Below are 115,343 nucleotides of genomic sequence, written 5' to 3'. Positions count from 1 at the left end.
AATTAACACATTATCCACCTCACCTTAAGTTATGTCAAAATACCTAAAACGTGAAAGAAGAAAGGCAAAAATCACCTTTCTTCTTTCACAAGTGTATCTAACGTAATGACAATTTGAGTTAAAGATGGAATCATACATTGAATTGCATTTTCAATCATGACTTGATCATCATCAAAAATCATATCTTCACAATCAATAATATAAATGATCTTAACATAAAATCTGAAATTATCAATTTCTTCAACACCTACATACACATGTAAATAGAATTTCACTCTCCTTTCTTTTAATTTTTCATATTCAAATTGAACATGAACTTCAGAATTGGAATTACATAAATTCCCTGCTTCAAAACTTAATGCATCTAATACTGCTTTCATTTTTTTACCTCCTCACTATTCCTATACACATTTTTTATCGATTTTTCTTTTTAATTTTAAAAAAAAGTATATAATTTTTTGCAGAGGTGTTTTTTATGACATATTTACTTATTCTCATTATGACTATTTTCGTTGCAACACGCGCAAATTTAATGTATGAAAATATAACAGGAGTTGCCACAATTGCTGATTATCACTTATTAGTTGTTATTTTCACCATTATCTGTGCTGGTTTTTTTGCATATAAAATGTATCGTGTTCTTATCTTGCTTCATCATCAAGAATCAGCTATCAAATTATCGATTATTGTTGCAGCCAGCATGATGATCATTGGAGCTTTTTGTCCATATACTCTTAATGGGAAAGATTTCTATTCAATGATGCATGTGATTTGTTCAATGGTTCCTAGTCTTATTTTTTTAATTCTCCTTTTTATTTACACACGTTTTTTAGCTATTCAATATCCTCATATTTATTTACATATTCATTGGTTCTTTGACCTTGGTATTCAGTTTTTATGCTTATTACTCATTGTGTTTACCAGAGTTAACGGATATTTAGAAATATATTTTACAATTCTTATTTGTGGATATCTTTATATTATGGAAAAATCCATCAAAAAAGAAGTCATTCATCAAGAAGACTTCTAAAATATCAATTTCGGAATAAAAATCATCAAGCCAATGATTGCCGCTGCAATGGCTGCAACCAAAACTGCACCAGCTGCTGTATCCTTGGCTAATTTTGCTAAAGGATGATATGTAGGACTCACCAGATCAACAACCGCCTCAACAGCCGTATTAAGCAACTCTAAAGCCATCACTATACCAAATAATAAGATACAAATTATCCACTCAGTATAAGTTAAAGAAAAAATCAATCCACATATAATAACCGCTATCATCATTCCTAGATGAATTTTCATATTTCTTTCTTTTTTTATGCATGCCCATATCCCACTCCATGCATAACCTAGACTCTTATAAAAAGGGGCTTTATTCATTGCAATCACTTCTTTCATATTTTTATTATATCACAACATAAAAACAAAAAAAACCTTCAAAAAGAAGGTTGATTTTTAAATGGTGTCCATGTCTGTTAATAAAAAGAATTTTAGTACATCAAGAAGATACTCCTTAAAAGCAGTGATAATTTTTTTGCAAAGTCATTATTATGATTCATATAATTAATGAATAAATTTGCATATGTGTAATATAATTTTCAATTGAACTTATAATTTTTTCATATATCAAATCTTTTATAACTGATTAGATCATCCGTTATTTCATTATTTATCGTTTAACCTTTGCATATGTTAATAATTTTTTAGCAAGAACCAAATTTTCTAAATTTTTTTTTGCTTTCAATTTACTCTTGAAGAATTTTTCTATATCCGTATATCTTTATCTTGATATACCACGTCACTCATGTGCTACAACCTTATTATAACTAACTGGAAATGACATAAAAAAAGTTCAAAGTATTATGGGACAATCAAAATCAGAATCAAAATAATGAAAAAAATAGAGCAAAAATAATTCTTGTGGGATTTTTACTTAAAATTTGTGGGATTTTAAAAAATATAAAGATATAAATACAATATAAAAAAATAAAAGTGAAGAATTGATTAAAATATGAAAACCCTTATAAAATAAGGATTTGCGCGCAAAAAAACACACCGAAGTGTGTTAATTTCTAATGGCGTCCACGACAGGATTCGAACCTGTGACCGCACGCTTAGAAGGCGTGTGCTCTATCCAGCTGAGCTACGTAGACATCTGTTTTTCGACTGCCCATATATAATATCATAACTCAAAGTTTGTTGCAATAGTTTTTTGATTATTTTTTTAAAAAAATAAAGGTAGCTTATCTACCTTTATTTCTGTCTTAATGATGTTTTAAAACACTATCAATATTTAAGACAATTTTTGTATCACCTTTATGTGTTGTATATAAAGGCAATCGTGATGAAAAGTGAGGAGATGGCAAAGTTGTCATTGGTAAAATTTGCTGGACTTCATAACACTTTTGATTGAATTCAATCATTGGAGCAACACCCAAAAATGATGGTTGTGCTAAAAAGCTTAATGTAATTTTTGACATAACACTTCACTCCTTTATTGTCTAACTGCCATCTTTTCTCTACTTCTATTATACCACGCTTGTCATGAATGGCATTATAATTAAATAATTTTTTATAAATAACATTTCTTTTTAAAATCAATGATTGTGAGTGATATAATATAAGTAAGAAGAAATATAAAGGAGGTTTTCATAAATGAAAGGATATAATCAGTCAGTTGATGATGTGATTTTAAATTTAAAAACTGATGCTAAGATGGGATTATCTTCCATAGAAGCAGAGAAAAGGTTAAAAACATATGGACCTAATCAATTAGAAAAAGCAAAAAACAAATCAAATTTGAATAAATTTGTTGATCAATTCAAAGATGCAATGATCATTATCTTATTGATTGCTGCTGCAATTTCATTTGGGATTGCTTTACAAGAAAAAGAAGTTTCAGCATTCTTTGAACCCTTATTAATCCTATTCATTGTTGTTCTCAATGCAATCATGGGTGTTTTTCAAGAAAACAAAGCTGAAAAATCACTTGAAGCACTGATGTCACTTTCTTCTCCACATGCTCGTGTTATAAGAGATAATCAGGAAAAAATAATTGATGCTAAAGATTTGGTTATTGGTGATTTAATCAAAGTAGAAGCTGGTGACTTGATACCAGCTGATGCAAGAATTATTGCTGCTTCAAGTTTAAAATCTGAAGAATCTGCACTCACTGGTGAATCTGTTCCAGTTGATAAAAATGCCAACCTCATTGACGCAGATGATGTTGCTATTGGTGATCGCTTTAATATGCTTTATTGTGGCTGCTGCATTACATATGGAACTGCCCTTGCGATTATCACTCATACTGGAATGGAAACTGAAATGGGTAAAATTGCAAAACTCTTAAATCGCGAAGAAGAAACAAAAACACCTTTACAACAAAAACTTGCTGAATTAGGACGTTTATTAGGAATACTTGCTGTTGTCATATGTATTATTATTTTCATAATTGGATTGTTAGATGGAATTTCTTGGATTGAAATCTTTATGACATCTGTTTCATTAGCTGTTTCTGCTATTCCGGAAGGTTTGCCTGTTATTGTCACAATTGTCTTATCAATTGGTGTTGGAAAAATGGCCAAACATAATGCAATTGTCAAAAAACTTCCAGCAGTGGAAACATTAGGAAGTACAAGTGTTATATGTTCAGATAAAACAGGAACATTAACGCAAAATAAAATGACTCTTGTAAAAGCATTTACTGATCAGCAGATTTTAGAAGATATCCATGAACAGAATTGTCCTGAAATTTTAGAACTCTTAAAATATGGGACATTATGTTCAAATGGTTCTGTCACACAACAAAATGATGAAACAATTCATATTGGTGATCCAACTGAAACAAGTATTATTGCAGCAACACTTAAAAATCATATTGATATTGATCAATTACATCAGCAATATCCTCGTATATATGAATTACCTTTTGATTCAGATAGAAAATTAATGTCCGTCATTATTAAAAAAGATGATCAGTTTTTAGTCATTACAAAAGGTGCATGTGATGAGCTACTCAAAAAATGTCAATATGGCAATCTTCATGAAGCTATGCTAAAAGCAGAGGAATTAAGCCAAAATGCTTTGCGTGTTATTGCGGTGGCATATAAATATATAGATGAAATACCTACTCACCCTACATGTGAAACGATTGAAACAAATTTAACTTTTATGGGATTAGTAGGAATGATTGATCCACCTCGTGATGAAGCCAAAATAGCAGTAGCAACATGTTTAAAGGCAGGTATTAAACCTGTTATGATTACTGGTGATCATATTATTACTGCAAGTGCTATTGCTAAAGAGTTAGGAATTTTACAGCCTGGCGATGAAACAATGACTGGTCATCAGCTAGCACTTCTTTCAGATGAACAACTTGATCAAAAAGTACAAAACATTTCAGTTTATGCGCGTGTTTCTCCAGAAGATAAAATTCGTGTCGTCAAAGCATGGCAACGTCAAAATGCTGTTGTTTCTATGACTGGAGACGGTGTTAATGATGCACCAGCATTAAAAGCTAGCGATATTGGATGTGCTATGGGAATTACTGGAACAGATGTTGCTAAAAGTGCTGCCGATTTAACATTGATGGATGATAATTTTGCAACTATTGTTGAAGCTGTTAAAGAAGGACGTGGCATTTATCAGAATATTAGAAAAGCAATTGGCTATCTTCTTGGAACAAATATTGGAGAAATTCTTGTTGTTTTTACATCAATGCTTATTTTTAAACAAGCTCCCCTTTTATCTATGCAATTGCTTTGGATTAATCTTGTGACTGATAGTTTACCAGCCATTGCATTAGGTATGGAAGCAATCGAGGATGAAGTTATGGATATGCCTCCAAGACATAAAAATGAAAGTATCTTTGCGCATCGTTTAGGTTTAAGAATTGCTATTCAGGGACTTTTATTTGGTGGTTTATCATTATTTGCATTCTATTATGGAAAAACGTCTTTGAATTCTGTAAAAGCTGGACGTACTCTTTGTTTTATGGTCCTTGCCCTTTCACAAGTTTTTCAATCTTATAATATGCGTTCTCATAAATCATTATTTAAGATTGGTATATTAAGTAATACAATGCTAAATAAAGCTGCATTGATTTCATTTCTCTTAGTCGCTGCTGTTCTCTTTATTCCACCTTTATCAATGATTTTTGGATTAACCCAATTACCTATTCAATATTATTCCATTGGATTATTATTGAGTATGTCACCTATTCTCTTTGATGAAGTTTTAAAGGCTATAAAAATTATTCAATAAGAAAAGGAATTATTTTCAATAATTCCACCTGACCAATAGTCAGGCTCCAGATTGTTTCTTACCATCTGAATATAACTATATCTCATTTCCTCCTGTCTATCAGATAACGCATTGTCTGTAAGTACGACGAGAATCTGTTCTATAGTTCTTTTTATACAATAGCCAGTTCATTTCATTCACTATGACCATGTAATCTTTCTCTGATTCATATCATAACCATAATGATGAACTGGCTATTTTTTTATGACTCATTCTGCAGCTAGCTGACTGTAGTTCCTCCACCTTGTAAGTTGTGGCTTGTTGATTTGCTGATACTGTTTTAATGGCAGTCTTTCACTGTATCCCATTCCTCTTCTGGCTATCACATATGATGCTGCCTTATCTATGCTGATTCCCTTCTGTCTGGCATATTTCAACTTTCCTATGATACTTGTATACGCCGGATTCACTTCATTGATTCCTATTCTTTCTTTGTATGAGCGACTGTATAGCTTTTCAATGATCTTTCGATATGAGAATTCACTTAGCATTCTCTGATACTGCTTATTCTGATTATACAGTTCAAAGTCCTTTTTCTTCTTTTCAAAGTTCAGTTCCTCTATAATCAGTGGCTTACCGACTTCTCTGCAGTATCCGATGACCTGTTTCACTGTGTTCTCTATAATCCATTTTCTTTGACTTGATGTCTTACTGCTAAGGTCAAATAGAAAATCACGACAGTATATCAGATTCCCTTGTCTGTCTATCTCGCTTAATGATATCCTGTCGTTATTGATATCTATTCCAACTGTTCCTCCTGTGATTTCAAACAGGCATCCCTCATACTTCACATCAAGTTCTATTGCTGCACTGATAATGAAGTAGTCACCTTTATCCTTCAGGGTATAGCACACTGCCTTCCCCTTTGTGGCATGCTTCAGATTCAGTACTCTTATCAGTTCTTCCCTGCGATAGGGAAAGTCAAGTGAAAAGGCATGTCTTCTCTGATAGGTATCGATATATGTCATTGTCTTCTTTTCGTGATCATACTTGAACAGATTGTTGCAGTATTTGCCCTGACTTCTTCCTGTTATCTTCATATACCTGTTTCTATGAAAGCGAATCTGCTTCATCCTCTTTTCAAGTTTTTCTATCCTACGAAGCACCCTTGTCCTTCTGTATCTGAGCTGCTTTAATTTATGTCCTGTTGACCTGATCAGTGGATTCAGTATCTGAACCTCAAACAGATACAGAAGCATATACTGATTTCTATAGTAGCAGTGAAGAGGATCACGACTATACCACTTCATATCCCTGCATCTGTAGACAGGTGGAAGTACTTCACCATGAGTAATCGCTTTAGAAAGCGCTACAAGAGTATACTTGGTCATTCTATACTGATTAAAATACTTTTCTTCCTGATCAATCTTCTTTAGCTTCTTCTTTTTCATGGATATAGACTTATGATGCCAGGTCTTCTGTGACTTCAGTATTCCCTTAGCCTCACTGATTGCACTTAAAGGGAAGTAGTCATTGGTATGATAGATATCCTTCAGATATCTGGAGTTGATGCTGTTGTTATGATAGAGTTCTCTGTAAGACTTATGAAGCATTGACTGATAGAGTGATATGTCATTTTGAATAGCGAGAGCAGTATCATTGGATAACTCATGATAATAGACTCTGGTAGATGAAATCGTTATCTTAGGCATAGTTATCTCCTTTCATGAAAGAAAAGAGGACAAAACAAAGATACATCAGACATGTATATTCATTTTATCCTCGAAGACTTCCGTACTCATATTATAGCAGGAGGGCTTATCATTCAATGCTTTAAGCAAATATATTTAATGGCGCATCCAAATTCTTAATAGATAAAAAAATTGAGTTTTTATAACTCAATTTTTTTAAATTCACATGTAACCTGTTGCTGATCAATTGTCACAACTGCATAGCTTCTATCACTTCCACCACGTGGTAAAGATGTTGAACCAGGGTTAATATAATAATAGTCCCCTTCTCTTTGAAACAAAGGCATATGGGTATGACCAAAAAGCAATAATTGACAATGATTTCTCGTTAAAAAATCATGCATTGCTAATTCGCGATTAAACATACTAAAGTGCTGTCCATGCGTAATGATAATTGGCATATCTTCAATTACTAAATGAGCTTCTTGAGGTAAATCTAGAGCCCAATCATTATTCCCTTTTACACAAATATATCCACTCAGCATTTCTTTATGATATGCTTCACTATCTCCACAATGGATATAATAATCAGCATGTGGTTCACATTCTCTAACATATTCTAACATTCTATCATCGCCATGATTATCTGACATTACAACTATTTTTTTCATTCTCTATCACCGACGACTATTATATCAAAAATATTTATATTTTTATATAGTTATATTCAATTTGTGAAGATTGTTTTGTTCTTACATCTTCTCCATTAATTTTTATTTCAACATCTTCAACATCTTTTAAAGATGACAATGATAAAACAATTAAATCTTCTAAACTCTGATCTATCTTTTCATTATCAAGCAAAACATTTGAATCAATATCAATTGTTAATAATCCATTATCTAGTTTTGCATCAATAAGATGTATTTTACTTTGAACATAACTTAAAATCGTCTGCACTTGAGATTTTAATGATTCATTTTCATCAATTCGAATTGTTGTTGGTACATAATATGAATATTGATTAATGATTTTTTGATTATAAACCATTACTGGAATTGTCTGATGCAATAATGTAGATGCATCTTCAAAATTATTTAATCCTAAATCATGTGTTAATGATGATAATGGGATTGTACTATTAGGTAAATAGGAAACATCTTTGCCTTGAATCTGTAATTTTAACTGTTGAATATCCTGATTATCAGTCATTGTAAATGTCAATGCTTCAATAATATCTAAAGCATCCTGATTTGAATATAACTGATCATTAAAATTAATAGTCAATATTTTATTTTTTACCTGAATTGATTCAACTTCTAAATCTTTACTCAAGACTGGATATAATCCATAAGCAATTAACTCTTCAGATTTCATAAAATCAATACAATTCCTAACTTCCTCTTCTAATTCAACCTGACTATGAAAATTGATTGAAATAGGAATTAATTCATTATCACTATCTTTAAACACTACCGTTTTTAAATACACATCCTGACTTTCTTCACGCTTTGTATCCTTACGTAAATAAATGTAGGATACAAATGTCAAACATATTATTAAAACTGAAATAACACCTATTTTCTTGTTCATAATCCCACCTCAAAATAACATATGTTTATTCATTAAAAATATGCAAAAAAGAAGTGAATTTTCACTTCTTAAAATTGCAAATGTTCAATATTTAATTGCTGGTAATGAAAAAATCCTTCTGATGAATAACGAAACTCTTTAGGGTTTCCCGTTGTATAAATCTTGATTTCACCTAATTTTGTTTGTTGACAGTACATTTGATGAACTTTCAAATAAGAAGACACTTCCTGACAAATAGATTCACTACTTGAAATATACTCTTTATCTGGAAATACTTTTTGAATCTGACCAAGAACTATTGGATAATGAGTACATCCCAATATTAACGAATCAACTTTATCCAAATAAGGCTGCAGGTAGTGATTTAATGTATTTTCAATCCCATTTTTATATTCACCCGATTCAATGAGAGGAACGAGTTTTGGAGTTGCTAATTCATAAACATTGATATCAGGGTGATAATGATGAATTAATTCCTGATATTTATGTGATTGTATGGTTGCCTGTGTAGCAATCACAAGAACATTTTTTGTATCACGATTTAGAAAATCGTGAACAGTTGAATGAATAACACCCACAATTGGAATTTGGGGATAAAGAACTTGTAATTCTGATAAGACATTAGCACTTGTTGTGTTACATGCCAAGACAATCATTTTTACATTTTGTGATATAAAGAAATCACAAATTTGACGTGTATACGATAATAACTGTTCCTTACTTTTTTCGCCATAAGGGCAATGAATGTTATCACCAATATATATCATATTTTCATGTGGTAATTCTGTTTGTAAATGCGTCAGAACAGTCAATCCACCAACGCCTGAATCAAATATTCCAATTGGTCTCTCCATTTTCTTCTCTCCTCACTGATTATTGCGTTTGATATTCTTCTAATGTCATCTGAGAATCATGTAGCGATTTTGCTAGACTTTTACCCACATAGCGATAAACATGGGCATCATAAGCATGATTTGTAACGGATGCTTTCCCCTGCGGATATCGCAGAATAAACCCATACTCATATGCATGCTCCTGTAACCAGCGTGACATTTCTGTTGTTTCAAAATCTTTATAAGCCTTCTGTGATTGAGTTACACATATTGTTAACCCTAACTGATATTCATTATATCCTACTTCTTGAGATGATAATGTTTGTGGTGACTGATAAGCCTCCCTCAACAAAAAGCCACTATAATTTTGACTTAATGCTTCATACATCTTTAATAATGCACTATATGCATCACTTTGTAAATACATTGCATATCTCACCCTTGGAATATCTTGGGTTAATAATAAACCACTTGGTTCATAATTACCTATATAATGTCGATTATCCACTAAAGTTGATAATTCATAAGGATTAAAAACAATCTGTACACGTTCTGGTAATTCTACTGTTAATAAATTCTTTAAACTCTTTTGATTATAAGCTGTTGTTAACATTTTCATAACATCTTTCAACTGATTATTATCGTCTATTCCCATCTGCTGAAGTTTTGTTATATAAAATTCACTATCTTGAACATATGAATAATCATTCTGATTATATAAAGGTTTTAAATATTCATAAATATCTATATAATCAAAACGAAAATTTTCTTCATTTAAAAAAGTCATTTCTAATGTTTTATCAATTAAAAGCTTAGCTTCATTTAAAGCACGTTCTTTAAACAAATATGTTAAACGTGTAGAAAGACTATTCCCAATTTCTAATATATCAGCTGTCTTTGGATAACGTTTTGTATCTTTAAGATAATTGTAATATTGATAATTTTCTAAATAAAAATCATCATATTCTATGTATTCAATAAATTGATCAATAGGAATTTGATTTTCTATCAAATAAGCCTGTTCATCTTCATCTAAATATTTTTCAATAAAAACACGATTATCATTATTAATACCATTAACGCGATAAAACTTATCAAAATTCAAATTAACAACATAAAAAGAGCAACCAAATAAGATAATAATAACCAAAAACAAATGCCATGTTTTCAATTTCATGCAATCACCCTTTCTTGACCATTATAATACATATGAAGATATTTTTAAAGAAAAGAAATTGATTTCTAGAAATCAATTTCTTTCATCTTAATCAATTCCAAAACAGCCTGTATTCTTGAATCAACACCTAATTTTTGTATGACATTAGAAATATGATTTCTCACTGTTTTTTCACTAATACATAAACTGTCAGCAATCTGTCTTGTTGATTGACTTTTTGTCAATAATGTAAAAATCTCTTTTTCTCTTTTGGTTAATAAGGAATGCATCGTAACCCTCCCTTATTTACTATATGAGAAAATCCGCTAAGCGTTCGTATCATTGTGTAAAGATTGATAAAGTTCTTCAGCCACTTTTTCTGGCAATATTTCCATCAATTCTTCAATTGGTGCTTCTTTCATTTTTTTTACACTTTTAAATCGATTTAAAAGTTGTTTTTTACGTTTAGGACCAATTCCTTCAATATCATCCAATAATGATGAAAACAATGATTTAGAACGAACATTTTTATGGAAACTAATCGCATATCGATGGACTTCATCTTGCATTCTTGTTAATAAGAAAAATAATTCACTTTTAGGATGTATTGGAATGGTTTTCCCTTCACTATCTAACAACATTGCTGTTGAATGCTTATCATCTTTTGCTAAACCACAAATAACAATAGGTAAATTTAATGAATCAATAATCTCTTTAGCTGCATGAATTTGTCCCAATCCTCCATCGACAATAATCATATCTGGTGGTGTTAAACCTTCCATTAACACTCGATAATAACGTCGATAAATAACCTCACGCATACTTCCATAATCATCCGGTCCCTCTACTGTCTTAATCTTAAATTTACGATAGTCTTTTTTTGAAGGAACGCCATCTTTAAAGCATACCATTCCAGCAACTGCATATGCCCCTTGAATATTGGAATTATCAAACAATTCAATAACATGTGGTGTTTTGATATGCAATAATTCTCCTAATTGCTGCATAGCCCCTATTGTGGATGCTTCATTTTTTTGAATAAGCTGGAATTTTTTTTCTAATGACTCTTTTGCATTTTCAATAGCCATTTGGACTAATGAATACTTATTTCCCTTTTGTGGTTTGATAATTTTACAATCTAAAATTTCTTTTAAAACATCATCATCAATATCCTGTGGTAAAAGAATTTCTTTAGGCAAAGTATTATTCTGATAAAAACTAACAATAAATTGCTGTAAGTCATCTTCAACATTTTCACTAATGGGAACTAAGTTCAAATCACGTGATAGAAGTTTTCCATTGCGCATAAAAAACAATTGAATACTTAAATATCCATGATCAACATAATAACCTAAAATATCACGATCAACCTGATCATTAAATTGGACATGCTGCTTGGCAGTCACATAACGAATATGTGAAATCAAATCTCGATATTCCTTCGCTTGTTCAAAATTTAATTCCTCACTTGCTTTATTCATTTTTTCAGTTAATTCAACTACTTTTTCCTTAATATCACCATTCAATAATTTTGTAATTGATTTTTTCATATCTGTATAAACTTCAGGATCAACGTCATTAATACATGGTGCCAAACATTGATTTAAAGAATAATAGAGACAAGGTTTTTTAGGAATATGATTACATTTTCTTAATGGATAAAGACGATCTAATAATTTGTATGTTTCTCTAGCAGCAGTTGCATCTGGAAACGGTCCAAAATGCTTTGCCTTCTTTTCTTTTGCATTACGAACTATTTTAAGTCGTGGGTGTTCTTCATTGGTCATTTGTATATATGGATAATATGTATTATCCATAAACATAATATTGTATTTAGGTGCATAATCTTTAATTAAATTAATTTCTAAAAGTAATGCTTCTTTTTCACTATCAGTAACAATATATTCAAAATCAACAATTTCACTAACCAATTTTGTTGTTTTATAATTATGTGCACCAACAAAATAAGAATGGACACGGTTCTTTAATTTTTTAGCTTTACCAACATAAATAATTGTCCCCTCTTTATCTTTCATTAAATAACAGCCCGGTGTCGCTGGTAATAAAGAGAGTTTATTTTTTATAAGTTCATTCATTATTCAAAATAAACCAAAGTTGCACCTAATCCACCTTCATTAGGTCCACCATCTCGATAAGAGACAACATGTTTATTCTTATCTAACATTTTTCTAATTCCCTTACGTAAAGCTCCAGTTCCCATTCCATGAACAACACGCACATGTGGATATCCTAAAACAATAGCATCATCTAAAAACTTATCAACCAATGCCATTGCTTCTTCATAACGCTTTCCAATAACATTAATTTCATATGTTCCTGTTTTATTCATAGTTGTTTTTTTCACACTTGCTTTTTTCACTTTTTTGACTTTGGTTTGAGGGTGCATAAAAACAACCTCATCTTCATGCAATTTCACATTTAATCCAGCAAGCGAAACCATAATCATATGGTTTTTAAGAACTTCAATAATATCGCCTTCTCGATTCATTTTTGTCACTTTGACATGATCTCCAACTTTTAAAACATGTTCTTGTTTTACAACCTGTTCTTGATTCATAAATTTCATTTGATCTAAATCATGTTTAGCTTGAATAATTTCATGTTGTTTTAAAGAAGTAGACTGCATTGATGCAACAATAAGATCAATATTTTCTTTGGCTTCTTCTAAAAGTGAATTAGCCTCATCTTTTGCTTTTTGTAATAATTCATTTTTTTGCTGATCCAATTGATGAATCTGATGACGATACTGTTTTTCAAGTTTCTGATTTTGGGCCATTAAGTCATCCAATTGCATTTGCTGCAATGATAATTGTTCTTCTTTTTTCTCTAACACTTCCATTAAACGTTCATGTTCACTCATAGAAGCCAATTTTAAGTTTTGAGCTTGTTCAATCATTTGCTGATCCAATCCTAATAATTGTGCAATTTCTATTGCATATGATTGTCCGACACTATCAAGTTTCAAATGATAAGTTGGTCGCATTGCTTCTAAATCAAAAGAAACAGCTGCCATTAAAATTTCAGGATGTTCTTTAGCAAATGTCTTTAATTTTCCATAATGTGTAGACGCTAAAACAAAAGTTCCCATTTCAATAAAACGCGTTAAGATGGCTTCTGCTAAACTTTCTCCTTCTTGAGGATCAGTACCTGAACCAACTTCATCTAAAATAACCAGACTCTTATCAGTTGCATGTTTTAAAATATCAATAATTTTCATCATGTGACTTGAAAATGTTGAAAGCGATTGTTCAATTGACTGTTCGTCTCCCAAATCAGCATAAATATTATCAAACAAAGGAATACATGCTTCTAAACAAGGAACTGGCATTCCACATATTGCCATTAAAGATAATAATCCAGCGGTCTTAAGTGTTACTGTCTTTCCACCTGTATTACTTCCACTAATCAATAACATACGATGTTGAGATAAAATAATATCATTTGCTACCACTTTCTTCTCATCAATAAGAGGATGACGTGCTTCCTTTAAAGTCACTTGCTCTCCATTTTCTTCAACTGTTGGACGACAACAGTGATGCAAATAACCATATTGTGCCTTTGCAAAAATAAAATCAAGTTCTTCTAAAATTTCTAAATTAAAACGAAAATGATAATAATGCCCTTTTACAATTTGTGATAACTCATAAAGAATGCGGGCTATCTCTTCATTTTCTTCACTTTGATATACACTTAATTGATTATTCATACCAACGACAACCTCAGGTTCAATATAAAGCGTTTGTCCAGTCGCACTTTGAGCATGAATTAATCCACTTACCTGACTTTTATATCCTGCTTTTACAGGCAATACTAAACGATCATTTTTGGTTGTGATTTGATCAATAGAAAGCATCTCTTGAGAATCTTTGACCAAAGAATCCATTTTTAAACGAATCTGTGATTGAATTTGTCTCATTTGCTTTCTTAAATGACTCAAAGTAGGACTTGCCTGATCACTCACCTGACCATCAGGCAAAATACATCTTCTGATTTCATTCATCAGATGAGGATGTTCAACCAATCCATCACTTAACTCTTGTAAATAAATTGTTTCAACTTCACTTGATAATAAATAATTCTTTACGTTTTGAATACACTCTAGATGATTAAGGAACTTTAAAAGTTCTTCACCTTGCAATATCCCATCCCGATTTGCTTTCTCTAAATAGAGTGAAATATCACTTAATCCACCAAGCGGCATTCTCCCTTGAATGGATACCAATTTCATAGCTTCATCAACTTTATCTAATGCTTCATTTAAATCATCAATATCATCAAAAAGTTCCAATTTCTCAATTTTCTTCTTTCCTAAAGAAGATGCACAATAGTTTTGGATTTGATGTTTGATTTCATTCATTTCTAATGTTTCATATATTGTTTTCATTATTCACCACTCACATTTATTTTTCCTAGGATATCCATAAGTTCATTTTTGGAATATCCAGATTCTTCTAAAATTACTTCAATTTGCTGTTTTTGTTTTGGTGTTAAAGTGATATTTTTTTCATTGAGCTGATTCAAAATATTTTCAGATAATATTTTTTCAGCCTGCTGACTATCAATGAGATTCATATCTATTGCTGATAACATCAATTTTGTTAATGTTTCAGGAGAATCAAACTGGGTATTCTGATCAGTTTTTAAATACTGACTCATATCCATGACAGATTGACTCACATCAGGAACCAATTGAATAATGCGACTTGCTATAAAGGAATCTTGAATTATAGCTGCTCCATTATTCACAAAAGGAATAACAGCAAAAACAAGAACCAAATAAGCGATAATCAAACTTTCTATAACACTTAATATTAACCCTAAAACTTTATCTACAAAAGAAGTTAATGAGAATGTCTGCATCAAACCTTTTAACACTGGTTTAATTGCAAGACCTAATAATTTTTTTATAATCATCAAAACAACTAATAAGATAACAAAAACAACGATCTGATTAATCATTTGACCTACCATAGATGCAAAAGCATCAGTTGTATCATATTTATATATCATTATAATAGAAGACATTGGTTTTGCCAAAAAATATGATAAAAACAAAACAATAATTGTCCCTGCAAAATCATATAATCTTGTTACAAAACCTTTTATATAGCCAACAATTGCCATAAATATGAAAAAAACGACAAAAATAAGATCAATCATTTGGAAATTCAAAATAAAATCCTCCTTATAAACTTAGTTATTATAACATTTGAAAATTGTTCTGTCAAAATTGACAAAATTATGTTAAAATAATAATGAGGTGATTATCGTGGAACCAATTATACTTAAAGTGAAAGATAGTACATTGGAGAAAATGAAAAAATATTATGATAGCCAAATGGTTCCAGTTGATGACACAAACCTTATATTTAAAGCGCATGCTATTGGTTGTGATATCATTGCAAAAATTGATGGAACAGTTGAATTAAGCGGACAAAATGCCTTGCAGGAAGCCAAACACTGGTCTAAAAAAGTAGCGAAAGAACTCGCAAATTTAACATCTAATGTTGATGATGTTTTCCCTTTTCATCATATTGGATGTGCTGAAACAGGTTCAGCTGACTATCTTGGCCCTATTTGTGTTGTCGCATGTTATGTGACAGAAGATGATGTTGAATTATTAAAAGAATTGAATATTGATGATATGGCTCATCTTTCTAATCAGGATATTGTGAATTGTGCAAAATTAATTAAAGACAAATTGGTTTATAGTCTATTAATTTTAGATAATTCACATTATAACAAAATGGTTCAAGAAGGTTTCAATCAAGCAAATATTAAAGCAAAGCTTTACAATCAGGCTACAGTTAATGTAATGCAAAAAGTCAAGCAAAATGTAAAGGTCAAGGTGATCAATCAATTTGTTTCTCCAAAAACATATTTTAACTATCTTAAAAATGAAGTTATAGTTGTCAAAGACTTAATGTTTGAATCAGATGCTGAAAAGAAATATATGGCAATTGTCGCTGCTGAAATCCTTTCTCGCTATGCCTATCTACAGTATTATGCAAATATGACCAAAAGTCTAAAAATGAATCTCTGTCGAGGTACAAGCACAGCTGTGGATACTATCGCTGCAAAGATTGCCACTAAATATGGCGAAAAGATGTTGATGAAGGTTGCTAAACTTAATTTTACAAATACCAAAAGAGTTAAAGCGCTCATTGAAGATCAATAAGAATGGCTATCCATTCTTTTTTATTTTGTCCAAATTGAAAGGTTTTAAAAAAGGAAGTCAGAAACTTCCTATTTGATTTCAATATCAAATTTTTCCATTTTTGTATAACGTACTCCAGCCGCATTCAACATACGTTTTGCTGCTTTATCACTAGGTGTATCACTATATTTATCATCTTCATAAACAATTTCCTGTATTCCACTTTGAATAATTGCTTTTACACATTCGTGACAAGGAAATAAAGATACATAAATACGACATCCATGTAGTTTTTGAGTACTATTTAAGATGGCATTTAATTCAGCATGAACAACATAAGGATATTTGGTATCATACATATCACCATCTCTATTTGCCCATGGAAACTCATTATCTTCACAACCCCAAGGCAGTCCATTATATCCTACACCAACAATTTTATGTTCTGGTGTTACAATACATGCACCAACTTGAGTATTTGGATCTTTAGAACGATACGCTGATAACTTCGCAATTCCCATAAAATACTGATCCCAACTAATGACTTTAGACATCCTCTTACCTCCTACTCCATTTGATTGCGTAATTCTGTTAATTTTTCTTCAAAATAATCTGGCAAATCACTTTCAAAATACATTTCTTCTCCAGTTCTTGGATGAATAAATCCAAGAATTTTGGCGTGTAAATATTGTCCATGCGTCGTATCATCACGTCTTAATCCATATTGTGGATCACCATAAACAGGATAACCAATATATTGCATATGTACACGGATTTGATGTGTACGACCCGTTTCCAAACGACATTCAACTAAAGACATATCTTTAAAACGTTCAAGAACCTTAAAATTTGTAATTGCTTCTTTTGCATTTTTATCAGTACATGTCATTTTTTGACGATCATGAGGATCACGTCCAATCGGAGCTTCAATACGTCCAAATTCATGAGGAATCAAACCATGAACCAATGCCAAATAACGTCGTGTCACCGTGTGTTCCTGTAATTGTTCACTAAGACTTTGATGGGCCATATCATTTTTAGCAACCATCAATAAACCACTTGTCTCTTTATCAATACGATGAACAATTCCCGGACGCATTACACCATTAATGCCAGATAAATCCTGACAATGATATAAGAGTGCATTCACCAATGTTCCAGTATAAATCCCAGCTGAAGGATGAACAATCATCCCACTTGGTTTATCAACAACAATGACATCCTGATCTTCATAGACAATCTTTAAAGGGATATTTTCTGGTAAAATATCTGAACTCTCTGGTTCAGGAATATGAACCAAAACCTCATCTTGATTTTCAACTTTATAACTTGCTTTTACAACTTTATCATTAACACAAACATGACCGCCTGTCATCAGCTGTTGAATTTGTGTTCTTGAAAAATCAGGAAGCATTTGAGCTAAAACTTTATCAATGCGCTTTCCCGACTGTTCTTCTATAATTCTGATTTTGATATCTTCCATGCTTTATACTCCTCTATTCCTACTTCTATAATGACCAAGATAAACCCTATTGTAATAGCCATATCAGCAACATTAAAAATAGGAAAATCATAACCAAATATAATAAAATCAATAAAATCTCTAACATAACCCAAACAAACACGATCAATTAAATTTCCAATCATCCCACTAAAAATCAAAACAATTCCAAACCTTGTTAACTTTTGATAAGCTTCAGATTGAATAAAATAATAAATCAGTCCAACGGCTGCAACAATAGCAATAACAAAGAACAATTCCAGTTTTCCAGAAAATATTCCCCATGCTGCACCATCATTATGGGAATATGTAAAATAGAAGAAACTATCTATAATAGAATAACTTGCTCCTAATGAAAGCGTATGATCAACAATAATCTTTGTAATCTGATCGCCTCCCACAATAATACCAAACGATATGACATATAATAATATATTTTTATATGTTAAATTTATTTTTCTCATTTTATCACCTGTTTCTATTATAAGCAAATTCACGACATAAAGCAAAGAAAAAAAGCACATTTGTGCTTTTAAAGAACATAGATAAGAATAGCCAGATAATGCAAGAAAGATCCTAGCATCACAAAAATATGAAACAGTTCATGAAAACCAAATCGCTCTGTTAAATTTGGTTTTTTAAAAATATAGATAAATGCACCAATTGAATAAGCAATTCCACCAGCAGCAATTAATGATAAACAATTTCCTGGAATCCCACCAAATGACTGAAAATCAAAGACAATTGCCCATCCTAAAATAAGATAAATAGCCGTAGCAATCGCTCTAGGAGCATTTAACCAGCAAACCTTAACAACAATACCAATCAATGCAATCGTCCACAAAATTCCTAAAAAATAATAAACATGTGGTGCTGACATGCAATAAACAGCAACCGGTGTATAAGTTCCAACAATTAAGACATAAATCATTGAATGATCTAATTTTCTTAAAATTGTTTTTATTTTTTGACTTCCCTGAAAATAATGGTAAATACAACTTGCACTATACAATGCAATTAATGAAATCCCAAATATAGTCGCAGCCCCCATCACAAAGGGTGCAGTATCACGTTTGATACCAACAAATATCATTATGAATAATCCCACCACAGATAAACAAGCACCAATAAAATGTGTTTCACTGCTTATTGGATCCATAGCTTTTTGAAATAACTTTTTCATGTTTTCAACTCCTTTTTATATAGTAATGATAACTATATTACATATTTATTATATTCTATTTTATATAAATGTCAACGAGATGTTGTTATTTTTTTTAAAATCATGTATGATATAATATGAGGTGAAATTATGAACAATAATACATTTGATGATATTCTCATAAAAGTTGAAAATATCAGTGACTTAAAAGCTCAAGATATCCCTTCATTAGATCTTTATATGGATCAGATTATGACACTCTTTGATATTAATCTAGCTGATAATAAAAGATATGAAGATGATAAACTTTTAACCAAAACAATGATTAATAATTATTCCAAAGAAGGTCTTTTAAAACCTATTAAAGGAAAGAAATATTCGAAAGATCATATTCTACAAATGTTATTAATCTATTCTCTAAAAAATACCATTTCTATTCAAGAAATCAAAAAAGTCTTACAGCCTTATCATGAAAGTACTGAAAAAATAGAACCTATCTACAATCAGTTTTTAGAAGATAAAAAAGAGTTGTCACATTGTGTAACAACTTCTATTCAGGAATTCATCCATGAAAATAATATAAATCTTGATGATCATGATCAATTAACAATGATGATTTTATTACTTTGTGCCATCAGCAATCAATACAAAACAATCGCTGAAAAGCTGCTGGATACCTATTATCAAGATATTGAAGAATAACCTCGTTATTCTTTTTTTACATATAAAAGACTATGGCTATAAAATGCAGAATACTTGCTACATTAATAAACAAATGCCAAATAAAATGAAAATACTTTTTATGCTTTGAATAAAAGAATACCCCTGCTGAATACATAACACCACCTAAAACAATCAATGCTAAAAAAAGAAGTGAAGCATGATTTAATAAAGGCTGAATAAAGAAAACAGCAGTCCATCCCATGACCAGATATATTGTTGTTGAAAGAACTGGATAAGACTTCTTAGAAATGGATTTCAAGAGAATTCCAGCCAAAACAGCACCCCATTCTAAAACCAAAATCAGGATACCAACCCAACCTTTGACAACACACAAAGCAATTGGCGTATAGCTTCCAGCAATGGCTAAATAAATACAAATATGATCAAGTTTTCTAAAAACATATTTTTGTTCTGTAGCATAATCCATACTATGATAAATGGTTGAAATTAAAAACATCAAAAACAAGCATATAATAAAGATAGAAACACCTACAGAGCGAACTATCCCACCACGCAAATAAGAGTAAACTGCTGAAAACGGTAAAAAACCTAAGCATAAAAGTGCCATAACCCCATGACTAACAGCATTTCCAACTTCCTCACCAAAAGTCAAATGTAACATATCACGCATTGTTTTTTCTTCCATAACTATTCCCCCTATTCTTTTGGTATAGATTTTCTTTTGATGCATAAAGTCTATACCAATTTCATAAAAATGTAAATCCTTAAGTCAAAGAACGATTATATCTTATGAAATAAAATCATCCAAAATACCTAATTGTCTTAATAAAAATTGTCCATTTGTTGTTTGCGATGGTCCTTTTTTAATACGATAATCAAAACATATTTGTTCATCTTGATAATATTCATCAAAATGATAATTCTGTGCTTTCATATGACTTAACTCTAAATCATGTGTTGTTAAAAAGGTATAGGCATAAGGTAATGATAATTTTTTTATCGTTGCCTGTGCGCCCGCAATACGATCTAGTGAGTTTGTTCCTTTAAAGATTTCATCAATAAAGCATATCATTGGTTCTTTCTTTTTAGCATATTCTATCATATCTTTAATTCTTAACAATTCACCATAGAAAGTAGAAATACCCTCTTCAACATTATCCTTAACACGCATAGAAGTCATAATATGCATACATGAACATGCCATTTCATCAGCAAAAACATAACCACCAGCATATGCCAGAATTAAATTCAGACCGACTGTACGCATAAAAGTCGTTTTCCCTGACATATTCGATCCTGTAATCATACACAATGATTCATCCATCACAAAATCATTACCAACAACTTTATCACTAGCAATCAAAGGATGTCTAACGTTTTGAAAAGATAAAGTTTTTTCATGACATATATGTGGAACACTAACTTGAAAATCATCAATTTTCAATACACTTAAACTCATCAAAGCTTCAAGCTTTGCCAACCCATCAAACCATGTTTGAATAGATGAACCATAATCATTGAGCCATTTTGCATATTGATTTCTAACTACAAAATCAAACATGCCAAATGCATTCAAAATAACAAAGGCAAAAATATTTTGACGATAATTCACTCTCTGAGATATTTTTAAAAGTTTTTCAATTCCTTCACAAGCACGACCCTCAATACAAATTTGTGTTTGCAATTCTTGAAGATATGCACATTGAAATGTTTGATTGTGAATATGTGCATAAATATGTGCATAACTTTCTAAACCTTTTCCTAAATAGACAATGGGTTCGAATAATTCCTGATGTTTTTTAATATATAAAAATGCAAATCCTAACTGAAAAACAGCGCCAATTTCTAAGACAACTTGACTATAAGGCATAGCAATTGAAAAGCACACCCCTATTAAACCTAAACAGGTCAGCAATGAAACAATAAAAATAAGTGGTGTTATTGATGAAATGTTGAGATGACAACTTTCTTCTTGCCAACGTTTAATGATTTTTTCTTTTTGATGGGGAATCATTTTGCCTAATGTTTCTAATTTTAAAACAAAATCTTCATGCAAAGCTAACTCCTGTACTGCTTGTTGATGCATTAACACATTATCAATTGAATGATCATCATTTAAAAGCGCAGCAAGTGTCTCTTTGCCTTTTTGGGTAAAAGAAACATTTATCATCTGAAATAAAGAGTGTTTCCCAAAGATATCTAAATCAATAGCTTTATAACTTTTCTCATCAATAAATTCATCACCTGTATCTATCAATTCATGCCATTGATTATTAATTCTTTTAAGATGATTTTGATATGTTAAACACAGAGCTTGTTGATATAACAATTCTTTTTTAATGTGATTGTGATGATAAACCATAAAAACAAATACAAAAATACCAAGTATTGAAAAAATATATAAAAATGGTTTTGTTTGAAAATATCCAACTAACAAACAGACAATCATCAAAACAATTATTCCAAAGCGCATAAACGCAAACTGATTAGATTGTTTTTGAAGTTGTATACATTTTTGATTGATTTGTTGATATGATTGTTGAAATTGTTCTTTTATCATTTTAAATTCCTTTCGCATGTTTTGTAAACTTTTCAATATATTCTTCGACTGGATAAATCAACGTCTTTAAAAAACTCTCCTCACCAAATGTATTTATCTTAAAAAAAGTCGCTTGACTCCCACCAGCACTCACCCCTATTATATGAATATGCTTCTGATATCCTAATATAGTAATATTCATGCTCACACGATTACCCCCTGAATAACTATATCGTTCATAAACAAGAACTGTACATGTGACATCATTAATAACTGTTTTTTGTGATTCTTCAAGATTAACAGATAGACTTCCCTCAAGAATACGTTTTTTTAAATAATCAATAAATTGATCATAATCACCTTCAAATTCTTTAACATATTTAGCCATAACTTATTCCCTCCTTCTTTTATTTTACATGATTTATAAAAAAAGAAACACGATTATTTATCGTGTTAGCCTAAAAATATAAAATATCCTAAAACAATTAATCCTAAAACAATACGATACCATCCAAAAACTTTAAAATCATGTTTTTTAATATAACTCATCAAAAATTGAATAATTAAGACTGAAACAATAAACGCAACAATCATTCCAATCACCAAAATAATCAATTCCTGACTTGTAAAAACAAAACCAAATTTAACAATTTTTAGCAAAGAAGCACCAAACATAACTGGAATTGCTAAAAAGAACGTAAATTCAGCAGCAACGGTTCTAGAGACTCCTAATAATAAAGCTCCAACAATTGTAGCACCCGAACGTGATGTCCCTGGAAAAACAGCTGCAATAAGTTGGAAAATCCCAATTAAAAAAGCTGTGTTAAAAGTGAGATCAGTTAAAGTATTAATATGTGATTGACGTCCCTGATTACGATTCTCAATAACAATAAAGGCAATCCCAAAAACAATCAAAGCAATAGATACTGTCTGATAATTATAAAACAAAGCCTCTAACTGTTCATCAAACAAGATTCCAACAATAGCAGCTGGAACACATGCCACAAGTATTTTGAACCATAAGATAATCTTATCCATTTTTACAAATGATAAAATTCCTGTTTGTGACATAGGTTGTTTATTGTTTTTCTTTCCAAATGGAAAGAAATCATTCCAAAACAAAACAACAACAGCCATAATAGCACCTAATTGAATGACAACCTGAAACATACTATAAAAATCTGCACTCACATCTAATTTTATAAATTCATCTAATAAAATCATATGTCCCGTACTACTAATTGGTAACCATTCTGTAATACCTTCAACGATACCAAATAAGATAGCTTTCAATATTTCAATCATTTTTCAACCTCCTGATTGATTTTTAATTATACTTTTAATACTATATAACAATTGCCTAAGCTTGTACACCTTTTTATGCTTATTTTTATAAAAACATTTCTTATTATTTTATATCAATCTCTTTATTTTTCACCATCTTGATAAAAACTTCAACAAGTTGAGGATCAAATTGATGTCCTGCTTCTTTTTCTAAAATTAATAAAGCTTTTTCAACACTCATTTTAGGTTTATAAGAACGTTTTGATATCATTGCATCAAAAGAGTCAGCAATCGTCAAAATACGTGCCATTAAAGGAATATTCTGACCGGATATTCTGCGAGGATAGCCATTTCCATCATAACGTTCATGATGTCCAATCACTGCTGGAATAACATAATCTAATGAAGGCAGATGACGAATAATGCCAATTGATAATTCGACATGTTTCTTCATTTCCTCATATTCTTCTGGACTTAATTTTCCAGGCTTATTTAAAATACTTTCATCAATTCCAATCTTACCAATATCATGTAATAAACCAGCCTCATAGACAATATGCGTCCCTTCTTCGTTCATTCCATAAGCTTTGGCAAGTTCTTGTGCGTAATAAGCAACATTTTCAGAATGACTAAAGGTGTAATGATCTTTTGCATCGATAGCCGCTGTCAATGCATAGACAGTGGACATATAAGATGATGAATGAGTAAGTTCCAAAGAAGTTTTTTGTATTTTCCCCTTATTATAAATTTCAATTCTGTTTTTTCCAATCTGTTTTGCATAATAAAGAGCCTCATCAGCCTGATGCAACACTTTTTCAAAACCATCATCAATACAATCACCACAAGAAATACCACAACTCACAGTTAAAACCTTCATTGCTTCCTCACCATGTCCCTTGTTTAATTGGGTAATTTTATAAGAAAATTTTTCAGCAATATCATAAGCCTGCTGTGCTGTCTTCCCAGGTAAAATAACGGCAAAGACCTTGCTGCTATATCTTGCCACTAAATCATCTACCCCTATACACATTTGGATAGTCTGCGCAATTTTTTTTAAAGCAACATTCCCGGCTTCATCACCATATAATTGATTATAGAGTTTAAAATCATCCACACTCACCATAACAAAAGAACCAAAAGCAAATAATTGTTGATGCGCACAAGCTTCCAAAACCTCAAATAATCTCCGACGATTTGCGACACCTGTCAAATAATCTTTTCTCGCTTCTAAATAAGTCTGCTCATAAAGTTCAGCATTGTCAATAGCAATCATTCCAACTGAGCACAGTGACTTTAAAAAACTTATATCTTTATATGTATATTTTTCTTTTGATATTTTTTTAGGCAAAGCAATAAGACCTATATTCTTTTTATTATCACTAATTAAAAACAAACATTCTATATGATGTTGTTGCATCCATTGAAGTATGGAATCTTCCATATAAAAAGAGCATTCTTTCATCATAAGACAATAATCTTTTTGATAAAAAAGTTGTAATAACTGATCATTGAATTGAATTTCCATCGATAAATCTTTATTTTTTAAAACATAACGATCTCCATCATGAAAATAAATATATGTTTCTTCAACTTGCAGTCCATTTTTTAATGCCATATCTAATTCATCAACAATTTCATTTAATCTCATTAATTGGGAAACATGCTTTGTAAACAAACTCAAACATTGACTTTGAATAACTTCTGTTTTTCCAAAAACATAATCAAACAAATGATGTAAAAGACTATATGTTAAGATTGTCACAATCATAACAATCAAAGAAATAAAGAGTGTTACTTGAGTATCAGTTATGGCTATGGCATTTTTAATTGATTTTTCTAATAGTGGAATAATTTCATAAAAAAGAAGCATAACAATAATTGTTGAAATATAATAACAACTAACTCGTGAAACCAAAAGATTTAATTGAAATAATCTTTCCTTATATAATGCAGAGAATAAACAAATGGCCATTGGGATACCACTCAATACATCAATTGGAAAACCACTAAAAAAAGGAATCAATAAACACAAATGACCAGCTAATAAAAATGATAAACCTACAAAAATAGGAACAAGCTGTTTTAAATCAATCATTCTTTTTTTCTTAGCCATATAAATTCTATAAATAAGTTGTAATAAAGAAATCATTAAAACCAAAAATAAAACCAATATTGACCAGGAAAATTGATAAACATACTTTCCATTGATAAGTTGGGGTGTTTCTATAAAAATTGGATAAAAGCAATTAACAGCCCATAATATAACAATGATTACAACAATACCTTGTTGAAAATAGGATTGTTTTAAATTTAAGTATTTTTTTATAAAACAAGATAAAATTGGTAAAAACAATAAGATACCAATTAATGAAAAATGGAACCAAAATTCAATAGAAGGAAACAAACCTAATCGCATACAAAACGATCCTGCTGTCCATGCAATCATAACCAAAAGTAATTTCATAAAAGAATGTATTGTTTCATTCTTTTTGACAACTAAAAGCGATATAAATAAAAATAAATATAAAATTAACGCAATAATAGGAATCATAGCAAAACTCGTCATATGCATTCCCTCCTCAATCATCTGTCACATTTTAACAAAATTTGGTGCAAAAATCCATATAAAAAGATATCATTTGTGATATCTTTCATTGTTATTTCTTTTGTGCTAAAACAATAAGCATCATTGGTCTTCGCATTTCATCTTGCATACCTTCAATATTCATCATATCTTTTGGTGGTTGTGGTTCAATAATATTTAATATTTCAAAACCATTCACTAACAGTGTATTGAAATACGTTGTTAAAGTTCGATGGTACTTTATGACCTCTTCACCTAAAAACTGAGCATGACGGACTCCTTCATAAAAATAATGATCAACAGGAAAATGCATAATATTCCCATCGTCATCATAATACCAGTCTTGTTTTCCTTGGGCAGTAAATACTGGATGTTCTACAGAAAACACAAGATATCCTAATCGTTTTAACCAGCCATGTATGTTTTGGATCAACTGTTCATAATCAAAAACATAATGAAAAGCAAGTGAACTTAAAACAATATCAAAACTGTTTTCTAAGCCCTGTATATCTTCCATTGCTATACACTGATATTCAATATTTGGATGATGATTTTTCTTTAAAGCAATATCTAACATCTTTTGTGATATATCAGTACCTAAAACATATTTAGCACCATTTTGAGCAGCGTACATGCAATGCCATCCATAGCCACATCCTAAATCAAGAACATATTTTCCATTAAAATCAGGTAAAACTTTTTGCAGTTCTGACCATTCTCCTGCTCCTTTTAGACCATTCTGTGATCTATTCATTTCACTATATTTTTTAAAAAAGGCTTCATTATCATATTTATTTTCTTTCATTTTCTCTTTCCTCCCATGTTAATTTGATTATTATTGATTAACATGGGCGATTACAATCTTTTGAGCAATAATTCCTCCACACATTCTTTTGCACCTCATTTCTTTTTATAAGTATATTATATTGCATTAAATGACTCTATACAATAGCTTTGTTATTAAGGCAATCTAAGACATATTTTCAACAACTATAATTAATTCTAAGAAAATGTTGAGATTTGCCCCTAATTAAACAGTTCTTTCACATTAGTAAAAAATATATATCAATCATAAAATGATTTTATCTCGTTCCAAATAATTCCTCAAATCTTTTTTCACAAATACCATTCTCACCACGCCATGCGCTTAATGGAAGAACTATGTCTGAGCGAGGACTACCATGAATCTTCTTATTAACTTTATAATAGGTCTTAGAGTCTGTAAACTCATCAAACAAGGGTGGTATATATTGGTTAGGCATCACTCCAAGTTCAGCTAAAGTCATGAGCTGTCCTCGTAGTCTATATTTTTCACATTTAAGAATAAGTTTTGCTTTTTTTATTCTTTGTTCTAACTGTCCAGGCGTTTCTCCTTTTGGTGCATGACGTATCATATCAATTACTGAATAAAAAATACGATAATCCTCTTCTGTGGCAATTATAGGATCTAATTTAGAAAATTCAACTAAATCATAATAAAAAGTAGAAGGTATTTCATTCCATGAATAACCCCAGTAATTTCGGAATATTTCTTCTCCTTTTTGAACCCAATATTCCTTCTCTAAACTACAAATTTCACAAATGTTACCATTAGATGATTTACAAAACGTGTGAATAGGAACAGCCCTTGCAAACAAATAACTTAATATAGGTTGCCTCCCTCTTGGAAAACTACCGAATCCTGCAATGTATGCAGTTAATAGATTATCTAATGATAAATGAGGATGTTGAATAATCTCTTTTAATTTATGGATTGTCTCATCATGTGTAGCATATACAATCTCATTTACTACATAGCCACTCTGATTTAAATACAGCATTTCTTTAGACGAAAGAATATCTGTTGAATATATTGTCTTACATGTTGTACTATCAAATATATCTCCATTTTCTATAGCAATATATTTACCTTTTTCATCCTTGATATATCTTTTTTTATTGTAGATCTTTTTCAATATTTTAAATAACTGTTCATCCATAAATATCATCCCCTCAATTGATTCTAAACAATTTTATACTTTTAAATAATTTAACCAAACTGTTTTCTCCATTTTTCTAAACAAATTATTTTAATTGTCCTTATTCTCTTTACAAAATATACTTGTATCACAATAAAAGTTGTCACCAATATAATCAACTCTCTCCAAAACTCGAATAATGGTTCTGCCAATGTAAATATATATGCTTTAATCATCTTTTTTAGTGAAAATACCATATACTCCTCTGATAATATCATGATCATTGAGTTCAGTAGGTACCACTATCTTATTAACCTTTGCACGCTGAATTTCATCTGTAATTCTACTCATTCTTCAACCTCCATAATATAGCACTCATAGACAAACTGGGATTTATTGCTATGCGGGTTTGATAATTTCTTCTTCAAACAATGTTTCAAAAGTATTCATAGCACCGCTATGCTCAACAATTTTTCCATCAATAACTTTATCTACATCTACTCCTGTAAAAGTTAATTTCTTTCCAGTTGGTTTCATTCCTAGCCATTTGCCTTTATGTGTTCCTTCTGCGATAAATTCAGAAATAATATAATCTCCATCACTATACTGTCGAATTATTGTCATTTTCAAGTCTGGATATGTTTGTCTTACGGCTGTAATATGCTCTTTCATACCCTCAACACCTACATGATATGATTTATCTATTCTTATTGAGCAATCTTCCTAAATTTATAGTATTTCATGCTGTATTTTTTACCATCAGAAGCAGTTGTCGAGTATTCCTCGGTAACTGCTTCTTTTTCTGATTCATGCTCTTTAAATATTTTTTAATGAAGTGAAGTATTATCTACGCTTACAGCTAAATAATTCAGACATTGATTTTTAAGTCATCCATACTGATTTTCGATGCCTTCTTTCTCATAGTATTACAAAGCACTTTCGTATAGTAACATATGCTTTATTCAATAGTTGAACTAATTAGATCATGATTTATTAATCTTCAAACGCAATAATCGCTTTTCTAATTTTTAGAATGATACCAAATCCCATACAAAACTACCAAAAGTAAGTATTATTATCAATTGCACTGTAGTAACTGCTAATATCTTTGTAAGGGTAATTGTGATAATTATTCCAATAATGATTAGAATTTCAGCAAAAGTTCCAAATGTTTCAAGTTGTGATTTTGTTTTAAAAAGATTTAAGGCAAATATTTCACCTATTAGATAACGGGAGCTTATAAAGTTCACTCCAGCAGTTTATGAGATTTTCAGCTTGTTTCCTATATAAACTAGAAGTTATATCTTTTACTTTAAAAAATTCATTACTTCTTCCATAGAACCTTTTCCTAAGGTAAATTGTTCTAGTGTTATGTATCTTTTCTCCGCAATAGTGTATTCTCTTTCACACAATTCCTTTACTATATTCACTTCATTCTCTAATGGCTCGATGATATTGGATTTGGTCTGATAAGCTTCAAAATATCTAATGCCAAATCTTCTTTGAGACTCCGCATTAATATGGATACCATCTGGATTAGAGTATAGTTTTTCCCCTGTTACAAAATAACAATTCTTATTATTTTCGGCATATTCATGTAATTCTTTGTTAATTAAATCATACTCTACACAACTTTTTCCAAATCCAGATTTACCTAAATAATCTCCCAAACCGCCAACAATGAACGGAATTTCCAAAGTTCCCAGTTCTTTTCTGAATGAATTAACTAAAACATTAAGTTTTTGATAATAATTTTTGTATTTTTCGCTACGACCGTCACTTTCTCCTTGATGCCACAAAATTGCAATCAATTCACTGTTTTCCATAGCGAATTTTGCTTCACTAACAGCATGACGAAATAAAGCACCTTCTTTATTCCATTCATCAATGGAACTTCCTCCTTCCGCACAAGGGATAAGTCCAATTTGTTCATCCTTATTTGCGTTACACCATGCCTGTGCAAAGGAAGCCGCTGGTCCAACACCAGCAACTGACCTGTCAAAGTGTATAGGTTCTGTCATCATTTGCCATCTGCCGTTTCTTAGCATAAAAATGTTTTCATTATAAATCGGCGTAACCTCATTCAAAAACCCACGTCCTGCCATATTTGATTGTCCTATAAGTAAAACTGATTTCATCACTAATTTCCTCTCGCTTTCATTTTTTTGTCATTACATCATTTCTCTTAAATATTAGGGTGTCTCTATCACTACCATACTTTCTCTCATTTCTTATGCACCACTTTTAGCTCTTTTTCAAACAAAATATTAAAAAGATCCAGTGTGTCTATAATCTGTTCTATTCGTTCATCACCTATTTTTTTTGTAATACGTTCTTCTGTTTCCAATAATGGCCGTACGATATTTTCCGCATACTTTTTTCCGTCTTCTGTAAAAACAACCAGTTTTTCTCTTCTATCTTCTTTGCTTGCTTCAAGAACAATAAGCCCTCTCTTCTTCAAATCACGTATTACTGTACTTACTGTCGCTTTTATCAGCCCGAATTCTTCTGTGATTGTCTTTTGAGTAAGTCTGTTCTTTGCGTTCAGGGCATAAAGAACTATGAGTTCTGGATATCCTATTTCACACTGATTTGCCCAACGGGCATAAAGAGATGTTCCCTTTGACCCCACAGACAATAACTCATACGCTTTTGTAATTTGATACATAACAGCCTCCTAACAATATTTTTAAACCCTTATTTAGTATTTACAAATATCATTATAATATTTTGAAATTCTTTATCAAGCATTTTAACTACTTTTCCATATCTGAAAAGATAAAAAAAGCCCAGATAAGTGTCGCTATGTCACAATGCGTTCTCTTAATCCGAGTTCATAATTCTCTGTCTTCTTATTATCTTTCATAAAGTTACAAGATGGAACGGTGATGTAGATATGCCAAGTGAAAAACAAATTAAAGTTGCAATTGCCCTTGCTGGCACTTCGTAAAGGAAATTAGCCATACGCATTGGGACAACACCAGCAAATTTTAATCAGAAATTAAAACGTAGGACATTTACTGATGAGGAACTAAGCCAAATAGTAGAGGCTTTAGGAGCAAAATATCATTCCTACTTTGAGTTTTGAAGATGGTACTAAAATTTAATAGTACAACAAAAACAGTGAATTCACTGTTTTTTCATGCACAATTTAATCAAACTGAAAAAGGTTTGTCAGCTTTGCCCTCCATCTAGGATTGCTATAGAAGATAGCCTCAATTTTTTCAATTTCCGCTATATAAACCTTAATAAATGTTTGATCATATTTAGAATTGGCATCTCCCACCAATTGATGATTATCCTCATCCAAATTATCGAAAGTCCACAAAAAGATATAATTTTTTATCATATCATCATATCCGTTATCATCATGCGTTCGAAAAACATCAGCGAAACCAACTCTCTGTAAATTATCTTTTAACCAGCACCTTACTTTCATTCCATTGCACTTTGCGATTGCATCGTCACTCAGTTCTTCTCAATCCTTTATTTCCCCTTTTAAACTATAAAACACAACTTCTTTCATTCCTATCGAATTCATATTTTTTCCATAATTCTAATTTCAATTTCTCGTACGTAATAGCAATATCAGTATGCTCAATGAGATAATCTCTAAAATATAACTCATCATTATCTTTCATATATCTTAAGTGAAGGTGAAACACTCTCTTCGCAAATCCTTTTTCTGTATATCCCTTGTCAAAAGATATCCGATCAGAAGTTTCAGACATACAAATATAGCCATTTTTCATAATCACTTTTTTATAGTCTGATAATTTATAATCTTTTGAAATCTCTACAAGAATATCAATAATTGGTTTTGCATAAATTGAGCAAATTGCCGTACTTCCAATATGGCTTATTCATTCTATTCCTAAAATTCTGTTTTTCAAAAAGTTTTCTTCATCAGTATACCATTCTTTCCAATAAGGTTGATGCTCACTCAAACAGATAGGAAAGAGTTTCCATAATGCCTCTAAACTCATTTCAGATAACTTCTTTTCCATTTTTTCTCCTCGCTAAATATATTTTCTAAAACAACATTATTATTTAAGCTGGGACTTATGGCTGTCTATCTTGAATCCAAACATAATATTCCTTTTCTACATATTCTAAAGAATCAAGTAAATAATACCCAATCTTTTCTTCTATAACAGGGTATTTCCCATTAGGTACATAATTGATGTAATAGTAATCAACTTTACTTTCATCACATTTACTATATCGACTATAAACGATTTGGTCCTTTTGAACTAAATATTCCTCTGATACTTGATCATTCTCAAAATATGTTACGCTAATATATGTTGGATATCTATAACCTGTCTTTGTGTACGGAAATAAATAGCGATAGCCTTTATCATAATAAGAAAGATATGTGGAATCAATAGTTCCTTTTTTGATACTTTCAATTTTAATAATTTGATTATCTTTCTCTATTAAGCGAATATAATTTTTACAATTAGAACGAATTTTGGTAACTTTTTGTAAGTTATTTTTCTTTAATCTCGCTTCTTCTGATAACCCGCTTTGAAGTCCTATATAACTTAATTTCTTTGTTGGAATATAAAATATATCACAATCATTTTCATCAATATCTCTATATTTAAATTGTTCAAACTTTTTATTTACATCTTGAATAAGAGATTTTAAATATTCTTTATCAGGCTTAATTAATAAATTATCACATTGTTCCTTTGTCAGTTTTTCCTTTTTTAAGCCATAAAACAATCCCATTGATAACTCCTCCTCAAATTCTAATTTATTTTTGTGTTAGTTTGATGTATTCCGCAACTAAAAAATAATTATTCAAGTCTTCTTCATCTAATCCTCGATACACAAATAAATCATCATATATGGATACGATCTTTTGTATATCCTCACTTTCCACATGAAACTCTCCACTTACTAAATCAATACCAATCAAAATATCACCTATACATTAGCATTTGATATCTGGTTTTATTTTATTAAGCAATTTACAGCGTGAATACTCATTGTCTATAATATTTGATTCAACTGCTTTTTTGAAGTTTGTATTATTATATACATGGTAAGGATACCTACTCTTGAAATAACTATCTACTTCACTTCCTATTTTCCTGTTTGGAAACATTGAAGAATGATGCACTTTATATATTTTTTTCCATTTCTTAATATCTTCTGGTGTTGCTTCCTTCGTTAGCATATTATTTATCTCCATAGATTCTTGATTTTACCGGCCTGTATAACTTCTAATACTTGAATTTGATACTATGCTTTTCTTGAGGATTTGCAGGAATACGAATGTTTGGTAGTGTTCAAACATTCTTAACTACCGATTGAAAAATCTTATAATTCTATGAAATCTATTTAAGCAGGTATGGAATATTTTAAATTTTATAATTCCAAAAGTCTAGTACTACACGAAGATCAAATATTTGACTTTATCCTTATATCCATAAGCAGATTCAAGAAGTGATTTATCTCTAGTAAGTCTATGATTACACAAATACTTCATATAGTATACTTTTTTCTATCATCATCCTAAGATAAATCACAATAAATAGAAGATCAAATCAATTCTGTATTGCTGACAATCTGGACAGCATCATCACAATCATCACACGGCAGTGCACCTCTTTTTATCATTCTGTGGTAAAAACTATTCACCATATCAACAATAAAAAGGTCATAATGTTCTTCTTTCGATATTGTAAATATCACGTAAATTAGTTTTTTACCAAGCCCCTGATATCTTAAGAAATCTGGTAAAAATATGTTACTTATCTGAACTTGTCTATATTCAAAATTTATAAAAAATCTCAGCAATAGAAAAGCTGTTTGTTGTTCAGTATCATAGTTATCTTTATGATATCCATTTATTTCGACTTGATAGATATTATCACTTAACCAAAAGTCTGTTATCTTGAACTCAAAATGTTGTTTGGTATATTCATCCTTGTATGGTTTCAAATAATCAGCGATTTCTTCTATGATCTGTTGTTGAATAGTTTGCATAATATTTTTATCACTCCAAATTCTAATTTATTTCTTTCGCAACTTCAACTCAACACCATTCTTTTCTGCCAATGCCTGTAATTGTTTTTTTACATAATCGGCTTTTTCTTTAACAGATTTCCCACATAAATATGTGTTATTTTCAGTCATCGCAAGAACCTCTTTAATTTCATCTACTTCAAACAGATTGACTGCAAGGCAATAAAGTGTTTTTTCACGGCCAGAATTATAATTAGATAAAAGTATATTGAGCAACTTTGACTTTTCGGTTTGTTCGGCATTGTAAAATTCAATACCAATTTTTTGTGCTTTCAGCATATCTATTTTTTGATTCCTGTGTGTGATAAAGGAATCAAAAAGCTCTATACTTTCATATTTAGAGCAAGGGTATTCTTCACATTGAAAGCAGTATTCAATTTTGTTGTGTTCTAAACTGCATTTTGCTATTTTACACGATTGATTTCCAAATCCACAACCACCGCAATGTCCACTTAATTTCATTGAACATAACCCACAGTTTAAGCCACATAGAGAAAATAATGAATTTATTCTTTCAAAGTCTTTCATCTTATATCCTCCCTACAACTTCTAATTTATATGAGTATTATACAGTTATTAGATAGTTCTATCAATGATATCATAACCATATCAAAAATTTGTTTACACTTATTATCAAGTGCTGATTCATTTATTTTTATAAACCTATGATAAAACAAGAAAGGGAATTATTTTCAATAATTCCACCTGACCAATAGTCAGGCTCCAGATTGTTTCTTACCATCTGAATATAACTATATCTCATTTCCTCCTGTCTATCAGATAACGCATTGTCTGTAAGTACGACGAGAATCTGTTCTATAGTTCTTTTTATACAATAGCCAGTTCATTTCATTCACTATGACCATGTAATCTTTCTCTGATTCATATCATAACCATAATGATGAACTGGCTATTTTTTTATGACTCATTCTGCAGCTAGCTGACTGTAGTTCCTCCACCTTGTAAGTTGTGGCTTGTTGATTTGCTGATACTGTTTTAATGGCAGTCTTTCACTGTATCCCATTCCTCTTCTGGCTATCACATATGATGCTGCCTTATCTATGCTGATTCCCTTCTGTCTGGCATATTTCAACTTTCCTATGATACTTGTATACGCCGGATTCACTTCATTGATTCCTATTCTTTCTTTGTATGAGCGACTGTATAGCTTTTCAATGATCTTTCGATATGAGAATTCACTTAGCATTCTCTGATACTGCTTATTCTGATTATACAGTTCAAAGTCCTTTTTCTTCTTTTCAAAGTTCAGTTCCTCTATAATCAGTGGCTTACCGACTTCTCTGCAGTATCCGATGACCTGTTTCACTGTGTTCTCTATAATCCATTTTCTTTGACTTGATGTCTTACTGCTAAGGTCAAATAGAAAATCACGACAGTATATCAGATTCCCTTGTCTGTCTATCTCGCTTAATGATATCCTGTCGTTATTGATATCTATTCCAACTGTTCCTCCTGTGATTTCAAACAGGCATCCCTCATACTTCACATCAAGTTCTATTGCTGCACTGATAATGAAGTAGTCACCTTTATCCTTCAGGGTATAGCACACTGCCTTCCCCTTTGTGGCATGCTTCAGATTCAGTACTCTTATCAGTTCTTCCCTGCGATAGGGAAAGTCAAGTGAAAAGGCATGTCTTCTCTGATAGGTATCGATATATGTCATTGTCTTCTTTTCGTGATCATACTTGAACAGATTGTTGCAGTATTTGCCCTGACTTCTTCCTGTTATCTTCATATACCTGTTTTTATGAAAACGAATCTGCTTCATCCTCTTTTCAAGCTTTTCTATCTTATGCTCCATTCTTGTCTTTCGGTACTTGAGCATCCTGATGCGATGACGTGTTGCTTTCATCAGCTTATTGAGATGCTGAACCTCAAATATATAGAGAAGCATATACTGATTTCTATAGTAGCAGTGAAGAGGATCACGACTGTACCACTTCATATCCCTGCATCTGTAGACAGGTGGAAGTCTTTCACCATGAGTAATCGCTTTAGAAAGCGCTACAAGAGTAGACTTGGTCATTTTATACCGTTTAAGAAACTTTTCTTCCTGATTCATCTTCCTTTCAATCTTCTTCAGCTTCTTCTTTTTCATTGATATAAACTTATGATGCCAGGTCTTCTGTGACTTCAGTATTCCCTTTGCCTCGCTGATAGCACTTAAAGGAAAGTAGTCATTGGTATGATAGATATCCTTCAGATATCTGGAGTTGATGCTGTTGTTATGATAGAGTTCTCTGTAAGACTTATGAAGCATTGACTGATAGAGTGATATGTCATTTTGAATAGCGAGAGCAGTATCATTGGATAACTCATGATAATAGACTCTGGTAGATGAAATCGTTATCTTAGGCATAGTTATCTCCTTTCATGAAAGAAAAGAGGACAAAACAAAGATACATCAGACATGTATATTCATTTTATCCTCGAAGACTTCCGTACTCATATTATAGCAGGAGGGCTTATNCTGTCGTTATTGATATCTATTCCAACTGTTCCTCCTGTGATTTCAAACAGGCATCCCTCATACTTCACATCAAGTTCTATTGCTGCACTGATAATGAAGTAGTCACCTTTATCCTTCAGGGTATAGCACACTGCCTTCCCCTTTGTGGCATGCTTCAGATTCAGTACTCTTATCAGTTCTTCCCTGCGATAGGGAAAGTCAAGTGAAAAGGCATGTCTTCTCTGATAGGTATCGATATATGTCATTGTCTTCTTTTCGTGATCATACTTGAACAGATTGTTGCAGTATTTGCCCTGACTTCTTCCTGTTATCTTCATATACCTGTTTCTATGAAAGCGAATCTGCTTCATCCTCTTTTCAAGTTTTTCTATCCTACGAAGCACCCTTGTCCTTCTGTATCTGAGCTGCTTTAATTTATGTCCTGTTGACCTGATCAGTGGATTCAGTATCTGAACCTCAAACAGATACAGAAGCATATACTGATTTCTATAGTAGCAGTGAAGAGGATCACGACTATACCACTTCATATCCCTGCATCTGTAGACAGGTGGAAGTACTTCACCATGAGTAATCGCTTTAGAAAGCGCTACAAGAGTATACTTGGTCATTCTATACTGATTAAAATACTTTTCTTCCTGATCAATCTTCTTTAGCTTCTTCTTTTTCATGGATATAGACTTATGATGCCAGGTCTTCTGTGACTTCAGTATTCCCTTAGCCTCACTGATTGCACTTAAAGGGAAGTAGTCATTGGTATGATAGATATCCTTCAGATATCTGGAGTTGATGCTGTTGTTATGATAGAGTTCTCTGTAAGACTTATGAAGCATTGACTGATAGAGTGATATGTCATTTTGAATAGCGAGAGCAGTATCATTGGATAACTCATGATAATAGACTCTGGTAAATGAAATCGTTATCTTAGGCATAGTTATCTCCTTTCATGAAAGAAAAGAGGACAAAACAAAGATACATCAGACATGTATATTCATTTTATCCTCGAAGACTTCCGTACTCATATTATAGCAGGAGGGCTTATTATTCAATGCTTTCAGCAAATATATTGACTGACGCATCCAAATTCTTAATAGATTATGGAAATCTTTCCATAATCTATTTTATAGAAAGTAAAATAGATAAAAAAACTAGAGAAGCTATTTTAGCTTCTCTAGCATTAGTAATATAAATCTACATCTATTTTAAAGGTAACTTCAGTTTTACCCAGCTCTTCTTCATCATTGTATACATATAAATTTCTATCTGCAATCGTAAATGAGTTTACTGCTTTGCCGTTCAAATTTTTATTATTTGCATTCTGCATAAGTACTTTTACGATATTGATATTATCTCGACTAGGATCGCCTATAACGATCTTATAAATAAAGTTATCAAATATATATCTATTTATTTCAGGCTTTCTCAAATTATTTTTTACATAGTAATACGATTGACTCTACATGTTCAGTATGTGGGAACATATCGTATAAATAAACATCTTTGGCTTGATAGCCAATTTGTTGAAACCACTTTAAATCTCTTGCCTGGGTTGATGGATCACATGAAACATAAACAACATTTTGAGGTTTTAAAATTCCAACTGCATCAATAAATTCTTTTGTACTTCCTGCTCGAGGAGGATCCATAATAATACTATCAATATGTTGAGAAGATTGGGCTAATTTTTGAATAAATGCTGTAGCATCCTCATTATAAAATGAAATATTATCAATATGATTCATTTTGGCATTATTTAAAGCATCTTTATAAGCATCTCGATTACGTTCTACACCTATAACCTGTTTAACATTCTTAGCAATGCTCATACCAATTGTTCCAATTCCACAATATGTATCTAAAACAATCTGATTTTCCTGTGCCTTTAACAATTCAGCAACTTTTGCATATAACTTCTCACATTGATAATGATTAATCTGATAAAAAGATTGAGCTGAAATCTTAAATGATAAACCACATAATTTATCAACAATAAAACCTTTACCATAAAGGACTTTTTCTTGTTGAGATAAAACAATACTTGTCTGTCGTTTGTTAATATTTAAAACAATGGATTGAACATGTGGACATGCTTTAACCAATTCCTGACAAAAATTCTTAGATCCTTTAAAAAGAGTATCAGTTCCAACTAATACAACTAAAGTTTGATTTGTTTCTACTGCTCTTCTTATTAAAACATGTTTAAGAAACCCTCTCTTCTTTTGTTCATCATAAATAGACATATGATATCTTTTGAATAAAGATTGAATTTTTGATAAAACCTGATGAGTTTGTTCATCATGAAGAAGACATTTTTGCATTGGAACAATGCGGTGTGATGATTCTTCATATAACCCATATTCATATTTTTGATTAAATGCAACAATTACCTTATTTCGATAAGCATAAGGATTTTCCATGCCTTCTACTGAATGAACATGTAATTTTGGAAATAATTGTTGGCAATATTGTTTCTTTTTTATTAATTGTTGTGAATAATCTATATCAATATATTGACAACTTCCACAACGTTTACGAATCTGACAATTCATATATTCTCCTTCCATTAAAGAAAAGAGTAAAAGCACAATGACTTTTACTCCACTTTCATACAAAGACTGAAAGGGAAAATGTCTCTGCATGAAAATGTTGTTATAAATAGTATAACAGTTCCTTTATTAAATGTATAGAATTCCTACAAAGTTTCAATAAATGAAACCAATAATTGATAAGTCTTAACAAATGATTCTATATCTAATCTTTCATCAGGTGTATGAATATCAGCCATATTTGGTCCCATCGTAATAATATCCAATTCTGGAATCTTTCCTTTAAATGCTCCTGTTTCAAGTCCACCATGAGTTGCAACTTCTTTTAAGGTTTGACCAGTATATGTCAAATAAAATTCTTTAAATTGTGCTCGTAACTGTGAATCAGGATCATAATCCCAACCTGGATAATCATTAGAAACTTCGACATATGCATTATAAATAGAAGCAATCAATTCTAACTGCAATGATAATTCTTCACGAATACTTTGGAGTGGTGAACGAATAGAATAATCAATTGTTATGCAGTCATCATCTGTTCTGACAACTCCCATATTTAAAGAAACAGTTGTTAAACCTTCTATTGCCTGTGATTTTTCAATCATTCCATTTTGTGCTAGATACATAATAGAGATAACAGCTTCACTATCTTCAGCACAAATACAAACATCACATTCTTCTTCATGAATTGTGATAGAAAGATTTGGATCACTGATTTCTAATTCTTTTTTAATATCACTTTCATATGACTGAACCATTTCATATAAATCTTCAAAAGAACTTGAACTTGCAAAAGCAACACTACATTCACGTGGAATCGCATTATTTTTTAAACCACCTGTTATCTCTATTAAACGTATGTCTTTACCACCCTTTAATAAGTGATACAAAACACGCGCTGCAATTTTATTTGCATTACCTCTTCCTTTATCAATACATTCTCCTGAATGTCCACCTAATAAACCAGTCACTTCAATTACATAAACAGGCGAATCATTATCTTCTCCACGAATTGGTTTGGTAATTAATAAATCATTACCTCCAGATGAAGATGTACATGTTTCTCCTTCCGTTTCACTATCTAAACCAATCATACGTTTAGCTTTTAAAACACTTGCATCAAATGCTAAAGCACCACATAATCCAACTTCTTCCTGAACAGTAAAGACACATTCTAATGGAGGATGTTTCAATGTATTATCTGTTAATATAGCCAACATATAACAAACTCCATAACCATCATCTGCTCCTAATGTTGTCCCTTTTGCATGTAAAAAACCATCTTCTACATATAAAGCTAAAGGATCATTATCAAAATCATGAGAACTCTCATTATTTTTTTCATTCACCATATCCATATGTGCTTCTAACATCAATGGTGCATGATCCTCATAACCAATAGATGCCTCTTTATAAACAACTATATTATGCATTTCATCTCGATAATATTTTAATTCATGCTCATTTGCAATACTTTCAATATAATCAGCAATTGCTTCTTCATGATAAGAACCATGAGGAATCTTTGCAATCTCTTCAAAATAATAATTGACCAAAACATTTGTATCTAAAACAGCCATATTCTACCTCCTATATAAGTGTTCGCAAAACAAGTTCAGTAACTCCTGGATTCATTCCTAGTTCAATCCGTATGATTTTAGGATGAGAGCGATACCTACTGCGAATCATATCTCGAAGTGCTGTACCACTATGATATCCATGAATAATCCGAATCATATACGTGCCTCGATTAGCCCGTTTTAAAGCAGCATCAATCATTGTTTTTGCCTGAAATTGATTCATTCCATGAACATCTATTTCAATAATTCCTGAACTCATATTTTCACCCTTTCATTATATCAATTCTTAAACCAATTGTCTATTCATCCATTTTCCATTCAGATAACGCCAAACAAAGAACACACAACGCACTGCCCAATCAATAAACATTGCTATCCAAACACCTAATAAGCCTAAATTCATATATTGTCCTAACACATAACTGAAACAAAAGCGAAAAGTCCACATGGATAGAGCCGAAACAATCATTGTATATTTTGCATCATTGGCAGCTCTTAGAGCATTTGGAAAAGTAAATGATAATGGCCAAATAAACGCTCCTATAATACCATGCATGAAAATACATTGATAAGCCAAATCAGTTGTCTGTGATGACAAAGAATAGAAAGGTAAAATAAATGGTGTCAACATTAATATAACAGCAATAACAATTGTCATTGATACATAAGTTAACTTCATAATTTTTTTAATATAATATTTAGCCTGAGCATAATCATTAGCCCCTACACATTGCCCCACAACAGTCACCATTGCTAATCCCATAGCAGTTCCTGGAATAATCTGCATTTGAGCAATATTATTAGAGACAGCATTAGCAGCAATTGAATACGTTCCAAAAGTCGCAATTAAACTCTGAACAAGAATTTTTCCAAATTGAAACATTCCATTTTCTAATCCCGAAGGAATCCCAATCGATAAAATCTTTTTAATGTAAATCCCATCCCATGCCCAATGACGAAAATCATCAATACGCAACGGATTATCACTATGAGATAACATATATAAAATAACCAAACAAGCAATAGCACGAGCAATCAAAGTTGCTAAGACTGCACCAAAAACACCCCAATGAAAACCAAAAATAAAAAGAGCATTTAAAACAATATTAATAGCATTCATAATGGCACTATTAATCATTGAAATTTTAGAATTTCCAATTGCTCTAAATAAAGCCGCCCCAGAATTATATAAAGCAATAAATGGATAAGACATAGCTGAAAACAAAAAATAAATTTCAGCATTCTTCATCACATCTATTTCCACATTTCCAAAAATCAGATGCAACAATGTGCCATTAAAAACAATAACAATAATCATAATAATAATTGATAAAATAGCAGTAATCAAGATAAGCTGTTTAGCAGAAAATTTAGCTTTTTCGTGAGCTCCCTGTCCAATAAACTGAGCTGCAACAACAGCTCCACCTGTCCCCAAAGCTGCAAATATATTAATTAACAGAATATTAATTCCATCAACTAATGAAACCGCAGAAACTGCCGATTCACCTACACTTGAAACCATAATTGTATCTGCAAATCCAACTGTCACAACCAGTAATTGTTCAATAATTAAAGGAATTATTAATTTCTTTAAATCATGATTAGAAAACATCATCCTTCTCATCCTCCCATGATTTTTATTATAAACCTCAAATTATTGAATCATCACTTCTTTCAATTTTTGAAATTCTGCTTTTGTTAATTCACGATATTCACCTAACTTTAACTCATCATCTAAATCAATTCCTGCAAATTGCACTCTTTTTAACTTCACCACACAGTTTTGACATGACAAAAACATCTTCTTAATTTGATGATATTTTCCTTCATGAATAGTTACATAACAATGATAACTATCAATAATTACCAAATCAGCTGGTAAACATTGCTTAGCACCATCTATTATAACCCCTTGTAAAAAGATAGATACCAATTCATAACAAAGAGGCTTTTGAACTTCAACAAGATATTTTTTAGCAACATGAAACTGTGGAAGTAATAATTTTTTAATCATTGATGAATCATTCGTTAATAATAACAAACCCGTCGTTTCCTTATCTAAGCGTCCAACACAATGACAATCATGACGTTCCAATAAATCAGTGACACATGGATAATGAGTATCATGATTTGCACAGACATATCCACTAGGTTTATTCATTATATAATAAACAAATGGCTGAGAATGAATGATTTTATCTAATACCTCAATAACATCATCTTGTTGAACCAAATAATTCATATTGGTTTCAATAATTCCATTCACTTTTACACACTGATGTTTAATAAGGGTTCGACATTGTTTTATATTTCCACATTGATTCTTCATTAAAATCTGATAAAGTGGTTTAATGTGTATTTCTTCCTCTCCAGCAATCATTAGAACGTTCATCCCCACTATTTTTAATTAAGATACAAACTTCTCCACCACGTTTATAATCAGGAAATACATGAAGTATATCTGATAAGACAGATAAACGCTTATGTCCATCAATACATCGATATCTTTCATTTTCTTCAATCACATGAATTGGAAAAGAGAATCCAATTCTCATAATTGAATCATATAGAGAATGATTATATTTTTTATATACAAAATCAATTTGTGAAATATCTACTTTTTTTATGATCATTACATTCACCCCAGATTCAGTATATCATTTTTTTTCAAAAAGAAAAATGTTTATCTTTTTTATATCATTTCATGATATAATAGAAATCAAGGAGGTCACTGTATGAATATCTTATTAAGTCGTATTTTAACATATTTAAATGGAACATTATTTCATGATTATAATTATAAAATTTGTACATTTATTATTTTTCATTATTTAGAAATGGAAGATATGAGTGAAGAACAGTTCTTAGAAAAAGGATGTTTTAAAAAAGAAGAACTGTATGCTTTTATTGCCTTATTAGGATTTAATCAATATGAGGAATTTAGAGAAACATTAGTGAATCATCATCAAACCCGTTTAAATCAAATCAGAGTCAGAATGCTTGGTGCTGATAGTCGTGATTATATTGAAAATATGGATAAAGACTGTACTGATGAAGAAATGGAAAAAATCATTAGTGATATATGTCAGAAATTATATAAAGCCAAAAGAATTGTTGTATTTGGGGCACTCTATCCTATTTCTATAGCAATTGAATTACAAACGGATATGATTACATTTGGAAAACCTTTCATTCAATATCATAGTTATGATCCCATTGTTATGGATGAAAAAGATGTTGCTATTGTTATTAGTGCCACTGGACGTTATCTAGAAGGATTTAAAAAATCTAAAGAAGATGTTCATATAGAAAAAGCACAGCAAATCCTTATTACACAAAACAAAAAATATTTAAGAACTGAAGCAACACCTAATTGTAAAGTTATTTATGTTCCAGGTAAATTTGATAGTATTAATTTTAATTATCAGATTATGACAATCTGTGATTTAATACGTCTTCATTATTTTCAACAATATTACTTATAATCAACAAAAATACGTTACATCATAATGATGTAGCGTATTTTTGTTATCTTAAAAATAAACGGTCGTTATAATCATGAGTTGATGTTGAATAAAGATGAATCAATTCATCTACACTCATCTTTTCCCTTTGTTCACCTTCAACCAGTGCAATAATTTTACCATCTTTCATAATCATTGTTTTATTTCCATATTTTAATGCATCCTCCATATTATGAGTAATCATTAACGTTGTAATATGATGTTCTTCAACAATATGAGCAGTCATTTCTAAAACCTTTTGTGCTGTTTTAGGATCCAATGCAGCAGTATGTTCATCCAATAAAAGTAATTCAGGTTTCACATAAGTTGCCATCAACAAAGTTAAAGCCTGTCTTTGTCCACCTGACAAAGTTCCAACCTTTGTATCTAAACGTTCTTCTAATCCTAAATCTAATTCTTTTAAAGCTTGAATCATTTCATTTCTATGCTTATGTGAAAAGAGTGCCAAGCTAAAATGCTGACCACGTTGAGAAGCAAGTGAAAGATTTTCTTCAATCGTCATAGAGGGAGCAGTTCCCTTTAAAGGATCCTGAAACAAACGACCAATAAAACGTGAACGCTTATATTCAGGAACATTTGTAAGATTAAGACCATTCAAGATGACTTCACCTGCTGTTGGATAAACAGCACCAGAAATGGTTTGAAAAAGAGTTGATTTTCCTGCCCCATTACTTCCTATAATTGTCACAAAGTCACCTTGTTCTAATTGAAGATTAATATTTGAAAGAGCGATTTTTTCATTCACTGTTCCTTCATGGAAAATGACTGAAATATCTCGAAGTTCTAACATTTTGATCGTCTCCTTTTCCTTTTGAAACTTGCTGATGCAATTGCAATAACAACCAACACTGCAGATAATAATTTCAAATCACCTGATGGTAAACCAAGTTGTAAAGCAATTGTTAAAATTGCACGGTAGAAAACAGCACCAAATACAACAGCAAATAATTGAAAACCAATTTTATCTTTCTTAATAATCGTCATTCCAACAATAATACTTGCCAAACCAATAACCATCATTCCTGTTCCACTAGCAATATCAGAGAAAGTTTGATGTTGCGCATAAACTGCTCCACCTAAAGAAACAAAACCATTGGCTAAAGCCAATCCAAGAATTTTCATTTTATCTGTATCAATCGAACTTGCTCTCACCATATCTTCATTATCACCACATGCTCTTAAAGCCAATCCTAACTGTGTTCTTAAAAAATAATGTAAGAACAAACAGACAAGTAAAACAATCATACCAATAACAATGATTTTATCATAAGGTGCTAAAAATTCTAAAGGTGTAAAAACTGAAGATGATTCAAACAAAGATATATTGGGTGCATCACCCATAATTCTTAAATTAATTGAATATAGTCCTGTCATGGTAAGAATCCCAGAAAGTAATGGCATAATATTCAATTTTGTTATTAATAGTCCTGTCACAATACCAGCAATACATCCTATCACAAAGGCTAATATTAAACCTAGATAAGGCATTGAATGAATTGTAAAAACTGCACTGACTGCACATCCAAGTGTAAAACTTCCATCCACTGTCAAATCAGGAAGATTTAAAATTTTATAACTAATATAGAGTCCTAGGGACATAATTGCAAATATGCCCCCTAACTCCAAAGCTCCTAAAACAACCGTTAAATTCATACAAACAACCCCTATTTCATCATAGATAAAGCTTTATCATTTTTAATTTCATCAGGTAATTGAATACCTAATTGATTCAATATATTTTCATTTACATAAATATTTAAATTTTCCTTAAAAACCTTAACAGGGATATCTTCTACCTTTGTCCCCTTTAAAACCTGATCAACCATATTTGCAGTTTCTTTACCTAAATCTTCATAATTAATTCCAACACTTAAGAAACCACCATCCTGTACCATTGAATCAGCTCCAACATATAAAGGTATTTTTGCTTTCGCACATGCTGGACTTACAACATTCATTGCACTTGCAACTGTATTATCATTAGGTGCAAAAACAGCATCACATTTACTTGTTAAAACATTAACTGCACTTTGAACTTCATTAATACCAGTTACTGTTGCTTCAACAATTTCAATTCCTTTATCCTTAGCAAATGCCTTTGCTTTATTAATATTTGTTACAGAATTTGCTTCACCCTTATTATATAAGACACCTAATTTTTTTAAATGAGGATTTATTTGTAAAGCTCTTTCCAAAATCAATTCAACTTGAATCTCATCACTTGTACCAGTAATATTTTTATCAGGCTTTTCTAAATTCGTCATCAATTTTGCACCAATAGGATCACTCACTGCTGCAAAGACAACAGGCGTTGTACTTGCCAATTTAGCAGCAGCTTGGGCAACTGGTGTTGCAATAGCCATAACAACATCTGGATTATCTCCCTTAAATTCCTGAATAATACTTGCTGCTGTATTATTATCACCCTGTGCATTTTTAAATGTATATTCAACATTTTTACCATCTTCATAACCTAATGCTTTCATTTGTGCATCAAATGCACTCTTAATCGTATTCAAAGAAGTATGCTCAACTAATTGAATAATTGCTACTTTCTTCATTGTATCAGAAGAACTCCCCTCATTACTTCCACATCCTACTAACATACTTGCAGCCAATCCAGCTGCCATCATTCCTTTAAATAATTTATTCATTTTCATTTTTCTTTCTCTCCTTATCATTTGTTTTTTTATTCAATTCATAAGAAGCTACGCCATCGTTTCATTTCCATATTTCTTTCCCCCTCTTGTTAGCATATAAACAAAAAACACCTGTCCTGCAAAAGGACAGATGTATATATCTGCGGTGCCACCTTTAATTGGTTATCTCAAACCCACTCATCAAAATGCTAACACATTTCTGCTTTATAACGTAAGCTCACGTCAATGGATACTCGTTATCTTTCCCCATTGCCCTCGTAGGTCCATTTACTTAACTGCCACTATCTAGCTTCCACCATCCTAGACTCTCTTTAAGTACATCTTCAAGTTTTATCTCCCACTCATTGGTTTTCTTGTATACAATTTAACATAACATATTAACAGTGTCAATTTATTTTTTAATTATTTTATAATATTTATACTAATAACAAATTTATACATTAAAATTTGTTATTTTTTTAAATAAAAATCAAAACCAAGTTAATACCTTAGAAAATCATCTTTGTAAAATAGGATAAGTAACACTTTCTTGAGTATGCATTTTTACATTACATTTTATTTTAGTGCCAAAATTATCTTCATCCCCGTACTTGTTTTCATCTTTCGTACCATCTTCATAATATATATATTTGGTTGCATCAACTTGTGTCCCTTGAGCAGCCATCTCTGGCGTAATCTTAACATCAGAAACAAGGAATTGATATCTTTTAACACCTTTTTTGTCACCAGATGTATTAGGATTTAATATCTCAATTCGCCATGAAATATTATCCATATCATAACCTAAATTTTTTAAAGCATTATTAATCTCATATCCTACCCCATGTATACTCGAATTTTTTCCTCCTGCCTCTGAATCTATACTTAATCCAATACTATAATTTTTAAGTGATAAAAACTCTTCCATAATCTCTCTAATCTTTGCATCAAACATAACCGCATCAGCAATATTATCATATACTTTATCTTGGATAATAAATTGATTATTGTATCCTAAAAATATTACATATTTTTTATTAATGTAATATGTAAATGTTTGGACTACTCCTTTTTCATAATAAAGACTTTTTAAAGTACCATTACCTTTAACATCATCCACAATATTCGTTTTTTCATCACTTGTTAAATAACCAGTAAATGGTGTATTATCTAAGCGTTTATTTGCATATTGGTGCGTTAAGTATCGTTCACTACTCGTCAATATTGATTTAGCTTCTGCTATACATTTCGCATCATCAGCTTCATCTATATAATTCAGTACAGCTGGAACAGCTATTGCTAACAAAACTGCCAATATAACGACAACAACTATTATTTCAATTAATGTAAAACCCTTTTTTGATAATTTTTTCATACTAAATCATTGTCTTTAATTCAGATGGATTATCAGAATATTGTAGTGCATATTCTTTTGAGATACGTCCTTGTCTAACTAACCCAGTCAAACTCATATTTAATGACTGCATTCCAAGTGTTGATCCTGTTTGAATAACACTATTAATCTGATGTCCTTTATTTTCTCTAATCAGATTTTCAATAGCAGATGTTGCCATCATTATTTCTAATGCAGCAACACGTGATTTTCCATCAATCGTTGGTATAAGTTGTTGTGTCACAACAGCATTTAAAACACCTGATAACTGTGTTCTAATTTGATCTTGTTTATGTGGTGGAAAAACATCAATAATACGATCAATTGTTTTTGCAGCACCAATGGTATGCAATGTTGAAAAAACCAAGTGACCAGTTTCAGCCAAAGTCATTACAGCCTGAATAGTCTCATAATCACGCATTTCTCCTACCAAAATAACATCTGGATCCTCACGCATTGCACTTCTTAACGCTGTATCAAATGAATCAACATCAAAATTAATTTCTCTTTGATGAATTAATGCAAGATTTTGTTTATATACATATTCAATTGGATCCTCAATCGTTAAAATATGGCACTTACGATTATTATTAATCTCATTAATCATTGCCGCAAGAGTTGTTGATTTACCTGAACCAGTTGGCCCTGTTAGTAGGACAAGACCTCTTGGATCTTGCGTTAATTTTTGAAGAACAGGCGGTAATCCTAATTCATTCAATGAACGAATACGTTCATAAATAACTCTCAATGCAGCACAAAGATGACCTCTTTCTTTATATACATTAACTCTGTAACGATTTTCTCCTTCGACATAGACCAAATCAATATCATGACCATTTTTTAAGTCAGTAAGTTGATTTTCATCTAACATTGATTCAATCATAATAACAATATCTTCTGAAGTATAATTATGTTCATAAGGTATAAGAATACCATTATTTCTAACCATAATATTTGTAAGTCCACCTAAATGAACATCAGAATATCCTCTTTCTCTTGCATAATTTAAAATATTATCTAGCGCTTGCATTACAAATCACCCTATCTTTCATAATAAGAAATTTTCAATAACTCTTCTATAGTCGTTTGACCTTCTTCCACTAATTTAAGAGTTTCCTGAAACAAAGAACTATAATCTTGATTAATTTTTACATAATCATAAATATCATCAATATCAGCATGTTCAGTTATCATTTTCTTAATTTTTTTATCAATTAAAACCATTTCATGTACAGCTATTCTTCCTTTATATCCTGTATGATGACATGCTGGACATCCAACACTTCGATAAACATATGGCAAATTCTTTCCAGCGATACGTTTATCATCTTCTGATGCTATTTCTTTTTTAGCACAATGAGGACATACCTTCTTAACCAAACGTTGTGCTACAATACCAACAACACTATTAGCAACCATATACGGTTCAATACCCATATCAATTAATCTTACAATTGTACTTACAGCATCATTTGTATGAAGTGTAGAAACAACCAAATGCCCTGTAATAGCAGCTCTTACAGAAATAGAAGCTGTTTCAGCATCACGTGTTTCTCCTACCATAATAATATCAGGATCTTGTCTTAAAATTGCTCTCAATCCACTTTCAAAAGTCAATCCAGCAACATTATTTACCTGCATTTGATTAATACGCTCAAGATTCTTTTCAACAGGATCTTCAATTGTCAAAATATTAACATTTCGTTTTGCTAATTTTTCCATTATCATATATAAGGTCGTTGTTTTCCCTGAACCCGTTGGTCCAGTCACATAAATAATTCCATTAGGATTATCCATCATTAAATTCATTTTTTTAAAATTAATATCAGTCATCCCAAAATGATTTGCATGATCAATAGGTGTATTAGAATTTAAAAATCTCATAACAATCTTTTCACCATATACAGTAGGCACAATAGACACACGTAAATTCATACGTTCACCATTGATTGTCACAACAAAATGACCGTCCTGTGGAATTCGACGCTCTGAAATATCAAGATTTGCTAAAATCTTCGTTCTTACTACTAATGGACTATGAATACTCTTTTGAAGTTTCATAGATTCAATGAGCATTCCATCAATTCTCATTCTTACTAATGTTTCTTTTTCAAAAGGTTCAATATGAATATCAGAAGCATTACTACTAAAACCTTTAGTTAATAAAGAATTTAATAATTTAACAATTGGTGAGTCATCAGACTCACTATCAAAGATTTCTTCATCAATCGCTTCAAAATGCGTTGTATCCCTATTAGCTACTTCAGCAGCAGATTTTGCCTTTATTTCTGAATAATTATAATCAATTGCATCCTTAATTCTATCATGAACTGCTAATCCAATTGAAATATTCATACCTGTTACAAGTCTAATATCCTCTAAAGCATAGAAATCCATTGGATCACTCGTTACAACAGTCAAAGTATTTGATTCAATATTAATCCCAATAACATTATATTTTTCTGCTAACTGTTGAGGAATCTTTGCTACAGCATCAATCTCTATAGGAGCTGTTGATAAATCAATCATTGGATAATCTAATTTTGCACTCAATGCACGTAAAGTCTGTTCTTCATTTACAAATCCCAAATCAATTAAATGTTGACCCAATCTCTTAGATTTATCTTTCTTCTGTGCCTCTAAAGCCTCCTGTAACTGTTCATCAGTTATATATCCATACTCCTTTAATACTTCACCTATTGGTACACGTTTCATAAGTTACCTCCTAATTATTGTATAACACTCTTGATATACCAATTTAAATATGCACCTTCTGCTTCCCCCTGCCCCTGATTCAAATAAGCTGCCTGAAAATACACATTTTCCTCTTTAACAAACGATAACTGTATTTTTCCACTATAAGTATAATCAGCATATGATGTTCCATAGTTTATAATTCCAGCTTTATCTCCTACTTGTACATAATAAATTTCATCAAAGCCAACAAACACTATATCGCCTATTTCATAGGCACTACAATCATCCCAATCAACAGATAGTGTTTTCCATCCAACATTATATGCATTGTTCAAATAAATATTTTTTTCTTTTTCCCCAGGTCCAATATTATTATCAACAATTTTTTTAAAATATTTATAAATTCCATGGTAATCTATTTTTACAACATCACCAATTGAATACTTGTGAGAGGAATTATATATAGGTATTTTTTCAAGCTCCAATTCTGAATTTGGTAACTCTTTAATAACTGTTTTAAGTCTTTTATTTTTAGTAGTTTCAGAAGTTTCCTCTCCTCTAACGTTAGGTATTTTATTATCAAATGAATTTGTGATTTCTTCCCAGAAAACCATCCAATAGTTTTGTCCTGGCTCATAATCAGGTAAATCAGTAATATTTTGTCCGTTTTTATCCACACATCGATAATATTTTCCATTATGTTGTACAATATCACCATATTCATATCCTGAACCAGCCATCCATTGAGCATCGATTTTTTTCCACCTATGATGATAAGAAATATCTCCCGGTTTTCCAGTTACAGATGTGTATGGAGCCTTATCTATAAATTTCCACCAATATCCCTCATAATAATAAAAATCACCATATTCAAAACTCATTCTTTCTTGATTTGTATGCATATATCGTCCATTAATCAAAGTAATATCAGATATTTGATCTGCCACTGTTCCAGTAACTTCAAATGGACTATCTTCACCACTACCACCGCTATTATTAATAGCTGTCTTATCTTTCTTATAGTAAATTTTTAAATCATCTTGTCCAACTATTTTCTCATCAGCAAAAGGTGCATTTTCAATAGAAGTAACATTCATAAGTTCAAGTGTATCTCTTGTTGTATATAATGCTTCAGTTCCATCTAACATACTATAGCTCAAATCTAATCTATTATTTTCATATGCTTTTACAGTCATTTTAAATGAATGACCATTATAATAACTATCATTATTAAAAGCATTTAAATCTATTTCATCTTGATCATAATGATGTAACTTATTATCAACAACACTTATACTATACCATTTTCCTTCAGGTTTACTATTCTGTATTTTAACATCTGTTGCATATAATAATTGCTCACGAACATAACTTGATAATTGATCAATACTTCTCTTATCTAAATCAGTATTAGATGTCTCATAAAAATACTTAAAGCCACTAATCATTACACTACCTAAAACAGCTATCACTGCTGAGAATATGGCAATGGAAACAATAATCTCAATAAGTGTAAATCCATTTTTATTAAATCGCCTTTTTTTCATATTGTCTCACCACCTTCTCATGAATCATATTATTTATGTGTAATTGTGATAGTATCATAATCATCTAATCCAACAAACATATCAGGAATTAACAAATCAGTTAATTTAAATTTCATACCATTATTTATTTGCTCACAAACCCATTGATTACCTTCATCAGTAAAACCTAACTGATTTTTTATATATTCTTTTGTTCCTATAGTCATACCAGATGTTCTACTAACTGAAACTGTAACTTTTTTTCCATTTCTGACAAAAGTAACATTTATTGCATTCTCTTTCACTTTAACTGGTTCGACAATACCAAAAACATTAAAATCATTATCATCTCTTTTTTCAATTTTATACCAAACTACGTTTGCTTGTTCATATGTAACACCCTCATAGTAAGAATCTTCATATAATTCTAATATAGTCTCAATGTCAAACATACTTTCTTTTGATGGAAATTTTTTGATGCGTGATAAAATGTAATTAATATCAGTTGAATTATGTGTATTCTCTTTTATAATATTTTTCTCAGCTCCCATTTTATTAAGCCAAAATAAATTAGAATTAGTATCAGTTGAATCGGGCGTAATTATTTCATTATATTGTTGACTTGGATCCTTCAACAAATAAAACCATGCTGAATGTTTGTATTCTTCAATATAATTAAATGAAGATAAAAATAATTCATCTTTGTCATTATAATGATCAGTGACTGTTTTCTTTACACCATCTACTGAAACAGAATCACTAAACACCATTCTAGCATTAGTCTCTTCACCCTCGTTATTTTGAATCTTCTCAAACAACTCATTGCTTGTATTTTTTATATACGCTGATTCACTCATATAACGGATAATTGATGTAAAAGCAAGCGCAACAGCACTCAATAGAATTGCTATCATAGCAATTGTCACAATGGATTCAATTAATGTAAAACCGCGATTATTCTTTTTCATAGACAGTTTCTCCTTTATGAGAATATTGAAGATTTTGCCACTGACCTGTTGTTGAATCTTTTGTCATTGTTAATTGTATTTCCTGTGTTTGTTTATAGTTGGTAGCTGAAGCCACAATAACAATAACATTGTCGGTATTGTTTAAAGTGATTGTTGCTTTTTTCTCTTCACATGTATCACCTGTTAATTGAATATCATTAAATTCAATAGTTGGTTCTGACTCTTTAGGAATAAAGTTATCATTTCCTGCAGTTATCTGCACTGAAATGGTATCAACTATAGATTTAGCAGTTAAATAAGCTTGTCTTTCCTGATGATTCATTATAGAGCGATTATGATAAGAACTTGCAATAGCAAAACATGCTCCAAGCAAAATAGTCAAAACCATGCCAACCACTACCGCCATGACAATACTAGAACCTTTTTCACTTTTCACATGTATCACCCCATATCCATTATTATTTTTCTATCATATAAATGATAAATGAAATACTTACAGAATTTGCTTGATTATTCGATAATTGACAAGATAAATTACCTATTTCTAAACCTTCTTGCTCATTTATTGAATTGATCAATTTTTTCAATTTATTAATATCACCAGATAGTGTCATATTAATATTTGCTTGTTTGATTACCGAATCAGTTTTCTGATTATTTGAATTATTTTCTTCTGAAGTTGCATTATCAGATGTTTGAAAAGATGTATTAGTTATTTCACCTATCGTTAGACTCTTTGGTCTAAAACCACATGCTAATACTTTTGTTGTAATAAGTTTATCAATATCATCATTACTTAATATCTCATTATACTTCCCAGCAATTTCATTATAGCTTTCTTCTAAAATTTTATATTGATTAGGTGCATCTTCATAATCTTTTAATTTTTGTTTTACAGTGATTAATTGTGATTGTTTTTGTTCATATTCTGCCTTAACAAGTGTGTTTTTTTGTAATGCAGGATCTAATAACAAAAACCATCCTGCAACTATAATTAAAAAACAAACCAAGATATATATTAATGTCTTTTCTCTTTTTGTTAATGATTGCATCTCTACTATCTCTCCTTTATTTTAAAATTATAGTAATAGTTGATTTATATGAAGTTGATTCAACAGTATTCGTTGCTGGTAAACCAGTAATTGGATCAACTTCTCCTGTTTGAGTTGTTGAAGAAGTTGTTATTTCGTTATACCCAGAATAATTAACAGCTATAAAATCATTTTGTTTCTTTAAATTTTTTACATATTTTTCAATTGTTTGAACATTAGTTGAAGAAACAGATAAAGAAATTGTATGTGTTTCACGAGTATAATTAATTGAATCTAACACCATACCATTTAACAAAGATTTTTGAATATTAGTAATATGTTCATCTCTGATTATAGGTGTACTTTGAATTTGTTCATTCAACTGTTTAATTGAATTTAATACGTTTTGAAATGAAGAAAGTTTTTCATATGCAGAGGTATCTGTAGCAGAAATTGCCAAATTATATTTTTCAATTTCTGCATCAACATCATCAATTTTATTTTGTAAAGACATATTGCTCCATGTTAATATTCCAAAAGGAATAAAAAATACTAATAAAATAATAATTGGTGGAATACATAATTTAAGAACACTCTCATATTTAGGTGGTTCATCATCACGATTATAAGCCTTTAATAAATCAAGTTCCTTGTTTTTAAAACCAGAACCGGTTTTTTTATAAAACATAGCAATTGGATACACATAATGAGATAATTTAAATGGTTCATTATCAAAATCTTTAACTGCATAAATTGCTTTAGAACCTGGTAATCCTCTTGCATCAACATGTAACTGATCATGTATATTTTGACATAAAGACATTTCTTCTTTATCATCTAATCCAAAAACAAAAACATCACTAATTTTATAAGAACTATCACTTCTATTACTTGATTGAATCATATGAGAAATACTATTAATAACCTCATTTTCAAATTCAGGTGTTCCAGTGTTTGCCATAATACGTGTTCTATATGTAAGAGCATATTCGTCATTATCAAACAAAGTAGATATTAAATTATTTCCATCTATTTGAGATAATATATATGTTTTATCAAGAAAACCAGGTAAGAAATGAATAAAACGGATTAATGCATTAATAGCAAAATCAATGCTTAATATAGCAATTCCAGAATCATTAAACAGTTGAAGATACATATCTATTAATTTTCTTTCAACTCCTAATGCTAAAATTTTACTTGCACCTTTAGATGTAGAATCTTCATCTAAATATGCAAAATCATATATCATATCTTCTGCATTTTGTGCTAAAGGTGATAATTCATCTTTAGTAAACTGATATATTTCTTTCATTTTCATTTTTGGAATAACAACATTTTTGGCAAGAATCTGTCCACTATCTATAACCAAATGTACTTCATCAATACCTTCTTCTTTTAAATGATGGAGTTGTTCTTTCACAGCTTCGTCATTGATAATAACCCCATTAATCATGGCTCCCATAGGAAATGGAAGGCGTTCATAATTTTCAACACGTAAGACATCTCTACGTGATTCAGCAGTTATCATAACTAATTGCTCACTAGATAAATATACAACTGTTCCTTTCATATATTCCCTCCTATCCTTTTCCACTTACATTGCCATACATACTATAAATTGGTAAAATAACAGATACAACAACCATACAAATTAAAACACCTAAAATAATAATCATGACAGGTTGTAATAATGTCACTAACTTTTCAATAGCCATTTCTGATTCAAAATCAAAATCATCAGCTATTCGTTGTAACATATCATCTAACTTTCCACTTTCTTCTCCTACATATATAGCATTAGGTAATTTTGCATCAAATCCATGCACTTCACTAATAGCAGTAGACAAGTTTGTTCCATCTCTTACAGAATGAACTACATCGTCAAACTGACTTTCAATGTATGCATTATTAACTGTCGTTTTCGCTAAGTTTAATGAATTGATCATAGAAACACCACTAGAATATAAAGAACTCATACTCCTTGCAAACCTAGCTGTATAAATAATTTTTAATAAACTTCCAACTTTAGGAATAGACAATTTAAATTTATCAAATTGAAGCCTTACCTTATCGACTCTTAACAAATAAGATATTCCTGCAATTAAAATTAAGATAACAATTAATATCCAATGTCCATAATTAATAATAGCATCACTAATCGCAAACATAACTTGCGTAATAAATGGCATATCCATACCTTCAAATAATGTTAAGAAGTTTGGCAAAATCATTGTAAATACCAGCATAACGACTCCAACAGTTACAACTATCAATATAATAGGATAAAACATTGCACTTTTAACCTTAGCATTTATTTTACTATCTTTGTCATATTGATCAGCCAGTTTCAAAAGTGTTTTATCCATCATACCAGTAGACTCACTTGAGTGAATCATATTAATCATTAAATTTGGAAAAGCACGTCCCTGTGCTACTAAAGCATTAGATAAGGTAAAACCTTGTTGTAACTTTATATAAACATCTTTATATATCTTTTCCAACTTAGGATTAGTTTCTCTTTTAGTCATAATATTCATAGCCATAATTAAACTAATACCAGAAGAAATCATAGTTCCTACTTGTCTACATAATTCAGCTAATTCTTTCAATTTGATTTTATAATGATTTCCTTCTTCATTATATTCTTTGCACTTCAAAAGATATAAATTATCAGAACGCAATAAAGTGACAAGTTCCTCACGTGAATTCGCTTCAACCTTGCCATGAAATTTCTTAGAATTTATATCTTTTGCAGTATACCTAAACGTTGCCATTAACGTTCAACTCCTCTTTTTAAAGTCCAAACATTCCTAAATACAATTGTAACAGATTTTCACCATATAATAAAGCAACAAACAATCCAAAACAAATATATGGTCCAAATGCAATATGATCTTTTTTATCAACCTTATGACTCAACATTAAATACCCAGCATAACTTCCAGCAATCACAATTGCAATAAACATACCAACCAATAAATGAACCCAACCAAGCATCAAACCACATACAGCAATCAATTTAATATCTCCTCCACCAAAACAATCAGGAATGATATAATTCATTGCATACATTGGCAAACTCACAATTAAAAATCCAATAATACGATCCATAATACTTAAATCAATAAAAGGATAAGATATTACTGTCACAATCAAACAAGCAATAATTAATGAATTAGGAATCGTCATTGTATCTAAATCAATCATACCAATAGCTACTAATATCATTGCAAACACAAACGATATTAATGTCATCCAATTTATACCATAACGATAAAAACATAACATTCCTAACAATCCACCTAATACTTCTAGTAAAGTATCTCTCACTGGTATTTTTGCTTTACAATAACGACATTTACCACCTAAAGTAATCCAACTTAATATTGGTATCAAATCTATTGCATGTAACTGATGTTGACACGTTGGACAAAAACTTCTTCCTTTAGCAACACTGATTCCTAGAGGCAAACGATAAATCACAACATTTATAAAACTAGCAATACATGCCCCAACAACAAACACATAAACATATAAAAATATAAATATTGCCTCCATCACTAATACCCCTTACTCTTTATTTTTTGCGATTATTACTTTATTGTTTGGTTATATTGTTGCATAATAACTTACATAATCATTCTTAGTACTATCATAAAATATAAATCGGTTCCTACTATTTCTTGCATCAATTATTAATCCTTCACTTTTAAATCAAGTTTAATTAGACAACACTATTCGAATTATTTAATCCCTTTCAAACAACTGTTTTATACATTTTTCCATGCTTTAAATATAAATTTAATTTTCAACACAATTAAAACTATCCACCATCAAAATTTTTCTGCTACTTATTAGTTAAAATATTAATAATGTTTTATATCATATAATTCAAATGCCTGTATTTGCATTTGTCAAATAATTATCATTGTATACATATTCTAATACAAAAAAACAGTGTTAGTCATTATTATATTCAAACTAATATCATTAAGAATGAAACCCTCTCTCAAAAAAGAGAAAGGGTTTATAGACAATAAATACTAGTTACTAGCAGCACCCAAGTAAATCTTATCATTAATTACAGCGATAATAGGTACACCATTAATTGTCATTTTAACAGCTGAAAGTTCACGTTTAGCAGTATCAGAATCTGTATTAGCAGTCATTGGTGTAGCAGAAGTAGTAATGTTATTTTTTCCTTCGTTACTAATCGTTCCTTCTCCAGTGTATAAAGCGTTAACTGTACAATCCACACCAGAAGCAGTTACAATTTTAGCTGGTAAAGCTGTTAATTCAGCAGATGTTATACCGTCAGAAGTAACTGCTTCTTTTATTACTTCAGCTTGAGCAGAATTCATAACAGCTCTTGCATTTGCGAGTAATTTAGCATTATCTGCTTCATCTAAATAATTTAAAACTGAAGGTACAGCTACAGCTAATAGTACTGCCAAGATTACAATAACAACAATAATCTCAATTAAAGTAAAACCTTTTTTGTTTTTCTTTAACTCTCTTAATTTTTTGATATTCATTTCAATATCCTCCCTTTCATAGATAAATTATATCTTAAAACGATTTTTCACGCAAGGGATTGTGAGATATTATGCAAATTTCTCTCATTTGTTGCAAAGAAAATTACTGTTTTGTGATGTCTTTGTGATGAAATGTAATCCTTATGTAATCTATAATGTTTTTTTAATTTTCATGTGATATTTCAATTAATTGTCCAAATCCCAGATTAGTATCTGAGACTTCTACGATTTCATTTTCTTTAAGTGTAATATAACGTTCTGCTTTAATATCGTCATCTATTTTTCCAATCACAAAACAATATGTTTTTGGAATATTATCAATGGTAATAAGCTCATCATCTTGTGGTAATTCTCCATCAATAGCTGCTAATTGTGGAAGTGAAACAGCACAAATATCTTTTAAATCACTAAAATCACTATTTTCAACTATGGCTTCAAAATCAGCACTACTTAATGTACGGTTAGGCGCACTCACAACAGCTTTGACAATTTCTTTATTGAGAATTGTATAAGCGCTTCTAGCCTGGGTTATATACTTTGCATCGTTTGCTTCATCTACATATTTAAGCACCGACGGTACTGCGACCGCCATTAGTACTGCTAAAATAACAACAACTACAATAATTTCTATTAAAGTAAAACCTTTTTTATTCTTCTTCATAATCTATTTTCTCTCTTTCTATTTCATTATAGTGAAGATTCTTTCTTTATACAATGACTTTTACGATTTTGAATATACATATAACATGTAATACCAAAGATAATTAAATAACCTAATAGACTTAATATATCAGGAATTTGTTTAAAAACAATAAATCCTAAAATAGCCGCAAAAATAACTTGTGAATAATCATATAATGAAATATCTCTTCCTGCTGAATAAGAATATGCTGCTGTGACAGCAAATTGTCCTCCTGCTGCACTTATTCCAGCCAACAATAATATTATTATTTGTTGTAAAGTCATTGCTTCAAAATGAAAGATCAAATAAGGAACAACGCTTAAACATGAAAATAATGAAAAATAGAAAACAATCTGTGGTCCTTTGACATCTCTTTGTGATAACATTCTGACCATTGTATAAGCCATCCCTGCTCCCATTGCCCCTATTAATGCTATTAAACTTGCTGTCATTTGTGTATTTTGAAAACTTGGTTTAACAATAAATAATGTTCCTATAAATGCAATAATGATAGAAAAGACTTGTTTTTTGTTAACATGCTCTTTTAATAAAAAGAAAGAAAAGATAATCACAAAGAAAGGACTTAACTTTTGAATAATTGATGCATCTGATAATAAAAGATGATCTACTGCATAAAAATTAGCAATAATCCCAATTGTCCCACAAATAGACCTTCCTAGTAATAAACCAATATTTTCTTTTTTAATTTGAAAACCTACACCACTTTTTTTCAATACTGAAAAAGCGATAAAAACAGCTACTAAATTTCTAAAAAAACTTTTTTGAATAGATGGTAAATCCCCAGCTAATTTAACAAACATATTCATCACTGCAAAACAAAAAGCAGCCAATATAATCATAATAATACCTTTATTTTTCATAATATCACTCCAATGTTCATTAATATACTATACTTTTTTTATTTTGTCATGTAAAAGACTTTTGAAATCATCATGAATTTGGTGCAATATCAATAAAAAAGATTTATAATAATTATTGAGGTGATTAACAATGAATAAAGATAATAGCAAGTATTTATTAATGTTATATCAACATTGTAAAGACTTTCGTGAATTCTTTTTAGAAAGTGATTATAAAAATGTATTTCATTCTTTATATAAAATCATTAAAAACATCATTGATATTGATAATATTTGTGGTTTGTTTTTAAAAAGTAATTATCAAGATCATGATTATTTTAGTATTCAAAAATCTTCTATTAATGAAAATAATATTCCTAAAAATCATCAATCTGCTTTTGATTTTATTTTAGAATCATTATCTCATCAATATTATGTTCATATTGTACCTATTCAGTCTCATAATACTTATTATGGCTGCTTATTTTTTTGTAAAGCTAAAAATAGAATCAATTATACTGATGAAGAAAAAGACTTTTTAGAACAATTAGGAAAAATGTATAGTGATATTTTTGATAACAAAGATACTTATCAAAGAAAAATATTTAATCAGTCTATTGTTGGACAAATTCTCAATAATATTAAAGCCAATGTGTATATTACAAATCCTCATACAGATGAAATTCTTTATGTTAATAATCAAATGAAAGATGTTTATCAATTAAATCATCCTATTGGTCAAAAATGTTGGCAAGTCTTTCAAAAAAATCAAAAAGGACGTTGTTTACAATGTCCTGTCAATCATCTTGTACATAATCCTCATGATTGTGTAATATGGGAAGAACATAGTACGTCTAATCAACATATTTATCAGAATTATGATTCTATGGTGGAATGGTTTGATCATTCCCTTGTTCATTTTCAATATTCTATTGATATTACTCATTTTAAAGATGTTCAAAATAAAGCAAGTTATGATGATTTAACAGGTATTTATAATCGACGTGCTGGTAAAAAGAAATTATCTAGTCAAATTGAAGAAGCCAAAAAAGAAAATAAAAATATTATTGTATGTTTATTTGATTTGGATCATTTAAAAACAATTAATGATACTTATGGACATCAAGCTGGAGATTTTTTTATTAAAACCATTACTGATACTGTATCATCCTTAATCCATAAAAAAGATTTGTTTTTTAGATTAAGCGGTGATGAATTTATTATCTCTTTTTATGATAATACAACCCATCAGGTTAATCAAACAATGTTATTGATTTTAAATAAACTCAAAACAATTCAAAACAATCAAAACTTGCCTTATATCCTAAGTTTTTGTTTTGGTCTTTATGAAGTCTTACCCCACAATCAATTATCAACAACTGATATAATTACACAAGCTGATGAAAAAATGTATATATGGAAAAAAAGAAGTCATTTAAGATATGCTCTTAATGATTTAAAAATTCATTCCCCTGTGGTTGAAAATTTTGATTACAATAAAGATTTACTTTATAATGCTCTTGTAAAAAGTACTGATGATTATATTTTTATTTGTAATATGAAAACGGGTGTTTTCAAATATACTCCTGCTATGGTGGAAGAATTTGCTTTTCCTAATGATGTTTTAACAAATGCAGCTGCTGTTTTTGGAGCAAAAATTCATAAAGATGATAAATATGAATTTTTAAATAGTAATCAACAAATTACTGATGGAAGAACAGATAGTCATATTGTTGAATATCGTGCTTTAAATAAAAATAATGAATATGTCTGGTTACGTTGTCGTGGTCATGTTGAATATGATGATAATCATGAACCAAGTATATTTGCTGGTTTTATTTCTAATTTAGGACGTAAAAATTATCGTGATAATTTAACAAGTTTATATAATCATTTTGAATTTGAAAAACGGATTAATGAGTTAAAGAGTCAATTTGCAATTATGATTTTAAACATTAATCAATTTAAAGTGATTAATCAACTTTATGATCATGAATTTGGTGATCATGTTTTAAGAATTCTTGCTCAAAATATTCAGACAATGTTATATAATGAAACAACACTTTTTAAATTAGATGGTGATGAATTTGGACTTATTTTAAAAGAAACAGATACGACTAAAATTCAGCAAATTTTTGATAAAATCCAAGCATATGCAAGCCAAAAACATACTTATGAAGGAAAACCCTTAACTTGTCATTTTAACGCTGGAGTCGCCATAAAACCACAAGATGGCAGCACTTATCTTGAACTTCGTCGTAATTGTGAAATTGCTTTACAGTATAGCAAGAGGAATTCTCATACTGATTTAACATTTTTTAATCCTGATTTATTTCAAGAAGAAACTTATATATTAAGATTACAAAACACTTTAAAACAAGCCATAATGAATCAATATGAAGGTTTTTCTCTTGTTTATCAGCCAAAAGTCAAAGCAAACTCACATCAGTTAATGGGATTTGAAGTTTTAATTAGATGGAATCATCCAGATTTTCCTCAAGTTGGTCCAGGAACATTTATTCCTATTTTAGAAGATACACGTGGAATCATTCAATTAGGAAATTGGATTTTAGAACAAGCTCTTATTAAATTAAAGACGTTTTTAGAATATGATCATACTATTATGATTAGTATTAATGTTTCTTATATTCAGTTAATCCAAGATCATTTTATTGATTATGTTAAAAAAATGTTAACAACCTATCAGATACCTGCTCAACTTGTGATTCTTGAATTAACAGAAACAACAATTGTAAAAGATAATCAAAAAGTTATCTCTATTATTAATCAACTTCGTTCATTAGGATTAAAGATTGCGATGGATGATTTTGGAAAAGGTTCTTCTTCATTATCATTATTAAAAGATGAACCATTAGATATTATTAAAATTGATCAATCTTTCGTTAGAAATATAAAGACTGATTCATTTAATTATAGTTTTACTAAATTTATTATTGGTTTTTGTCATGAATTAAATTTAAAAGTTGTTATTGAGGGAGTTGAAACCAAAGAAGAATTAGATATTGTTGAAGAATTTCAACCTGATTATATTCAAGGATATTATTTTAGTTATCCACTCTCATTAAATGATACTCTTCATTATCTTCAAAAAAGATTGACAAATGAAAAATAAGCAGATAAAATAGTCATGCAATTTCATATTTGCTATTATGCTATAGATTTCTCTATTTCTGATTATAAATAGACATCTATAGCTTTTTTTATGAAAAGGAGAACAAATTATGGACAAGAAAAATCCAATGGGCTATAAGCCTATTTTCCCATTACTTATGACAATGGCTTTTCCGCCAATGATATCAATGCTTATTCAATCACTTTACAATATTATTGATAGTATCTTTGTCGCCCAATTAGGAGAATCAGCATTAACTGCCGTTTCTTTAATCTATCCCTTACAAAATCTTTCTTTAGCTGTATCTTGTGGTATTGGTATTGCAATGAATGCACTTATCGCCAGACATTTAGGAGCTAATGATGATGAACAGGCATCATTTGTAGCCAGTCAGGGAATTGTTATGTCACTATTACATTCATTACTTTTTGTTATTATAGGAGTCTTTTTAATTCATCCTTTTTTAAATATGTTTACTCAAAGTCAAGATGTCATTGACTATGGTATGCAATATGGAACTATTGTTATTACATTAACATTTGGTTCATTTATTCATTTAGCTGTTGAAAAAATGTTTCAGGCTTGTGGTAACATGATTGTTCCTATGATCATGCAAATTGTTGGAGCAATTGTTAATATTATCTTAGATCCAATTCTCATCTTTGGCTATTTTGGTTTTCCAGCTTTAGGTGTCAGTGGCGCTGCAATCGCAACCATTATTGGACAAATGAGTGCCTGCTTTCTTTCTATTTATTTATTTTCTAAATACAACGAACATATCCATTTATCTTTTCAACATTTCCATATTGATTTAGAAACATATAAAAAGCTTTATAGTATTGCTATTCCTTCTGGAGTTATGATGTGTATGCCTTCACTTCTGGTTTCTATTTTAAATGGTATTCTTGCCTCAATTTCTCAAAGTGCTGTTGCTTTCTTTGGTATCTATTTTAAACTTCAATCCTTTGTATATATGCCCTCAAACGGTGTTATACAAGGTATGCGTCCTATTATGAGTTATAATTATGGTGCCAAAGAAAGAAACAGAATGGATCAAACATTAAAAATGTCTGGTCTAACAATCGGAGTTATTCTTTTTGCTGGGACTTTCCTTTTCTACCTTTTCCCAGAATTTATTCTTTCCATGTTTAACGCGAATCAGTCAATGTTAGATATAGGAATTGTAGGACTTCGTATTTTATCATTCAGCTTTGTTCTTTCAACATTTGGTATTTTAATGGCTGGAGCTTTTGAGTCATTAGGTAAAGGCTCATTATCATTAATCATTTCCCTTTTAAGACAATTTATTATTATCATTCCATTATCACTTATCTTAATACCTTGGATTGGTTTACAAGGCGTTTGGATAACTTTCCCATTATCAGAATTCATAGCCAGCTTAATTGCTGTTATATTTTTCTATAGATCATACAAAAGGATTAATCTTTCAGACTAATCCTCTTTTTCACCATAACAGTTTCACCATGAATATCTTTTTCTCCATTCATTACAAAGCCAATCTGCTGATATAATTTTAAAGCATGATCATTGTCATCATACAAACTTAAATAAATTTCATGACACCCATATTCATCAAAAATATGATTTAATAAAACATCCAAAAATTGTTTACCATATCCCTTTCCTTGATATTGTTTATCAATTAAAAAGCGATCCAACCAAACACGCTTCTGATTCTTTTCATGCCATAAACCATACATTGCAAACCCAATCAACTGATTTTGATCATACAATCCCACTGGTCGCCATAAAGACAATTCATGTGCTTCTTTTAAACAATCAGCCACACTTTCAATATAATCTTGTTGTTCAGGTTTGATTTTTAAATTCAAAACATCCTGATTATTATTTTCATCTATTTTTCTAATTGAAATCTTTCTTTTCTCATTCATTTTAATACTCTCTCAACATTTTCGCAAATTGATTACTACGATGTAAAATAATCAAATTTAATAAACCATCATAAATAAGACAAACACCCATAAATATCACTGACATCATTGCTGCATCAAACGGATTAAATACCACAATGCAACCTAATAAAAATAATAAAAGTGCTAATATCAAATCATAAATCCATCTTTCAAACCCCCATCTTTTCAATTGAAAAGATCTGATTATATTCATCACTCCTTCTACAACAATAAATATACCTATCACAAAAGGAATCATCATAATTACAATATCACTTCTGATCATCATAAAAACACCAATTGCACACAATAAAAAACCACTTATTAAATCATAGCCAAAACGATAAGAAAAATCATTTGAAAAATATCTCACAAAATTAACCAATCCACAAATAAAGATAATAGCTGCGACACCATAACAAATGACCTGACTTGTTGTATCAGGAAAAAGAATCAGAATAAATCCCATAACAATGGCTATAATAGAATATAATACAACACCTTTCTTTAATCCCTGTAATAAATCTAACATCATACTCACCTTCTTTCTTATATTATTTCTCTTCCTTATTAACAATATATGAACACATTCATTGATTTTTTTTATTTTTCCTATAAAATAGATAAAAGGCGGGTGAAAATATGGACATACTTATAGATACAATAAAAGATACATTTGTGATTATTCCTATTCTATTAATCATGTATCTTTGTTTAGAATATTTTGAACACAAAAATACTTCTTACAATATAACACACTATTTAACTTCTTATGGTCCAATTATTGGAGCACTTTTGGGAATTATTCCCCAATGTGGCTTTGGTGTTTTAGCAAGTATGTTATTTATGAACAAACGCATTTCATTAGGAACCCTCATTAGTGTTTTCATTGCCACAAGTGATGAAGCCGTTCCTATCTTGCTTACAAACCCTGAACTCTATACTTCTTTACTGAGTATCATTGTAACGAAATTCATTTTGGCAGTTATTGTGGGTTATTTGGTAGATTTCTTATTCAAATCTCAATATAGTGATCAACCAGACATTTCATCCAATCATTGTCATGATCATTCTATTGTTGTTGAAGCTTTTATCAGAACATTTAAAATATACTCTTTTATCTTTATCGTTAATTTCTCACTCTCTTATGCTATTGAAATGATAGGTTCTGAAAAACTCTCCTATATTCTTTTAGATAAGAGTATGGTCCAACCTATCATCAGTGCTATTTTTGGATTTATTCCTAATTGTGCAGCAAGCGTTATCTTAACACAATTGCATATTAATCAAGTTTTAAGTATGCCATCACTTTTGGCTGGTTTAATCACAAATGCCGGATTAGGAATTTTAGTCTTATTACAAAATAAAATTGATATAAGGACACTGGTGAGAATTTGTACAATTCTTTTATTAAGCGCCCTTATCGTCAGTTTACCTTTACAATGGTTCTTTCTTCATTAGAAAGAATCTTTTTTGTATACCAGACTTGTGAAGGCAAATAAAACCACCAAATAGCCCTAATATTGATATGAGTTAAAAATTGTATCACTACACACATATCACATAGTGCTAATAAACCAATTGTAACAGCAAGCCAATGGCGGCGATAGATAGCTAATATCAGATTCCATATACTCATCAAGGCATAAGCAATTGCTAATGCTACAATATGTGGATAGAAAATAGTTATTAAGAACCAATTGAAAGATTTCTTTCCTTTTAACAATGAATGATAAAAACATTGAACAATCATAAAACAATAAATACCTATTTCATAAGCCTCACTCCACAATAACAAAGCATCAGCCACTAAAATAACAACAAAAACCTCATACCCCTTTCCTTTATGCATTAAATAACAAAAACATATAAAAATACTCAAATATTTAATCCAAGACCAATCAAAAACAATTAAAAAACCATAAAGTATGAATTCCAATAATAAGAACATAACTTTATGGTTCCCATAAAACTACAATTTATGATAAATAGGTTGCATTTTTTCAAAAGTACAAAACTCTTCAAACCCTAATTTCTTTAATTCATCTTGTACATATTGAATCTGATATCCAACATGTTTTTCTTCATGTGTGTCAGACCCGATTGTGATGATTTTTCCACCTAAATCTTTATACCATTTTAAAATCGTTCTTGATGGTGTCAAATCATTTAATCCATAACGAAAACAAGACGTATTCACTTCAATCCCCTTGCCTTTTGAAATCACAATCTTTAATATTCTCTCAATTAAATCTTTGACTTTTTCATCAGGATAAATACCAATACGATCATAACGCTTAATCATATCGAGATGTCCCAAAACACTATAATCATCAAACATTTCTATTACATCTAAAATAGCCTGATAATAACCACGATTATATTCATCTTGTGTTTTCCCTTCCTGATACTTATAAGTCCAAAATTCTATATCATCAATTTGATGATTAGAAAGAATAATAAAATCAAACGGATATTTCAAAAAATCACTTTTATACTCATCAATTGTATGTCTTTGAACTCCAAATTCACAACCAAACTTTATTGTAATTGCCTCATGATATTTTTCTTTCATCTTTAAATATTGCTGATAATAGGCTTTATAATCAACAACATAATCACCCATTGTTCCATAATCACTATGTTCAGTAAAACATATTTCATCTAAGTGGCTATCAATTGCTTTTAAAATGGCTTCTTCCATATCATAAGTCGAATCATTGCTATAATTGGTATGCATATGATAATCTGCTAACATAAAATCTTCCCTCCTTTATAGGCAGTATATACTATTTTATGATAAAAATCTTATATTCTCAAATTTAGAAAAATTTTTTATCAGAATTTGAAAATGAACTACATTTCTTCTCAAATGATTTATAATATAGTTAACAATACAAATAAGGAGGATATTATTTTGCTTACAATTGGATATATTGGAAATGGAAAGAGCGCCAATCGCTACCATATCCCTTTCGTAATACAAAGAACTGATAAAATCAAAATCAAGAAAATCTTTACTTTAGATCATTCTAAGGATATTTGGGATGAAATCCCTGGTGTCATCTATACTGAAAGTCTTGATGATCTTTTGAATGATCCTGATGTTCAGGTCATTGTTATCTCTACTCCTTCTGCTTTTCATTATGATTATGCTAAGAAGGTTCTTCTCTCTGGTAAACATTGTGTTGTCGAGAAACCTTTCGCTGATACTTATCAGCAGGCTCAGGAAATCTTTGATTTGGCTAAGGAAAAAGGGCTGATTGTTCAATGCTATCAAAATCGTCGATTTGACAGTGATTTCCTCACTGTTCAAAAAGTCATTGAATCAGGTAAACTTGGTGATTTATTAGAACTGGAAATGCATTTTGATTACTATCGTCCTTACATTCCTGAATCAGTTCATGAATTCAGTTCCATCAATTCCTATCTTTATGGGCATGGCTGTCATACCCTTGATCAAGTGATTTCTTATTTTGGAAAACCAGATCATATTCATTATGATGTCAGACAATTGTTAGGTGAAGGACGCATGAATGACTACTTTGATTTGGATTTATACTATGGGACATTGAAAGTTTCAGTGAAATCAAGTTACTTTAGAGTGAAGGAAAGACCTAGCTTTGTGATTTATGGGAAAAAGGGAATGTTTGTGAAGGAGAAAAAAGATAAACAGGAAGAACACTTGAAATTATTCTATATGCCTTCTCATGATGACTTTGGTGTAGACTTGCCAGGTGAATATGGAACGCTGACATATTATGATGAGAAAGGATATCATGAAGAAAAGGTTGTTTCAGTGAATGGTGATTATGGACGTTACTATGATGCTTTATATGAAACAATTATCAATGGAAAAGAACCACTTGTTAAACCTGAACAAACACTTTTACAAATTGAGATACTCGAAAAAGGAATTCAAGGTATGCATTAAAAAAGGGCTATTTGCCCTTTTTTTGTTTAACGATGAAATTTTGAATCAATATACAGCATTGTAGGATCATCTTTTTGAAAACTAGCAACCAACCACTTTGTCGCCAAATAATCATTAATGATACTTAAAATTTCTTGATTATCATAACTTTGTCCATCACATCTCAAACGTAGTCCACAACATGAACATCCGCCAACTGTATGTAATGAATAATCAATTTTATGTTTTTTTAAAATTTGATTTAATTCTTCAACCATCATAACATCAACTGTACTTTGCATTTTCATCACTTCCTTATTATAAGTATAACAAATATCAGAAGCTTATCAATGAATATTTCTTAAACACAGCCCAAGTTCCAAACCTCTTTTAAACTGAACATAAGCATATTCAAAATAAAAATCATCAAAACTTTTTTCCAGATCATTAAATTCATCTTCTAATAAAACAACTTGATGATTTTCGATTTTTTGACGAATCTTTTCAAGCTGATTAAAATAACTATCATCAACCCCATACATCATTTCAATTTCCTCTTCCATCAAAATAATATCTGATGTATAAATATCTCTAATCACTTTATCTGAATCTATCATTTCTTTTTCCTCCTTAGAATTAATAACTCATAATTTTAAGAGCAATAACTGATAAACCAACAATATTCATTCAAAGAGATTTCTTGTTTTTCTATTATAATCATTAACATTCCATATTAAAACAGAATATCAATTATCCTTCTGGTCGAATAATATGTTTCTTTTTAGAATGATATCCAACCAATTCCTGATGAACATTGAGATAAGATGGTTTCATTTTATCAAAGGCATTTTTTATATAGTCAATCATCATATCCATACCTTTACTTTTTTGTCTTTGATTTTTATCAGTATAGAAATCTAACTGATCAGCTCGTATATCATCAGTTAATTGACTCACTATCACACTCACACTACAATAAGAATGATTTAAAGATTTATGATCATAATCTAAATAATTGGCTTGTAATAATGCTTCAACAGCCTTCATAATTTCAGTAGAACTGTTTGTCGCAATGGTTACTTCCTTTTGACACATATAACTATGCAATTTATGATCACGCATTTGTAAAGAAATAATTGACCCTTTTAATTCTTTTTCTTTTAAGCGTGAAGAAACAGATTTAACCAAAACAGCCAACACTTTTCTTATATCTTCATAAGTAGAAAGATTGCGTTGTGTTGTCATTCTATTTCCTACTGATTTGACTTTGTCTTCTAAATCTAATATTGCATTCTCTCCCTCATCCATTCCATTTGCAAAATACCAAAGTCTTTCTCCATTTTGCCCTAAAAATGAACTCAGATGTTCTTTATGACAATGCGCAATATCTCCAATCGTATAAATATGATTTTCTTTTAATTGATTTATTACTGTCTTTGATACATCTAAAAGTATATCGACTGATAACGGAAAAACAATATTTTTAAAATTCTTTTTAGAAATAACCATTAATCCCTTTTCATTATCGAAATGATTACCCAATTTAGCAAATGCTTTATTAAAGCTTACTCCCATTGAAACAACGAAACCTGTTTCCTGATAAATACGCATTTGAATTTCCTTAGCAATATTGATAGGATCTCCACCAAATAATCTTTGTGAAGCAGTTAAATCAAGCCACGCTTCATTTAATCCCAAACTTTCTATATGATCAGTATATTCACGATATATATTTTTAACTTCTTCCACATAATAATGATAATCGTCATAATGTGGCTGAACAATCAACAAATTTGGACATTTATGATAAGCGTTCTTCAATGAATCTCCTTGCTTTATTCCATATTCAAAAGCCAAATCATTAACTGCCAAAATAACACCCTGATCAGATTTTTTATTTTCTCCAACTGCCATCGGAACCTTTTTTAATTCTGGATATATCATTTCTTCAATTTGAGCATAACATTGATTTAAATCAGCATGCACAATTACTTTTTCCCACATATGTCTCACTCCTTGTTTTCATTATAATCTACATTGTTGCATATTTCAACTGTTTTATGCAACATTTTTATTTTATAACAAAAAGTCCTTTATTTTTGTTGAATAATTATTTATAATATGCATAAGGAGGTATTTTATGGAATTAAAAGATGTCATTAAAGATTATAAATACCGTTTTCAATTAACAAACGATGAAATTGCAAAACGTTTAGGTGTGACCAAATCAACTGTAAGTCGTTGGATTTCTGGTGATGTGAAAAGAATCCAAGATGAAACCTTACAACGCTTAAATGATTTACTTGGTTATGATATGGAACCTATCATTAAAGGCTCTTCTGTTCATTTAAAAAGACCAATTCTTGGTTATGCCAAAGCAGGTTATAATATGTATGCTCAAGAAAATTATATGGGTGAAGAGGAAGTCACAGAAGAAGATTTTTATAAAGGAGATTTTTTCTTACAAATTGAAGGTGATTCAATGATTGGTTCTGGAATTATGGATGGTGATTTAGCACTCATTAAACAATGCTCATCTGTTTCTTCAGGAGAAATTGCTGTTGTGATGATTGGTGATGATGAAGTTACAATAAAAAAGGTAATTCGTAAACCTGATATGCTTATTTTAGAAGCTTCTAATCCTCATGTTGAGAATCGTTATTTTTCTAAACAGGAAGTAGAAACTTTACCTATTCGTATTATTGGTAAAGTTGTTTATACAAAAACATATTTTTAAAAGACCTTCAATAATAAATGAAGGTCTTTCTTTTAATCAAAATAAGTTTTCCATGCTTTGTTTTGATAAGCATTAAAACACATTTGGATTTGTTCTAAATTATTTTTAGCCATAGCCAAAGGCGGAAGATTATCCAATGTAAAATATTGAAATTGTAATGTTTCAATATTTTTTTCAAATTGTCCTGAAATCACTTCACACATAACAAAGACTTTAATGACTTTATAAAGATAGCGTGGAAGATTATGTTTATCTCTATCCATAATCGCAATAATCTCTGTAGCCTGAACATTTAATCCAGCCTCTTCTTTCACTTCTTTTTCAGTATTTTCTTTAATCGATGTATTGATATCAACCCAGCCACCAGGCAATGACCATAATCCATCATTTTCCTGAACTAATAAAAGTTGTCCATCAGTATTAAAAATAACAGCTCTTGTATCTAATTTTGGTGTTTGATATCCTTCTTCATGGCAAAAAACATTTTCCATTTTGACAATTGGCTCATTCATACAAATAGCTAACATATCACAGGCTAGTTCACGAATACGCTGATAACGTTCTAAATCAAATGCATCATGGCCATAATATAAGCCACTTTGAGCCAAACTCTGCAATTCGATAATATCATCTAATAGATCTTTATTTTTCATCTTATTCAATTCCTTATTATTTATCACATTCAAAATCACAAGACATACATACTAAAGATTTTTCTTCATGAAATCCATTTTTATGATAAAAGCTTTCACTCAACCCACCTCTGATTGTATTAAGTACCATTTGATATATTTGTATCTTTTGACATTCCTGTTTTGCATAATCTAAAAGACGGCTTCCCAAATGCTGTCCCTGATAATGCTGGCTAATACAAAGTTCATCAACCCAAAACTGTCGTTTATCCAAATAGGTCATTCGTCTTCCTAATATCATTCCTATCAGTTTTTCCTGATCATAAATCACATATCCTATTGCTGCTTTTGAACTCATCAACTCTGACAAACGTTCATAAGCCTGATGATATGTCCATTCTTCATACCATGGTTCTTGTAAAAAAGCTTCCTGAAACAAATAAGCACATGACTTCAAATCTGTTTCCTCAATATATTTATAACTGAATTCCATCACTATTCTCCATCCTCAAAGATATATAACATATCATTCCAAGAAGCTCCACCATGATGAGAATCAGAAATACCTTGACGAACAAAACCAAACTTTTCATAATAATGAATTAGATAATCTTTACAAGTTAAAACCATCCCTTTTTTCCCTCTTTGCTTGGCTAATAAAATAAACGATTTAAGTAGTGCTCCTGCTATCCCCTGATGACGATAATCAGGCAAAACATCTAAGCCAAAAACGGTTTGATAGAGTCCTTCCTTTTGATGTAAAGAAGCATCATGATAAAGTTCGTCTGGTAAACATGGTTCATTTGTTGAACATCCATTGATAAATCCAATCACTTGATCATTATTAACAGCAACTAAAAAACAATCTCCAAATGATTCAAATCTTTCTAAAAACTGTTCATAAGTTGCTGCTTCTAAAGAAGGAAAACATTTTGCTTCAATCATCGCAATATCATTTATATCTTTCTTATCTGCTAATCTTATTTCCATAATCATACTCCTTTATATATGCATTATTTTATCATAAACCAAAGAAAAAGGCATTGATAAAATGCCTTAAACAGATATTTCAATTGGCAAAAATCGTTTTGCAAATTCATCTTTTATAATAGGTTTAGAAATAAAATAACCTTGTCCTAAAGGACAATGTACCTTTGTTAATAATTCAACATCTGCTTGTGTTTCAACCCCTTCACAAATGACTTTTAAATTTAATGACTTTGTCAGTTCAACAATCAATTGAATAATTTGTTCACTTTTTGATTCCTGTTCTGATAAAAATTGTCGATCAATTTTTAAAACATCTACAGACATTGAATTTAAAAGATTCAAAGAAGAATAACCTGCTCCAAAATCATCCATTGAAATCATAAATCCTTCACTTCTTAACTGTGTCAGCATTGTCATAATTGATGAAGATAAATCATTAAAAGCACTTTCAGTAATTTCAATTTCAATACTTCCTGTAGGAATTTGATAATCTTCTATAATTTGATGAAAATGCTGATAAAAATCTTTATGATGAATAGTGACTCTTGAAAAATTAATAGAAATAGGAAAATCTTCATTGAGATGATATTCATGAATAAACTGACATGTTTGTTTAAAAATATCAAAATCCAATTCATATATAAAACCATTTTTTTCAAACAATGGAATAAAATCATCAGGATATAATACGCTTCCATCATGCATATGCCACCGCACAAGAGCTTCAGCTCCAACAACCTGAAGTGATGGAATCAAAAATTTAGGTTGTAGATACAATTGAAATTCCTGATTTTGTAAACCATGATGCATTTGTTTCACAATTAAGTTTTCCTGATAAAGTTTATCTAATAAATTTTGATCATACCAAACAATATATCCTTTACCAGTACTCTTTGCATTTTTATGAGCCAACAGAGCATCATCAAGAATATCCTGTACTAAACAATTTTTATCAATGAGATATCCACCAAAGGTAAATGTAATATCATCAATAATATCCAAATCAATACCTTTTTTCATATCATCTTTTAATCTTATTTTCAAATCATCTATGATATTATCATAATAAGGAAGCAAAGCATAAAAACGATCGCTTCCATTTCTTGCACAACTCCCTTTATCTTGAATAAACGCTTGTAAAGAACTTGCAATAACCTGTAATAATTGATCACCAAAAGCATAACCATATGTTGTATTTAAATATTTAAAATCATCAATATCAAAGCATAACAAAGCATAACTTTCATCTTCTAAATTCTCAAGTCGCTTTTGCAAATCAAGTTCAAAAGCCAAAAAATTATGTAAACCTGTTAATTTATCTGTATACATCACTTTTTGAATCTGTTTTTGCTTATAGTGATACCAGAACGCAAAAACACCCCCTGTTAAAATTAAATAAATAAAAAACAAGGCAATTGAAGACACCAAACTATTATCTGAAATCAATTGTGCCGTAGCCACCATCTGGTTTGCTTTTGTAAAATACTCTTGACTTAATTCATACAACTGATTATCCTGATTGCCATTTCTCACTTCATAAATTTTATCTTTAATAACACTCCAAATACCCTTCACTTCAGATAACTGTTGCTGATATTCATCATCATCAATTTTCATTAAGTCAAACTGTCCCTGACCAGTTTGTAATTCATCTAAAATATTATCAAGATAAGCAATTGTTTGATCATCACGATCACCCTGCAACTCCTCCTTAACCAATTTTTGGGTTGCACCTCTAACAATTCCGCTATAATTAATCACTTTTGCATATCCTAAATTTTGAAATAATGAAACAATCAATATGATAATAGCAATAACCCAAATGCATGTATAGACACCCATACTCTGTTTTTGTTTCATGTCCATTCCCTCAACATTTCTTATGATTTAACTTATTTTTATTATACATCTTTTTAAATTTAAAGTATAGATATTTGTATTATGTAGAAAAAATATATAGAAATATTAAAAAATGGAGACACTGTCTCCATTACATTTGACCTTGTGACATTGAAATCACAACACCAGCCACATCTTCTAATCGCTGCTTAGCATTTTGGATATTATGAAATTCTTCATCACTACATGTTTCATAATTGACTTTCTTTGTTAACTTTTTAAAACTAGCTAATTCATCTTTAATTTGTGATTTGACTGTTTTATCTAACTGTTTCCCATTTTGAGATAAAGCCTGTTCAACTTGTGAAACTAGCATTTCAACCTCATTTTTAAAAACCAATCTTTCTTTTAATTGTGCATCCTCTCTAGCAAATTGCTGTGCTTCATGAATCGCTCTTTCAATATCATCATCAGACATATGTGAACCATTTTCAATTGTAATACTTTGCATATTTCCACTTGCCAAGTCTTTTGCTGAAACACTTACAATGCCATTTGCATCTATATCAAAAGTGACTTCAATCTGTGGAACACCACGCATTGCTCTTTTGATTTTCTTGAGTTTAAATTTTCCTAATGATTTATTATCTTTAGCCAAAGGTCTTTCACCTTGTAATACATTAATTTCTACTTGTGTTTGAAAATTACCTGAAGTTGTAAAAATTTGACTATGGCTTGTTGGTATTGTTGTATTACGTTCAATCAACGGTGTTGCAACACCTCCAACTGTTTCAATTGATAATGTTAATGGTGTTACATCTAATAAGAGGACATCGTATTGTCCCATTGCACTGACATCACCAGAAAGCTTTCCACCTTGTATTCCTGCTCCCATCGCAACACATTCATCAGGATTCAAAGATTTACTAGGAGTAATACCAGTGACTTCTTTAATTTTATCCTGAACAGAAGGAATACGTGAAGAACCACCTACTAAAATAATTTTATCTAATTCAGCAGGTAAAAGACGTGCATCATTTAAAGCATTTTGCATTGGTAAAATTGTACGTTCCACTAATTCATGAGTTAAACGATTAAAAACTTCACGTGTTAATGTCATTTCAAGATTTAATGGGCCACTTGCTGTTGTGGTAATAAATGGTAATGAAATCACTGTTGATGTCATTGTTGAAAGTTCAATTTTGGCTTTTTCAGAAGCTTCTTCAATACGTTGTTTAGCCATTTGATCATGGGATAAATCAACACCATTTGTTTTTCTAAATTCATTCATAACATATTGAGCAATACAATCATTAAAATCATCACCACCCAAATGATTATCACCAGATGTTGATAAAACTTCAATAACATTATTTCCTATTTCAATAATAGAAACATCAAATGTTCCTCCACCTAAATCAAAGACCATAATTTTTTGTCCAAAACTATTCTCAAGTCCATAAGCCAAAGCTGCCGCTGTTGGTTCATTAATAATTCTTAAAACTTCTAAACCAGCAATTCTTCCAGCATCCTTAGTCGCCTGACGTTGTGCATCATTAAAATAAGCTGGTACTGTAATAACAGCCTGTTTGACTTCTTCACCTAAATAATTTTGTGCATCAATTTTTAATTTCTGTAAAATCATTGCTGATAATTCCTGTGGCGTATAATCCTTTTGCCCAATTCTCTTGGTATAAGCAGTTCCCATCTCACGTTTAATAGACGATACAGTTTGAGCAGGATTCGTCACTGCCTGACGTCTTGCACTTTCTCCGACTAAACGTTGACCATCTTTTGTAAAGGCAATCACACTAGGGGTCGTCTTAGCACCTTCGCTATTAGGAATAATGGTTGTTTTTCCATTTTCAATAAAAGCCATACAACTATTTGTTGTTCCTAAATCAATTCCAATAATTTTACTCATCACTTTTCTCCTTTTTCACTTATCGACAACAGCAACTTAAACATAAATTCATCATTAATATACTATAACAACAATTTGCAGTTCCCGCAAAAGGTGAACCATAAGACTGTTGTGCAGAACGATATTGTCCTGAACCAGCCTGTAATTGCTGTACTAAAAATAAATATTGAAGATTACCAGGCTCCATTTGAGCCGCTGTCTTCGCATATTCTAAAGCAGTTGCATTATTACCAACACCATTCATTGCAAGTGCACTGTAATAAAACCACATAGAATTTCGTGTACGAATTTGTTCTAAAATATTTAATGCGTCCTGAAAACGACCAGCATTAATATATGCTGCTGCATCATTAAATGCTGCCTGCTCATTTCCATTATATTGATATGTCGATTGACTCTGACCTTGACCAGCTCCATAATTCTGATTGGTAAAACCACGTTTACGACTATCTATAATTGTTTTATATGCATTTTGAACTTGTTTGAATTTTTCTGTATATTCTGCCTGATGTGCATTATTGATATTGGCATCAGGGTGATACTTCTTACTTAAAGTTCGATAAGCCTGCTTAACCTCATCATCAGATGCACTTGGAGATATACCTAATATTTGATATGGATCCATTAACTCTTATCCTCCGCTCTCTTCATCTTTCTTAACTTATACTTTGTCCAAACACCACTATATATGATATTTCTTAAAATTTCAATATTTTCTGTAATTGGTAGACATTCAAATACATTGGCTGCTCTTGAAATCATCATTTCCAATAAAATATAACATTTATCATCAAAATCTTCATCATTCAATTCTTTTTTCAAAGGATTGAATGTATCCTTTTTCATATCCTCTTCAATATCATCATATGCATCTAATATATAAATAAATTTTCCTAAATAAAAACCAAATTCATATAAATCATCATGCCATATATCATCTCTAAACGCACAAATCTCACCCATAACACGTCCAAAACATCCCGCAAGATCATCAATATTTTCATGTTCATTTTTTTCGTACTGGTTAATTTGATGCAATTCCTGTTCAACAACCATGATTTTTTGAGGATATAATTTTTTTATATTTTCATATGTATGATTAATTAATTTTTTATACGTTTGTTTTGTGAGACTCTTTTCATCTAGCCAATCATCTTCACATTTAAAATAAGCTAAGACAATAGTCATTTGAGCCGCATAATCAATATATTCATTAAAATATTTCAAACGTTTTTTCATTGGATGAATAACACATCTTTCATTAACTTCATTGGTCTTTCCATCATATAACAAACTTAATAGCATTGCTAAAAAAGTCATATCATAATTTAAAGAAACCTGTCCTTTGAATCCATATTTATTTTTTAATGTTTGACACAATCCACAATAATACGATTGATAAATATCAAACTCTTTAAATTTTAATTCTGGTTTATTAACCACAACATATCCAAACATATTTTTCCCTCTACTTTTTATCATTGTTTATAGTATATGACTATCATATTAACTATTCATGAACTGAATAAAAGTTCTCTATTTCTAGAGAACTTTTATTCAACATCAGGAACATCAAAATCATCAGAATGAAATTGACGATAGTATCTTCCTTGAAAAGCAGTAAACTTAATAACACAATAATCTGGATCATCAACTCCTAATGGATAATACATAGTATCTCCATCCTGCCAAATCATTGCTTTTGCATCATGATCTTCAAGAATTTCAACATATCCCATTAAACTGACACCACGATAAAATCTTTTATCAACAAAATATAAAGTGGCTTTTGGATTCACTTTAAAATTTTGAACTTTTTGAGAAGAAGTATTAGTTGTGAGATAGAATACCTTTATTCCTTCTCTTTTTCGTGGTGCAAGCATAGCTTTACTTACAGGAAACCCCATTTCATCAACACTGCTAATTACAGTTAAATTGGCTTTATCAATGAGAAGACCAATTGTTTTTTGAACATCTCTTATCATTATAACTCTCCTTTAATGTACATTTATGAATAATATTATTCATCCTGTTTTATTAATCGCTCCATTGCATCAATTCTTTGAGACAAAGGTGGATGACTATATGATAATTTTACCACAAGTGGATGAGGATAGATATTAGAAAGTCCATTGCGTGATAATTTTTTTAATAGATGAATGAGCAATTCTCCATATCCTTCTTTAACTGCAAAAGCATCAGCTTCATATTCACATAATCGTGAATAATAACTTGTCACTATTGTGAAACAGTCTGTCATAAGACTTATGAGCCAGCTGACAATAACCAACACCATGAAATAATTCATCTGTCCTATTCCAAAATCAGCGTATAGCCATTGATTCATCATCACAAAAAGAAAAATGCCAAACATTGCAATCATCTGTATATAATTCAACCATCTTAATTTCTCTGTATGTCTATAAATCGCATGACCAAATTCATGAGCAAAAACAGCCAGAATTTCATCTTTTTGATAGTGCATTAACATATTATCATCCAAACAAATTTCTTTCTTCTTTCCTGCTCCACAACAAAAAGCATTTGCTCGTTTTGTTCGTTTTGATGCATCTGTTACATAAATACCTTTTAATTTAAATCCATATTTCTCAACAAGTTTTGTTAAATTATCTTTTAAATCCTCATCTTCTAAAGGTGTAAAAGTATTAAAGATTTTCATAATCAGTAATGGATATCTTTGAATAAATCCAACTAAAATGATCATCATTATAAATAAAATCACAAATCCCCCATATCCAAACCATAAAGAAAAGAAATGAACAAACACAAATAAGATTGTCAATAACCCCATATTCATGATATTTTCTTTTAATAAATCTATAATAAACAATTGTAACTTGGTTGTATTCATATGATATTTCTCTTCAATAACAAATATCTGATAATACTGAAATGGAATTTGTACAAGCATTTCAATAATTGATGTTATAAACATCATTAATAATGAATTCATTAAAATATTCTTTGGAAACAAAGCAGATATCCATTGATAATATGGTGATAATATCATAAAACTTATGAATAAGAATTCAACAGTTTGATAAATCATTGAAAAACGATCAGTTTCATCTTCATATGCCTGCCACCTTTGATATTCATGAAGATCATAAACATCTTGAATATTTTCAGGCAATTTCAAACGTCTCTGTCGGTGGTTTAAAAATAATAAAAACAATGAATATAATGATGATAAAGTATATAAACCTAAAAATAACCAACGCATTCTATCCCTCCCTATTTTCTCATTATATCATGTTTAATGATACAATGAAAAAAGATATATATTTCACCCTTTTCTCATCCATTTATTCATTTCTTTGTTTTTCCCATTGTAAGCGAGTCAGTTCATAACATATACATTCACGCATTTCTAATTGATCATATTTCTTTTGATGCCATACTTTCCCCACTTTTAGTAACCCACACTTTTCCATAACACGACCAGAAGCCTGATTGTCTTTATCGTGAATTGCCCGAACTTTTAAAATTGGAGTCTGTCTAAATAATTCATCAATAAATGCCTGCAAAGCTTCGCTCATATAACCTTGGTTCCAATACTTTTCGCCTAAAACATAGCCAATTTCTGCAATATAATCTTCAAATTGATTCACCACACTTAGACTTCCTATCACTTCATCTTTATGATGAAGTGTTATTGCGAGTTCAAGACTATTTGATTCCTCAATACTAGCTAATCCTGTATTATGTAAAAATATTTTCGTTTCTTCAACAGATTCATGGGGATACCAATCCAAATAGCGGGTTGCCTGTTCGCTGTGGCAATAAGTTTCGAACATGCTTTGTGCATCTGTTTCACGAAACTCCCTTAAAGTAAGACGTTTTGTTTGTATATATGCTTTCATTGTTGTTCTCCCCTATTTTTAATAAAAAACTGATATTTTAATTCTAAAAATTTCTGTAAATATGTAAACATTGTAAAAAGTATTGCACGATTTTCAAATTCATCTCGTGACTTGGGTAAGGCATCTTGTTGAAACTTTCTTTTTAAATCCATTAATCGTTGTTGCAAAGCATGCACATCGTTATCTTCATGATATTCAACTGCCATATGTTTTAAAAAATCCGATATAAATATAACTTGTTTCCCATGGAATTCAATTTGAATCATTAAATCATAAATATCTTTTAAAACTATGATTTGTTCTTTTCGCATGGACAAATATTCAAATTCATATTTTGTATCCTTTAATAGCTGATTATTCATTTCATCATAAACACTTTGAAACATCTTATCCAGTGTGAAAGATACTTCCTGAAAAACTTCATATAATCGTCCTGTTTTCTTTTCTTGTAATAAACAATCTGACATTTGCATTAAAATATTTTTAATCTGTATATCCAGTTTTTGCAGAGAATAACGAATTTGTTTTTGTTGAGAGGGCATATATAAGTTCACTAGCATACCTATAGACATTCCAATAGCAAATATAGCCATTTCATTTTGAATCCATTGTATACTCATTGACTGTTCAATAAGATAATGAGTTGTTATAACAGCATTCATAGCAATACCATCTTCCAGATGAAAAATCAATGATATACCAACAAATATCAATAGAAAGAAAGCAAAACTCAAAGCACTATATCCAAAAACAGAAAAAACTATCAAAGCGGATAAAAGTGAAACAAAAAAAGACAAAATCCTTTTTAGACAAATGAATAATGTTTCTTTTTTTGTATTTTGTATTGTCAATATGCCAACAATTCCAGCACTCGTGGCATATTGGAAAGAAAAAAATTGAGCAATGCTCATAGCCACAAAGAAAGCCAATGCCATTTTGATTGTCTTTAAAAATTTCATGAATAATCCCCTTCCATTTCTATAGAATATTATATCGATTTTCTATTTTTATGTACAGTTATATCATCAATATTTAAAAACCATAGTTGCACAATCTGTTGTTATATGCAACTTATTATGATACAATCATGCTATCTATACATATTATATACAAAAAAGGTGGCTGATAGTATGCAACAAACTTCATTATTTCAACAAGATGTCCAAGAACCTCTTGCAAGTCGTTTGAGACCGCAAACCCTTGAAGACTATGTTGGTCAAAAACATTTAATTGGGCAAGGGAAAATTTTACAGCAGTTAATTGAACATGATCAAATCTCTTCAATGATATTCTGGGGTCCTCCTGGAGTTGGTAAGACAACTCTGGCAAGAATCATCGCCAATTGTACAAAGTCTGAATTTATTGATTTTAGTGCAGTGACAAGTGGAATTAAAGACATTAAGATGGTTATGAAACAAGCTCAGGACAAACGAGAATTAGGATTAAAAACGATTGTCTTTGTTGATGAAATTCATCGTTTTAATAAAGCTCAGCAAGATGCTTTTTTACCATATGTTGAAAAAGGAAGCATTATTTTAATTGGAGCAACAACAGAAAACCCCTCTTTTGAAATCAATTCAGCCTTGCTTTCTCGTTGTAAAGTTTTCGTATTACAAAGTCTTAAAGAAGATGATATTGTTGAATTATTACAACATGCCCTGCAAAATGAACGTGGTTTTGGAAATGAAAAGATTCAAATTGATAGTGATAGTTTATATATGATTGCAGCTTTTTCAAATGGTGATGCTCGCACAGCATTAAACACTTTAGAAATGGTTGTTTTAAATAGTGATCAAGTTGATGATACGATTGTTATTTCAAAAGAAACGATTGAACAATGTACAAGTCGTAAATCGTTATTGTATGATAAAAAAGGTGAGGAACATTATAATTTGATTTCTGCATTACATAAATCAATGCGTAATAGTGATGTTGATGCAGCTATTTATTGGTTAGCACGAATGCTTGAAGCTGGTGAAGATCCACTTTACATTGCAAGAAGGCTTGTCAGATTTGCCAGTGAAGATATTGGAATGGCAGATAGTCGAGCTTTAGAAATTGCTGTTGCAGGTTATCAGGCATGTCACTTTATTGGAATGCCAGAATGCTCTGTTCATCTTACCCATGTTGTTACATATCTTTCTTTATCTGTTAAATCTAATGCATTGTATATGGCTTATGAAAGTGCCAAACAGGATGCTTTAAACACGATTGCTGATCCTGTTCCTTTACATATACGCAACGCCCCTACTCGACTCATGAAAGAGTTAAATTATGGAAAAGGTTATCAGTATGCTCATGACTATGAAGAAAAACTAACAACGATGACTTGTCTACCTGATTCTATTGCTGATCATGAATACTATCACCCTACTCGTCAAGGCAGTGAAGAAAAAGTTGCTTTACGACTTAAACAAATTAAAGACTGGAAAGCAAAGCATAAAAAGAAACCATGAGGTCATATCTCATGGTTTTTCAATAAATTTATTCTACTGTTTCTTTTTTTCTTTTCTTGATGATTAAGAAGATAATAAATGCAACAGCAGCTAATCCTGCAACACTACCACCAACAATCATCGCTGTTTGATTCTGAGTATTTCCTTTTGCTAAAGGTGTTTCATCATCATCAACTGTTTCTATTTCCTGATTGTCATTATTTGTCTCAGGAACTAAATTTCCATTATCATCAACAACCAAAGGTGTATTATTTTCAGGAACAGTAATCACTGTTCTACCAGTTGCATTGTCAATTGTTACAGTTCCACCAGTAGGTGTTTCAACAACATTAACAGTTTCACCAGGAATAACAACAACACTTTGATTTGCTAAATCATCAGCATCACGATAAATAAATGTATAACTACGTCTTGTTGAATAGAAATCATGAGTATTTTCAGTATCTTGTCCAGAAAGAAGAACATACTCTTTACCATCAACTGTATAGCGACTAGGAACATTAATATTTAATTTTTCATCAGCTTTTGCTGTCATCTTTGTTGTATAAATAATTTGATTAGATGTCAAATCATAATATGAAACTGTCACTGGATATTCTTGAATATTTAAATCTTTTTCATGGAAGTAAACATTGTATTGAGTTTGTCCAGTTCCAAATTTATGTGTTACTGATGAAGGTTGCCCTGCAGATAAGATATAATTTGTATTACCAATCTTCACACTACCAGGAATATCAAACTTTACAGTTTTATCAACTTCTACAGTCTTACTATGAGCTTCTAATGTTTTACCAGTTGCTACATCAACATAATTAACATAAACATCATATGGTTGGTTAGAATCAGTGACAACTTTTTCATATTGAATTGTATAATTTCTTGTACTATCACCATATTTATGAGAAATGTTTTTATTTCCTTTTAATTGATAAGTTGAAGTTCCAGCTTTATAAGATTCTGGAGCATCAAATGTAACAGTCTTTCCACTTTGCACTGTCATTGTCTTTCTTGTTAAAAGAGTATTGCCAGCTTTATAATCAATTGTAATATAGTAAGGAAGATTCGCAGTTGATTCTTGTAATTGATAACGTACATAATGAGTTTTTGCACCCTCATCATAACTTTGTTTGATGTCTGTCACTTGACCAGCCATTACTTTATAAAGGCGACTGTTAAATGTAATTGTTTGTGGTGCTGTATAAGAACCACCATCTTTTTCAGTTACATCAAACTTTTCTGTTGTTTTAATTGTATTGCCATCTTGATCTAAGAAAGCAACTTTAGATTGATAGTTTGGACGTTCTTGTAAAGCATATTCAAAGACAACTGTTTCTGTTCCATAACTTGCTTCTTTATAATTTCCATTACTACAATTATAAACTCTTCCCTGATATGAAATTGTTTTTGGAGCTGTAATAGAAGCAGGTTTTGATGATGAACAAGATGCACGTGTCATGTTTTTAATATCTGTTCCATTATAACGATAATAGACTTTCACATTATATGCTGATAAAGATTTAATCCCACTTGACAAATTGCCATAGTTATCTACCAACTGAAATGTAACAGATCCATTACTTGTTGTAATTTCATGTTTTTTTGTTTCACCAGCTTTAATTGTTCCTTTACCTTCTTTTTGGACATCCCCTGTAATATAATAATCATAACTCATGTCTTCAGATGATGAATTATAAACGTTGAAGACTCTTGTTGTTGGACTATCACTCATTACAGTACTCACAATCAAAACAGATTTATTTGCTGCTTTTACATTCACTTGTGTTGACACTAGTGGTAAAATCATAAGAGTCACGACCAGCACTAATTTCATTAATTTCTTTTTCATTATGCGTTCCTCCTTTGTCACATATTTCCTTTTTACAAACACATCATAACATTTTAGTGTCACACGCCTATCACAAATTACTCAAAATAAACATAATAGTGAATTTTTCTTCAATCAACACCAAAGAATTGAAAGAAATCATAATGGAGCAAACTATGCTCCATTATAATCTACATATTCGCTTTTTTTCTTTTCTTTCTTTGATGAAAAGCAATCATTGCTAATCCACCACCAGAAAGACAAACTAAAGCAAGATAACCATAAGCCATAGATGAGTCACCAGTTAATGGGAAACCTGGAATAATATTTGTAATAGTATCACCTGGTTTTGGAAGATACACACCGCAATCCCAAGTCATATCATAACCTTCTTCATCTAAATAGAATGGTCGCGTATAATACCAATTCTTATCAAACAATGTAACACCATCTGAGTCTAATGCATTATCATCACCCATATGTGATAATGTAACATAATATGGCTTATCAATTTGGAAACGAACACGATACATACCAGCAACAAGATCATTAAAGATATAATATCCATATTCATTCGTTGTAGTCATACCGACAACTGTCCAATTTCCATCAAGACTTGTATCGCCACTTTCATTGTATTCAAGAATTACTGGAATACCAGCTAATCCTGTATTCACTTCATCCTGAATACCATTTTGATTTTCATCAAACCAGACATAATCACCAATACTTCCAAGTGAATTTATAATTCCAGCATCCCAAGTTAAATCAACAGTATTGTATTTAAGATGAATAATATCAGTTGGATATCCAGATCCTGGTATATAAGTCACTAAAGCATTTGAATCTAATGTCGGATCACCATTCTTTGGAATTGTTAGTTTTGAATTGAATGGTAAATCGAAGAGAATACGATATTCAATACCTGTTTGATAATCACTTGATTTTAAATGATCAAAACGATAATAACCATTTGCATCAGTTATAGCTTCTGCAACTTGTTCCCAGCCATTTGTATCAGGAGAACGCATTTGAAGATAGACAGGAACATTTTCAATTCCATATTCTTCATTATTGTTATCCTGAAGACCGTTCTTATTGGCATCAAACCAAACATAATCACCTAAACTACTATAACGTGATGCTCCACCATCAACATGTTCAACTAATCTGTTTTGTGGAATTGTTATAATATCTGTAAATCCACTATTCAACTCTTCATTAATATCATATTCAATATCACTATCAATTGTGTCATCATTTCCAATATTTCCATTGACAATTTCATAACCTTGAGGGAAAGTGAATTTAACTTGATACATTCCTTCGATAAGATGATCAAAGTAATAACGACCATCTTCTCCAACTGTTTGTGTTGCAATTGGTTTTTGACTACGTGTTCCATCTTCATCATCAATAGCATACAATTCTACAACAGTTCCAGGAACATAAACATCAGTTCCATTACTTAAATCCTGAATATCACTATAATTACGATCTTCAAAAGCAATTCCTGTAATCGCACTATAAACTGTCAAACCAGCATCAATTGACATATCATAACCACGATCACCTAAATGAATCACTTCTGTTCGCATAACAGTGTCACTAATCTTTACACTTGCATCTGAATCAAAATCATCATCACCTTGATTAGGTGCTGTAAATGAATAATGTTCTGTATATCCTCCGGCCTCTGGTGAAACATCAGTAATATCAAATTCTACAATATAATGACCTTCTTTAAGTTCTTCGAATAAATAATATCCATCTTTGCCATAGACATTTGATGTCTTTGTAGATCCTATCTTTAATCCTGTTGAACCATCTTGATTTGCTTTATATAAGTTAACTGTAACACCATTGATACCCATTTCATCAGTATCTTGAATACCATTACGATTAGCATCAAACCAGACAAAGTCTCCCAATGCTCCTAGTGCACTAAATCCAGCATCTAAAGTTGGATTATCTTCACCAACATAAGTCAATCCATCACTACCACGTGTTGCAGTTAAACGGATAAGCTCTGTTTTTAAATCATTTTTACCAATATTTGAATCAATATCACAATGATTTTGTCCCTTATCATCTGTAGCATATTGAATTGTTGGCTCATACTGATAACGTGATTCATCAGCAGGACGTGCAAATTCAACATAATAATCATAATAGACATTTCCTACAAACTCGTTTGGATCTTTTGAATCTTTATCTTTACCTTCAAGTAGAACATTACATGCTAAATCACCAAAATGATAGTAACCATTATTGTCTGTAGTTGTATCATATAATGTTTCTAAAGATTTCTCTTCACCATTTTCATAATAATGTTTAAATTCATGTAAAGTGACTTTTAATCCAGCAATTGGTGCATCATTTTCATCTTGGAATCCATCACGATTAATATCATAAAATGCATAATCACCTATTGAACCTCTTGGCATTGATAACTGAACCTTTACTTCATTGTTTTCAGTTCTATCACTATTTAAGATATTATCTTCATGTCCAACACGACCAACAGCTACCATCGCAGAGTTTGCAATTAACTTATCAGTAAACATTTCACTTTCACTTGTTGTATACATTGGTGCTGTCATTTGAACATTAACTTGAACCAACTCACCCTGATTCAAATAATTTTCATTATGACAAGTAATTTCAACTGCTATTGCACTGACATATGGTAATAAATCGTTATCAAAAGTATTCTTATCCGTTGCATCAATCCAGTTATGATAACTGTTAGTTTGTGTCCATACATCATCACTCATTGATTCATAAAGCATTGGTAACTCATTTTCTTTCTGTGTAGCCATTCGACCAGTTGTTTCATTATTCAGCCATTTTTGCCACTTTGTTGATTGATCATAACCATCAACACAATAATAAATCTTATATGTGGCTCCTGTAGGTAAATGAGAGACATCAACATTTTTCAATATTGCATCACGTTCTAATTCTGTCACACGCTCAGTAATATTCCCTGATTCGTTATCACGTCCCACATAAGAATCACCTTTAAATGGTAATAAATCAACGACACGAATCTTATTCACTGCTGAATCAGATTTTTCACCATTTCTCACTTCAATTAAATAATCAATATTGCCTCCAGGTGATGTTGAAGCAATTTGATTGTAATTTAAGTAGGTGCTATCATAATCGCCTTTAACAAATTTATTAATTGTTAAACTATTGTTTTCATTTACAGTAATATTCGCGTTTGCATTCGCATACTTATTTCCACCAATTGTTTCTTCACCAATGACAGTATCTAAAACTTCATCTTCAACCAATGGATTATCTATATCACCAGGGATATTTACACTAAAACTATTACCATAAGGATTTTCATAAGATTGGATAGTTTTCTTCTCACTATTCAGATAAGTAGGCATCCATAATGACGTATTTGTTTCATTAGAAGCAATCGTTCCTGCTAACGTTAATTTTAATGAAGCACCAGCAGGTAATACAAAAGGATTTCCCTCTTTATCATCCATAAATTTAATTGTCACTTTTGTTGTGGGACTGTCTGTCTCTTTTAATGTTCCATCTTGATCAACTGTACGAGCATTGTCAACAGGTGTATACGTAATCAATAAATCACTGATATTAATTGTATTCATTGTTGTACCATTCGGTTCTGTTAAAATCAATTGATAACGATCTTTCTCTCCACTACGCCATGAAGAATTTAATGTCATACCAATAGGCATATCAAAACTAATAATAGGTTGTTTAAAATCATTATCATCATTTGAAACATTTTTTACAGTGATATCATACTGAACAGTATCACCTGGTTTAAATGTTGTCTTTCCATTACCAGTTGGATCACTTGGCACAACACCAATATTAACTGTTGGAAATTTAGATTCTAATGTTGGAAATTTAATATCTACAGTATTAGATTGAGGTTTCACAATCTGTTCAACTTCTTTTCCTTCATTATCATTAACAACAAAAGCATATTCAACGTCTGCTGTATTTTCAATTAAACGAATTTCATGATAGTTTTCAAGAGAAGGACGACGATTAAATGTATAATTGATATCAATACCATCTGCATAAAATTCCTTACCAACACCCTCATATCTTACTTTTACATGAATAGCTTTCAACTCAGGTGAAAGAGTTATTTTTTGGTATGAAGTTGTCCCAATATTTTGAACATTTGCGATTTCTCCATAAGGCACTTCTTTCCAATCGCTCACTTGTCCATGAGTATAAGATTGATAATATATTTTAGCAGTAATCTTGTCAGCTGCGGATTGTCCATTATATGCACGATAAACACTCACAGAATCAATAATCCAAGAATCACTATCCATCATATCATCTTTTACATATTGCCCTTTTGAAGCATCATAATACTTCATTACTGTTTTTGTATCAGAAACTTCAAGATAGTTTGCTTTTACTGTATTCTTTCCTTTAGCATAGTCACGTAATGAGAATGATGTTGAATACTGACTTTCACTCAATGATTCAGGAGCATCTACACTCTGTTTCATTGAAGTCGTAATTCCTTTTTTGATTTCTGTATCAAACTTCATTAAATCTTTATGACTAGTATTTTCAAATTCAATATAATTTATGTTTTTACCAGCTTTAGCTTTAATCAATTTCTCATTTTGAATAGGATAGACTTTCACTTCTCCTTTAATCGTATTCAATGAATCATCTAATACATAATCATCAGGGGCTTTAATTTCTTTGAGATAATAAGTTGTTCCATTTTTACTTGCATCCAATAAATCACTTATACCATATCCATCTTCACCAATCGTAATTTTTCCAACAAAGTCTGTATAGTCTTTATCTTTATAGATATTAAATATAGCGCCTTTTAATTCCTTTGTTAAAGCAGAATTATTCTTATCTAACTTCTTAACAACAATTTTACCCATCGTTGAATAATTAATGATTTCTCCACCTGTTGTACCTTCAGGATGATAATTAACTAATGTTGCTTCACCACTCTTTACTTCTACATTGTATGATTTATCACTATATTTGTATCCTTGAGGATTATCTTTAGAATTAATTTCCTGAACATAATAGTTTCCAGGATCAACATTTTCCCAAACAATCTTACCATTTGCATCTGTCACTTTTTCTTCAATAAGCTTATTGTTAGAAGTATACAAACCAAAATGAACACCGGCTAATGTTTCATTTGAACCACCTAAATAATCACTTACATCATTATATTTAACAATCGTAATTTCACCTTGAGCATGATCCGTAATCTTACCATCAATACCTAAACGTGTAATTTGTTTTGCAACAATATCAAATGTAATAGGTTCAATTTTAGCAAAACCATCAGGTGCTTCGATTTCTTCTAAGCGATAATGACCTAGATCTAACATTCTTGATGCAAAATAACCTTTATCATTTGTTTTAAACTCATTAAAGACAACAGTTTCCTTGTTATTGTCATCTATATGAATTAATCGGAATTTTGCTTCTGATAACGGATTATTAGCAGCATCAACTTTTGTAAATTCAAACTTACCTAAAATAGGATTATTAACAATTGCCTTTTCACCTGTATAAACAGTATTTTGTTTTCCTTTTACAATCTTAACATCATAAGTTTCGTTATTTGCTGCAAAACCTTCAATAGATTTTGTTTCTTTAAGAACATAATCTCCCTGTGCAAGACCAATAAACAATAACTCTCCATTAGTATCAGTCACATCTTTAGTCACAACAGTCGTGCCATCAGCCTTATACAAAGTAAATTCAACACCACTTAATGGTAATTTTTGCGAAGTACTTCCTGGCATATCCCATTGAGCAACCTTTTGAATTATCAAACTTCCTAACAAATCGTTTTTAACCTTGATTTCTGTAACAACCGGATTTGTTGAATCATCTTGTGATTTTCCAGTTTTCACTTCAATAAAATCTGACTTCAATTCATATCCTGCTGGCGCCTTAATTTCTTTAAGATAATAAGTTGTATCTGCTTTTAAATCATTAAAGACAATACCTATATTTTCTTCATAAGTGGCGACTTGAAGTGGCTTATTGTCAGTCTTATTTTGATACAATTCAAAAGTTGTACCCTTTAAATTAGTGATTTCATTTTTTGATTCCGAATCAATCTTAATAACCTTAAGAGATTGTTTCATAACATTTGTAACTGAAACAGATTGTGTTACTTCTTGTTTATTAACTATATATGGTCCTAAGTATTCACTATTTAAGACGTATCCACCTAAAGTCTTTACTTCTTTTAAATAATAATTTCCTGCTGGTAATAATGGTGATTTAGCAATTCCTTCATCATTTGTCACCATATTCTCAGCATTGACTTTTGTATATTTCAAGCCATTTTTTGTATAGATTTCAAATTCAACACCTTTTAGTTTTTTATTTGGATTATACTGATCAACTTTTTGAATGGTAAAACGACCATATAATGATTCGTTAATGATAGACTCTCCAGGTTGGCCTATCACTTGACCACTATTATCAATTTCTGTCACTTCTTTTGTAAGTTGATTGCTAATAATTGTGAATTTGCCTAAATATCCTGCTTTATAACCAAGTTTTTCATTAGACTCTCCTACAGATATTTCTTTAATAACATAGTCACCTGCATCCAACCAGTTTGTATTTGTTACATTTTTCTTTTCCAAATTATAGAATTCAATTTGACTATTAGATTGTGACAACCCTGTTCCCACTTTTTCGTCTAACTGCAATTGACCATTCTTTAATTTATATTTATAAATTTCAAACTCAGCACCTGCTAAAGCCTTGTCTTCAGTCAAATTATTTTCATATATGCGTCTACCAATCTTTTTAAGATTTAAATGACCTTGAGCATTATTAACCATAACTAATGGATTGGTAGCAGCCTCAGTTGCTGATTCATAATAAGTGATAGTTCCATTGTCCATTCCAGTTATTTTTCCAGCTTGAATCTCAAATTGAATTGGTTCACTCATTGTATAACCAGATTCAACACTGACTTCTTTTAACTGATAACTTCCTACTGGTAAAAGAGCATTATATTTTTCATAAAATTTGAAAATATTTGTTCCATCAGTTTCTATTTTGACAATATTGTTATTAAGTTTATAATCAGTATACTGTCCATCATTTCCTTTGACTTGCAATGTAAATGTAGCCTTCAGCTTTTTATCATTAACATTAGAAACTTTATTGAAATAGAAAGAACCATATTCAGTTGTATTGTTAATTGGATTTGTATATAAATCTTTATTGTCTGTTGGATTATTCTTATCAATATTTGTTAATTCTACAATATGATAACGATTTGTATCATTAACAATTAATCCATGATTAGGTAGTGAAGAACCATCTTCTTCAATAATATAGACTCCCGCTGGTAACCTAATACTGATGGCGCCACCATCACCTTGAGTTGTATCTGTTCCAGTGTGTAAAGTATCAACTTTGTCCCCTAATTTATAAGATATACCATCCTTTGTAATCACTGCTTCTTCAGGCCTATCAGTTTTTACTGCTGCATAGACATTAAAATTAACACCATTTAGAGGTTTTGTTTCTTTAGCAAATGTAAAAGTCTTATTTATCCAAATTCTTTGATATAAATAATTGACAACTGATAATATTTCATTTGTTTTCTTATCAATGAGAGAATATTGATTACCATTGACTTGAATTTTAACTTCATGGACTTGCTTGTCTCTTTCATGAGTTGGATGATTATCTTTGTCCGTTGGAGCTTTAATCTCTAACACATAATAAGTTTGTGTTACATCTAAATTCGTAAATTTGATTTGTCCATTCTTATCAGATGTCGTAACTTGTAAAACATGATATTGATTTTGCATATCCTCATTTGTTGCTAGTGTTGCCAATTGTTCATCTGTTAATTGAGCAACAGCATCAGCATTTAATTTCGATGAGAAGAGTGCAAATGTAGCACCTTGTACCTTATTACCTAGACCATCAACCTTGCTTCCGATTGCTTCTTTTGGTTTATAGTTTTCAATTGTCACTTCTGACAATTGACCACTGACTAACGGTCCAACTTTTGTCCAAATCTGACTTGCTTCATATCCATCAGGTGTCTTTGTTTCTTTTAAGAAATAAGTTTCACCTGGTTTTAAGAATCCAGAATATCCAACACCAGTTTGAGTGATTTCCTGCCCATTACTATCATAAATAATAGCAGTTCCAGATTTAATCGTATATTTCAAGTTTGCTGAAACAACATGATATGTTTGATCACCTATCATGATTTCTTCACTTATTTCACTACCTTCAGCGAGACGATAAATTTCAAATTCAGCGTCATCAAGAAGTTTCTCATGATTTTCTGCATCAACCTTCGTGATTTTAATCTTGCTATTTGCATTCTTGTTTTTAAAAGTAACTAATGTTTCTTCTCCAGATTTCAATTCGACAACCTGAGATTGTGCTTGAGAGTATCCTTCCGCCTTTTGTTCAGCGGTTAAAACTTCTTCAACAATATAGAAACCTGCATATAATTGGTCTAAACTTACTTTATCTTCACCACTAGTGATTGTTTCACCAGTATCAGTTCCCTTTTTATAATACGAACCATTAAGTTCAAGTGCACCTTCTATAGAGGCATCACACTCAATTGCATGATAAATTTTAAATTTGAATCCTTTTGAAACAAAATTAACTTCTTCTTGCCCAACAGAACTCCATGATTCATATTTTTTTAATGAAAGAGAACTTGATGGAACATTAAGAATCGGATCATCATAATATTTTGTATTTGTTTTCCCAGCCTCAATTGTAAACTCATGAGGTGTTTTGTCCAAAATATAAGAACCACTATGAATTTCTTTTTCAACCAAAACATAATCACCAGGATCAAACCAATGGGTACTCAATTTTTCACCAATATCTGTTCCATCTGCAGCATCAGTACGTACAGTAAATATTACCTTTTGCCCTGAATAATCAACAAGATTAGGTACTTTTTTATAAACTGAGAAAGTGACATCAATTCCTTTCTTATCAGTGGAACTGATTTTCTTGAGTTTCAGTTTTCCTTTAGCATAGGTATTATTAATTACAAATAATCCTGAATCCTCATTTTTATTATCAGTTATCCCCTCTTTTACTGTCACAACTTGCGGATCAATTGGATTATAACTATCATTCTTATCCTCTTCTACCCAATATTCACCTGCATCAAGAAGTTTAGATTGAAGTTTTCCATTTTCTGGTGTTGTTCCTAATGTTTGATAAGTATTCTCTTTTTTAGCTGTTTCTCGATCTTTAATAAAGTCTTCAGTCAATTTTGGATAATATCTAAAAGTAATTCCTTTAAGATTAGAAGTACCTATAGAATCCATACCTATTAGTTTTTTATGAATCGTAAATTTTCCTTTAGGATGATTCTCTATTGGATTTCCTTGTTGTACCCAACTATTAGACAGTTGAGTTGTCTTATCAATATTAGCAGTAAATGAATAAACTGTTGTATCTAGTGTATATTCGTTTTTCGTTGCTGATTCTTTAAAATAATATGTCTTTCCATTAACAAGATTATCAAATGTCACAATACCATTTTTATCACTTCTCATCTCACGGTAAGAAGCACTTGAATTATGGTCTGGATTTTCTTCATACAAACGGAAAGTCACACCTTCAATAGGTTTATTTGTAGTTGAATCAACTTTTGTAAACTGATATTTCATATAAGGAATATTGGCTATATCAGTATTAGTAATTTTAGTTTCTTCATTATCATTAATCTCAAATTGAACTTCTTTTGTTAAAAGAATATACCCATCTGGAGCTTTTGTTTCGACTAATGTATATTTTCCAGAAGGAAGGAATTTTGATTGATCATTTCCATTTTCATCTGTTATTAAAGTGTCAACAACTTTACCACTTAAATCCTTAATTTCAAATTCTGCACCTTGAAGACTTTTACCAGAATCTTTTGCATCTGTTTTATGCAAACTAACAAACCCCTGATGTTTAACTGCATTATCGACATTTATTCCTGTTTCTTGATTAACAGTAATCGTAAATTCAATTATTTTATCTGACATTTGATATCCATCTGGTGCTTTTGTTTCTTTTAAATAGTATGTTCCTGCATCTAAAAATACAGGATCAGACACAGCACTTGTACTATCATTAAACGGTATATATGGTTTAATAACAATATCTTCACCTTTACTATCCTTAACAGTTTCAGTAGCATTCTTATCTGTATAGATTTTAAATTCTGCACCTTCCAATGGCACTTTAAATGGATGTTCTAATGAAAGTTTACCATATTTGTAAACAATGAGTTTTCCTTGTGGAATGTTCTCTACCTTGACTTCAACAAGTTCATTTTGTTTTACAACCACTGTTTTTAATTCAGAATCAAGTGTATAGCCTGTTGGAGCTTTCACTTCTCGATATAAATATATTCCAGGCTGTAAAGCAGGTGATTCTATAGATGAACCATCACCACAATCTAATGTATGCTTATTCTTAAACGTACTTGTATCTAAGTTTTTTAATTCCTCTGCAGTCCATTCTTTATTTAAATTATCTGGAACATAGAGTTCAAAAACAGCACCATTCAAGCCTTTTTCATCAATACTTGATTGCTTAATAAATTTTAATTTCCCTTTATTAGAAACATTTTGAACATATGGATAAACATTTTCGTTTTCTTTATATTCGTTCATTCCTGCAGGATAATTAACTTGATTTCCTTTCACAGTGATTTTCCATGAATCTGTAGAAACTTCAAATTCACCATCATCTGTTTTATTTTCAGTAATTGTATAGTCTCCTGCTGGAATCCCTTCAAATAAAACCAAACCATTTTTATCTGATGTTGCATTGTAAGTATTTCCTTTGCTATCTGTTAAAGTAAAGCCTACGTCAGCTAACCATCCTGTATCTTTAGAAGTCGCACTTGATCCACGTTTCCAAAAAGCAACATAACCATATCCCTTATCATCAGTTGTATTGATAAAATCAATATGACCATTCTCTACTTTTTGATTATCTACAGTCATTGAACCATCTTTTCTATCAATCACAACAACTTTAACACCATCATTTTTAAATAAACTTGGACCACCAACTTCTTTTAAATAATAAGTTCCATAAGGAATATCCTTAAAAGTTGCCTGTCCATTTTCATCGATTGCGATTAGATTAACAACTTGATTATTATTATCTTTAGCTAAAGTTGTACAATTTTTATCTATATACAAACCAAATTGAATATGATCTGAATCATTATGATAATAAATGTTTTGTAAAGTCTTATCAAAGACTTTTGTATCATCTATACCTATAGAAGGCGTTCCTGTTGCTTTGACAGTTGCTTTTTTAGTAACTGTAAAGTCAACATGCATCTGGTCTTGTTCTTGCCAACCAAGTAAAACTGGCGCACTACTGCTTACTGTCTTTTTTTCTTTACCTATCGGCTGATAAGTTAAAGTTGCTGCATTTGTCAAAGTTTTTTGAATAAATTCTTCAGTTTGACGAATCATATAAGCATCATAATTATATAACAATGTCATTGAATACGTTGTATTAATAGCTGCTCCTTTTGGAATGAAGCTTTGGCTATCGGATCCATCATATTTATTGACATAATTTAATTGAATATAGTCTTTACCTTGTTCATCTTTGCCAATAACATAATCTGTATCTTTGACCAAAATTTTGTCTCCTACTTTAATTTCAGATAATTGAGGTTCTCCTTTATCTGGATAACCATCAGGTAAAATGTCTTTTAAAATAAAAGGATCACAGTTTAAACGTCCATAACGATTTGCACTGACATTTTCAGCACCAGGTCGAATTGTTATTTGATAATTGACTTTATAAAATTTTTCACCATTAATTTCAACAATACTTGTATCTTGTCCATCTTGTTTTTGTACTGTTTTATTAATTGTCCACTCCTGATTAGCAACAGCAGTCATCTTTGCACTTGGAATTTTAACTCCTTCTAATTCAGTTGCGACATTCCCTGCTTGTTCAAATCCTGTCATTTCCATATCATCGAAAATAGCAACTGTACCATCAGTTGTTTCCATATTTTTAAAATGCATTTTCAGATAAACCGTTCCACTATTCCCTGGTTCTAATGTATCTGCGGCATCAATTCTTAATACTTTAATTTTTCCAAGACTATCTACTCTTGCACTATTAAAGACAGAAGTTGTTCCCTCTGGAATTGCCAGTTCTTCAAATTCAATAGAACTAGGCAAAGTTATAGAAATCTGACAACTTTTATATTGTACATTATCCCCACCAGAATTGACATTATATCTTAATGCCAGAAAGAAGGGAGCTCCTGTTTCTATACTAGAAATAGTTGATGTACTATCTCCAACATTTGTGACAATCTGTGAAGTAAAAGTCACATTCGCAATTGCTTTTTCACTTGCATTGACATGATTGAAAGCACTCCACTGAATCAAAGACATAACGATTGTCAATGCTAGAAAAATAACGCTTATTTTCTTCAACAAGCCATTTATTTTTTTCATTTCGTTCCCTCCTAATTAATCTTTTTCAAATCTGATTTCAATATCATCTCATCATGTTTCTTTTTTTCATCATAACGTTTTTGAATACGATTGACAGCAATTCTTGCTCCATCAAGATCAGGCGAAGCAATAATTAATGAAAATTGTGTCATATTGAATTTAGAAAAAACATCATTTTTACGTAAACTACTCGCAATAACGTTTCTTAAAATACCCGCTTCTTCTTGAATCTGTTTTTCAGATAATGTAGAAGTTTCATCTTCCAATGTTAACAGTGCTAATACACGAGCTTTCATAGAACGTCTAGCCGAACGTAAATTCACTTGATAAATATTTTTAAAAACCTCAAAATCACAATAAAATGTTGTATCTACATTACCATTATGATTTAAATTTTCCTCTAATTCATCTACATCAACTTGGGCAGTTGGAATCGTATCTAAAATTAATTGATAAATCCCTTTAAATTTCTGAGAAACTGGCATTCCATAACGACTATAATAAAGATCAACAGTCTGACGATAAAATGATAAAGCTGTATCATATTGTTCTGATTTATAGTATGCATAAAGTTTCATCTCATATAAACGTGAATCTAAGAGATTTTGAATATGTGGATGATTCGTTATTTTTAAAATTTCATTATACTTTTGATGTTGTACCAAAACGTCAAAAGTATGCAAAATAGTATCTAAGCAAGTCACTTCTAAAGCATTATTCATTTGCATGATCCAATCATTATAATTAAATTCTGGCAAGAAGTTATTTTGATAAAGTGACAATAATGTTAAGCATTTTTCATACTTTCTTAACCAATCACTTTCCTGTTCAACTCGACTTGCCATCTTCATGATTTCTTCATAATCAATTTTACACTCAATATCTAAGTTCCAATAATACCCACGTCCCTGAGATTGAATACAATTGATATCATCAAAAAATTTTTTCATTTCTTTTCTTGCACGATAAACAAGATTACGCAAAGCACCTTCAGGTTTATCTGAATCACCATCCGGCCATAAAAAATCAATTAATTGTGAAGATGTCAAATTCATATTACGATTTAAAATTAAATAAACAATTAGTAACTCAACTTGGGCACTTCTTTGTCGCTCTAAAGGAAATACCGTCTCTCCACATGAAATCCGTAATTTTCCTAATGTTTGAATGTTCAAGACTGGTCTATTTTCCATAATCATTCTCCTTCTTTTTCTTAACCTAATAGGGTCAAGCTATACATATATATCTATGATAAATGAATATATTCTTACGTTCCTATTATATACCAATCTATCACAAATGTCTTTAATATTTCCTATTTTTGTAATTATTTTATTTAATTTGTGATAATAAAAAGGATGTGAACATCCTCTATAACTTCTTCTCAATTAAATTGGCATGTGCTGCATACATTAATGCAGTTTCTTTGGTAATTTTATTTTGACGATATAATTCAACAATGGCTTCATCCATTGTTATCATTCCATTATGACGTTGTGAAGCAATCGCATTATCAATCTGATGCGTTTTTCCTTCACGAATCAAAGTCCGAATCGCCTGATTACAAATCATCACTTCAAACACAGGAACCATTTTTCCATCTGTACTAGGAAGTAACTGTTGAGAAATCACTGCGTCTAATACCATTGAAAGCTGAACGCGAATCTGTTGTTGCTGTGATGATGGAAAAACATCAATCATACGATCAATTGTATTGGCTGCCCCTAATGTATGTAAACTCGAAAAAATCAAGTGTCCTGTTTCAGCTGCTGTGATTGCAATATCCATAGTCTCTAAATCACGCATTTCTCCTACTAAAATCACTTCAGGTGCTTCTCTTAAAGCTGCTCTTAAAGCAGAAACATAATCCTTTGTATCATGATAAACTTCACGCTGAGAAACAATGCTTTTATGATGAGTATGTAAATATTCAATTGGATCTTCAATAGTAATAATATGTGTATTACGTTGACGATTAATTTGATCAATAATACATGCTAAGGTCGTTGATTTTCCACTGCCTGCTGGTCCTGTCACAAGCACAAGTCCTTTTTTTAACTTTGCTAAATCTGTAACAATAGAAGGAATTTGCAAATCATGAGGATCCGGCAATTCAAAACTCACAATTCTAATCACAGCTGCAAAAGAATTTCTTTGTTTATAAACATTCACACGAAAACGCCCAACACTTGGAATAGAAAAAGAAAAATCATCATCGCCTGTTTTCATAAACACATCAATATCATCTTTTTGAGCAATCTCATAGATTTCACGAATTAGCTTCTCAGTATCTTGAGGAAGCAATCTTTGTTCATTATATCTTTCAATTTTTCCATCTCTCTTCACAACACATGGCGAACCAGCAATAATAAAGACATCTGAAGCCTTCATTGCCACCACATTTTCTAATAATTCCTTAGCTCCCATACGTTTTCTCCTTACTTTCTGTCTTTAAAGAAATGATTTCTAATTTTTCACTATCTATTGAAAAAGTCAATTTTAAAATACGATTTTCATCAACATTCTCTTCAATTATATAATGACCATTTTGATAAATATAATCCCTATTCATCGTTTTTAATTGATGTTCAATATTTTTAACATCCAATTGATAATAACAATCCATCAATTTTGCTTCACTTTGATAATATTCGCTTGTTTTTATCACTTGTCTCATAATTGATTCATCATAACTTTTCGCTCTTAAATAAGACAAAATAGATAAAACACTCATCACCAAAATAACAAAAATCATAAAAATTGTTGCTGCCCCAACACTCATATGAAATTCATGTCTCTCTTTATTCATTGTGTATTCCTCCTAAAACAAAAGGAAATTCTTCTACACATGTCTCACCTTGATAAATTTGAATTTCACCATGTTTTGTCTTATCACTATATATTTTTAAAACAAAAGAATCGCCTTGATATGTATGCTCATCTATTTTTGTAAGCACAAATAATTCTTCAGGATTTTTTTGAGGATAAGCCTGCATTGTTTCAATCATTGATTGAACATTCAATAAAGTATCTTGTAAATGTTTAGCATCAGTTTGTTTTTCTTTTGCTTTCACTATTAAAGAAACACATATCGTTGTAGAAATGGTAAAGAAAAATATAACAATAATCAACTCCATCAAATAAGAGAATGAATGAACTTTAGATTGCATGATAATCCTCCTTTACCCATGTAAATATAGTGATAACCTTTTCATCTGATCACTTTTTTTCACCATTATAGCACACATCTGATGATTAATAGTCACTTGCATATCATCTAACGCAAATAATTTTTCTGCTTCATCTAATGAAGGAACATATTGAAAAGCAACAGTAACCTCCTGTAAATAACCATCTTTATAAAAAATATAAGTTGATGTTTCATTATCACTCAATTTTAAACATGTACTCTTTTCTAATGTCACTATCTCAATCATATCTTTTTGGTCATAACTTTTTATCTTTGTATTGAGATAAGCAAGTGGTGTTGATAAATCATCCTCTAAAGTTATACTTTTATGAATATTCTGATACCCCTGTATCTCACTTGAAACAATGAAAAACGATCCAATCACAAAAATCAGAAACAACAATAGAAACAAGAGCGTCTGAATATGAAACTGTCTATTCATAATCTTTCACCTTCTTATAAACATGAATTGTTGGCTGAATATTATCCCCTTCATAATGATAAAGAATATGATAATCATCTTCATTAACTAATAATCCATAATAGTCTTTTAAATAATGAATATCTTGAGGATATTTTCCTTCAATACTATAACACTTTAAACTCAATTGATAAATGGTATCACTGATTCTTTGAAGATCTTCATTTTCTGAATAAGAACCAGCCTGTTGAACCCCTGTCCATATCATAGCTACAACGATGAACAAAAATAATATTTTTCCAATATTTTTCATAAGCAATACCTATAAAGAAGATAAAATACTAACAATTGGTAACATGACTGATAACAATACAATACCAACAATAACTGATAAAAATGTTACAATTGCAGGTTCAACAACATTTAAAAAATGGGTAATTGAAGCATTCACTTCATCCTGGTAAGTCATTGCCAATTTAGATAAAACCTGATCAATTCGTCCAGTTTTTTCACCAACCTGCAACATATTTAATTTCATTCCCTGATAAATATGATATTTAGCAATTGCATCCAAAAAAGAAATCTGATTACGCATATCCTGCAAACAGTTTTTTAACTGACTTTGTAACGTTTTTTCCTGAACCAAAGGAATTGTATATTCAACCGCATTTTCTAATTCATATCCACTAGACATAAACATCGATAAAGCATACGTCATTTGTGCTCGTGAAAGTGCCTGAGATAGTTTTTTCATCAATGGTACCTTATCAATAAACAAAGTCAATAAACTTGTATGTGTAATCTTAGCATAAACATAGAAAGCAATCATCAATAATAATACACATAAGAGAATACAAAATCCGATGAATGAAAAAATCTGACCACAACGCATAAATGTATAAGCATATTGTGATAAATCACTTCCCAAACTCTTTAAAACATTTTCAAAAATAGGTAAAACCTTAAAAACAATCACTCCAATAACCACAAACATCATCATCAACAACACAATAGGATAAGTCAGTGCCTGCTGTAATTGACGTGACATGTCATTCATACGCTCATAATATTGTGAAAGAGATAACATTGCTTCATCTAAATGACCGCTCATTTCGCCTACTTCCAGCAAATGAATCATATAGTGATCGAATGCATCACTTTTTAAAACAGCATAACTTAAACGGGAATCTTCTTTAAAATAACGAAGCATATCCTGACAGACAGATTGAATATGCATATTTTCTGATTCTTGGGCAATCATTTCAACCCCTTCCATCATATCAAAACCGGCATCTAAAATCATTGCCATTTGTGTTGTAAAAGCATATTTTTCTTCAAAGTTAAGTTTCATAAGATTTCCTCCTAATAGTAATAAACAGCTTCATACTGTCCATTATAGTCAAATTTCGAACTTGCAAAAGTTGGATCCATTCTTGTCCATGTTTTCTCATCAACAAAAATATCTGGATTCACCCATCCCTGTCCTTCTAAATACACTTCTACCCAGGCATGATATTCAATATCTGTATTACCACATATTAATCGTGCTGGAATATGCTGAATTCTTAACATCGCTGTCATCATTGAAGCGTAATCAAAACAAATCCCTTTTTTTTCAACAAATAATTCCTGTAAATTAGGAATAATATATTTCTTTGTAGCTTCTACTGCCTTATTATCATCATAACTCAAATAATCAACCACATAATTATAAATATCTTTAATCCGTTGTAAATCATTTGTATCATCTTTAACAACTTCCATACTTTTAGTCGTAATGATATCCCCTTTTTGATAATCAACCAATTGATTAGGATATAAATAAGGTGTCAGTTCATTTTGTAATTCCACCTGAATTTTTTGTGTCTTTTCTACATAATAATCATTTCCCTGATATTGTTTTAAGACTGATATTAAATAGTCCCCATTTCCCATCTGTAATGGAAAAGCAATCGGTTGCTGACTTGTCAAATCATAAAAATATTTTTGTTCACCCTTAGAAATCTTGATTTTAATTTTCACATCACTCTTTTGATTCAAATAAGCCATCACATATCCTAAATCAGTATGTGAATAATCAACATTTGCAACTTGGCTTTTTAAAACATGTGTCCCTGGATTTTCTGGATACAGGATATCATCAATCTGATATGATGGTGAATCAGGGTATTGGCTAGGATATTCTTTGCCTGGCTCCTTTGAACAACCAAAAAGGCATAAAGATAATGTCATAGCTATAATACTTATTTTTTTAAACATAAACACTATCCGCCTCCTAATATTCTTATTATACACGAAACAAGACAAGAAAACAATTTCACAAAAAAAGAGTTATCACTATGTATAACTCTCTACTCCTCATCTATTCTCATCTTTTGATTTTGTATTTGATATTTCATAACAATCCCAATCAATCCAAAACAAATCCCATTAATAACAATACCTATCAAAAAAGCATTCATATAAGAACCAGTAAAATCATAAATATATCCAACAATAGATAATGCTAATGCTGCACCAAAATTACTTGCAAATGAAATCATTGGAAAAGCCCTCGTATAATTTTCAGTTCCAAAGAAATATTTACATAATAAAGGTAATCCAACTGCCCCAACAGAATAGATACTGCCAAATAAAAATGCTCCCAAATATAATCCAATCACTGATGGTGAAAATATTAATATAATCATTCCTAACATATTTGTTGTCATCATTGTTAAAGTCGCTTTAACAGGACCAAAATAATCACTCATACTACCAATCAATAATTTAGAAACAATATTACCAATCATTCCTGCTGATAAAAGAGTTGCTCCAATCGTTGCACTTAATCCCATAGATTCAGCAAAACCTGGAAAATGCTGAGTCATACCAGTAATCATCGTATTAATAAATGCTAAGATAAAAAAACAGATAAAGCCAACCTGCATCAAACGAAAGGCTGGTGCTTTATTTTGGTGCTGTGTTATCGTTTCTGGTTGATAACCATAAGGCAACAGACCTTCATCTTGTGGCTTAATAGCAAAAGGATAGAAAATAGCTGGTAAACATAGTACGGCAATAATCAGTGCTTTTATAACATAAGCATATTGCCAGCCAACAAATGCAATACATTGTGATAAAATCGGTGAACAAATAGAACCGGCTAATCCACTAAATCCAAATACAAAACTCGTTGCAAAACCATGCTTTTGATGAAACCATTCATTAATAATCATCGTCAAAGGAACAATCGAAAACATTCCTGTTGCTAATCCACGAATACCTCCCAATAAATAAAAAGCATAAATGTTATTAACAAAGCCCATCATAGCAGTTGCAATAACAGTTGTAGTGATACTTATAATCAGAATCAATTTATAAGAAAAGCGTGCCATAAGGCGTGGTACAAATAATGCACTGAGTGCTGTCACTAAAGAAAAGATGGTCATATGCAATGAAAATGTCCCTCTTAATATTCCCAAATCTTCAGCTACAGGTGTGTAAAATACACCTGATGAATTGATTGAAATTCCAATTGATGATGCAGCCAATCCACAACATATTGCCAAAACCAACCATGGTTTTCTTTGATTATCTCTCATATAAACCTCCCATATTTTCATAAGATATTTTTTTGACAACATCATCATATCAGTTTATTAAAGCGATATCCAATACCTATATTATATAACTCATCATGCTTAACAAGCATAAAAAAACTCCATGAATAAAATATCATAGAGTCTTTCCATCATGAAAATGATTCTTTAACATCTCTAAAAAACGTGTTGTAGCCAAAGAAAATATCTGATGTTTTTTCCATACAATCACTGTTCCGCTTTCTAAACGAGGTGATAATCTTTTAAAGGTAATATTCGTTGTCTCACTAATATTGATAAGTTTTTCAAAACAAATCGCTAGTCCCATTCCAGATTCAACCAATAATGATGCATTATAAACCAGATTATATGTTGAAATAATCTGGATGGTATGAAAAACATCACCAAACCAATGTTCCAATTCTTTTACAACTAAATCACGTTGTGAACAAAGAATGGATTCATTTTTCAAATCTTGTGGTTCAATAAATTTCTTATTGGCTAAAGGATGATCTTTTCGCATTAAGACACCCCAGATATCTTTTTGAGGCAAACGAATATAATCATATTTTTCAATATCAACAGGTTCAGTTAATAAACCAATATCAATTAAACCATTGTCAAGTTTCTCTTTCACATCATCAGCATTGCCACTAAAAAGATGATAACTGACTTGCGGATACATTTCATGAAATGCTTTCATACACTCTGCCATATAACGCATTGTGTATGTTTCGCCACCTCCAATATCTATAATTCCTGCAATTCGTTCACTTGGCTGTAGGAATTCCTGTTCTGTTTTATCAGTCAAATCAATAATTTCCTGTGCTCTTCGTTTCAATAACATACCTTCATTTGTTAAAGAAATTTTACTTTTGCCACGTACAAATAACTGGGTACCCAGTTCATCTTCTAACTGCATTAATTGACGTGATAACGTAGGTTGTGTGATATGCAATGTTTCAGCTGCTCGACTGATATTTTCTTCATATACCACAGCTAAAAAATATCTTAATACCCTTAATTCCATAACCTCACCTACCTTCCATATTCAAATTCTTTATATTTAAACAAATTGATCTAATTGACTTTCTACATCTTTTAATTTCTTTACTTTTGGATTTTTAATCATTTGACCACGTGCCACAACCATTTCAATATGACGCAATGCTTGTAAATCATCAAGCGGATTGTCTTTTGTAACAATAAAATCAGCACATTTTCCAACATCAATTGATCCTGTGATATCTCCTAAGCCTGCTAATTTTGCATTTAATAAAGTTGCTGTATATAAAGCAAACGTATTGCTGACACCACAATACTTATGAAAATAATGAATTTCACGCCACATATCATAATGTGTGATAAACGGACATCCTGTATCAGTACCTAATCCTACTGGAATATGATTTTTTAAACATGCTTTTGCACATGCAACAATCCCATCAAATACAATCTTTCCATTGTATTGTTCCATTTCACTCGCATGACTCACTTCACGCTCAAATAATGCATATGGGATTGCTGGTGAGAGTGTTGTAATTAAACAGGCTTGACGTTTTTGAAATAATTCAAGAATTGTATCATCTGGTTTAGCCCCATGTTCTATGGTATCTACCCCATTTTCTAATGCAACTCTTACACCTTCTGGGCTTTCAACATGAGCAGCAACTTTCAACCCAAGGCGATGTGCCTCATCACAAGCTGCTTTGACATACTCCCCAGGCATCTTCAATTCACCTGGTTCACCCTTCACTTTTGCATCTAAAACTCCACCTGTAATCATCAGCTTAATAATATCAGGATGATCTTTTGCTATTTGTCTGACATAATCTCTTGCTTCATCTGCACTTTTAGCAATATATGCTAATGAACCGGCCATATGCCCACCTTCAACTGATATAGCCATATTTCCAGCAACAATGCGTGGACCAATGGCTTCGCCAGAAAGAATGCGGTCACGAATACGAGTATCATAATCAAGAATTCCCCCTACTGTCCTTAGAGTTGTTACCCCACTCAATAATTCCATTTTGGCATAATTTTCACATAATTTTTGAGAAACCTTTCTTAACAAAGCATGACTTGTTACAAGTTTTACGAGTTTTTTGACATCACTTTGCTTTTTTTTAGGCTTTCCACTCGCTGGTAAATGGACATGCATATTAATCAATCCAGGCATAATATAAGCCCCTTCAAGATTTACAATTTCATATTCAGTCATATCAAAAGTCTTTTCAACAATATCTATGATTTTATCATCTTTTGTTAAAATCACGAGATTCTTCTGTGGTTTCATATCCTCATGACCATTTAAAACAATACCATTAACATATGCATATTTCATACTCTCTTCTCTCCTCTTTTTATGATAAACAACATTGCATATAAATGACATCTTTCATAGGATTATCATAATATGCTTTTCTTTCTTTAAAGCCACATTTTTTATAAAGTGAAATGGCACAATAAAGTGGTTCAATTGTATCCAATACCATTTCTGTGTAGCCATCCTGCTTAGCTATTTCCATAATTTCTTCAACCAGCTTCTGACCAATTCTTAATCCTCGATATGCTGGCAATACATATAATCTTTTCATTTCACACCGTTTATTATTATGTCTATGATAAGCAACACAACCAACAACCTTTTCATCTACCACTGCAACCAATACTTTTCCATAAGGGGGTGTATATTTCGTTTTTAAGTCCGCTAACTCAGCATCCAGATTTTGAAAACTTAAATCTCGCTGTAGTGTATTTATATAATCGATAATCAAAATCTTAACGTCCTCTAGATATTGACTTCCATCTTTTATTTCCATATAGATGTTCACCTACTTTTTCATCAATTATCTTTACTTATTTTTATTTTACTCTTTCCTTAGAAAACATTCAATTTTTATCAAGAAAATAATCAAAAAGATGATTTATTACTATTCACACTACATAAAAACACATTTTTCAATGAGATAGATTTTCTATAGTTGTTGTTTATCATAATTGCTTATTGCATATTTTTGTGTGAAAATATATAATATATGTAGAAAATTAAAAAAATTTCTCATAAAAAAAGAAAAATGAAGATTTTATTTGTATATATAAGTAGGGGCTACTTTTCAAGAAAGGATATACAAATAAAATGAGTCAAAACAAACAAGGAAAAAAAGGAGTTTCATTATTCTGTTCGGATTATTTTTTTCATTACCTGATGCATCATAGCGAAAACTTTCGAAGGGAACTTTGCAGTTGTGTTTCTGGCTATGATGATATGAGTATAGTTGAAGTTGTCTATTGTGATACATATGGGCTGAACAAAGAAAGTTCTAAGATGGTTTTAGATGTTGTGGTTAAGGATGATTTTGGAAGATACTATAATTTTGAAATGCAGAATGGATATATCGGTGAGGATGAACTTGGAAGATTTCAGCTTTATGCAATGAGACTGGTAGAACGACAGCTACAGGATGGCAAAAACTACGGAGAACTTGAAAAAGTAATACAGCTGATTATTTATACAGGGTCACCTGTTAAAAATTATGATCATGACTATCATATTGCACGATTATACGATGATCAGTATCAGATAATGATGGAAAAAGGATTATTGGAGTTTCATATCTTACAGACACAAAGAATGGAGGCAGATAATATGGAATTAAAAAGTGAAGGTATCAGAGAGGTATTTTGGATGTTTGCAGATGAGGAGAATCATAAGAAAAAGCCGAAAACGAAATTAGGAGAAGAAGTTATTCGCTTATATGAAGATTATCAGAACTCAGATGAATTTCTCACTTATTGTAATATTGAAAGAGATAGGCTTATTATTAAATCAAGAATGATGCAATCTAAGAAAAGTGGGATTGCTGAAGGAAAAGCAGAAGAAAAACGAGAAAACTGTCTAAAAATCATCAAAGGAAAATATCCGAACTGTTCATTAGAGTGGTTAAAGACATGTACAATGGAACAGTTGGATAAAGTTTTTGAACTTATTTTTCAGGATATCAGTTATGAAGAATTCAAAACTCAAGTCTTAAATAATTGATATTAGTCAAATGCAAAGCAGTTGCGATTATATTCATTTTAAAATTGTATGTGTTGACTATGGATAGTTATGATTATTTATTTTTACTATATACAGTTATCTTGACCCACCGTTAAAAAATCGTTATACTAAAATTATGAAAATCATTATATTAAGGAGAAAAAAATGAAACTAATAATTGAAGAAAATGAACACAAAATGAGTGAAAGTGCTATGTTTATTTTGTTAGGTGCAATGATGCAAGATAAGCGCGTGAATATCTCTTTAACATCTGGGCGATCACCCAAAACAATGTATGAAATGATGATTCCCTATGTTAAAGATCAAGAAAAATTCAAAGATATACAATATTATCTCTTTGATGAAAATCCATTTATAGACGAACCATATGGACCCAACTGGAAAGACATGCAGGATTTGTTTTTTCGTGATGCGCATATTCCTGATAAACGTATTCATATTATGAATCCTGATAATTGGCAAAATTACGATAATGAAATCCGCAATGCTGGTGGAATTGATGTTATGGTTATTGGTCTAGGACATGATGGTCATTTCTGTGGCAATTGTCCACGTTGTACACCTTTTGATAGTTATACTTATTGTATTGACTTTAAAGATAAGCAAGCTGTTAATCCAACTTATGGCGATCGACCACGCCAACCATTTACTTTGACAATGGGGCCAAAAAGTTTAATGCGTGTGAAACATCTGGTTATGATTGTTAATGGTAAAGAAAAAGCTGAAATCTTACAAAGATTTTTAGATGAACCTATTAATCAGGATGTTCCAGCCACGATTCTTAAACTTCATCCTAATTTTACTGTCATTTGTGATCAAGATGCCGCTTCACTCATCGATCCTCAAAAATATATTCATTTCTAATTTAAAAAAAGCAGTTATTTTTGAAGTGCATCTCCATAATTTGTTTGTTCAAATTATGGGGTGCTCTTCATTTCAATCATAACTGCTTTTTCTATCCAATCATCAATAAAATAAATTCTACTCTTTAAATGATTTGGAAAATATAAAATTTTAAATATGATGTTTCTTCCATAGTCCATAAAATCGGATGATCATGATTTTGTTGTGTAACAGATACTTGTTTTAAAGTAACTCCTGCCTCATAAGCAGATTCTCTTAACATTTTTTCAAAATGATCTGTTTCCATAAAACGTGAACAGCTACAAGTCAGTAAATAACCACCCTTTTTTAAAAGATTCATAGCTTTCATATTAATCTTTTTATAGCCGTTATAAGCATGATCAATTGTTCGGCGTGATTTTGTAAAAGCTGGTGGATCTAAAACAATGATATCAAATTGTCCTACTTTACATTTATCTAAATAATCAAAGACATCATCTTGAGTAAAAGTAATCTTATCTTCTAAAGAATTAAGCAACGCATTATGATATCCCTGATCTAAAGCTGTTTGAGACACATCTACTGCAACAACTTCTTTTGCATGACCATAAGCAGCATTTAAAGCAAATCCTCCCGTATGGCTAAAACAATCCAATACTTTTTTCCCATGTGCCATCTGTCTTAATAAATAACGATTGGCTTTTTGATCTAAAAAGTATCCAGTCTTTTGACCATTTTCAATATCTACATGTAAAAGAATCCCATTTTCTCTAATAATAGTCGTTGTTGGTAAATCGGCATTCTTCCAGTATCCCTTCTCTAATGGCAATCCTTCTTTACTACGAACCTTAATGTCATTTCTTTCATAAATCCCCTTAATATCCTGATGGTCTTCTTTTAAAACTTCCATTAACAATTCATAGATCATATCTTTTCTCTTCTCTAATCCATATGAACTGATTTGACAAACCAAAATATCATTGTATCTATCTACAGTTAAACCAGGAAGCAAATCAGCCTCTCCAAAAACCAATCGGCAATTTGTGATATTGTCTGCTTCTAATGTTTTACGAAAATCATAAGCAAATTGAATTCTTTTTTTAAAAAAGTTTCTATCCAATACATCATTTCTATCTTTTGATAAAATACGAACAGTAATATGACTATGCTTAGATAGAAAACCAGTTCCCATATATTTTCCATTCACTGTCACAATATCAACCAATGCTCCATTTTCAATGGAATCATCTAATTCCATCACATTATTTTTATACATCCACATTTGTCCTTTATCAAGCCATGTTTCTCCTTCAGGAGAAATCACCACTTTTGGGTTATTTCTTTTCATATTCATTATCTCCTTATATTTCAATCTTGATTTTTTATCATTGTCTTAAAGTTCTTTATTTCATGACCACTATTCTTCATTTCCCTTTCTTATATTACACGATTCATCTATAACTAGCAATCATAAGATAACATCAATAAACTCTTTTTAGATTGAATAGCACTTTCTATGAAATCAATTCTATTTGATAAATGTCATTTATCAAAATTTTTGTATAATCTTCTAAAATAATGATACGTTCATATTCATCAATTTTTGAAACATTACCTACAATCGTTATATAGTGTCCACCCTGTTTGAATCCATCAGGTTGAAAATATGTTATTTTCACATAAGGATGATGAGGCAATTGATGCAATATTTCCTGCAATTGGTAATTAACAAGAATTTTCTGATTCTCATCAAGTCTCTTCTTTGAATCTGTCAATCGAGCAGTTTCCTTAATCACTTCTTTATGCCCTGTTAAAGCTGCAAAAGGTGCAAATTGAGCAGCTCTTTCTTTTCTAGACATATGTGGATGACGAGAAGATTTCTGATAAGTTATTTTTAAGATATCTGAATAATCATGAATGTAATTCATATTTCTTCCTTTCATTAAGCTTTATGACCACCAATCGTTCCATTACGTTCAATGGTTCTCGCTCCTTCTTCTAAATTCATTCCTTTAAGCACAGCATTTTTACCATATTTTTTCTTTAATTGTAATGTTGCTTTTTGCAGACGTTTTTCTTTCTCTAAAATTTGTTTTTGCATTTCTTGTTGTTTCTTTAAAACATCATAATCTGTAAAAATATCTATTTGATGAAAAAATTCTTTATTTTCTATTACTTCTTCATCAACAAGATGATGAGCTGAAAGATGAATTCTTCTCACAAATAATTTTTTATCTACAATCCGATCAAACAATTCCATAACTGCTATTGTCATAAGATACCCAGACGCTGTCTGTCGATCAAGACGAGCAGTTCCATGAGCATGTTTAGGAATTTTACGACCATAATAATCAGTCACAACTTCTCCCTGATATTGTTTATTTTTCAAATTATCAATATCATATCCTATTGTTAAAACAATTTGATCAGTTACAAGTCCTTTATCAACCAAATCTAACGATAACAAATCCAGCATTTCCTTAACAACCAATTTTGTTTTATCAAAATCATAAGGACAACTTAATACCTGACCAGTTCCAATACTATTATGAGCCGGTTTATAATTCTTAATATCAGCCATTGTACACGATTCATAACCCCAGGCATGATCAATCAGTAATTCTGCATTGACACCAAACATCTGATAAAGCAAATCTTCATTATAATAGTCCTTGCTTTTGCCAATTGAACATTTCGCAATATCTCCCATTGTATAAATGCCTACATTGGCTAATTTCTTGGCATAACCTCTACCAACTCTCCAAAAATCAGTAATTGGCTGATGATTCCATAAATACTGACGATATCGCAATTCATCCAATTGTGCAATTCTCACACCATGTTCATCAGGTTTAATATGTTTAGCAACAATATCCATCGCCACTTTACATAAATACAAATTGCTTCCAATACCTGCTGTTGCAGTGAGTCCAGTTGTTTCAAAAATATCAAGAATAATCTTTTTGGCAAATTCTTTAGGCGTCATATGACAACTATGCAAATAACCTGTCATATCAATAAAGACTTCATCAATTGAATAAACATGAATATCTTCAGGTGCTACATATTTAAGATAAATCTGATATATTCTGGCACTATAATCCAAATAAAAAGCCATTCTTGGTGGTGCAATAATATATGACAATGCGAGTTGCTTATGATTGAGTAATTCTGCTTCTTTATAGGATTCTCCAATCAGTTGATATCCTGGTGCTTTTCTTCGTCTATCCTGATTGATTTCTTTGACTTTTTGAACAACTTCAAATAAACGTGCTCTTCCTGGAAGTCCATATTTTTTTAATGATGGTGAAACTGCTAAACAGATTGTCTTTTCAGTTCGACTTGAATCAGCAACAACAAGATGGGTTGTTAATGGATCAAGATTTCTTTCAACACATTCAACTGAAGCATAAAAAGATTTTAAATCAATTGCCATGTATATATGTTTATCACTTCTCATCTCTTTAACCTCCACCATTTTTATGACACATTTATTTTAGCATACAAAGTTGCATAAAACAAGATTATATGCAACTTTGTGTACTGTTAAAAAATGGATAATCATGTAATAATATACTTGTCTTAATCAACTTTATAACAAAAAAAACTATCACTTTTTAAGTGATAGTCGCACAATATTTTCAATATGATAACTTTGTGGGAACATGTCAACTGGCTGACAAATATCCGCCTGGTACCCATGTTCTTGAAGATACGCAATATCTCTTGCCTGAGTAGCCACATCACAAGAAATATAGACAATTCTATCTGGTGATAAAGTTATCAGTTGATTTAAAAATACTTCTGAACATCCTTTACGTGGTGGATCCACCATCACAACATCAATATGTTTGTTTTCATTTGCAAAATTCACCATAAATTCACCAGCATCCTGACAAGTAAATTCAACATTATGAATATGATTTCGTTTAGCATTTTCTTTTGCATCAATAATTGCCTGTTCAACAATTTCAACACCATAAACTTTATCAACATATTGTGCCATAGATAGTGAAATTGTTCCAATTCCACAATATGCATCAATCACTTCATCAGTTGCTTTTAACTGTGCATATTCAATCGCTTTTTGATATAAATATTCTACCTGTTTAGGATTAATCTGATAAAACGATTGTGTTGAAATACGATATGTATTTCCTAACAATTGATCTTCTATATAACCTGGACCCCATAATATTTTATTTTCTTTTCCTAAAATAACATTATCATGTCTTTGATTAATATTTTGAACAATTGTTTGTAAATGTGGAAATTCTAATTGTAATGTTTTTATAATAAAATCAATATCCTTAATTGTCTTTTGATAAGTAATAAAAACAAGCATAAGTTGTTGTGTTGCATAAGCTGATCTCACAAGAATATGTCTTATATTTCCACTATGACTTATCTTATCATAAGCTGTTTCTTTAGCATCTTGAAGCAATTCCCTTGCACGATTAACCAACTGATTGGATTCATCGTTTTGAATATAGCATCTTTCCATAGGAATAATATCATTACTATGTTGTTTATAAAAACCAC

Annotated in this window: 108 protein-coding genes, 1 tRNA gene and 1 other annotated feature (2 of these 110 running past the window's edge); of the genes, 13 read left to right on the top strand and 96 right to left on the bottom strand. The window is 30.8% G+C overall.

From position 1 onward, the window contains the following. Positions 1-9: the beginning of an NAD(P)-dependent oxidoreductase gene (locus BN1865_RS02230; protein ID WP_050635632.1), read on the bottom strand. 789 nt of this gene lie to the left of the window's left edge; only the first 9 of its 798 coding nucleotides appear in the window; the start codon lies at positions 7-9; the stop codon falls past the left edge of the window. Between the two features lie 62 nt (positions 10-71). After that, the gene (locus BN1865_RS02225; protein ID WP_050635631.1) at positions 72-380 is read right to left on the bottom strand and encodes a hypothetical protein; all 309 of its coding nucleotides are present in this window, start codon (positions 378-380) and stop codon (positions 72-74) included. Positions 381-475: 95 nt separating this feature from the next. Between BN1865_RS02225 and BN1865_RS02220 the strand changes: the two genes are divergently transcribed. After that, positions 476-1,030: a hypothetical protein gene (locus BN1865_RS02220; RefSeq protein ID WP_050635630.1), complete on the top strand. Its 555-nt coding sequence runs from the start codon at positions 476-478 to the stop codon at positions 1,028-1,030. On the opposite strand, the gene BN1865_RS02215 is transcribed toward BN1865_RS02220, so the two are convergent. From BN1865_RS02215 to BN1865_RS02205, 3 genes are all read right to left on the bottom strand, one after another. Then, a complete protein-coding gene (locus BN1865_RS02215) occupies positions 1,027-1,383 on the bottom strand; it encodes a diacylglycerol kinase family protein (protein ID WP_198527231.1) in 357 nt (118 codons plus the stop codon). The two genes, BN1865_RS02220 and BN1865_RS02215, sit on opposite strands and share 4 nt — an antisense overlap. Positions 1,384-2,079: 696 nt before the next feature. After that, a tRNA-Arg gene (locus BN1865_RS02210) sits at positions 2,080-2,156 on the bottom strand. A 111-nt stretch (positions 2,157-2,267) separates the two neighbouring features. Beyond that, positions 2,268-2,483: a hypothetical protein gene (locus tag BN1865_RS02205; RefSeq protein ID WP_050635628.1), complete on the bottom strand. Its 216-nt coding sequence runs from the start codon at positions 2,481-2,483 to the stop codon at positions 2,268-2,270. Between the two features lie 175 nt (positions 2,484-2,658). On the opposite strand from BN1865_RS02205, the gene BN1865_RS02200 reads away from it, so the two are divergent. Next, positions 2,659-5,265, top strand: coding sequence for a calcium-translocating P-type ATPase, PMCA-type (locus BN1865_RS02200; protein WP_050635627.1), 2,607 nt, complete (start codon positions 2,659-2,661; stop codon positions 5,263-5,265). A 248-nt stretch (positions 5,266-5,513) separates the two neighbouring features. Here the strand turns inward: BN1865_RS02200 and BN1865_RS02195 are convergent, their stop codons facing one another. The 9 genes from BN1865_RS02195 to BN1865_RS02155 form a co-directional block, all read right to left on the bottom strand. After that, positions 5,514-6,956, bottom strand: a complete 1,443-nt coding sequence (locus tag BN1865_RS02195) for an IS200/IS605 family accessory protein TnpB-related protein (RefSeq protein ID WP_050635626.1) — start codon at positions 6,954-6,956, stop codon at positions 5,514-5,516. Positions 6,957-7,135: 179 nt separating this feature from the next. After that, positions 7,136-7,606: a metallophosphoesterase family protein gene (locus BN1865_RS02190; protein ID WP_050635625.1), complete on the bottom strand. Its 471-nt coding sequence runs from the start codon at positions 7,604-7,606 to the stop codon at positions 7,136-7,138. 34 nt (positions 7,607-7,640) lie between these two features. Beyond that, complete coding sequence (locus BN1865_RS02185) at positions 7,641-8,528, bottom strand: GerMN domain-containing protein (protein WP_050635624.1); 888 nt, start codon at positions 8,526-8,528, stop codon at positions 7,641-7,643. Between the two features lie 68 nt (positions 8,529-8,596). Beyond that, a complete protein-coding gene (gene murI, locus BN1865_RS02180) occupies positions 8,597-9,382 on the bottom strand; it encodes a glutamate racemase (RefSeq protein ID WP_050635623.1) in 786 nt (261 codons plus the stop codon). A gap of 19 nt (positions 9,383-9,401) precedes the next feature. Beyond that, entirely contained in the window at positions 9,402-10,538 is a 1,137-nt protein-coding gene (locus BN1865_RS02175) for a M15 family metallopeptidase (RefSeq protein ID WP_050635622.1), read from the bottom strand. A 65-nt stretch (positions 10,539-10,603) separates the two neighbouring features. Further along, positions 10,604-10,807 (bottom strand): helix-turn-helix domain-containing protein, encoded by a 204-nt coding sequence (locus BN1865_RS02170; RefSeq protein WP_050635621.1) that lies wholly within the window; start codon positions 10,805-10,807, stop codon positions 10,604-10,606. Between the two features lie 36 nt (positions 10,808-10,843). Beyond that, the gene (uvrC, locus tag BN1865_RS02165) at positions 10,844-12,613 is read right to left on the bottom strand and encodes an excinuclease ABC subunit UvrC (protein WP_050635620.1); all 1,770 of its coding nucleotides are present in this window, start codon (positions 12,611-12,613) and stop codon (positions 10,844-10,846) included. Beyond that, on the bottom strand, positions 12,613-14,922 hold the full coding sequence (locus BN1865_RS02160; RefSeq protein ID WP_050635619.1) for an endonuclease MutS2: 2,310 nt from the start codon (positions 14,920-14,922) through the stop codon (positions 12,613-12,615). The genes uvrC and BN1865_RS02160 overlap by 1 nt, the downstream gene beginning before the upstream one ends. Further along, on the bottom strand, positions 14,922-15,710 hold the full coding sequence (locus tag BN1865_RS02155) for a CvpA family protein (protein ID WP_232780295.1): 789 nt from the start codon (positions 15,708-15,710) through the stop codon (positions 14,922-14,924). The genes BN1865_RS02160 and BN1865_RS02155 overlap by 1 nt, the downstream gene beginning before the upstream one ends. 97 nt (positions 15,711-15,807) lie before the next feature. Here BN1865_RS02155 and rnhC point away from each other — a divergent pair, with 97 nt between their 5' ends. After that, positions 15,808-16,716 carry a ribonuclease HIII gene (rnhC, locus tag BN1865_RS02150; RefSeq protein ID WP_050635618.1) on the top strand — a complete coding sequence of 303 codons (909 nt, stop codon included), beginning with the start codon at positions 15,808-15,810 and terminating at the stop codon, positions 16,714-16,716. 68 nt (positions 16,717-16,784) lie between these two features. On the opposite strand, the gene BN1865_RS02145 is transcribed toward rnhC, so the two are convergent. The 4 genes from BN1865_RS02145 to trhA (BN1865_RS02130) form a co-directional block, all read right to left on the bottom strand. Continuing rightward, positions 16,785-17,249 (bottom strand): deoxycytidylate deaminase, encoded by a 465-nt coding sequence (locus BN1865_RS02145; protein ID WP_050635617.1) that lies wholly within the window; start codon positions 17,247-17,249, stop codon positions 16,785-16,787. Between the two features lie 11 nt (positions 17,250-17,260). Further along, positions 17,261-18,178: an RluA family pseudouridine synthase gene (locus BN1865_RS02140; protein ID WP_050635616.1), complete on the bottom strand. Its 918-nt coding sequence runs from the start codon at positions 18,176-18,178 to the stop codon at positions 17,261-17,263. Then, on the bottom strand, positions 18,151-18,660 hold the full coding sequence (gene lspA, locus BN1865_RS02135; RefSeq protein ID WP_050635615.1) for a signal peptidase II: 510 nt from the start codon (positions 18,658-18,660) through the stop codon (positions 18,151-18,153). Before lspA ends, BN1865_RS02140 begins: the two co-directional genes overlap by 28 nt. Before the next feature lie 68 nt (positions 18,661-18,728). Continuing rightward, complete coding sequence (gene trhA / locus BN1865_RS02130) at positions 18,729-19,379, bottom strand: PAQR family membrane homeostasis protein TrhA (protein ID WP_050635614.1); 651 nt, start codon at positions 19,377-19,379, stop codon at positions 18,729-18,731. Positions 19,380-19,508: 129 nt separating this feature from the next. Between trhA (BN1865_RS02130) and BN1865_RS02125 the strand changes: the two genes are divergently transcribed. Continuing rightward, positions 19,509-20,060: a DUF1836 domain-containing protein gene (locus tag BN1865_RS02125; protein WP_050635613.1), complete on the top strand. Its 552-nt coding sequence runs from the start codon at positions 19,509-19,511 to the stop codon at positions 20,058-20,060. Positions 20,061-20,076: 16 nt separating this feature from the next. Here BN1865_RS02125 and trhA (BN1865_RS02120) read toward each other — a convergent pair whose 3' ends face one another. From trhA (BN1865_RS02120) to BN1865_RS02000, 26 genes are all read right to left on the bottom strand, one after another. Continuing rightward, on the bottom strand, positions 20,077-20,727 hold the full coding sequence (trhA, locus tag BN1865_RS02120; RefSeq protein ID WP_050635612.1) for a PAQR family membrane homeostasis protein TrhA: 651 nt from the start codon (positions 20,725-20,727) through the stop codon (positions 20,077-20,079). A 102-nt stretch (positions 20,728-20,829) separates the two neighbouring features. Beyond that, entirely contained in the window at positions 20,830-22,602 is a 1,773-nt protein-coding gene (locus BN1865_RS02115; protein ID WP_050635611.1) for a MutS-related protein, read from the bottom strand. Position 22,603: 1 nt separating this feature from the next. Beyond that, a complete protein-coding gene (locus tag BN1865_RS02110; RefSeq protein WP_050635610.1) occupies positions 22,604-22,969 on the bottom strand; it encodes a DUF6054 family protein in 366 nt (121 codons plus the stop codon). A gap of 65 nt (positions 22,970-23,034) precedes the next feature. Further along, entirely contained in the window at positions 23,035-23,886 is an 852-nt protein-coding gene (locus tag BN1865_RS02105) for an undecaprenyl-diphosphate phosphatase (RefSeq protein ID WP_050635609.1), read from the bottom strand. A gap of 103 nt (positions 23,887-23,989) precedes the next feature. Next, on the bottom strand, positions 23,990-26,431 hold the full coding sequence (locus BN1865_RS02100; protein WP_050635608.1) for an HD domain-containing phosphohydrolase: 2,442 nt from the start codon (positions 26,429-26,431) through the stop codon (positions 23,990-23,992). A 91-nt stretch (positions 26,432-26,522) separates the two neighbouring features. Beyond that, the gene (locus BN1865_RS02095) at positions 26,523-27,254 is read right to left on the bottom strand and encodes a class I SAM-dependent methyltransferase (RefSeq protein WP_050635607.1); all 732 of its coding nucleotides are present in this window, start codon (positions 27,252-27,254) and stop codon (positions 26,523-26,525) included. 277 nt (positions 27,255-27,531) lie between these two features. Continuing rightward, positions 27,532-28,428 (bottom strand): hypothetical protein, encoded by an 897-nt coding sequence (locus tag BN1865_RS02090; RefSeq protein WP_050635606.1) that lies wholly within the window; start codon positions 28,426-28,428, stop codon positions 27,532-27,534. Positions 28,429-28,635: 207 nt separating this feature from the next. After that, positions 28,636-28,758, bottom strand: coding sequence for a hypothetical protein (locus BN1865_RS18905; protein ID WP_255351746.1), 123 nt, complete (start codon positions 28,756-28,758; stop codon positions 28,636-28,638). A 48-nt stretch (positions 28,759-28,806) separates the two neighbouring features. Further along, positions 28,807-29,112 (bottom strand): ester cyclase, encoded by a 306-nt coding sequence (locus BN1865_RS02085; RefSeq protein WP_445082201.1) that lies wholly within the window; start codon positions 29,110-29,112, stop codon positions 28,807-28,809. A gap of 602 nt (positions 29,113-29,714) precedes the next feature. Continuing rightward, positions 29,715-30,545: a sialate O-acetylesterase gene (locus tag BN1865_RS02080; protein ID WP_050635605.1), complete on the bottom strand. Its 831-nt coding sequence runs from the start codon at positions 30,543-30,545 to the stop codon at positions 29,715-29,717. A gap of 86 nt (positions 30,546-30,631) precedes the next feature. Then, positions 30,632-31,075 (bottom strand): MarR family winged helix-turn-helix transcriptional regulator, encoded by a 444-nt coding sequence (locus BN1865_RS02075; RefSeq protein ID WP_050635604.1) that lies wholly within the window; start codon positions 31,073-31,075, stop codon positions 30,632-30,634. A gap of 483 nt (positions 31,076-31,558) precedes the next feature. After that, positions 31,559-31,846: a hypothetical protein gene (locus tag BN1865_RS02070; RefSeq protein ID WP_050635603.1), complete on the bottom strand. Its 288-nt coding sequence runs from the start codon at positions 31,844-31,846 to the stop codon at positions 31,559-31,561. A 64-nt stretch (positions 31,847-31,910) separates the two neighbouring features. Further along, positions 31,911-32,261 carry a GrpB family protein gene (locus BN1865_RS02065; RefSeq protein ID WP_255351748.1) on the bottom strand — a complete coding sequence of 117 codons (351 nt, stop codon included), beginning with the start codon at positions 32,259-32,261 and terminating at the stop codon, positions 31,911-31,913. Between the two features lie 9 nt (positions 32,262-32,270). Then, complete coding sequence (locus BN1865_RS18550) at positions 32,271-32,414, bottom strand: hypothetical protein (protein WP_198527224.1); 144 nt, start codon at positions 32,412-32,414, stop codon at positions 32,271-32,273. 55 nt (positions 32,415-32,469) lie between these two features. Then, positions 32,470-33,144: a hypothetical protein gene (locus BN1865_RS02060; RefSeq protein ID WP_050635602.1), complete on the bottom strand. Its 675-nt coding sequence runs from the start codon at positions 33,142-33,144 to the stop codon at positions 32,470-32,472. A gap of 25 nt (positions 33,145-33,169) precedes the next feature. After that, a complete protein-coding gene (locus tag BN1865_RS18545; protein WP_198527223.1) occupies positions 33,170-33,334 on the bottom strand; it encodes a hypothetical protein in 165 nt (54 codons plus the stop codon). Between the two features lie 15 nt (positions 33,335-33,349). Further along, on the bottom strand, positions 33,350-33,595 hold the full coding sequence (locus tag BN1865_RS18540) for a hypothetical protein (RefSeq protein ID WP_050635601.1): 246 nt from the start codon (positions 33,593-33,595) through the stop codon (positions 33,350-33,352). 365 nt (positions 33,596-33,960) lie between these two features. After that, the gene (locus BN1865_RS02050) at positions 33,961-34,407 is read right to left on the bottom strand and encodes a hypothetical protein (protein WP_050635600.1); all 447 of its coding nucleotides are present in this window, start codon (positions 34,405-34,407) and stop codon (positions 33,961-33,963) included. A gap of 27 nt (positions 34,408-34,434) precedes the next feature. Continuing rightward, positions 34,435-34,974 (bottom strand): DUF3795 domain-containing protein, encoded by a 540-nt coding sequence (locus tag BN1865_RS02045; RefSeq protein ID WP_050635599.1) that lies wholly within the window; start codon positions 34,972-34,974, stop codon positions 34,435-34,437. Between the two features lie 397 nt (positions 34,975-35,371). Continuing rightward, complete coding sequence (locus BN1865_RS02040; RefSeq protein WP_050635598.1) at positions 35,372-36,826, bottom strand: IS200/IS605 family accessory protein TnpB-related protein; 1,455 nt, start codon at positions 36,824-36,826, stop codon at positions 35,372-35,374. 1,535 nt (positions 36,827-38,361) lie between these two features. Continuing rightward, complete coding sequence (gene rlmD / locus BN1865_RS02025; RefSeq protein WP_050635596.1) at positions 38,362-39,483, bottom strand: 23S rRNA (uracil(1939)-C(5))-methyltransferase RlmD; 1,122 nt, start codon at positions 39,481-39,483, stop codon at positions 38,362-38,364. A 143-nt stretch (positions 39,484-39,626) separates the two neighbouring features. After that, complete coding sequence (pepD, locus tag BN1865_RS02020; protein WP_050635595.1) at positions 39,627-41,060, bottom strand: beta-Ala-His dipeptidase; 1,434 nt, start codon at positions 41,058-41,060, stop codon at positions 39,627-39,629. 10 nt (positions 41,061-41,070) lie between these two features. Beyond that, entirely contained in the window at positions 41,071-41,319 is a 249-nt protein-coding gene (locus BN1865_RS02015; RefSeq protein WP_050635594.1) for a Smr/MutS family protein, read from the bottom strand. 27 nt (positions 41,320-41,346) lie between these two features. Next, on the bottom strand, positions 41,347-42,675 hold the full coding sequence (locus BN1865_RS02010) for an MATE family efflux transporter (RefSeq protein WP_050635593.1): 1,329 nt from the start codon (positions 42,673-42,675) through the stop codon (positions 41,347-41,349). A 39-nt stretch (positions 42,676-42,714) separates the two neighbouring features. Next, positions 42,715-43,452: a pseudouridine synthase gene (locus BN1865_RS02005; RefSeq protein ID WP_232780293.1), complete on the bottom strand. Its 738-nt coding sequence runs from the start codon at positions 43,450-43,452 to the stop codon at positions 42,715-42,717. Further along, positions 43,409-43,693, bottom strand: coding sequence for a hypothetical protein (locus BN1865_RS02000; RefSeq protein ID WP_050635591.1), 285 nt, complete (start codon positions 43,691-43,693; stop codon positions 43,409-43,411). Before BN1865_RS02000 ends, BN1865_RS02005 begins: the two co-directional genes overlap by 44 nt. 102 nt (positions 43,694-43,795) lie before the next feature. Here BN1865_RS02000 and BN1865_RS01995 point away from each other — a divergent pair, with 102 nt between their 5' ends. Beyond that, entirely contained in the window at positions 43,796-44,545 is a 750-nt protein-coding gene (locus BN1865_RS01995; RefSeq protein WP_050635590.1) for a MurR/RpiR family transcriptional regulator, read from the top strand. Positions 44,546-44,588: 43 nt separating this feature from the next. On the opposite strand, the gene BN1865_RS01990 is transcribed toward BN1865_RS01995, so the two are convergent. The 16 genes from BN1865_RS01990 to BN1865_RS01915 all read right to left on the bottom strand — a co-directional run bounded on the left by BN1865_RS01990 (position 44,589) and on the right by BN1865_RS01915 (position 60,939). Further along, entirely contained in the window at positions 44,589-45,374 is a 786-nt protein-coding gene (locus BN1865_RS01990) for an ABC transporter ATP-binding protein (protein WP_050635589.1), read from the bottom strand. Next, entirely contained in the window at positions 45,368-46,237 is an 870-nt protein-coding gene (locus BN1865_RS01985) for an ABC transporter permease (protein WP_050635588.1), read from the bottom strand. The genes BN1865_RS01990 and BN1865_RS01985 overlap by 7 nt, the downstream gene beginning before the upstream one ends. Before the next feature lie 11 nt (positions 46,238-46,248). Further along, on the bottom strand, positions 46,249-47,244 hold the full coding sequence (locus BN1865_RS01980; protein WP_050635587.1) for an ABC transporter substrate-binding protein: 996 nt from the start codon (positions 47,242-47,244) through the stop codon (positions 46,249-46,251). A gap of 119 nt (positions 47,245-47,363) precedes the next feature. Further along, positions 47,364-47,598, bottom strand: a binding site (T-box leader). A 142-nt stretch (positions 47,599-47,740) separates the two neighbouring features. After that, positions 47,741-48,598, bottom strand: coding sequence for a prepilin-type N-terminal cleavage/methylation domain-containing protein (locus BN1865_RS19015; RefSeq protein WP_050635586.1), 858 nt, complete (start codon positions 48,596-48,598; stop codon positions 47,741-47,743). Position 48,599: 1 nt separating this feature from the next. Beyond that, positions 48,600-49,646: a type IV pilus twitching motility protein PilT gene (locus BN1865_RS01970; RefSeq protein ID WP_050635585.1), complete on the bottom strand. Its 1,047-nt coding sequence runs from the start codon at positions 49,644-49,646 to the stop codon at positions 48,600-48,602. Positions 49,647-49,657: 11 nt separating this feature from the next. Further along, positions 49,658-51,331, bottom strand: a complete 1,674-nt coding sequence (locus tag BN1865_RS01965) for a GspE/PulE family protein (RefSeq protein ID WP_050635584.1) — start codon at positions 51,329-51,331, stop codon at positions 49,658-49,660. Between the two features lie 14 nt (positions 51,332-51,345). Continuing rightward, entirely contained in the window at positions 51,346-52,860 is a 1,515-nt protein-coding gene (locus BN1865_RS01960) for a prepilin-type N-terminal cleavage/methylation domain-containing protein (protein WP_050635583.1), read from the bottom strand. A 29-nt stretch (positions 52,861-52,889) separates the two neighbouring features. Continuing rightward, positions 52,890-53,807 (bottom strand): pilus assembly FimT family protein, encoded by a 918-nt coding sequence (locus BN1865_RS01955; protein ID WP_050635582.1) that lies wholly within the window; start codon positions 53,805-53,807, stop codon positions 52,890-52,892. Further along, a complete protein-coding gene (locus BN1865_RS01950) occupies positions 53,794-54,243 on the bottom strand; it encodes a hypothetical protein (RefSeq protein ID WP_050635581.1) in 450 nt (149 codons plus the stop codon). The genes BN1865_RS01955 and BN1865_RS01950 overlap by 14 nt, the downstream gene beginning before the upstream one ends. 22 nt (positions 54,244-54,265) lie before the next feature. Next, on the bottom strand, positions 54,266-54,859 hold the full coding sequence (gspM, locus tag BN1865_RS01945; RefSeq protein WP_050635580.1) for a type II secretion system protein GspM: 594 nt from the start codon (positions 54,857-54,859) through the stop codon (positions 54,266-54,268). A gap of 16 nt (positions 54,860-54,875) precedes the next feature. Further along, on the bottom strand, positions 54,876-56,411 hold the full coding sequence (locus BN1865_RS18535) for a type IV pilus biogenesis protein PilM (protein WP_198527222.1): 1,536 nt from the start codon (positions 56,409-56,411) through the stop codon (positions 54,876-54,878). Positions 56,412-56,421: 10 nt separating this feature from the next. Beyond that, entirely contained in the window at positions 56,422-57,615 is a 1,194-nt protein-coding gene (locus tag BN1865_RS01935) for a type II secretion system F family protein (RefSeq protein ID WP_050635579.1), read from the bottom strand. Between the two features lie 19 nt (positions 57,616-57,634). Then, entirely contained in the window at positions 57,635-58,399 is a 765-nt protein-coding gene (locus BN1865_RS01930; RefSeq protein ID WP_050635578.1) for a prepilin peptidase, read from the bottom strand. A 485-nt stretch (positions 58,400-58,884) separates the two neighbouring features. Then, a complete protein-coding gene (locus tag BN1865_RS01925; RefSeq protein ID WP_050635577.1) occupies positions 58,885-59,376 on the bottom strand; it encodes a prepilin-type N-terminal cleavage/methylation domain-containing protein in 492 nt (163 codons plus the stop codon). Positions 59,377-59,539: 163 nt separating this feature from the next. Continuing rightward, on the bottom strand, positions 59,540-60,037 hold the full coding sequence (locus tag BN1865_RS18680) for a prepilin-type N-terminal cleavage/methylation domain-containing protein (protein ID WP_082189878.1): 498 nt from the start codon (positions 60,035-60,037) through the stop codon (positions 59,540-59,542). 26 nt (positions 60,038-60,063) lie between these two features. Continuing rightward, on the bottom strand, positions 60,064-60,939 hold the full coding sequence (locus BN1865_RS01915) for a DMT family transporter (protein WP_050635576.1): 876 nt from the start codon (positions 60,937-60,939) through the stop codon (positions 60,064-60,066). Between the two features lie 130 nt (positions 60,940-61,069). On the opposite strand from BN1865_RS01915, the gene BN1865_RS01910 reads away from it, so the two are divergent. After that, positions 61,070-64,051, top strand: coding sequence for a bifunctional diguanylate cyclase/phosphodiesterase (locus tag BN1865_RS01910; RefSeq protein WP_050635575.1), 2,982 nt, complete (start codon positions 61,070-61,072; stop codon positions 64,049-64,051). Between the two features lie 109 nt (positions 64,052-64,160). Next, the gene (locus BN1865_RS01905) at positions 64,161-65,507 is read left to right on the top strand and encodes an MATE family efflux transporter (protein WP_050635574.1); all 1,347 of its coding nucleotides are present in this window, start codon (positions 64,161-64,163) and stop codon (positions 65,505-65,507) included. Here the strand turns inward: BN1865_RS01905 and BN1865_RS01900 are convergent. Together BN1865_RS01900 and BN1865_RS01895 are read right to left on the bottom strand one after the other, a co-directional pair. Next, positions 65,491-65,964, bottom strand: a complete 474-nt coding sequence (locus BN1865_RS01900; protein WP_050635573.1) for a GNAT family N-acetyltransferase — start codon at positions 65,962-65,964, stop codon at positions 65,491-65,493. The two genes, BN1865_RS01905 and BN1865_RS01900, sit on opposite strands and share 17 nt — an antisense overlap. A 1-nt stretch (position 65,965) precedes the next feature. Next, a complete protein-coding gene (locus BN1865_RS01895; RefSeq protein WP_082189876.1) occupies positions 65,966-66,520 on the bottom strand; it encodes an HdeD family acid-resistance protein in 555 nt (184 codons plus the stop codon). A 107-nt stretch (positions 66,521-66,627) separates the two neighbouring features. Here BN1865_RS01895 and BN1865_RS01890 point away from each other — a divergent pair, with 107 nt between their 5' ends. Next, on the top strand, positions 66,628-67,446 hold the full coding sequence (locus BN1865_RS01890) for a putative manganese transporter (RefSeq protein ID WP_050635571.1): 819 nt from the start codon (positions 66,628-66,630) through the stop codon (positions 67,444-67,446). On the opposite strand, the gene BN1865_RS01885 is transcribed toward BN1865_RS01890, so the two are convergent. Continuing rightward, entirely contained in the window at positions 67,412-67,936 is a 525-nt protein-coding gene (locus BN1865_RS01885) for a hypothetical protein (RefSeq protein ID WP_050635570.1), read from the bottom strand. The genes BN1865_RS01890 and BN1865_RS01885 overlap by 35 nt on opposite strands. Before the next feature lie 21 nt (positions 67,937-67,957). After that, positions 67,958-68,743, bottom strand: a complete 786-nt coding sequence (locus BN1865_RS01880; protein ID WP_050635569.1) for a histidinol-phosphatase HisJ family protein — start codon at positions 68,741-68,743, stop codon at positions 67,958-67,960. A 159-nt stretch (positions 68,744-68,902) separates the two neighbouring features. Here BN1865_RS01880 and BN1865_RS01875 point away from each other — a divergent pair, with 159 nt between their 5' ends. After that, positions 68,903-69,919 carry a Gfo/Idh/MocA family oxidoreductase gene (locus BN1865_RS01875; protein ID WP_050635568.1) on the top strand — a complete coding sequence of 339 codons (1,017 nt, stop codon included), beginning with the start codon at positions 68,903-68,905 and terminating at the stop codon, positions 69,917-69,919. Between the two features lie 26 nt (positions 69,920-69,945). On the opposite strand, the gene BN1865_RS01870 is transcribed toward BN1865_RS01875, so the two are convergent. From BN1865_RS01870 to BN1865_RS01860, 3 genes are all read right to left on the bottom strand, one after another. Beyond that, the gene (locus BN1865_RS01870; protein WP_050635567.1) at positions 69,946-70,200 is read right to left on the bottom strand and encodes an RDAC family protein; all 255 of its coding nucleotides are present in this window, start codon (positions 70,198-70,200) and stop codon (positions 69,946-69,948) included. Positions 70,201-70,245: 45 nt separating this feature from the next. Continuing rightward, positions 70,246-70,515 (bottom strand): hypothetical protein, encoded by a 270-nt coding sequence (locus BN1865_RS01865; RefSeq protein WP_050635566.1) that lies wholly within the window; start codon positions 70,513-70,515, stop codon positions 70,246-70,248. 133 nt (positions 70,516-70,648) lie between these two features. After that, the gene (locus BN1865_RS01860) at positions 70,649-71,902 is read right to left on the bottom strand and encodes a DNA polymerase Y family protein (protein WP_050635565.1); all 1,254 of its coding nucleotides are present in this window, start codon (positions 71,900-71,902) and stop codon (positions 70,649-70,651) included. 136 nt (positions 71,903-72,038) lie between these two features. On the opposite strand from BN1865_RS01860, the gene BN1865_RS01855 reads away from it, so the two are divergent. Beyond that, a complete protein-coding gene (locus tag BN1865_RS01855; RefSeq protein ID WP_050635564.1) occupies positions 72,039-72,635 on the top strand; it encodes a LexA family protein in 597 nt (198 codons plus the stop codon). Positions 72,636-72,667: 32 nt separating this feature from the next. Here BN1865_RS01855 and BN1865_RS01850 read toward each other — a convergent pair whose 3' ends face one another. The 11 genes from BN1865_RS01850 to BN1865_RS01800 form a co-directional block, all read right to left on the bottom strand. Next, positions 72,668-73,288: an NUDIX hydrolase N-terminal domain-containing protein gene (locus tag BN1865_RS01850; RefSeq protein WP_050635563.1), complete on the bottom strand. Its 621-nt coding sequence runs from the start codon at positions 73,286-73,288 to the stop codon at positions 72,668-72,670. 16 nt (positions 73,289-73,304) lie between these two features. After that, positions 73,305-73,760, bottom strand: a complete 456-nt coding sequence (locus BN1865_RS01845) for a GNAT family N-acetyltransferase (protein ID WP_050635562.1) — start codon at positions 73,758-73,760, stop codon at positions 73,305-73,307. A gap of 2 nt (positions 73,761-73,762) precedes the next feature. Continuing rightward, positions 73,763-74,257 carry a GNAT family N-acetyltransferase gene (locus tag BN1865_RS01840; RefSeq protein ID WP_050635561.1) on the bottom strand — a complete coding sequence of 165 codons (495 nt, stop codon included), beginning with the start codon at positions 74,255-74,257 and terminating at the stop codon, positions 73,763-73,765. 66 nt (positions 74,258-74,323) lie between these two features. Continuing rightward, the gene (locus BN1865_RS01835; RefSeq protein ID WP_050635560.1) at positions 74,324-76,117 is read right to left on the bottom strand and encodes an EAL domain-containing protein; all 1,794 of its coding nucleotides are present in this window, start codon (positions 76,115-76,117) and stop codon (positions 74,324-74,326) included. 130 nt (positions 76,118-76,247) lie between these two features. After that, on the bottom strand, positions 76,248-78,020 hold the full coding sequence (gene dnaK, locus BN1865_RS01830) for a molecular chaperone DnaK (protein ID WP_050635559.1): 1,773 nt from the start codon (positions 78,018-78,020) through the stop codon (positions 76,248-76,250). 19 nt (positions 78,021-78,039) lie between these two features. Next, a complete protein-coding gene (locus tag BN1865_RS01825; RefSeq protein WP_050635558.1) occupies positions 78,040-78,645 on the bottom strand; it encodes a J domain-containing protein in 606 nt (201 codons plus the stop codon). Further along, positions 78,645-79,502 carry a DUF5685 family protein gene (locus BN1865_RS01820; protein WP_232780292.1) on the bottom strand — a complete coding sequence of 286 codons (858 nt, stop codon included), beginning with the start codon at positions 79,500-79,502 and terminating at the stop codon, positions 78,645-78,647. The genes BN1865_RS01825 and BN1865_RS01820 overlap by 1 nt, the downstream gene beginning before the upstream one ends. Positions 79,503-79,573: 71 nt before the next feature. After that, complete coding sequence (locus tag BN1865_RS01815) at positions 79,574-80,005, bottom strand: pyridoxamine 5'-phosphate oxidase family protein (protein ID WP_198527221.1); 432 nt, start codon at positions 80,003-80,005, stop codon at positions 79,574-79,576. 35 nt (positions 80,006-80,040) lie between these two features. Then, on the bottom strand, positions 80,041-81,264 hold the full coding sequence (locus tag BN1865_RS01810; RefSeq protein WP_050635556.1) for a M48 family metallopeptidase: 1,224 nt from the start codon (positions 81,262-81,264) through the stop codon (positions 80,041-80,043). A gap of 82 nt (positions 81,265-81,346) precedes the next feature. Continuing rightward, entirely contained in the window at positions 81,347-81,904 is a 558-nt protein-coding gene (locus tag BN1865_RS01805) for a GNAT family N-acetyltransferase (protein WP_050635555.1), read from the bottom strand. Then, positions 81,901-82,863: an aromatic acid exporter family protein gene (locus BN1865_RS01800; protein WP_050635554.1), complete on the bottom strand. Its 963-nt coding sequence runs from the start codon at positions 82,861-82,863 to the stop codon at positions 81,901-81,903. The genes BN1865_RS01805 and BN1865_RS01800 overlap by 4 nt, the downstream gene beginning before the upstream one ends. Before the next feature lie 171 nt (positions 82,864-83,034). On the opposite strand from BN1865_RS01800, the gene BN1865_RS01795 reads away from it, so the two are divergent. Continuing rightward, positions 83,035-84,360 carry a replication-associated recombination protein A gene (locus BN1865_RS01795; protein ID WP_050635553.1) on the top strand — a complete coding sequence of 442 codons (1,326 nt, stop codon included), beginning with the start codon at positions 83,035-83,037 and terminating at the stop codon, positions 84,358-84,360. Between the two features lie 28 nt (positions 84,361-84,388). Here BN1865_RS01795 and BN1865_RS01790 read toward each other — a convergent pair whose 3' ends face one another. The 14 genes from BN1865_RS01790 to BN1865_RS01725 all read right to left on the bottom strand — a co-directional run bounded on the left by BN1865_RS01790 (position 84,389) and on the right by BN1865_RS01725 (position 108,717). Further along, a complete protein-coding gene (locus tag BN1865_RS01790; RefSeq protein ID WP_050635552.1) occupies positions 84,389-86,206 on the bottom strand; it encodes a hypothetical protein in 1,818 nt (605 codons plus the stop codon). Positions 86,207-86,376: 170 nt separating this feature from the next. Further along, positions 86,377-98,700 carry a SpaA isopeptide-forming pilin-related protein gene (locus tag BN1865_RS01785; protein WP_050635551.1) on the bottom strand — a complete coding sequence of 4,108 codons (12,324 nt, stop codon included), beginning with the start codon at positions 98,698-98,700 and terminating at the stop codon, positions 86,377-86,379. A gap of 11 nt (positions 98,701-98,711) precedes the next feature. Continuing rightward, positions 98,712-99,893 (bottom strand): AfsR/SARP family transcriptional regulator, encoded by a 1,182-nt coding sequence (locus BN1865_RS01780; RefSeq protein ID WP_050635550.1) that lies wholly within the window; start codon positions 99,891-99,893, stop codon positions 98,712-98,714. Between the two features lie 178 nt (positions 99,894-100,071). Then, on the bottom strand, positions 100,072-101,127 hold the full coding sequence (locus BN1865_RS01775; protein WP_050635549.1) for a type IV pilus twitching motility protein PilT: 1,056 nt from the start codon (positions 101,125-101,127) through the stop codon (positions 100,072-100,074). Continuing rightward, positions 101,117-101,509 carry a hypothetical protein gene (locus tag BN1865_RS01770; protein WP_050635548.1) on the bottom strand — a complete coding sequence of 131 codons (393 nt, stop codon included), beginning with the start codon at positions 101,507-101,509 and terminating at the stop codon, positions 101,117-101,119. The genes BN1865_RS01775 and BN1865_RS01770 overlap by 11 nt, the downstream gene beginning before the upstream one ends. After that, complete coding sequence (locus BN1865_RS01765; RefSeq protein WP_050635547.1) at positions 101,502-101,870, bottom strand: hypothetical protein; 369 nt, start codon at positions 101,868-101,870, stop codon at positions 101,502-101,504. The genes BN1865_RS01770 and BN1865_RS01765 overlap by 8 nt, the downstream gene beginning before the upstream one ends. A 12-nt stretch (positions 101,871-101,882) precedes the next feature. Beyond that, the gene (locus BN1865_RS01760; RefSeq protein WP_050635546.1) at positions 101,883-102,332 is read right to left on the bottom strand and encodes a DUF4860 domain-containing protein; all 450 of its coding nucleotides are present in this window, start codon (positions 102,330-102,332) and stop codon (positions 101,883-101,885) included. Then, positions 102,325-102,624, bottom strand: a complete 300-nt coding sequence (locus BN1865_RS01755) for a hypothetical protein (protein WP_050635545.1) — start codon at positions 102,622-102,624, stop codon at positions 102,325-102,327. Before BN1865_RS01755 ends, BN1865_RS01760 begins: the two co-directional genes overlap by 8 nt. Positions 102,625-102,633: 9 nt before the next feature. After that, complete coding sequence (locus BN1865_RS01750; RefSeq protein WP_050635544.1) at positions 102,634-103,662, bottom strand: type II secretion system F family protein; 1,029 nt, start codon at positions 103,660-103,662, stop codon at positions 102,634-102,636. Between the two features lie 11 nt (positions 103,663-103,673). Continuing rightward, entirely contained in the window at positions 103,674-104,570 is an 897-nt protein-coding gene (locus BN1865_RS01745) for a transglutaminase-like domain-containing protein (RefSeq protein WP_050635877.1), read from the bottom strand. A 92-nt stretch (positions 104,571-104,662) separates the two neighbouring features. Continuing rightward, the gene (locus BN1865_RS01740; RefSeq protein ID WP_050635543.1) at positions 104,663-105,895 is read right to left on the bottom strand and encodes an MFS transporter; all 1,233 of its coding nucleotides are present in this window, start codon (positions 105,893-105,895) and stop codon (positions 104,663-104,665) included. Positions 105,896-106,028: 133 nt separating this feature from the next. Next, on the bottom strand, positions 106,029-106,922 hold the full coding sequence (locus tag BN1865_RS01735; RefSeq protein ID WP_050635542.1) for a LysR family transcriptional regulator: 894 nt from the start codon (positions 106,920-106,922) through the stop codon (positions 106,029-106,031). A gap of 36 nt (positions 106,923-106,958) precedes the next feature. After that, on the bottom strand, positions 106,959-108,239 hold the full coding sequence (locus BN1865_RS01730) for an amidohydrolase family protein (protein ID WP_050635541.1): 1,281 nt from the start codon (positions 108,237-108,239) through the stop codon (positions 106,959-106,961). Positions 108,240-108,258: 19 nt separating this feature from the next. Beyond that, the gene (locus BN1865_RS01725; protein WP_050635540.1) at positions 108,259-108,717 is read right to left on the bottom strand and encodes a GNAT family N-acetyltransferase; all 459 of its coding nucleotides are present in this window, start codon (positions 108,715-108,717) and stop codon (positions 108,259-108,261) included. Positions 108,718-109,034: 317 nt separating this feature from the next. Between BN1865_RS01725 and BN1865_RS01720 the strand changes: the two genes are divergently transcribed. Beyond that, positions 109,035-109,937 (top strand): PD-(D/E)XK nuclease family transposase, encoded by a 903-nt coding sequence (locus BN1865_RS01720; protein ID WP_050635539.1) that lies wholly within the window; start codon positions 109,035-109,037, stop codon positions 109,935-109,937. A 165-nt stretch (positions 109,938-110,102) separates the two neighbouring features. After that, positions 110,103-110,822: a glucosamine-6-phosphate deaminase gene (locus BN1865_RS01715; RefSeq protein ID WP_050635538.1), complete on the top strand. Its 720-nt coding sequence runs from the start codon at positions 110,103-110,105 to the stop codon at positions 110,820-110,822. A 124-nt stretch (positions 110,823-110,946) separates the two neighbouring features. Here the strand turns inward: BN1865_RS01715 and BN1865_RS01710 are convergent, their stop codons facing one another. The 4 genes from BN1865_RS01710 to rlmD (BN1865_RS01695) all read right to left on the bottom strand — a co-directional run. After that, the gene (locus BN1865_RS01710) at positions 110,947-112,149 is read right to left on the bottom strand and encodes a class I SAM-dependent rRNA methyltransferase (RefSeq protein ID WP_050635537.1); all 1,203 of its coding nucleotides are present in this window, start codon (positions 112,147-112,149) and stop codon (positions 110,947-110,949) included. Positions 112,150-112,315: 166 nt separating this feature from the next. Further along, the gene (locus tag BN1865_RS01705) at positions 112,316-112,729 is read right to left on the bottom strand and encodes a YolD-like family protein (RefSeq protein ID WP_050635876.1); all 414 of its coding nucleotides are present in this window, start codon (positions 112,727-112,729) and stop codon (positions 112,316-112,318) included. A 14-nt stretch (positions 112,730-112,743) separates the two neighbouring features. Beyond that, a complete protein-coding gene (locus BN1865_RS01700; RefSeq protein ID WP_050635536.1) occupies positions 112,744-114,261 on the bottom strand; it encodes a Y-family DNA polymerase in 1,518 nt (505 codons plus the stop codon). 150 nt (positions 114,262-114,411) lie between these two features. Next, a protein-coding gene (rlmD, locus tag BN1865_RS01695) for a 23S rRNA (uracil(1939)-C(5))-methyltransferase RlmD (RefSeq protein ID WP_050635535.1) crosses the window boundary here: on the bottom strand, positions 114,412-115,343 show its 3' portion. The gene runs 421 nt beyond the window's last position; only the last 932 of its 1,353 coding nucleotides appear in the window; its start codon lies beyond the right edge, outside the window — the gene reads right to left on this strand; it ends in the stop codon at positions 114,412-114,414.

Origin of the sequence: Candidatus Stoquefichus sp. SB1 (assembly GCF_001244545.1) — a bacterium.
Lineage (GTDB): Bacteria > Bacillota_I > Bacilli_A > Erysipelotrichales > Coprobacillaceae > Stoquefichus.
Note: the sequence above shows the minus strand (reverse complement) of the source record. Positions and strands in the feature narration are given on the sequence as shown.

Excerpts from the sequence above, each read along its gene's own strand:
- BN1865_RS02225 (WP_050635631.1), bottom strand. The coding sequence starts at position 380 with ATGAAAGCAGTATTAGATGCATTAAGTTTTGAAGCAGGGAATTTATGT.
- BN1865_RS02220 (WP_050635630.1), top strand. The coding sequence starts at position 476 with ATGACATATTTACTTATTCTCATTATGACTATTTTCGTTGCAACACGC.
- BN1865_RS02215 (WP_198527231.1), bottom strand. The coding sequence starts at position 1,383 with ATGAATAAAGCCCCTTTTTATAAGAGTCTAGGTTATGCATGGAGTGGG.
- BN1865_RS02205 (WP_050635628.1), bottom strand. The coding sequence starts at position 2,483 with ATGTCAAAAATTACATTAAGCTTTTTAGCACAACCATCATTTTTGGGT.
- BN1865_RS02200 (WP_050635627.1), top strand. The coding sequence starts at position 2,659 with ATGAAAGGATATAATCAGTCAGTTGATGATGTGATTTTAAATTTAAAA.
- BN1865_RS02195 (WP_050635626.1), bottom strand. The coding sequence starts at position 6,956 with ATGCCTAAGATAACGATTTCATCTACCAGAGTCTATTATCATGAGTTA.
- BN1865_RS02190 (WP_050635625.1), bottom strand. The coding sequence starts at position 7,606 with ATGAAAAAAATAGTTGTAATGTCAGATAATCATGGCGATGATAGAATG.
- BN1865_RS02185 (WP_050635624.1), bottom strand. The coding sequence starts at position 8,528 with ATGAACAAGAAAATAGGTGTTATTTCAGTTTTAATAATATGTTTGACA.
- murI (WP_050635623.1), bottom strand. The coding sequence starts at position 9,382 with ATGGAGAGACCAATTGGAATATTTGATTCAGGCGTTGGTGGATTGACT.
- BN1865_RS02175 (WP_050635622.1), bottom strand. The coding sequence starts at position 10,538 with ATGAAATTGAAAACATGGCATTTGTTTTTGGTTATTATTATCTTATTT.
- BN1865_RS02170 (WP_050635621.1), bottom strand. The coding sequence starts at position 10,807 with ATGCATTCCTTATTAACCAAAAGAGAAAAAGAGATTTTTACATTATTG.
- uvrC (WP_050635620.1), bottom strand. The coding sequence starts at position 12,613 with ATGAATGAACTTATAAAAAATAAACTCTCTTTATTACCAGCGACACCG.
- BN1865_RS02160 (WP_050635619.1), bottom strand. The coding sequence starts at position 14,922 with ATGAAAACAATATATGAAACATTAGAAATGAATGAAATCAAACATCAA.
- BN1865_RS02145 (WP_050635617.1), bottom strand. The coding sequence starts at position 17,249 with ATGTCTAAAGTCATTAGTTGGGATCAGTATTTTATGGGAATTGCGAAG.
- BN1865_RS02140 (WP_050635616.1), bottom strand. The coding sequence starts at position 18,178 with ATGGAAGATATCAAAATCAGAATTATAGAAGAACAGTCGGGAAAGCGC.
- lspA (WP_050635615.1), bottom strand. The coding sequence starts at position 18,660 with ATGAGAAAAATAAATTTAACATATAAAAATATATTATTATATGTCATA.
- trhA (WP_050635614.1), bottom strand. The coding sequence starts at position 19,379 with ATGAAAAAGTTATTTCAAAAAGCTATGGATCCAATAAGCAGTGAAACA.
- BN1865_RS02125 (WP_050635613.1), top strand. The coding sequence starts at position 19,509 with ATGAACAATAATACATTTGATGATATTCTCATAAAAGTTGAAAATATC.
- trhA (WP_050635612.1), bottom strand. The coding sequence starts at position 20,727 with ATGGAAGAAAAAACAATGCGTGATATGTTACATTTGACTTTTGGTGAG.
- BN1865_RS02115 (WP_050635611.1), bottom strand. The coding sequence starts at position 22,602 with ATGATAAAAGAACAATTTCAACAATCATATCAACAAATCAATCAAAAA.
- BN1865_RS02110 (WP_050635610.1), bottom strand. The coding sequence starts at position 22,969 with ATGGCTAAATATGTTAAAGAATTTGAAGGTGATTATGATCAATTTATT.
- BN1865_RS02105 (WP_050635609.1), bottom strand. The coding sequence starts at position 23,886 with ATGATTGAAATATTGAAAGCTATCTTATTTGGTATCGTTGAAGGTATT.
- BN1865_RS02100 (WP_050635608.1), bottom strand. The coding sequence starts at position 26,431 with ATGACGAGTTTTGCTATGATTCCTATTATTGCGTTAATTTTATATTTA.
- BN1865_RS02095 (WP_050635607.1), bottom strand. The coding sequence starts at position 27,254 with ATGAAAGAAAATAAATATGATAATGAAGCCTTTTTTAAAAAATATAGT.
- BN1865_RS02090 (WP_050635606.1), bottom strand. The coding sequence starts at position 28,428 with ATGGATGAACAGTTATTTAAAATATTGAAAAAGATCTACAATAAAAAA.
- BN1865_RS18905 (WP_255351746.1), bottom strand. The coding sequence starts at position 28,758 with ATGAGTAGAATTACAGATGAAATTCAGCGTGCAAAGGTTAATAAGATA.
- BN1865_RS02080 (WP_050635605.1), bottom strand. The coding sequence starts at position 30,545 with ATGAAATCAGTTTTACTTATAGGACAATCAAATATGGCAGGACGTGGG.
- BN1865_RS02075 (WP_050635604.1), bottom strand. The coding sequence starts at position 31,075 with ATGTATCAAATTACAAAAGCGTATGAGTTATTGTCTGTGGGGTCAAAG.
- BN1865_RS02070 (WP_050635603.1), bottom strand. The coding sequence starts at position 31,846 with ATGAAAGTAAGGTGCTGGTTAAAAGATAATTTACAGAGAGTTGGTTTC.
- BN1865_RS18550 (WP_198527224.1), bottom strand. The coding sequence starts at position 32,414 with ATGGAAAAGAAGTTATCTGAAATGAGTTTAGAGGCATTATGGAAACTC.
- BN1865_RS02060 (WP_050635602.1), bottom strand. The coding sequence starts at position 33,144 with ATGGGATTGTTTTATGGCTTAAAAAAGGAAAAACTGACAAAGGAACAA.
- BN1865_RS18540 (WP_050635601.1), bottom strand. The coding sequence starts at position 33,595 with ATGCTAACGAAGGAAGCAACACCAGAAGATATTAAGAAATGGAAAAAA.
- BN1865_RS02050 (WP_050635600.1), bottom strand. The coding sequence starts at position 34,407 with ATGCAAACTATTCAACAACAGATCATAGAAGAAATCGCTGATTATTTG.
- BN1865_RS02045 (WP_050635599.1), bottom strand. The coding sequence starts at position 34,974 with ATGAAAGACTTTGAAAGAATAAATTCATTATTTTCTCTATGTGGCTTA.
- BN1865_RS02040 (WP_050635598.1), bottom strand. The coding sequence starts at position 36,826 with ATGCCTAAGATAACGATTTCATCTACCAGAGTCTATTATCATGAGTTA.
- rlmD (WP_050635596.1), bottom strand. The coding sequence starts at position 39,483 with ATGAATTGTCAGATTCGTAAACGTTGTGGAAGTTGTCAATATATTGAT.
- pepD (WP_050635595.1), bottom strand. The coding sequence starts at position 41,060 with ATGGCTGTTTTAGATACAAATGTTTTGGTCAATTATTATTTTGAAGAG.
- BN1865_RS02015 (WP_050635594.1), bottom strand. The coding sequence starts at position 41,319 with ATGAGTTCAGGAATTATTGAAATAGATGTTCATGGAATGAATCAATTT.
- BN1865_RS02010 (WP_050635593.1), bottom strand. The coding sequence starts at position 42,675 with ATGATGTTTTCTAATCATGATTTAAAGAAATTAATAATTCCTTTAATT.
- BN1865_RS02005 (WP_232780293.1), bottom strand. The coding sequence starts at position 43,452 with ATGAACGTTCTAATGATTGCTGGAGAGGAAGAAATACACATTAAACCA.
- BN1865_RS02000 (WP_050635591.1), bottom strand. The coding sequence starts at position 43,693 with ATGATCATAAAAAAAGTAGATATTTCACAAATTGATTTTGTATATAAA.
- BN1865_RS01995 (WP_050635590.1), top strand. The coding sequence starts at position 43,796 with ATGAATATCTTATTAAGTCGTATTTTAACATATTTAAATGGAACATTA.
- BN1865_RS01990 (WP_050635589.1), bottom strand. The coding sequence starts at position 45,374 with ATGTTAGAACTTCGAGATATTTCAGTCATTTTCCATGAAGGAACAGTG.
- BN1865_RS01985 (WP_050635588.1), bottom strand. The coding sequence starts at position 46,237 with ATGAATTTAACGGTTGTTTTAGGAGCTTTGGAGTTAGGGGGCATATTT.
- BN1865_RS01980 (WP_050635587.1), bottom strand. The coding sequence starts at position 47,244 with ATGAAAATGAATAAATTATTTAAAGGAATGATGGCAGCTGGATTGGCT.
- BN1865_RS19015 (WP_050635586.1), bottom strand. The coding sequence starts at position 48,598 with ATGAAAAAATTATCAAAAAAGGGTTTTACATTAATTGAAATAATAGTT.
- BN1865_RS01970 (WP_050635585.1), bottom strand. The coding sequence starts at position 49,646 with ATGCAAGCGCTAGATAATATTTTAAATTATGCAAGAGAAAGAGGATAT.
- BN1865_RS01965 (WP_050635584.1), bottom strand. The coding sequence starts at position 51,331 with ATGAAACGTGTACCAATAGGTGAAGTATTAAAGGAGTATGGATATATA.
- BN1865_RS01960 (WP_050635583.1), bottom strand. The coding sequence starts at position 52,860 with ATGAAAAAAAGGCGATTTAATAAAAATGGATTTACACTTATTGAGATT.
- BN1865_RS01955 (WP_050635582.1), bottom strand. The coding sequence starts at position 53,807 with ATGAAAAAGAATAATCGCGGTTTTACATTAATTGAATCCATTGTGACA.
- gspM (WP_050635580.1), bottom strand. The coding sequence starts at position 54,859 with ATGCAATCATTAACAAAAAGAGAAAAGACATTAATATATATCTTGGTT.
- BN1865_RS18535 (WP_198527222.1), bottom strand. The coding sequence starts at position 56,411 with ATGAAAGGAACAGTTGTATATTTATCTAGTGAGCAATTAGTTATGATA.
- BN1865_RS01935 (WP_050635579.1), bottom strand. The coding sequence starts at position 57,615 with ATGGCAACGTTTAGGTATACTGCAAAAGATATAAATTCTAAGAAATTT.
- BN1865_RS01930 (WP_050635578.1), bottom strand. The coding sequence starts at position 58,399 with ATGGAGGCAATATTTATATTTTTATATGTTTATGTGTTTGTTGTTGGG.
- BN1865_RS01925 (WP_050635577.1), bottom strand. The coding sequence starts at position 59,376 with ATGAATATCAAAAAATTAAGAGAGTTAAAGAAAAACAAAAAAGGTTTT.
- BN1865_RS18680 (WP_082189878.1), bottom strand. The coding sequence starts at position 60,037 with ATGAAGAAGAATAAAAAAGGTTTTACTTTAATAGAAATTATTGTAGTT.
- BN1865_RS01915 (WP_050635576.1), bottom strand. The coding sequence starts at position 60,939 with ATGAAAAATAAAGGTATTATTATGATTATATTGGCTGCTTTTTGTTTT.
- BN1865_RS01910 (WP_050635575.1), top strand. The coding sequence starts at position 61,070 with ATGAATAAAGATAATAGCAAGTATTTATTAATGTTATATCAACATTGT.
- BN1865_RS01905 (WP_050635574.1), top strand. The coding sequence starts at position 64,161 with ATGGACAAGAAAAATCCAATGGGCTATAAGCCTATTTTCCCATTACTT.
- BN1865_RS01900 (WP_050635573.1), bottom strand. The coding sequence starts at position 65,964 with ATGAATGAGAAAAGAAAGATTTCAATTAGAAAAATAGATGAAAATAAT.
- BN1865_RS01895 (WP_082189876.1), bottom strand. The coding sequence starts at position 66,520 with ATGATGTTAGATTTATTACAGGGATTAAAGAAAGGTGTTGTATTATAT.
- BN1865_RS01890 (WP_050635571.1), top strand. The coding sequence starts at position 66,628 with ATGGACATACTTATAGATACAATAAAAGATACATTTGTGATTATTCCT.
- BN1865_RS01885 (WP_050635570.1), bottom strand. The coding sequence starts at position 67,936 with ATGTTCTTATTATTGGAATTCATACTTTATGGTTTTTTAATTGTTTTT.
- BN1865_RS01880 (WP_050635569.1), bottom strand. The coding sequence starts at position 68,743 with ATGTTAGCAGATTATCATATGCATACCAATTATAGCAATGATTCGACT.
- BN1865_RS01870 (WP_050635567.1), bottom strand. The coding sequence starts at position 70,200 with ATGCAAAGTACAGTTGATGTTATGATGGTTGAAGAATTAAATCAAATT.
- BN1865_RS01865 (WP_050635566.1), bottom strand. The coding sequence starts at position 70,515 with ATGATAGATTCAGATAAAGTGATTAGAGATATTTATACATCAGATATT.
- BN1865_RS01860 (WP_050635565.1), bottom strand. The coding sequence starts at position 71,902 with ATGTGGGAAAAAGTAATTGTGCATGCTGATTTAAATCAATGTTATGCT.
- BN1865_RS01855 (WP_050635564.1), top strand. The coding sequence starts at position 72,039 with ATGGAATTAAAAGATGTCATTAAAGATTATAAATACCGTTTTCAATTA.
- BN1865_RS01850 (WP_050635563.1), bottom strand. The coding sequence starts at position 73,288 with ATGAAAAATAAAGATCTATTAGATGATATTATCGAATTGCAGAGTTTG.
- BN1865_RS01845 (WP_050635562.1), bottom strand. The coding sequence starts at position 73,760 with ATGGAATTCAGTTATAAATATATTGAGGAAACAGATTTGAAGTCATGT.
- BN1865_RS01840 (WP_050635561.1), bottom strand. The coding sequence starts at position 74,257 with ATGGAAATAAGATTAGCAGATAAGAAAGATATAAATGATATTGCGATG.
- BN1865_RS01835 (WP_050635560.1), bottom strand. The coding sequence starts at position 76,117 with ATGAAACAAAAACAGAGTATGGGTGTCTATACATGCATTTGGGTTATT.
- dnaK (WP_050635559.1), bottom strand. The coding sequence starts at position 78,020 with ATGAGTAAAATTATTGGAATTGATTTAGGAACAACAAATAGTTGTATG.
- BN1865_RS01825 (WP_050635558.1), bottom strand. The coding sequence starts at position 78,645 with ATGGATCCATATCAAATATTAGGTATATCTCCAAGTGCATCTGATGAT.
- BN1865_RS01820 (WP_232780292.1), bottom strand. The coding sequence starts at position 79,502 with ATGATAAAAAGTAGAGGGAAAAATATGTTTGGATATGTTGTGGTTAAT.
- BN1865_RS01815 (WP_198527221.1), bottom strand. The coding sequence starts at position 80,005 with ATGATAAGAGATGTTCAAAAAACAATTGGTCTTCTCATTGATAAAGCC.
- BN1865_RS01810 (WP_050635556.1), bottom strand. The coding sequence starts at position 81,264 with ATGCGTTGGTTATTTTTAGGTTTATATACTTTATCATCATTATATTCA.
- BN1865_RS01805 (WP_050635555.1), bottom strand. The coding sequence starts at position 81,904 with ATGAAAGCATATATACAAACAAAACGTCTTACTTTAAGGGAGTTTCGT.
- BN1865_RS01800 (WP_050635554.1), bottom strand. The coding sequence starts at position 82,863 with ATGAAATTTTTAAAGACAATCAAAATGGCATTGGCTTTCTTTGTGGCT.
- BN1865_RS01795 (WP_050635553.1), top strand. The coding sequence starts at position 83,035 with ATGCAACAAACTTCATTATTTCAACAAGATGTCCAAGAACCTCTTGCA.
- BN1865_RS01790 (WP_050635552.1), bottom strand. The coding sequence starts at position 86,206 with ATGAAAAAGAAATTAATGAAATTAGTGCTGGTCGTGACTCTTATGATT.
- BN1865_RS01785 (WP_050635551.1), bottom strand. The coding sequence starts at position 98,700 with ATGAAAAAAATAAATGGCTTGTTGAAGAAAATAAGCGTTATTTTTCTA.
- BN1865_RS01780 (WP_050635550.1), bottom strand. The coding sequence starts at position 99,893 with ATGGAAAATAGACCAGTCTTGAACATTCAAACATTAGGAAAATTACGG.
- BN1865_RS01775 (WP_050635549.1), bottom strand. The coding sequence starts at position 101,127 with ATGGGAGCTAAGGAATTATTAGAAAATGTGGTGGCAATGAAGGCTTCA.
- BN1865_RS01770 (WP_050635548.1), bottom strand. The coding sequence starts at position 101,509 with ATGAATAAAGAGAGACATGAATTTCATATGAGTGTTGGGGCAGCAACA.
- BN1865_RS01765 (WP_050635547.1), bottom strand. The coding sequence starts at position 101,870 with ATGCAATCTAAAGTTCATTCATTCTCTTATTTGATGGAGTTGATTATT.
- BN1865_RS01760 (WP_050635546.1), bottom strand. The coding sequence starts at position 102,332 with ATGAATAGACAGTTTCATATTCAGACGCTCTTGTTTCTATTGTTGTTT.
- BN1865_RS01755 (WP_050635545.1), bottom strand. The coding sequence starts at position 102,624 with ATGAAAAATATTGGAAAAATATTATTTTTGTTCATCGTTGTAGCTATG.
- BN1865_RS01750 (WP_050635544.1), bottom strand. The coding sequence starts at position 103,662 with ATGAAACTTAACTTTGAAGAAAAATATGCTTTTACAACACAAATGGCA.
- BN1865_RS01745 (WP_050635877.1), bottom strand. The coding sequence starts at position 104,570 with ATGTTTAAAAAAATAAGTATTATAGCTATGACATTATCTTTATGCCTT.
- BN1865_RS01740 (WP_050635543.1), bottom strand. The coding sequence starts at position 105,895 with ATGAGAGATAATCAAAGAAAACCATGGTTGGTTTTGGCAATATGTTGT.
- BN1865_RS01735 (WP_050635542.1), bottom strand. The coding sequence starts at position 106,922 with ATGGAATTAAGGGTATTAAGATATTTTTTAGCTGTGGTATATGAAGAA.
- BN1865_RS01730 (WP_050635541.1), bottom strand. The coding sequence starts at position 108,239 with ATGAAATATGCATATGTTAATGGTATTGTTTTAAATGGTCATGAGGAT.
- BN1865_RS01725 (WP_050635540.1), bottom strand. The coding sequence starts at position 108,717 with ATGGAAATAAAAGATGGAAGTCAATATCTAGAGGACGTTAAGATTTTG.
- BN1865_RS01720 (WP_050635539.1), top strand. The coding sequence starts at position 109,035 with ATGAGTCAAAACAAACAAGGAAAAAAAGGAGTTTCATTATTCTGTTCG.
- BN1865_RS01715 (WP_050635538.1), top strand. The coding sequence starts at position 110,103 with ATGAAACTAATAATTGAAGAAAATGAACACAAAATGAGTGAAAGTGCT.
- BN1865_RS01710 (WP_050635537.1), bottom strand. The coding sequence starts at position 112,149 with ATGAAAAGAAATAACCCAAAAGTGGTGATTTCTCCTGAAGGAGAAACA.
- BN1865_RS01705 (WP_050635876.1), bottom strand. The coding sequence starts at position 112,729 with ATGAATTACATTCATGATTATTCAGATATCTTAAAAATAACTTATCAG.
- BN1865_RS01700 (WP_050635536.1), bottom strand. The coding sequence starts at position 114,261 with ATGAGAAGTGATAAACATATATACATGGCAATTGATTTAAAATCTTTT.